The following is a 115,343-nucleotide window of genomic DNA, read 5'->3' as shown; positions in this document are numbered from 1 at the left end:
ATCGTCCGAAATATCCACCATTTCCACATCGAGCCGCGGCGTCATCAACCCCCGAGCGGTCCGATCAGCCAGACGCATCACGCCGGCGATCATCCGCGATTCTTCCGTCTCAATCACGCCGGCGTGGTGTGCTTCTGCAAGCACGGATTTGATTTCCTCATCGGTGACACTGTCTCCAGATTGCCCCGATTGCCCGAGCATTTTGAGCACAAGTCGGCCGGATGTATCGAGCAACCACACCAATGGCGCCGCAAGTTTTGACAGAAGAACCATGGCGGGAGCAACGCGGCTTGCAACGACTTCCGGCTCACGCAAGGCGATCTGCTTGGGGACCAGCTCACCAACAATCAGCGAGAGATAGGTAATGCAGACCACCACTGACCCCACACCCAATGCATCGGCAATTGAAGGGGACAAACCCTGATTGACCAACCAGCCGGTCAGTCTCGCGCCCAGCGTGGCGCCCGAAAATGCACCTGACAAAATGCCGACCAATGTAATGCCAATCTGCACGGTCGAGAGAAAACGTCCCGGGGTTTCCGCCAGGGAAATAGCAATCTGGGCGCCCCTGCTTCCCTTGTCGGCCATAACGCGTAGGCGCGCCGGCCGTGATGACACAACGGCAAGCTCAGACATGGCCAGAACACCGTTTAGAAGCGTGAGAAGCACGACAATGATGATTTCAAGATACAAATTAGGTCCCCGAACATGATAGGAAAGCGCATATGAAACGGAAATTATCAGGTAAAGTTGCAAAAGGCGACATAGCCAAAGCCATGTTAAGAGACAGTAAGCGCTCGAAAGACCCGATTTTGAACGCACATCAAGGATAGCGCCACCGCTGCCATGTCCAATTATGCGGTCGTTGACCGCGCAACGCATTGTGCCAGGCCCTTTGTCCTCGCTTCGGCAAGTCCGGATTTTCGTCGTTCGGCAAGCATCCCCTCAATAAATAATTGGGATTTTCTTGGGTGGTCGAAAGGAATAGAATAAGCCCACACGGATTTCCGTCGTAGTTCTTGCCTTCCTGACAGCGCCAACCTTTCGAGCCACAGATACGGTTCAGGGATGGGAAGTCAAGGTTGGCCGAGCATAGGGATCGGATGGTCTGGTGGGCGTACTCCTCCCGATGAATGGCAGCGGCCGTCGTCTGGGTTCGGAAAGTGGAGGCGTCCGGGAATGCTTACGCAGCGCATCGTTTGTCGGCTTTATCGAGGCGGGTTTCCATCCTTGTTGCATTTTTGGCATCAGCGTTGGTGATCCTGGCCGACAGGATCGTGTTTATGTGAAACCATTTCTGGCCCCGTCGGTCTGGTCAATGAACGAAGATCCTCGTGGGCTGAATTCAGTTAAGACGGGGTATTGATGGAAAGTTTTCCTCAGTCGGAAAAACTCGAGAAGAAATTCGATGCGGCAGCCGCATTTTTCCGTGTCATTGGATATCGGAAGCGTTTGCTCGTCCTGTATTTTCTTCTTGAGGAAGAAAAGTCGGTTGGCGAGATCGCACGCGCCATGCGAACCGGCCATTCTGCCATTTCGCAGCATCTGGCAGCATTGCGGCGGCTCAACCTTCTGGAACGTCGCAGAGTGCAGCAAACCGTTTATTACAGGGTTGCCTCCGCACATGTTTACTGGATTGTGGAGTTCTGCCGCACAAATGATCTCGTACCGCAGCCGGTAATGGCAGCAGCCTTGCTGTCTGAGGCGCCCTATGAGTGACTGTCGGGCGCGGGCATCGTAGGCTGTATAAGCATCGGCGATCGGAACGCTTCTTCCCTTGAGCAGGGCTATACTAGCACGTGTGCAAGCGAAGGGAGGCGCGTGGCGAGTGCTGCCACTTCAAATGAGAGAATGACCTTAGTTCAAGACATAAGCTCTCTTTAGCAAATAGCTGTTCTATTTAGTATAAAGCGACGCTTGCAGCTGTGCGTTTAACACCAGCCAGTATGGCTCAATTCCTTGCCACGCAACGAATGCTGCGTGTTGTGCGTACTGAAATGAGAAAATCATCAATCTCCGCGCAGTCCAAATAGGGTGTCAAACGGAACCCCGTGAGATCAGATGCGTTTTAGCAGATATCAACAGACGCTTGCCGAGGGCAGCGTCGCAGACATGAAACAGTTTGGGCCTGCTTGGCCCAGACCTTAGGACATGCACCGGCGACATGTATTTGGGATCAATCAGCAAAGATGCCGCTGCCCGGGTATCTGAGGCATGAGGACGGACGATATGATTGAGAACGGCTATAAGCTTAGAGAAGATGATGACGGAACCTGGTCGGTCATTGAAGCCTACAGGAACGAACCCGCCGAGTTCGACGGGAAACTCCAGACCGGACTTACGGAAGCGGAAGCTCACGAATGCCTTGTGCAACTGACCCGCAAATTTATGGAGCGTCAGCACGAAGGCGGGAGCGGCCGACTGCCCTAGCAGGCGCTCGTAGGGTCGTTGTTGCTGCATAAGGTGCAAGGGCGGCGTCTCACAGTGGGGGACCTGTTTACAAGTCGTGGCTGTGGACACGTCATCGCTGGATGTCCTGAGTCAAAATGAGGCGGGCTTGCTCGTCTGGTTACAAGGGCTGTCTCAAACCGTTCATCGATTGGCTCTCCGTGAAATGCTGGATGCATTCTGGAGAGGCTCTTGCGTTCTGTGCTTGAATAGGCTTGTCTTCAACTCCCGTTCGGAAGCGCAAACTCCGCATCTATGATTTCCGCAAGTTTTGGCAGGACAGCGGAAGCCGTTGACCCAGAGCATCTTCCCCACAGGTGTGACCAAGACGCATCCCATCGCTCATTGGGATGTTTCCTGCAATCGATCATAGCTGGTCGCTAAAGCCCAGGCCACTCGAGCCGCCGGTGTGCCTCCTTCTGCCCTTTCCAGCGGCATCCCTACATCTGGGGAATTGCGCTCATAAAAATGCTACGGCAATTCATTCAGCTCTCAAACTAGAACTTATGTGTAGTGATTGACCAAATTTTTGATGATATTTTATGCCTTGCTAACATACCCGACGCTCGCCGTGCCAAACAGGCGCGGAAGCGTGCGTCGCGATGAGTCTCCATCAAGCGAACAGTTCTGGAAGGCTGACCCAAAAATGTTGCGGTGATTGGACCACCGCGCCTGCAGGTCAAAGCGCACAACCCACGACTCCTTGTGATGCGATCTTTGCCGAAGCAAGGATTGATCTGTGGGGAAGGCGTTCATCATCTCTTTGTAAACAAAACATCCTAGCACTCAGAAAAACATTCTCTTTTCACTTCTGCAGCGTTCCCTCGACGAAAGATGCAGAGCGTCTGCAAGACCCAAATGGGATGCTCGACAGCGGGACGTTTCATTCCATTGACGAGGAAAAATGGTTCATCGTAAGTTGACAAATCAAAAAGCTAACAAAGTAGACTGGCGTGCAGGATTCTGGTTCGCGCAGAGCCTACGCATCGGCGTTGTGCCGCTTCCAATCTATCTGCTTTTAACACTGCTGATCATCGGCTTCGTATCAATCGACAAGGTTCCTTCTGATTTGACGATGGCAATTGGCATTCTGTCGGTTGGTGGATTCTTTTTCATGGAGCTGGGCAGGCGGATCCCTATTCTCGGCTTGATGGGCGGCGCTCCCATCATGACATTCGTCGTGCCTTCTGCCGCAGTCTTCTATGGGGTTATTCCGCCGTCAGTCGCGGCCGCTGTCACGACATTCTGCAAGCAGTCAAATTTCCTCTATCTTTATATCTCCGCTATCATTGTCGGAAGTATCATCAGCATGGACCGCTAGGTGCTGGTGCAAGGATTTTTGAAGATCCTTGTTCCGCTTGCTGCAGGTTCCATTGTAGCGTTTATCGTCGGCACCCTTGTGGGCATGGCGATGGGATTAACTGCCTCGCACAGTTTGTTCTTCATCGTCGCCCCCATTATGGCCGGAGGCCTGGGTGAGGGGGCAATACCGCTTTCTGTGGGATATTCTCTCATCCTGCATCAGCCGCAGGATACCTTGTTCGCACAGATCATCCCAGTCGTGATGCTCGCGAGTTTTACCGCCGTTCTTCTCTGCGGCCTACTCAACCTGCTGGCGTCCAAATTTCACGGGCGAGGGGCAATTGCAGCCGGGTACAGATAATGTGCGATCAAAAGTGAGGATATCGTCCAAACCCCTTGAAATCAAAGATGTTGCCGCCGCCGGTATTACGATCGTTAGCCTGTATCTGCTGGGCGTGTATATCCAGAAGCTAACCGCTTTTCCCGCACCGATAACCATGCTTTTTCTCGTCGTTGCGGCAAAGATCGGGCGGCTGTTTGATGAGGTTATCGAAAACGGTAGCCGGCAAGTTTACCGGTTCTTTTCCACCATTGTGACCTGGCCCCTTCTGTTTGCGATGGGCGTGGCACTGACACCGTGGGATACTTTCATCGCCGTGTTCACGCTTCCAACAGTGGTGACTGTGTTTGCCACAGTCTCCTCCCTCATTGCAACAGGCTTCATTACCGCAAGATGGGTCAGGCTCTATCCGATCGATACTGCGATTGTTGCAGGCTGCCACAGTGGTCAGGGCGGCACGGGCGACATCGCAATCTTGACGGCTTCCAACAGAATGGAACTCATGCCATTTGCGCAGATCGCCACCCGCATAGGCGGCGCTATCACCGTGTCATTTGCAATAATGATGCTGCGATTTATGGTTTGAACACCGGTCGGCGAGAAATCAGGTTTCTACGGCGGCCAATCTTAAGATGTTCGATTATGAAACGACGCCTGCATGCCACCCCGTCGATGAAACCGAGTTACAGTCCTAGCCACGTTGTTGGCGGTTCCGGAGGTCAGCGGTTGTGCTGCTCCGGAAAAGCCAGCTCATGTTAGCAGTGGACAAATTTGGGCAAAGCTAACTCTAAACCCAGGACAGTTCTTTCCGTCTGCCCGTTCTACATTCCGGTTTCGCGATTATCGCCCATATCGGGTTTGTTGCCGGTGACAGACGCAAAAAGCATTTTTGCTGTTGCAGCGACCCTGCCCGGGCCGTCCCAGAATTCTGCATGGTTTGGAGAAACCACGATCAGTCGGATGTCCGGGTCATCCTCTGAATCCCAGAATGCTTTTGCAAAAGGGGTCCATAATTCTTTGATCTTGGAGCGGTCATTTGAGATTTGAGCATCCGCTGCGATGAACAAATAGTCATTGGAGGATTCGTTGGAAAAAGTAAGCTGCACAGGTAATTTCCCGTGAATATCAGTCACTTTTTCACTGTCTACATCGGCAAGGAAATAAATCGTTCCCTCTTCTTCACGCACAATGGGTGTCATTGGGACTTGCTTCCCATTCCACCCGTAAAAGCACACACGGTTATCTGCCGCTATTTTCCAAGCACGTTTTGGGTCTGTTTCTGACATAATGTTGCTCCAGGCTATCAACTGAATTAGGCCCACCATGTTGACTTTCAACAAGGGAAGGGCACAGGTAAACTACACATGTGTGGGAGTGCGCTGACGCCAGTATCTGTTTCGCAAACGCGGCGCGAACCACCAAGAAATAGGTGGAGCAACGATCAAGCTCGTCGCTACACATAGCGGCAGAAGCATTTTCGCCTCTAGTGCAAGAGATGGCACCGAGAGTACCGTTATCGCGCCGATGCCAAAAACAACCGCATTAACGACGATACTAAGCAGCGCTGCTATATGAAACCGTATCGACATGTTTGTTCCTCCTCATACAGGCAACGCAATCGATCGCTGTCGGTTCCATCGTTCATCGACCCGAAACAGGGTGTGTTGGATATAGACCTATTAAGTGCCCCGGATGCCTCTTATCATTATCACCAGCTGCTTTTATGAGGGGCGAACAACATTGGTTCAAAATTCTACGCTTCGATCGAACGTGCCCCTGTCACCTTCCGTTCACGCACGACTTTCGCTTACGAAGCCGCGACGACGCTCTCGAAAGCGTAAATGTGGTCGAACCCACCTGAAACTCTGACTTTTCTTAACTGGCGTCTTTTCGCGCGCTGATTATTGGCGATGTAGGAGCCCAGCCTGATATCCCCCATGACGGCCGCAGGGGTTTGGCCGCTCAAGCAAACAGCCCTCTTTGTCAACCGATCCTACCTCTACAAGTTTCCATGCAAAGCACGCGATGACTAAAATAAGGCGGTGATGGCGTCGGAACGAGGTCGTGTGGAAATTCGGGATGAGCGGGACGGATGACGGTTGTGCTGGGATGGACGCCCCTCCGACGGCCCCAATGATGACTGCTGGAACACGCTTCCATCGCCACTGTGCAAGCAGGCTGTTTGGCGAAGAATGGCAAAAATTGCTCGTGTCGTAATTTCTTGTGCAACACAACGCATCCGGTACTGTCACTCCCTTGGGCCCGCTGTGCGTCCGGTAGTACCTGGTTTGCAATTGAGCCTGCGCAATCGCAAGGAAATGATGGCGGAACCCGGCATTGATCTCGATCATTCAACCCTCCATTGCTGGGAGTGAGACCAACGGAATAGCGATATCGCAATGCGAAGCAGAGAGCCGACTTGAAGAGACTAACAGCAAGAAGTCTTTAAATAACGAAATGCACTATCTATCAAACAAAAGTTCCAAACCCTCGCTGCTTAATCGCGTCCAGAGTTAAGCCGCGCTCCGTTCAAATTGGATTTTTGCAACACAACCGCCAAATCTGAGGCGCCCCGAAATATCCTGCACGATGATCCAATAAACGTTTCCCATCCTCTGTTGCTTACCCGCGCACGAAAAAACGTAGCCGCTACTCTTCCTTCAATCGGAAAGCGGTGATGTAGTAATCGAACATCACTCCACTTTCTCTTGCTTCCAACTCCAAATCCTTGATGGATGAGCGCGCGTGAATTCCGCTACCCACAAGACAGGTCTTGTGCCCCGCAGTGAAGCCGCCTGCAATGTCATGTTCGATACTGTCACCGATGCAAAGCACGCGTGGATTTTTCAACTCCAGTCTTCGTGCCGCTTCCTGATAGATCATGGGATAGGGTTTGCCGATAAGCGTAACCGACCCGCCGATTGCGCCATATTCCTGCGCTATTCGTCCAGCGCCTGGCTTTGGTCCATGAGCCGTGAGCATGACGATATCCGGGTTGGTACACCAACATGGAATGTTGCGGTCCGCCGCCGATCTTAACAAATGCGAATATTCGTCGAGTGATATCCTATCCGCATTGCTGGCAGCCAGCAGCAGTAAATCAGCACTCTCTGGCGCTTGAACCAATTCGACCGGAAGATTTTCAACAGCAGACAAATCGCCATCGCGTGAATGAAGCCAGATTTTTGGCTTTGGCGGCAAATGGATGCCGATAGCCGAAGCCAATTGTGCGTGCGCAACTTCGCCGGAACTTAAGACTTCCTGAAACAAGCTCCGCGCAAACCCAAGTTGAACCAGCCGGCGGGCATTGGCTTCGCCCCGCTTTCCGGAATTCGATAGAAGAAGAATCGGTTTTCCAAGATCGCTGAGCGCCGCTAATGCTTCTCGCGCACCCGGATAGGGCCTCTCACCATCCAGCAGAACCCCAAACTGATCGATGAAAAATGCATCGAACTGTGAAGCCACTTTCAACAGGTCCACTATTTCAAGCATTGTTCGCTCCAATAAGAGCCAGTCGGGCAGCACCAGATGCGGCTTCATCGGACGCGGCATTGATAACAGGCACGCCAAGACTTCTGGAGCGAATGGCTGTCCATTGCAAATTCTTGGCGCCGCCTCCCATCGAACGAACAGACCTCAAAGCTGGTGCTCCCAATTTTTCAAGTAAAGCGTAACCCTTCGCTTCGATAGTGGCTATCCCCTCAAACATTCCTTGAAGAAAAGTGGCAGCATCGTCCGGACGCGGCGTTAATCGGGGTGGCAATTCAGGATCATTGACCGGAAAGCGCTCGCCCTTGCTGGGTAAAGGATAGTAGTTGAGACCCGTTGGTTTGTCTGGATTGACCATGGCACTCAGCGCTGTCATTTCATCAGCGGTGAAGTGACTAAGCAAGGCTGCGCCGCCCGCGTTTGAGGCACCGCCTGCCAGCCAGTTTCCCAGCAGCCGGTGACTGTAAATTCCAAATTCCGGCGCATTGATGGGCTTGTTGGAAAGCAATTTCAAAGTCAGTGTCGTCCCAAGAACCGAAACCGCATCGCCCGGTTCACGCGCACCGGAAGCGATAAAGGATGCGCAGCCATCAGTGGTGCCCGCAATCACAAGGGTTCTGGGCGATAGCGCAAAGCGTTTTGCAGCATTTTGCGTGATGGTGCCAATGATCGTACCGGGTTCAACAACATCGGGGAGCGCCGGGTACAGCGCGTGCTGGGCCATCCATTCGGGCCAGCTTCGTGTGAGAGAAGAATAGCCTGTTTTAAGCGCGTTGTTGTCATCGGAAACAAAGCGTCCGGAAAACAGGAAGGTAAGCCAATCAGCTTGATGCAAGATATGCGCTGGATGTAGCGACAGGAAGGACTGCGCGCGCAGTAGCGCTGGAACGCCTGCAAGGCTTCCCGGCTCCAACAATCCTTGCAACGCGGCAGCTGCATGCAGGTCTGACGGTGGATCGTTATACATCAGCGCATCGGCCAGCGGTCTGCCTGCATTATCGACAGGCAGGACACTACCCGATGTGCCGTCGACAGCCACTGCGTGAATTTTTTTGCGCTCCACGCTTGAAAGGGCTTTATCCAACGCGACTTCCATTGCGCGATGCCATTGAACAGGGCTGCGATGATTGCCTTCAATCGTTGCTCTGCCTGATGAAATCTGCCTCGACTGATCATCGATCACCACAGCACGCGCCCCTGATGTGCCGAGATCGATTCCGAGATAAAGTTTTTCAGACATTCAAACTCTGCCGGTATTTTTCTGCATCCCAGTTCAGCAGGGAAGCAGCATCCTCAATGGTCAGATAATTGACCTCGATATGGTCTGGAAGGCGTAGCAGAACATTGCCAAGACAGCCTGCGAGTGCTTCGGCCCCCGTATTCGCGTCTGCTTTGATAAATACGCGGCCTTCCGGATCGACGATCAGAATTTCGCCCGAAGGCTTTTCGGCGCTGCCGATCTTCGGCCCGCAAAAGATGACATGATCGGGATACATGTTGCCGCCCAACGCAATTTCACGAAGGCGTTGAACTGTCATTGCCTTGGCCAGAGCGTGATCCGTCGTCAGTGGCTTATAACCATCCGGTGCGGGATCGGGAGTCTTTCCCGCACCGGAGGCCGCTACAAGCCGGAGCTTGTAGCAAACCTCTTCCAACAAGATTTCCGCTTCTGCCACACTATTTGCTGCGACCAGCAGGCCGTGATTGCCAAGAATCGCGACATTTTCCGTCCTGCGTCTTTCAAGGAGCATTCGTCCCAGCTCCGCTCCTGGCCTCCGATAAGGCACCCACGCCCATTCAATATCTGGCAGGCGTTGTTTGATGCGCTGTTCTCCATCGCGCAAAACAGCTAGCGCGATGGTCGAAACACAGTGGACATGCACAACAACCGCCGCATCGAAAATCGCATGAAGACAGGTTTCGATTGAAGGTCGCAAACTTCCATCACCAAGCAGAAAAGCCGCAGGTTGGTCAGCCTCGGGTGATCCTTCTTTTAGCGAACGAGCAATGTCCTTCCATGCGGTTGGCACAAAAATATTCCGTTCAAGCGCATCACCCAGATTGGTGCCTGATGCCTTGATCCACATCACATCACCGATTTTCAACGATGTGTTGCCACCAGCCCCCTGCACCAGCAGAGGATCTTGCCCCACTTTTGCCGAAAGCCGGACAAGCGCATCGAATTCCGCCTGCAATTGAGGTGGTATGGTTGGATTGGAAGGGTTTGCTGTGTCCACCACTATTGGCTCCTATCGATCAGGCAGCGTCGGGCTTGCGGTCCTGAACGCCATAGCTTGCAAAGCCGCGTGCGGTGCGTTCGATCTCTTCATTCGAAAGGATATGCGCCCCACCAATGAGTTCCGCGTGGTAATATTGGTCAGCCAGCGCTTCGAGTTCATGGGCGAGCCATAAGGCGCGTGTCAGCGTATCGGCGCAGACAACCATGCCGTGATTGGCCATCAGGCAACCTTGGCGACCGTCGAGCGCAGTAATGATGTTGCGGGATAATTCTGCTGTGCCATAGGTCGCATAGTCGGCAAGGCGAATGGTTGGACCACCAAAGGCTGCAATCATGTAATGCACAGCCGGGATCTGTTTGCGTGCCACCGAAAGGATCGTGGCGAAGCGGGCATGGGTGTGAACCACCGCATTCATTTCGGGACGTGCGCGTAGAATATCACGGTGAAATGGCCATTCGACTGATGGTTTTCTCAGACCTCCAAAGGCGCCACTATCATCGTCGATCCGCATTTTTGCGATCATGTCCGGCGTCATCTGCTCATAGGGGATCGCCGACGGCGTAATCAACATATGATCGCCAGCGCGCAGCGAAATGTTGCCTGATGAGCCGCGATTAAGCCCCGAGCGGGACATGGCAAGGCAGCCGTCGATGATGGATTGGCGCAGTTGGTTCTCGTTCATGATATTCTCCTCAACACAGGTGCCAGGCGGGTTCACCTGCAATATATCGGCGCACTTCTTCTGCAGCCTGTTCAGCCGCGAAAGTGACGGTGCGAACCGACGCACCCGCGATATGCGGTGTCAGCGTTACATTATCAAGTTTAAGCAAAGGCCAGTCAGCGGGGACCGGTTCTACACCAAAGGTTTCAAGCATTGCCCCTCCGATGTGTCCGGATAGCAAAGCTTCTGTCAGAGCATCGTAATCGCAAAGCGGACCGCGTGCGGTATTTACGAAAGTCGCTCCGGGTTTCATCTTGGCGAATGATTTTGCATTCATCATCCCGGTGGTCTCTTCCGTTACGCGCGGGTGCATCGTGACGAGATCGGCTTCAGATAGCAGGCGATCAAAACTGACGAGTTCTACGCCGTCTGCGGCATCTGCCGGGTTGAGTTGCACATAGGGATCATGCACGAGCACCTTTGCCCCGAAAGCACGGAGCAGGCGCACCACACGGCTGCCGATCTGGCCGTATCCCACAACACCCACCGTCATTTCCGAGAGCTCACGCCCCGTCGTGTCAGCGCGATAGAGATCACCGCGCCAGATACCCTGTCGCAGAGCTTCATGGCCAACCCGAATTTTGCGCGTCTCAGCCAGAATGGCACCAAGGGTAAATTCAGCCACTGCCGACGCATTGCGTCCCGGTGCGTTGACTACCCGCAAGCCGTGGTCGCGTGCTGCCTTCATGTCAATGTTCACCGGGCCACCGCGCGTGACGGCTATCATTTTGAGCCCCGGTAGCCGGTCGAGCATTGTCCGTGACATTGGAGCGAGTTGCGTGACAAGTATTTCCGCGTCGCCAATCATGTCTACGACTTCATCGGCCGAACCCATATATTCTTTCAGGCCGTCCATGCCGGAAACGGCATAGCCATGCTCCATTGGACGATCCGGCCAATCCTGTCTGAAACCGCGTATCTCCAGAGCATCGCCACAGGCTTCGCGGAGCTTTTCTTCAAATATTTCGGGCAACATGAAATGGTCCCCGATGACCACGAGTTTGCGGCTCATGCACGCATCTCCTTTATTTACAATTGCTTCCAGATCGGTGCCAGAGCGGCGACCGAAGCGGTGTAGCTGGGGAAAATCTGGTTATATTTTTGGACGAGTCCGGCGTCGGGCCCCTCGGGGCTGGAAAGGGTAGGGCTGACCCAATCCTTGATAATTGTTCTCATATCCGGCGCAAGGCCGACGCCGACCGCGGCAATCATCGCAGCACCCGTCGCACCTGCTTCTTCACGGGTCGCCCGTCGCAGGTCAGCACCGAGACAGGCTCCAAGAATACGACGCAGTTCATCAGCGCGCGCTGCGCCGCCTGTGACGACAATTTCGCGTGGTATTTCTCCCATCGCGGAATAGCAATGGCGCGCCGAAAGGCCAAGGCCTTCGACCACAGACCGGACAATATCCGGGAAACGATGGCCGGAATTAAGACCGATCAGGCTTGCCCGCGCGCTTACATCAATGAATGGCCCGCGTTCACCCGCCTCAGAGATATAGGGGTGATAAAGGAGCTGCCCCGGCCGTGCCTGGGTGAGCCAACCATTCAGGCGGGCGATCAGCTCGGCTCTGTCGGCCTGGTGTCCAAAATCGCGTGCCATTTCACCGGCTAATGCAAAGACCCAGTCAAGATTGAGGGTGGCCGCCATATTGCTCTGAATTTGCGCGACCCAGCCGGGTATCGGCAACGGCATCACATAGCCGGAACGGGCACCGACCGGCATGAAGTCTTCTGCCGGTTTTGCGACCATATGCATTCCGGTCGAACCGATGATGGTGCAGGCATTGATATCGTCCTGAGCGAAAAGACCGCCGCCGATTGCCGTGCAGGTGACATCAACATAAGCGAGAGCGACCGGAGTACCCGCACGCAAGCCGGTCTGCCGTGCCGCAGCTTCCGTGAGCTTGTGTGTCTGCTGTGTGCCATCGATGACAGGCGGCAGAAGATATTTGAGGTCGTTGAGTTCAAGTGCGTCAATCACATCGGGGGAGTAATTTCGGGTGCGGAAATCGCCAAAAGTAAAACTTGCTTCCGATGGATCAACTACCCGTTCACCCGTCATACGGAAATAGAGCCAGTCCTTGCAGTGAAGTGAGGTTGTGGCTGTGTCAAAAACCTCGGGCATGATTTCCCGCATCAGCCCAAGTTGCGTTCCCATCTGGCAGGAATTGAGCCCGGCACCGGTGGAGACATAGCGCGCCTGATCGCACGGCTTCTGCTTGAGCTTTTCCGCACGATCAGCTGCACGGGCGTCCAGCCAAAGCCATGCCTCAGTTACCGGTTCACCGTGCTTGTCGATCAGCCAGGTACCATCACCCTGGCCGGTGACGCCGATCGCAGCGACACGATTGGCGATACCGGGAACCTTCTCGACAAGCTGCCGCAAAGCGAGAGCCGCGTCTTCCCAGGTGTCGTTCATATCCTGAACTGCCGCGCCATCAGGCCGCGTCACATACCGATTGGGGACGGCTGCGACCGCTATCTGCTGACCGGACAGATCGAACGCCACTGTTTTGATGACCGAAGTGCCTGCATCGATGCCAATGAGTATATCCTGTTGTGCCATCATGCGATCTCCTGACCATGAGTGATCGCCTGTCCGCTATTGGCATCAAATACATGCAGGTCATTGGCAGGAAAATGCACGCCTATGCTCTCGCCAACTTGAACAGCACTGCGCTCATGCTCGACGAGAACCAATGGCCTGTCACCAAGCGTTGCGCCAATATGGCTTTGATCGCCGAGCCATTGATTCACATTGACCCTTGCGGCCGCACCTTGAGCCGTGCGCTGAACAGCATAGGGCCTGATACCAACCACGACATTTCCGAGTGAAACCACCAGATCGCGTGTCTCAGCTTTGAAAGCGTCGCTCTTATAGTCAAGTTTCTGGCCGTGCCCAAGGTCAAAGCTCAAGCCACCGTCGCTGTCTGCCGAAGCTTTGGCGGGAAAGGTATTCATCGGTGGTTCGCCGACGAAAGTGCCGGTGAACAGATTGGCCGGTTTGAACTTGATTTCCTGCGGGCTTGCAAATTGTTGCAGGACGCCACCTTCCATCACGGCGATACGGTCAGCCAAAGCGTTGGCTTCCGTCTGATCGTGAGTCACCAGAATGGCGGTCAGCCCGTGCTCTTTGATGTAATGCTTGATACGGCCACGCAGCAATGTGCGCAGTTGTGGTTCAAGCTGGCCCATTGGCTCATCAAGCAGATAGAGATCGGCCTCGCGTACCAGCGCGCGTGCAAGCGACGCGCGCTGCTGCTGCCCGCCGGAAATCGTGCCGGGCATGCGATGCAGGATGTCCGTGATTTCCAGCATCCCCGCCACTTCATTGACGCGGCGGGTGACATCGCTTTCCGGAAGCTTTGCAGCCTTCAGTGCGAAGGCGATATTGTCGCGAACATTCACAGTCGGATAAAGCGAATATCCCTCGAAGGCCATCGCGACATGCCTGCGGACTGGTGGCAACTGATGCACTTCGCGTCCGGCCATGTTGATTGTGCCGCGAGAGACAGGCTCAAACCCTGCAATCATACGCAGCGTCGAGGTCTTGCCACAGCCCGATGAGCCTAACAGCGCTATGATTTCGCCGGCATTGATTTCCATGTTGAGGTTTTTGACCGCATGAAAACCTTTGCCAACCGGACCATAGAACTTGTCGACATTGGTCAGTTTGAGCATCGTCTTGGTCATTGTCCGACCTCCAGTTCAACACGGCGTCCGGTTTGAGGATCAAACAGCAGAACGGCATTTGCATCGACAGCGACATGCGCCGGACCACGATCGGGTGCGTAGGTTCCCGCCGGCCTTGAAAGCATGATTTCGCGGCCGCGCTCCGTAACGGCAAGCGAAACGGTCTTTTCATTCAAGGGCGTTTCGGCTTCGATGGTGATGGGGATTGCGCCGGGTGTATCGGAGGCGACGAACCGGATTGATTCAGGGCGCAGACCCAGAAGCAATGACTGGCCCACATGCGCTGCGAGGCTTTGAGACAGGACGAGACGACCGCCCGAGAGCCGTGTTTCGATAGCGCCTGTCGGCATTTTCTCAGGCGTTATTTCGAGAAGGTTGATAACCGGATCGCCAAACAGCCGCGCAATTTCAATGGTTGCCGGACGACAGTAGATATCCTCCGGGGTGCCGATCTGCGTTATGCCTTTGGTATCCAGAACAGCAATTCGGTCGCCCAGAGCCATAGCTTCCTTATAATCCTGCGTCACGTATATGACGGTCGCATTGCGTTCACGCAGCAGACGCGGCAGTTCAAGCCGCATTTCAAAACGCAGCTTGGCATCGACATTGCGCAACGGATCGTCGAGCAGCAGGATCGACGGGTCGCCAGCGAGCGCACGGGCGAGGGCGGTGCGCTGCTTCTGGCCGTTGGATAGCTCCTTTGGCTTGTGGCTTATGACATGATCAATCTTCAGGAGCCGTGCAAGATTGCCAACAGCCTCCCGGATCTTGTCCTTGCCGTGCCGCCGTGCGGTGAGTGGCGCAGCTATGTTTTCAGCCGCGTCCATATGCGGAAAGAGTGCAAAGTTCTGGAATGCCATTCCGAGGCCGCGATCTTCCGGCTCGACACCTGCCATGTCTTGCCCATTGAGGAAAATGCTGCCTTCGTCCGGGTCAACCACGCCGGCAATCAGGCGAAGAAGAACAGTCTTGCCCGCACCGGATGGACCAAAAAGAACCACGGTTTCGCCGGTTGCGACGTCAAAGGAAACATTATCGAGGACTTTATGGCTCTTGAAGGATTTATGGATGTTTTTCAGTGATATGGACATGTCTCACCCTTTCACCGCGCCGAGCGACAAGCCCTCGACGAGATAACGTTGGGCATAAAGTGCGATGGCGAAAGTAGGCGCAATCGAGAGCACGATGGCCGCTGCGACTTGTCCGTACTGGATGCCGGAGGCTGTCACGAAGGCAAGCGCACCCACCGTCACCGGCTGTTTGTCCGCCGATGCAAGCACCAGTGCAAAAACGAAGTTGTTCCAGGCGAAGATGAAAGCCAGCAGTGCTGCGGCTGCAATGCCGGGACCAGCAAGTGGCAGAGCGATCTTGCGGAAGGTGGCACCCCAGCTATGGCCTGCGATACGATAGGCATATTCGATATCGGCGGGCATATCCTCAAAATATCCACGCACGATCCAAAGGATCAGCGGCAGAACGATAAGCTGGTAGACCCAGATAAGGCCAACATAAGTATCGCTGAGACCGATCTGCTGAAAATAGATTGTGAGTGGCAGCAATACCAGCAGTGGCGGGGCAAAGCGGAACGACAGCAGCGTGAAAGCGATGTCTTCCGAGCCACGGAATTTCAACCGTGCAAAGGCATAGGCTGCAGGAACGCCAAGCAGAAGTCCGATTGCGACCGATGTCACTGAGAGGAAGAACGAGTTGAACAGGTTCTTCATGAAACTGATTTCCAGAATGCCTGCCGATGTTTGCAGCTTGCCGGAAATCAGTGCGGTGTAGTTTTCAAGTGTGGGCGAGAACACCACGGAGGGCGGAACGCGCAGAATGGTTTCGTTGGTCTGGAAACTCATCAGGAAAATCCAGACAATCGGAAACATGAAGAACAGCACCACAAGGGTCAGCGCAATGACACGCAGGATGCGTTCGAGAGGGTGAACATGTTGCATCGTCATATCCTCTTACGCTTCGGCATGGGATTTTTCGCGAAGGCGGAGCCATTGCTTGATGAATATGTTCGACAGCGTGTAGGTGATTGCCCAGAGGATAATCATCAGTGCTGCGGAACGCCCGACATTGGTGGACTGGAAGAAATTGAGATAGGCTTCGACCTGGAAGACGGTCAGCCGGTTGCCCGGCCCGCCCTGGGTCATGGCGTAAATAATATCGAATTGCTGGATGCTTTCGATGACACGGAAAAGCGTTGCAGTAAGTAAGAACGGTGTCAACATCGGCAGCGTAATGCGCCAGAAAACGAACAGGCGCGGCACACCATCAAGGGTTGCGGCTTCAAAAGGTTGCTGTGGTAACGAACGCAGGCCTGCCAGCAACAGGATCATGATGAAGGGTGTGTAGACCCAGATGTCAACAATCACCACGGTCAACATTGCGGTTGCGGGATCGGATGCCCAGCGGAAATTCTCAAGCCCCACTTGCGTGGCCAACCATGACATAATACCGAAACCAGGATTGGTCATCAGTTTCCACATCAGGGCGGCGAGGGCGGGTGCGGTCATCAGCGGCATTAGAAGCATGATCGAAATTGCATTGTTGATCATGGTCCGGCGCTGCAGCAAAAGCGCGATGCCAAGGCCCAGCAACAGTTCACAGATTACGGTCGAAAACGCATAGGTGGCGGAGACTTTGAGCGTGTTCCAGAAGGCCGCGTCGGTCATGAAGTTGAGGTAATTTTCGCCCCAATTCCATTTGCGGGCCCATGGCTGCGAAAGCCGGTATCGCTGAAGCGAATAGGCAACCGCTGTCAAAAAAGGCACGAGAATGCCAATGCATGTCAGCAGCGCTGGCAGGCTCAGCAGATAGGGTAGCATTCGGCGACTGACACGACGGCGGCGAAGCACGGGCGCTCTGGTCATATCGTTCATGAGGCGGTGTCCTCGGCAAAGCTCCGCCATCGAGACAAACACGTCCCGTTCCTTGTCAGGCAGGCGGAATACTGAATGGGAATGATGAGGGCAGCGGTATTGACCGTCGCCCCTCGTTGCATCATTTTCAGCCGAGACCGGCTTCTTTCAGCTGGCGGTTCACGCTTTCAGCCAGCTGGTCGAGACCTTCATCGACAGGCACTTCCTTTGCCACCATCTTTTGCAGCATCGCAGCCCATTCGGTGGTCAGGTCGAAGAACAACGGCTGTGCCGTGAACTTGATCGATGCACCGTTCGCCGAGGCGTCGAACATTTCGACATAACCCGGATATTTCGCAGCGATCTTGTCGCGATAGGTCTGGTCCGCCCAGACCGATTTGCGGACAGGGTTTGTCAGATCCATTTCGCGTGCGCCGAACAGGTCGTGTTCAGGGCCGGTCGCCCATTGCAGGAAGAACCATGTTGCGTCCTTCTGCTTGGAGAAGCTCGACATGCAGAGCGACCAGATCCAGACATTTGGCGTTGGGCCTGAGGCTTCCGGGTTCGGCTTGAAGGCTGCATAGGCAAGATTGCCCATTTCGGCATTGCCCGGACCGTTCATGAAATAGCCAAGGCAGTCTGCATCATAAATGAGGGCCGATTTCCCGGCACCCAGATCCGTGCCGACCTGATACCAGGTATGCGTCGACCAGTCAGGGGCACCGGCTTCCTGGATCATCTGCACCCACTTCTTGTGGTAATCCTTGGAAACATCGGTGTTCATGGCCGCCGACAACATGCCGTCATCGGCAACTGTGAGGTCTTTCTGGCCGAAATTGGCATAGCCGGAGAGGAAGCCGGCATGGATTGTCGCCCAGCTGCGCGACCCGCGAACGCCCACGCCATATCCACCGGAAAGCACGCCCTTGGCCTTCTTACCGGTTTCAATCAGCTCGTCGAGCGTGGTCGGAACGGTCAGCTTGTTGGCGTCGAAAATGCGCTTGTTGTAGGTGAGGTTATTCATTTCATAAGCCATCGGGATACACCATTGTTTGGCGTCTTCCGATCCGAGCTGTCCGCCCGGCTTTCCATTCCATGCGCAACTGTCAACGACAGGCTTGAGGAAATCGTCCCAGTTGTAATTGGGATTGGTCTGGCTTGCATCGGTGATATAGGGTTTGAGATCTTCGATCCAGCCAGCAGGGCCATAGGTCCATGTCATGTAAGCGCCTGACATGAAGGCATCATACTCGGTTGAGCCTGATGAAAGGGCTGCGGTCACCTTGTCGAAATAGACATCTTCCGGGAAGACATCATATTTGACTTCCATACCGGTCAGTTCCTTGAACGCCTTGAGATTGGCGATCATCGCGTCGGTATAGGGGTGCTTGTTCAGCAAAAGCTTGACGGTCTTGCCTTCGTGCTTTTTCCAATCGAAATCAGCGGCGAGGGCGCGTGTGGCGCTCAGGTTCAGCAGAACCGACGCGGATGAAACACTCATCCCTAAAATGCCGAGCCCCTTCATAAGGCTGCGACGGCTCATCTGTCCGCGCTGAAACGCTGCGATCAGGTCTTTCTCTTTATCGTACAATTTCGTTCCTCCCAGAAAGCCCCCTCCTCAAGGGGCGTATGACAAAAGATTCCTTGCAGTTACTTCGTCAACGATCAGGCCTGAAAGCAGACCGGATTTTAAAACGGCGCGGATCGCGCCGACCTTATCCCGCCCCCCTGCAATTGCGATCAGGCGGCTCTTCCTCAGCACGTCAAGGTCGAGCGTGATCGAACGCGCAGTGAGCGGCGTTTCCACATGCTTGCCTTCTGTGTCGAAGAAGTATCCCAGAACCTCGGCCCTTGCTCCCATGGCCTTGATACTGGAGATTTCTTCGCGGTCGATCATGTCGGCCGCGACGAGTTGAGCATCGGCTTCCACATTGCCGATACCGACGATTTTTACTTCGGATTCTGCTGAAAGCTCAAACACACCAGCGACGCCGCGCTGTGAAAGCAGAACTTCACGATCCTCTGGCGTGTTGGCGGCGAAGGGCACAGGCAGCATGTAAGCCGGTGCCGATGTTTTCTCAGCGAGCTTGTGAATGACATCATGCGGATTGGCTGCATAATTGCGCGCAAGTCCGCCAATGAGCGAAACGAACCGAATTCCAGTCGCTTCAATACGTCGGAGATGGGATGCGGCGGCAGCCAGCGTACGGCCATGGCCGATACCAAGGAGCTGATATTGTTGCGATGCGATCAGTCGATAGAGAAAATCGGCTCCGCGAATGCCGAGCGCCTTTAATGGCATAGCTTCTTCATTAAGATCAGGCGCGACCTCGCAGACTTCAAGTCCGTATTCGTCCTTGAGGCTGTTCTCGAGGCGAATACATTCGCCGATCTCGCCCTCAATGGAAATGTTCACTGCGCCAGCCTGAACGGCGCGGGCGATAAGGCGGTGGGTTTTGACGCGGGGCAGATTGAGCCGATCAGCGACTTCAGACTGGGTCATGCCGCCCGCATAGTGCAACCATGCCGCCCGGATCGCCAGATCGTCCTCACTGTCAAACACCGCCGCCAAAGTCGCCTCGTGTAATAAAGTTCACCATCTGAACAATTGTTAATCCTCTGCATGCCGTGTGTCAACGGGCAGTCGACCCAAGAATTGTCGGCGAAGCGATATCGGCGCCGTTCAAACGTGCACCCGAGCCAGACGGATTGGCGCCGATTCAATCTGATGTTGGCTAGTGCGGGCCAATGACGGGTTTCCTTGAGGTTTTAAAAGAAGCCGCACTCGATACCGGGTTTCTTAATGCGTTCGAAACCTCGGTCTCCCACGAGGCATTTTGCCCTGGGCCAAGTTGCAGCAACGATTGCTCCTTTGTCTCTACAGTCGATACGCGGGAGAGTTGCGGCAAGCATGTGCGCGTGTTTCCGATGCCAAGCCTGCAATTTGCAATGCTAGGGTCTTCCGGGAGAATATTGGAACAGCCAGTGCCTCGGATTCCACGAAACTCGGCGCATGGGATTGCAATCTAATGAGCGATGGCATGCTTGTTTTAGCGTCGAGATGGCATGATTTACGGGCATGCCTGAAACGCCAATGCTCACGTCGAGTAACTTACAATTTTCATACAAACAGCATTCTCGCATTTGTACCCGCGTCGGTCGAGAACTGTCGCGCGACCAAGGTATCCTCGGTGACAATAGAAGCGAGTTCAGATGTCTGCCCGAACTTGTGGGCAGCGGCGGTTCCGAATTTATTCTGGGTCACCAGGGCGACAACCTCGGCAGATGCAGTCATCATCGCCTACTTGATAGTTGCTTCATCATAGCCAGCGGTTGTCAGTCCCAGTTCGGGTTGGATGCCGTGTACGCCGAGGAAACAGAGGTCCGCTTTGATGAGTGCAATCTCGGCCAGGACATGTGCGCCCAAAGTCATCTGGCTTCTTTTATCGAAACCGCCTCCGAGAAGGATGACTTCGATATGAGGGTGCTCGGATGTTTCAGTCGCTATCCGTGGGCTATTGGTGACAATTGTCACCGCAAGGTCTCTCGGCAGCTGTCGGGCAAGTTCGAGATTCGTGGTACCACCGTCCATAATCACGAGATGGCCGGATGAGATTAGCTGCGTTCCGCGGCGGGCAAGCCTCACTTTCTCTTCATTGGAAACTCGGTATCTTTTGACAAAGGGAAGCCCTGCTGGCGACACGGGTAGGGCACCGCCATGCACACGTTGGACGAGGCCGGCTCCAACCATTTCGCGGATGTCTTGAAGCCGCCTTTGAAGATGGTGAAACCAAAGATATTGCCGTGGCACTTGGTGATATTGCTCGTTCTCTTGGTATGACCAATGTTGCCAAAGAAGCAGGCATCACCTGCGAAGCTCTTTACAAAGCACTGAGCGAAAAAGGCGACCCCAAACTATCTACTCTCCTCGGTGTAATGAAGGCCCTTGGTATCCATCTTACTGTAGGTTCAAACAAACCAGCGGCATGATTCCAACACCTCTGGCTAAACAGCAGTTCAGGGAAGCCAATCACGCAGTGAGAAGTTAGTCATTGGCGCAACGCCAAGGTCCCGTCATGACGCGGTAGCTCTTGCTAACATCGCCGACATGGAAACTATATAGCAATATCCATTAGTTCGTTCCATAATACATATTATGCAATCAATGTATGTAGCCGGGGTGGGTTCTAGTTTGAAGTGCGACTTGCAAATGATAACAATGAGTTATCCAATGCAAGGAACCTGTCATGGACCGCACCTATTCGCATATTGATTTGGATGAACGCCGCAGGATAGCGCGCTGGCGCACTGCAAAACTTTCCGTCGACGTTATTGCTGAGAAGCTTGGAAGGCACCGCTCGACCATTTTTCGTGAACTGAAACGCAATCAGTTTAACGATGATGAGATTAAGGATTTAAACGGCTATTACTGTACGATTGCTGAGCAGAAATGCCGCGAGCGGCGTTCGAAGCAACGCAAGCTCATTCGGTATGATGAGCTACGGCAGTCCGTGATAGATCACATCAGCGATGGATGGTCGCCGCAACAGATTGCTGGGAGAATGCGGTTGGAGCAACATCCCATATCTGTCAGTCACGAAACAATCTATCAGTTTGTGTATTCCACCGACGGTCGAAAAGAAGAGCTTTGGAAATATCTGCCGGAACGTCGTGCCCGACGCCGCCCACGTCATGCCCGGCGTCATCATGGACGCCGCTTTCCGCCTGAACTGAGCATCTTGCACCGCCCGGATATGGTTGCCAGGCGCAAGCAATTCGGTCATTGGGAGTGCGACCTCATCCAGTTTCGCAAGAGGTTCGGCAAAGCCAATGTGACGTCTCTGGTCGAGCGGGTGAGCCGCTTTACGGTTTTGTTGCGCAACAATGATCGGCAGTCACGGCCGGTGATGGATGGGGTGATTAGGGTACTCCAACCCCTGCCCCAAATGGCCCGCCGATCAATCACGTTTGATCGTGGCACTGAGTTTACAGAATGGTCGTATCTACAGAATGGGATAGGGTCTCAAACATGGTTCTGTGATCCGCAGTCCCCCTGGCAGAAAGGCACTGTTGAGAACACCAATAGGCGCACAAGACGCTGGCTTCCCCGAGACCTTGATCCGCTCACCCTCAGTGATCGAGACCTCGCATTCATCTGTCATCGGCTCAACAATACGCCGCGCAAATGTTTGGGGTACAAAACGCCTGCAGAAGTCTTTCGGCAAAAATTAATCGCAAACAGACATCGTTATGCGTAAGCACAAACGGCAAAAGTCGCGCTTCAGCATGACCTCACAGGTCAACTTAAGCGTTTCAAGCTTGCGCTTTGATATCACTTTGTATATTCTGATCTCCGCGATATCATAATGCAGGAGTGCCATCAAATGGCGAATGTGACCGTTAGAAATCTACCCGATGCTGTGCATCGGGCGCTTCGTGTACGCGCCGCCCACCACGGCCGTAGCACCGAGGCGGAAATCCGCGAAATTCTCGAAACCGCCGCTCGACCGCCTCAGCGCGTCAAGCTGGGTTCCTTGCTGGCGTCCATCGCCCGCGAGGCCGGCGGCCTGACGGATGAAGAGCACGCCGTATTTGACAGTGTGCGCGACAAGACGCCGGCCGAACCGATGAGGTTTGAATGATTGTCATCGACACCAACGTGATTTCCGAGATGTGGAAAGTCGAGCCACACCCCGACGCGCTGACGTGGTTCGATGCACAGGCCATTGAAACGCTTTACCTATCTGCCATCACTGTCGCCGAGTTGCGCTATGGCCTTGCGGCGATGCCAGAGGGGAAGCGCCGCACGATTTATCAGCAACGACTGGAGCACGAGGTTTTGCCGGCCTTCGCTGGCCGCGTCCTGGCCTTCGACCTGGCCACGACCAAGCACTACGCCGATCTGATGGCACAAGCGCGGACGTCTGGTAAGGCTATCGCCAACGCTGACGGCTACATCGCGGCTACTGCTGCGGCCCATGGCTTTATTGTGGCGACCCGCGATACCAGCCCGTTTCGAGCCGCGGGACTGGAGGTCATCGATCCCTGGGCGACTTCTGTATAATGCCGGCGCTTCGCCTGGTCGGAGCCGCCAGACCCTGTGTGGGTAAACCCGTGATTTCAGTGACTTATCCACGCTGAAATTGACTTGCGCGTAGATAGTGGATTTCTTAACGGAAAACGAAATTTTCCACAGTACCGGACGCTGAAACTGTCTTGAACGGTCGGAACAAGAGCATCGCAAAACAGTACGCTAAGGTCGAACGGACCGTGAACCCGCAAAATGGTGGTCGGCCCCGCCGAGTGCGAGGCAGTAGACCTTCACGTCCATTTCCGCGAGGGCTTTGACGGTACTGCTTACATCGATAGCATCACAACCAGGGCGGTCGAGCTTGGTGACGATGAGGATGTCTCCGGACTCCAGCGTATCCAACAACCGGGAAGAGCCGCGACGTTGCGCGATGGCGGTGCTGCCGGAAATCTTTCAGTGACGACCCGGCGCGGCTCGACTTGAAAGCCGGCGGCTTCGATTTCCTGGATCTGTTTTTCCGTGATTTGGCCGGTTGTTGAGACGCGGACATAGCCAGAGGTGCACGGTATAGGCTCACTTAGTCCGAATAGGCTGTCCGATAAAACAGCCCCTCTGTTCGAAATCATGTCAAGATAATGTGTGGACATGCTGTTTAAACCAACCCTAGTAATCTCTTTCATGGACGCATCCTCCACAATGGTGCTCAACGCTTCCATTCTGCCACATTAAGGCCGTCGGAGGGGCGTCCATCCCATCACAACCTTCTGCGGCGCATGGCCCGTGAACAGGGCTGTTCATCGTCAAATGCCCAGCGGATTCATCGCGTAACAAACTTCCAGGCCGAGATGGCCCGGTATTAATTGCTTGGAAGTATTACTCGTGCGAATAAGGAATTTGGCACCCAAAATATCATCAGTGCTTTGATTGCCCGTCCAGATTTTTGACGATTGCCCCTCCTCAACGGCAGTATCGCCCATTGATCTTGGAGAGAAGCGAATTGGCGCGCCGTTGACCCCAGAAATAAAGTTGGAAGCGCAGCTGGTTGGGATCATGTCAGGCCATTCCCGTGCGCCATGAAGTCGGCGGAGGATACGAACGGCCGATTGTGTTATAGCGTAAGCCACGACTTATGGGGTACCGTTTATAACCAGTTCCCGCGTCCCGGCAATTCTGCTAACCCAACCACTCGCCGGAAAATCAATTGCGCTACGAGCAGCCGCGACTATCCGATCGTCGACCATGATTGCAGATGAGGGATTCTCCGCCTCAATGAAAGTGAAGATGGCGTCTCGATCTGACAACGCAAACGCGGACCAGGTGAGCTTCACGACTTGAGCGCCGCTGATTTAAAACATGCTACCGCCCGTCGTCTTTCGAAATGAGCTGTCGCTTTTCTAATAAATCTCGTTCCTGTCGTAGAAGCTCGTTTTCTTTACGAAGCCGGGCAAGCTCCTGGCTCATGCCTTCATGCGGAGCGGAGAGTAAATCTTACTCAGCAAAATTACGACGCCAGCGGTCAAGTGTTAATTTGCCAATGCCAAGGTCCTCGGCAACCGATGAAATGCCTCGACCACTCGTCGTTAAAATCCGAACGGCTTCGCGTTTGAATTCTCCTGTAAATTCTCGCTGCTTCAATTCTAAGGCTTCTGTCAGACTTGTCTGACAGAAGCCCTCCACTTTTGAAGGGGAAGTCCAATCGCCAAAGCACTCTGAAAGTGGAGAACCGCGAAATAGAAACCATCAGGCTGGTAAACGCTGGCGTACCAGTGTCGTCCAGTAAGAAGAGCCCCAAGCTATAACGTCATCATTAAAGTCATACTTGGGATGATGCAGATTGGCACTGGGGCCATTACCAATGTTGATCATCGCGCCCGGCACTTCATTGAGCATGAATGCAAAGTCTTCACCACCAAGAGTTGCCGGCATGTCACGCGTCACGCGTTCTGCACCTGCTACGGCTTCAGCTGCAAGAGCTGCCAGCTCAGTTTCATGCTCGTGGTTGACCGTCACAGGATAATTACGCTGATAATCGAGTGTGGCCTTTGCCCCAAAAGCATCCGCTATACCCTGCACAGCACGAGTTAGACGCTCTTCGACATGATCCCGTACTTCTTCACGCAAGGTGCGCACAGTTCCGGTTAGCTTGATCGACTGCGGAATAACGTTGAAAGCATCACCGCCATGTATGGTGGTGATCGAGATAACAGCAGAATCCAACGGATCGATTGTTCGGGCAGTCAGCGTTTGAATGGCCTGAATAAGCGCAGCCGTCACTGGAATTGGATCAATCGTATGATGCGGCGATGCGGCGTGACCGCCCACACCGTCGATTACGATGTCGATCACGTCCACCGATCCCATGATTGGGCCTGAGTTAATCGTGAAGTTGCCAACTTCAAGATTGGGACGGTTGTGCATGCCGTAAACTTCATTAACGGGCCAGCGTTTGAAAAGACCGTCATCGATCATGGCTTTTGCACCCGCGCCACCTTCTTCGGCAGGCTGGAAAATGACAATGACGGTGCCATCAAAGGCGCGGCTTTGAGCCAGTTCGCGTGCTGCGCCCAGAAGCATGGTGGTGTGACCATCATGGCCGCAGGCGTGCATTTTCCCCGGAACCTTCGATGACCATTCCGCACCGGTCTCTTCAAAAATCGGCAGCGCATCCATATCAGCACGCAGAGCGACAGCGCGACCAGATTTGTTGGTCTGTCCACGAATGACACCGACGACACCTGTGCGGCCAATACCGGTTACCACTTCGTCAAGGCCAGCCGCACGCAATGCGTCTGCCAGTTTTTCGCAGTCCGATTTACATCATAAAGCAGTTCCGGATTTTCATGCAGATCACGGCGGAAGGCAATCAGATCGTCAAGCTCGTTCGAGGTCCAGTTTTCAACCGGCATATCAGGCTCCCTGTTGGTTGGTATCAAGGCTATAACGGAAATCGCAATGGCTTGCGCCCTTCATGATGGTCTGTGTGCGCTCCAGCTTCATTTCTGGATTATAGCCGATGCAGAAATCGCCATCACGATTGCAGGACAGCAGGTGGCCAATCTCACCCAATCCCATAGCGCGATACATTTCCGAATAGCGGCAACGTTTCACATTGAAATCGAAATGATCCTTCCCCTGAGACAACACTTCAATTTCCAGCGCATTATCTTTGGTCCAGAGTGGGAGAATATCGGCAAAGTCCTGAAGATCAGGCGTCCGGCCAAGTTCTTCGGCGAAGTTTTTCCCTTGTTCGATTGCTGAACGGGTCACAGCTTCGCCGATTGCTGCCTGAGCTTCTTCCTCGCCCGAACGCTCGCGAAGAACCTCATAGACATTTTTCAGAACGAGTGCCTCGATACGGCGACGTTCAAGAATTGGCATTTGATTCATGGATCTACCTTTCACATGAATGTTGAATAGTCAGCTCAGAGATTGGGCTCTTTGAGATCTTTGCGGCGCAACCATGCGAGATAGAACGGTGCGATCTTCCTTGCAATTTTATGGAAAGGTAGCGGTTCCGGCTCCGAAACTGGCAATGCAAGTTCCTGAACCGGCTCGCCATCCAGTGCGCGTGCTATCTCGCGTCCAAGTGCTGTGCCGAGTGCCACACCCCGGCCATTGCAGCCGATCCATGCCCAGCCATCCGTGCCGAGTTGGTGAACACGCGGAAAGCGGTCCCACGTCATACCGATATAGCCGCTCCAGACGTGGGTCATTTCTGGCTCGCCAAGCGCCGGGAAAGCCTCTGCAAGATTGCGTGCAGCCTTATGCTTCACACGTTCTGCAACATTGTAATCGCCCATCACCACACCGCCGGTAATCAGACGATTGCGTGCGTCATAACGGAAAAAGCGCAGATCCCCACGCGTGTCGGAGACCGCCTGGCGACCGGGAAGGATCGTCGCGCGGAGGTTGTCGCTGACCGGCGTTGTCGCCATCTGCCATGAGAGAACAGGTACGATAGTGCGCGCCAGACGTGGCGCAAGCTTTTCGCGCAACTCGCCCGTATAGGTGTTGGTCGCAAGCAGAAAACCTTTTGCACGGACCGTTGCATTATCGGTACGCACTTCCCAATGATCGCCCTTGCGCTCATAGGAAGTAACAGGGCTTTGTTCATGAATAACTGCGCCATGGCGTTCAGCGGCGGCTGCCAATCCACGGGCAAGGGCCAGCGGATTGATATGGCCACCAGTCGGATTGAACATGCCGCCATACCAGAAATCGCTGCCTAGAAGCTTGGCGGTCGCCGCGCTATCGAGATATTCAGCCGGAAAACCAAAACGTTTCCACGCTTCAACACGCGCTTTTGAAAGCTGGACCCGTCCTGGTGAGTGCGCAGGCTGGAACCAGCCGGTTTGCTCTGCTTCTGCCTCAATGTTTTCCTCACGCACGATGCAAAACAGAATATCCGCACTGTTACCGATCAGCTTTGCAAAACGTTCACCCGACGTTCCGTAACGTTTGGCGATTGCATCAGGTTCAGCAGCGGTCATGGTCGGAATAACCTGACCATTGTTGCGCCCGGACGCTCCCCAGCCCACTGCTTTGCCTTCAAGCAAAAGCACACGCTTGCCACGCCTGGCAAGGTGTAGTGCTGCCGAAAGGCCGGTGAAACCACCGCCCACGATAACGACATCTGCCTCAGTATCGCTGCTTAGGGGAAATGCGGGCTTACGGGCCGGGGCTGTTGCAGCCCAGATAGATGGCGGGAACTGGATATTTTCCATAATGTCTGGCGCTTTCATTCTGCGCTGTTGGAGCGAGGAGGCGTCCAATTCTTGCCAGGAATAGAGGCAAGCAGGCGCTGCGTATATTCATGCTGCGGATTGGCGAAGACTTCAGCAGTTGGCCCGGCTTCAGCGATTTCGCCCTTCGACATAACTATGATGCGGTCGCAGAGCTGGGCGGCAACACGCAGATCATGCGTTACAAACAACAATGAAAGGTTCAGCCTTTCACGCAGATCAGCCAGCAAGCGCAGAACCTGTGCTTGAACCGAGACATCAAGTGCGGAAACCGGTTCATCTGCCACGATAATGCGCGGCTCAAGTGCCAGTGCACGCGCAATGCCGATGCGCTGACGCTGACCGCCCGAAAACTCATGCGGAAAGCGATCAGCGGCGGCAGGCGAAAGCTCGACCAGTTCGAGCAGTTCACGCGCCTTCGCATGCGCCTGCTTTTTTGGCATACCATGGACAATTGGTCCCTGTGCAATCAGGTCAACGACGCGGCGGCGGGGGTTGAGTGACGCCATCGGATCCTGAAAGACCATTTGAATATCTTTGCGCATGGCGCGAACTTCACGTCCGCTTACGCTCAGAAAATCACGGCCATTCACATCGACTTTGCCGCTGTCAGCTGCAAGAAGTCGTGTCACGATCCGCGAAACTGTGGTTTTCCCCGATCCGCTTTCGCCAACCACGCCCAGCGTCTCACCCTGCCTCAGTTCAAACGACAAGTCTTTGACGGCAGGCACAGCGCTGCGCTTGCCGCTGAACAAACCACCTTGCGCCTTGAAAGTCTTGCGCAGGTCGCTGGCTTTCAGAATGACAGGCTGGCTATTGACTGATTGCTTCACCTCTGGTGGCGTCAGCGCTGGAACCGATGCGATTAGCGCCTGAGTGTAGGGATGCTGCGGGTTGTTGAGGACTTCCTGGGCAGGTCCCTCTTCGACCAGCTGACCAAGACGAAGCACTGCAACACGATCCGCTATTTCCGCCACCACGCCAAAGTCGTGGGTGATGAATAAAATGCCGGTATTGTGTTCGCGTTGAAGATCCCGGATCAGCTTCAGAATTTGCGCTTGTGTGGTGACATCGAGGGCAGTTGTCGGTTCATCGGCAATGATGAGGCGCGGTTTCAGGATAAGCGCCATGGCGATCATGACACGCTGGCGCTGACCACCGGAAATCTGATGCGGATAGGCACTATATGCTGACATCGGATCAGGAATTTTGACTTCACCCAACATGTCGAGCACAGCCACACGACGCTCCTTGCGGCTGAGCTTCGTATGTAGACGTAGCACCTCATCAATCTGCCATCCCACGGTCTTTTGTGGGTTGAGTGCAGTCATTGGCTCTTGAAAAATCATGCCGATGCGGTCGCCGCGCAGCTTTTTCATGGCGCCTTCGGTCAGCGAATAAAGCTCCGTGCCTTCGAGCCTGATTGAGCCATGGGTGACCCGCACATGTGGCTCTGGCAAAAGCCGCATGATCGCGCCTGCCGACAGGGATTTACCCGAGCCGCTTTCCCCAACAAGGCAGAGGATTTCGCCCGGACTGATGGTCAACGTCAGATCCTGCAATGCGAAGGGACGATCCGCGCCCTCAGGCAAAGCGATTTGCAGGTTCTGAATTTCTAGAACAGGAGCCGCAGTCATTTCTTCTTCTGCCTTGGGTTGAGCGCGTCATTAAGCCCTTCGCCAAGCAGGCTGAAAGAAAGCACGGTGAGCAGGATGGCAATGCCAGGAACAACCGAGCAGAACCAGTCGGTTCGCAGCACTGCGCGACCCTGACCGATCATATTGCCCCAGCTCGCGTAATTGGGATCGCCGAGGCTGAGAAATGCCAGTGCACTTTCCATGAGAATGGAAGTTGCCATGACCACCGACGCAAAGACGACGACCGGCGGCAAGGCATTGGGAAGGATTTCGCGGAAGATGATCGACAGATTACCGACACCGAGATTACGAGCTGCATCGACAAACTCACGATTGCGCAGAGCCATGAATTCCGCACGAACCATTCGCGCAGGCGCGGTCCACGAAACAATGCCGATGCAAATGATGATATTTTCGATCGATGATCCGAAAATTGCCACCAGTGTCAGCAGAAGCACAAAGCTAGGCACGGTCTGGAACGCTTCAGTCACCCGCATGAGTGCGTCATCAACCCAGCCGCCATAATAACCGGCAACTGCGCCAATAATGACGCCGATGACAATCGAAATCATGGTAGCAACAACGCCAATCAGCAACGAAATGCGTGCGCCGTGAAATATGCCCGCCATAATATCGCGCCCAAGCTGATCGGTTCCCAGCGGCGTTGCGGCATTAACGAATGGCCATGTAAGCGGATCGCCCACGCGACGCAGAGGATCGCCGGGCGTGATGACCCCGGCTAAAATTGCGATCATCACCACTGCAATAAACAGAACAAGCCCCAACACAGCAGCACGGTTACGACTAAAACGCTGCCACAAAATGCGGGCACGCGAGGCTTGGGGGCGAGGAAGAGTAAGGTCTTGAGACGTCATGACAGTTCGATCCTGGAATCAAGCCGCGCATAGATAAGATCGGTGATGAAATTCACGATCACCACGAGCACTGAGCATAGGAAGATGATCCCCATCAACGTGTTGAGATCGCGCTTTATCACAGAAGTGTAAGCCAACTGGCCAAGGCCGGGCAGCGAGAAAATCGTTTCGATCACCACTGAACCACCAAGCACAGTCGAGAATTGAAGTCCGAGCAGCGTTACGACCGGCAGAAAGGCGTTGCGCATGATGTGATGAAACATCACTCGTGCGTTGCTCGCACCTTTGGCGCGAGCGGTACGAACATAATCGAGGCTTTCGACTTCGAGGACACTGGTGCGCATCAGCCGCATATAGAAAGCAACGTAAATCAGCGACAGTGCCGTTGTCGGCATGACGAGATGCACGGTTATATCCCAGACATTCTTCCAGCCCGTGTAAAAACCAGCGATGGTTTTGTAACCACCAACTGGAAGCCAGCCAAGCTTCACCGAGAATACAAACATCAGAATAAGGCTGAGGAAAAAGCTCGGCATTGCGTAACAGATCAGGCCGAGCGTCGAGATGGCATTATCTGTAAACGAGTACGCACGTCTTGCCGCGAAGGCGCCGAGTGCTATGCCAAAAATAAAGGCTATCGAAAGCGACGAAACCATCAGCAGCAGCGTCGGCACCAGACGGGATATTAAAACATCTCGTACCGGCAGTTCATAAACATAGGACCAGCCGAAGTCGAACTGGGCCAGCTTTGTCATGTAAATCCAAAGTTGAACCCATACAGACTGGTCAAGACCATAGTCGGCACGCAGACTTGCAACAAATTGCGGGTCAGCCCCTCCCATATCACCCACCAATGCGTCAACCGTGTCACCGGGGGCAAGTTTGATAAGGAGAAACGAGCCAATCATGATGAGGAGAATGACCGGTATCGCCTGCAAGATACGGCGCAGCGCAAAAGTCAGGATTGGAGGCAGGGGCATTGAGAATTATCCTGCAGATATTCAGACGCAGTTTCTGCTGTCGGGAAGAAAAAAGCTGTTGCCGGAAACCGGCAACAGCCTGATTAAGACTATTGATCGATCCAGAGATCGTACCAGCTTGAAGAATCCCAGCGCGGTGTATTGTGATGGTTCTTCAACACCTTGCTGGTCACACCAACAAACGGATGTTCGATTGCGAAGATAACGGGAAGGTCCTTCATCTCCAGCTTCTGAATCTGATGATAAAGGTCAGCACGCTTTGCCGGATCCAGCTCGGAAGCGGCCTGATCGATCAGCTGATCCATTTCATCCGATTTGTAATCGAACTGGTTCGACCATGCCGTACCGACAGGCGCGCCTGAGCGCAGCCAGACGGTGGTGGAGACGGCCGGATCCGAACGGAACTGGTGCCAGCCACTTGCTGTATCGAAATCATGGTCACGATAAACACCATTGAGGAAGCCCGGCGCATCATTCGTCAGGATTTCCACGTCGATGCCAACTTCCTTCATGGCTTGCGCATAATATTCGGCCCAGAGCTGCGTATATTCGCCCCATGGCGCAGGACGGTGACGGAGCTTGAAGCGGATGCCATCAGGACCTGCCGGAAAGCCAGCTTCATCAAGCAGCTGTTTTGCCTTTTCGACGTCGTACGCATAGGTCTGAACATCGTCAGTGTAATTTGCGCCACCTGAGCTTGGAATTGGGCCTCGACCTGGCTTGGCATAGCCGCGCATGATGGTCCTGATCGCAAAATCAATATCGAGGGCGTGATAAATGGCCTGACGCACTTTCAGATTGGCGAGGATCGGATTGCGCAGATTGAATTCAACGGTCGAATGGGCAACGTTGTTTTCAAAGCCCTTCGTTCCAGTGTCGAAACGGCCATCTTTCTGAAGACGCTCAGTATCCGACATGGAAATGCCGTTAAAGCCAGTTTCCATCATCTCGCCTGCTTCAAGCGCTGCCGCAGCGGCTGCCTTATCGGGCATGAAACGCCATACAACACGATCGAGATAAGGGTATTCCTTGCCGCGCCAGTAATCATCATTGCGTTGTGCAATGATATGCTGGCCGCGCTCATATTCTACGAACTTGAATGGGCCCGTTCCGACAGGTGCAGAATTATATTTATTCTTGAGAATATCCGTGCCTTCATAAAGATGCTTGGGCACCGGATGGCCGAGATCTGGCATTGCTGCAACCAGCAGTTCCAGCGGCATCGGCTTTGAATAGTTGAAAACTGCCGTGTGAGGATCGGTGCAATCGACGGATTCCAGATTGGCCTGAAGCGTCGTTGAATAGTTGAGCAGTTTTTTCCAAAGATTCATCGCGCTGAAGGAAACGTCCTCGCAGGTGAACGGCTGACCATCATGCCAACGCACATTCTCGCGCAGCTTGAACGTGATGGCCTTACCATCTTCTGAAGACGACCAGCTCGTGGCCAATACGGGCACGTAACCCTCATAGGTCCGGTCAATCAACGGCTCCATAATACGACCCGTGATCTGATAAACCCCCGTAGAGGCACGAAGCGCTGGATTGAGAACACCCTGTTCAGTGTTCATATGGACAATGACCGTGCCGCCACGCTTCACATCTTCGGCATGGGAGGATGCCGTTGCAAGCGAAAAGGCAACGAGAAACAGGCCAAGGCCGGCTTTTCTGATATGCATTCTGTGTTCCCCTGAAGAACTTTGAGGAGGGCTTTTCCAGCCTCTTTTCCCCCACGTCCCATTATTGTTCAAGCCCCTGAAATTGTTCAGCAAAGCTCTTTTCTTGCTATAATATTGCCTGCAAGCATTCTTATGCTAGAATCTCTATTATCTTTGTCAATATAAACTATTATTCTTCTTCAATTTGGTAAAATATACCGCAATTTCTGCGTTAATAAGTGTCGATTTTCTGCAATCGAGCTTGTCTGTTATCCGTTTTCCCGCAACTGTGACAAGGCCACGTCCCTTACGCCACCATCCTCGCCTGTCACCAGCACACTCTAGTCCGAGCAAGACCAGCCTTGGGTTTCCCGATAAGGTCTTCATCCAAGCATAACAAAGGAATATCGCATGTCGCATCCCGTCAACGGAGTTGACCACGTCTTTCTTCTTGTCAACGATCTGGAGAAAAGTGCCGAGCAATATCGCCGTTTTGGCTTTACTCTTAGTCCACGCGGCCTGCACAGCAAAGAAAAGGGTACCGGGAATTATACGATCATGTTCCCGGATGATTATTTTGAGCTTCTTGGCATCGTTTCTGAAACCGACGGAAATCTACATCAGCGCGAAAAACTTGCAGTACAAGGCGAAGGTCTGCACGCGATTGCCTGTCGCATAGCCAGTGCGAGTGACGCAAAGAAGGAACTGACTGAACTGGGCCTGAAGACAGGAGACGTAGGAGCGTTTTCACGCCCTGTCGAACTGCCAGGCGGCGGTGAGGGTGTCGCCGCGTTCGAAACGGTTTCTTTCGCTGATAGCGAAGTGCCCCAGGGCATGGTCTTCATGTGCCAGCACAAAACGCACGAAACGGTCTGGCTGCCGGAATTGATAAAACATGCGAATGGCGCGAATGGGCTTGCAGCAATCATTGCAATCTCGGACCAGCCTGAAGCAACAGCTGAGGGCTTCGCTCGCCTATTTTCCGCTGGCACTGCAAACCAGGAGGATGGGCACTGGCAGGTTTATACCGGCCCGCGCTCTGCTGCGATCATTGTTTATGACCGCGAAGCGGCCGAGAGCATTTACGGAAAAGCTGTTGTGAATTCAACGCCACAAGGAGCATTTGCATCACTACGCGTTCAGGTCACAGCACTTTCCAAAACGCGTGCAGCGCTCGATGGGAACAACATTACCTATACGACAACAAGCAACGGAATAATCATCGCACCTGTCGACGCAAGCGGGACAATTCTCGAGTTTTCCGAAGCCTGAAGGCTAAACCGCCCTACCCTTTTGCAACAAGAGTTCGACAAAAAATCTTGTCGAACTCATTCACATGATCCACAAACAACAAGGCATCATTTCGGCTGCAAAAGCACTCTCTATCAAACAACAGTTCTGTGTATCGAAACGCACCTTCCGGCAGCGCTTGAAGCTTAAGCCTTTCTACGTGCCAACTGAAAATTTCGTGCATAAGAACCCGGTTATGCGTCTCCGCCAGACGTCAGCGCCCAAGCCAAGCTAAAAATACGATTAAAATATACACACCAATTCGTTTATACGCTTAAACGCTTAAAATCGTTTTATGCGCAATAGCGTATAAGGCCGCTATATACGGCGTAGCGTATATTGACAATAAATACGCTTTCGCGTATATTCATGCTCAGAGAGGTCGCATGAATAACATTGTCCGAACACCACCCCACATCGGGGCTGCGATAAGAAGGCAGCGCAAATTGAAGGGGCTCACGCAAACCCAGCTCGGAGAAAAAACCAAACTCCGGCAGGCTACGATTTCGCAGCTGGAGAACGGCGAAGGTGGCGTCCAACTCAACACGCTGACCGACGTTCTCGCTGCCCTGAATCTGGAGCTGGTCATACAGGAACGGTCAACGTCTGCGCATGACATTGAGGATCTCTTCTAGATGGCACGTACCAAGAGAAATCCACCTCTGCGGGTACTGCTCAACGGAAGAGACGTCGGCATGCTTGCACGCGCTTCCAGCGGCGCGATTGATTTTCAGTATGCGCAGGAGTGGCTTGAATGGGACAATGCTATACCGGTGTCGCTATCGCTCCCTTTGCGAGAAGACCGCTATATTGGTGCGCCGGTACTCGCCGTGCTCGAGAACCTTCTGCCAGACAACAAGGCAATACGGGACAGAGTGGCGGCAAAGGTGCAGGCGAGCGGCACAGATGCTTACAGCCTGCTGAGCAAGATTGGCGCTGACTGTGTCGGTGCCCTCCAGTTCCTGCCAGACAATGCCGACGTAGGAAAGACTGGCACGATCGAAGGTCGCCCCATCAGCGATAAAGAAATCGCCGAAAAGATTGCCGACCTCAAATCATCCCCCCTCGGCATGGATGAGAATGACGATTTCCGCATTTCCATAGCCGGAGCCCAGGAAAAGACCGCACTGCTCTATCATGAAGGCAAGTGGCAAGTTCCGCTCGGAACAACGCCAACGACGCATATCATCAAACCGCAGATTGGGCAGATTCCGAACGGTATCGATCTCAGCAACAGCGTCGAGAACGAATATCTCTGCATGAAGCTTTGCAAGGCATTTGGGCTTGATGTCGCCAATGTTGAAATAGTCGATTTTGCGGGCACTAAGGCTCTTGCTGTGGAACGCTTCGACCGCATCTGGACGCGCGATGGCCGTCTACTACGCCGTCCACAAGAAGATATGTGCCAGGCGCTATCAGTACCGCCTAACCTCAAATACCAAGCTGATGGCGGTCCTGATAATCAGGCCATCATGCAACTGCTCAAGGGAAGCGACAAACCACAAGATGATCAGCTTGCCTATTTGAAGGCGCAGCTCATCTTCTGGTTACTCGGTGCCACCGATGGCCACGCGAAAAATTTCAGCGTCTTTCTAACGCCGGGAATGCGATACACGCTGACACCGCTCTATGACATCCTCACCGCGCAGCCGAGCATTGATTCAAATCAGGTCAGCACCAAGAAATTCAAGCTGGCAATGTCGGTGGGTGACAACAACCACTACAAGATCAGTGACATCACCCCGCGCCATTTCATACAGACTGCGGATCGCTGTAAATTCGATCAGTCGAAGCTGATTGCTGAACTAGAACAGCTTCTGGCGCTCGGGGAGAAAACTGCCCAATCAACAATAAGCGGACTTGCTCATAAGCTGCCAGATCAACTGACAGACAGCGTCCTGGCGTGCATCGTGGCAAGAATCCGAAGCATCTCGTTGTGGCCACAAAATCAGGGCAAATCGGACACTCAAAGCTAAATCGCTGGCGCTAATATAGAGGTGTTGGTTTCCACGCAGAACTGAGCCGGTTAGGCAGATAATTTCCATTAAGAACTGAGCCATGTGAACCTTCCCCCAAACGCGGTGAGCAACGGGGGCAAGGGAGTGATCCACATGGGACTGTTAAACATCATCCGTCGGACGGCGCTGCGAGAGAAGCAGTCGATCCGTGAGATCAGCCGACGCACCGGGCTGTCGCGCAACACGATCACAAAGTATTTGAACGCAGGTACAATCGAGCCGACGTTTACGGTAACAAGGAAGAATACGCGCTGAAGCTGTATGAACACCTGGCCGAGATGCGAACAAAGCGCGGCCCACGCGGCACCAGACGAGTGTGGGATTTCAACACATCACCCAGATTAGCCTCGGCTACGACAGCATAGATGAGAACGCTATCCAATAACTCGGCTGATTGCCGCAGGGCTCATGAGCGTTACGACTTAGTGCCTCCGTGGGCTCCAGAGCTGTAATGCGTGGCTGTGCAATGTTCAGTGGCTTCCAGAACTGCCCTGTCGTCAACCGATAGATTCATGAATAGCCCTCATCTCCCCTTCCGGGCGGATCAACGACTCCATTGTTCGCAGAGGCTTCAATTGCTGGTCGAGCGCCCGCCGAGCGAGCACGTTTAGATTTCGCTTCTTTGAATTCATAGTTTTAAATCTCCTATCCCTTTATAGCCTATAAGTTCTGACGCACGAGTTGTGCTGACCTAAAGATTTTAACTATTTAAGGTTTCAGAATGGCCACATTTCGTAGGAGTCACGGACCAGTAATGAAGAATGATATCAAATGAGGGTCGCAGCGGTCTATGCAACGACAGAAACACTGCGCTCCCACATTCGTCGGCGCCCCATCCTGGATTTCCCGCATTATCGGAATTTATGCCAGTATCGCTTCCGCCATTCAGCATCGATGACACAAAGTCGGTCGGGAGAAATCGCCAATAATTCGGAGAACTCTTGATCTGGCTTATCCAAAAAGTCAGATCTTGCCACTTCATCTATGCAGAATGTGCATTGATCATGCGATAGTTGGCATTGGTCATTCTCAGTTATCCAAGGTTATGAATTTCCTCACATGAGAGGTGTGCTGCCGGGAGGATGAAGGCAGTAGCTCTCCATTCTTGGGAGGAAATAATGAGAGGACTGTTCAGTCAACTCTACATTCAGGTTTTGATCGGCATTGTTATCGGCTGCCTCATAGGCTTCTTCTGGCCTGACACAGCCACCTCTTTGCAACCATTTGCGACTGGTTTCATCAAACTCATCAAGATGCTGCTCGCCCCGATTATTTTCGGAACGGTGGTCCTTGGTATCGCAAAAATGGGCAATGTTCACGAAGTGGGGCGCATTGGAACTGTTGCGCTCATCTATTTCGAGATCGCATCGACCATTGCTCTGGTGCTTGGCCTGATTGTCGTCAATCTGATGCAGCCGGGAGCGGGTATGAATATTGATGCCAGTCAGATCGATGCATCATCGATTGCAGGCTATCAGAAGAGTGCAGCCGAACATGGCGGCGTCATTGATTTCTTTTTGGATATCATTCCGCAAACCATTGTCGGCGCTTTCGCTTCCGGCGCAATGTTGCAAGTCATTCTGATCGCACTTCTGTTCGGTATTGCCCTGGTACAGATCGGCGAGCGCGCGAAGCCTTTTGTCGATGTGATCGACGTGTCGCTGCAGGCACTTTTCCGTATCGTTGGAATGGTTATGAAGCTGGCGCCATTGGGCGCTGGCGCTGGCGTTGCCTACACGATTGGCAAGCACGGTATCGGAACAATCTGGTCTCTCGGCCACCTGATGCTCGCGGTCTATCTGACATCGATTCTTTTCGTGGTTCTCGTCCTAGGCACCGTCGCGCGCTGGACGGGCTTTCCACTTCTTCAGTTCTTCCGATATTTCAAGGATGAGATTTTCATCACATTGGCGACCTGCTCAACAGAGGCGGTCCTGCCACGCATGATGACCAAGCTTGAACGTCTTGGCGTCAGCAAGCCAGTCGTCGGACTGGTGCTGCCAACTGGCTACGCTTTCAATGCTGATGGCACCTGTATCTATCTGACAATGGCTGCAATCTTTATCGCGCAGGCCACCAATACCGATCTTAGCCTCTGGGGGCAGTTAGGTATTCTCGGCGTCCTGTTGCTCACTTCCAAAGGATCAGCAGGCGTGGCCGGTGCAGGCTTTGTCACGCTCGCCGCAACCCTTTCCACCTTCCACACCGTACCTGTAGCCGGGCTGGTCCTGCTTCTTGGTGTTGATCGTTTCATGAACGAAGCACGCGCTGTCGTGAACCTGATCGGAAATGGCGTTGCAACGATTGCAGTCGCCAAATGGGAAGGTGAACTCGACATGGATACCGTACGCCAGGTCATCGCCGAACAGAAAGGCCAGACGCCACGGACAATAACCGCTCAGGCACTGCCGGAAGCCACTCATCAGCACGCTTAGCATAAAGAATTCAGCAGAATAGGAGATAGATATCATGCGCATCATCGAAGTCCGTGAAGTGACCAAACCGATCTCTTCGCCGATCCGTAACGCGTATATCGACTTCAGCAAAATGACGGCGAGCCTCGTGGCAGTCGTTACTGATGTCGTCCGTGATGGCCGCCGGGTCGTGGGTTATGGTTTTAACTCAAATGGTCGCTACGGACAGGGCGGGCTCATTCGTGAACGGTTCCGGGATCGTATTCTGCAGGCAGACCCTGAAAGCCTGGTCAACGAAGCCGGTGATAATCTCGACCCACACAAGATCTGGGGGGCTATGATGGCCAATGAAAAGCCAGGCGGCCATGGCGAACGCTCGGTTGCAGTCGGTACAATCGACATGGCTGTTTGGGATGCGGTTGCAAAAATTGCTGGAAAGCCCCTTTTTCGCCTGCTCGCAGAAACCAAGGGTGTTGAGGCTAACCCGCGCGTGTTCGTTTATGCGGCTGGCGGATATTACTATCCGGGCAAAGACGATTCCGCTCTGCGCAAGGAAATGCGCAGCTATCTCGACCGTGGCTATAATGTCGTCAAAATGAAAATTGGCGGCGCGTCCATTGACGAAGACAAGCGCCGTATCGAAGCTGTTCTCGAAGAAATCGGATCAGAAGCCCGGCTGGCTGTTGATGCCAATGGTCGTTTCGATCTTGAAACCGGCATAGCCTATGCAAAGATGCTGCGTGATTATCCGCTGTTCTGGTACGAAGAAGTTGGCGATCCACTCGATTACCAGCTTCAGGCCGCACTCTCCGAATTCTATCCCGGTGCGATGGCAACTGGCGAAAACCTGTTCTCCCATCAGGATGCGCGGAACCTGATCCGGTACGGTGGTATGCGCCCGGATCGCGACTGGCTACAATTTGATTGCGCACTCTCTTATGGCCTTGTCGAATATCTTCGGACGCTTGACGTGCTCGACCAGCTGGGCTGGTCTCCTTCGCGCTGCATCCCTCATGGTGGCCATCAGATGTCGCTGAACATTGCAGCTGGACTCGGGCTGGGCGGCAATGAGAGCTATCCAGACCTCTTCCAGCCTTATGGCGGTTTCCCGGATGGGGTGAAAGTCGAAGACGGCCACATCGTCATGCCTGACCTTCCAGGCATCGGCTTTGAAGGAAAATCAGACCTGATCAAGGTCATGCGAGAACTTGCGGAATAAGGTTGCATGGCGGGGTTTCACCCCGCCATTTTTCGTTTGGCGTTCTCGAACACTCATGGGAGCCTGTTTCATACAGGGAGAGTTGGAGAACACAATTTTACAGTTTAATGGAGTAGGGACTGCACATGATGCGTTATGTAAAACGGAAGGCCGTGCTGCTCACAGCAATTCTTTTGATAATTTTTCAAGCGTCAAATCACGTCATGGCTGACAACTATCCAAAGCCGGAAGAACACGCTTACACGATCACAAATTTTCGGTTCCATGATGGCAGCACCATGGATCTGAAAACGCACTATCTGACCATTGGCAACCCTGATGGCAAACCTGTATTGATTTTGCATGGGACCAATGGATCAGCCAGGAAAATGCTGAACAAGGGATTTGCAGAGGCGCTTTTTGGTCCTGGACAACCACTTGATGCCCAAAAATACTTTCTGATATTGCCAGACTCTATCGGTGCGGGAGGCTCGCAAAAGCCTTCCGATGGGTTGCGCATGAAATTTCCGCATTACAATTATGACGACATGGTTGAAGCGCAATATCGACTGGTCAAGGAAGGGCTTGGGATTGATCACCTGCGTCTCATTCTGGGCCATTCAATGGGCGGGATGCATGTCTGGAACTGGGGTATCCGCTATCCGGATTTTGCGGATGCACTGGTTCCCATGGCGTCGCTACCTGCGCCGATGGCCGGACGTAACTGGATGATGCGCAGGATGCTGATTGATGCGATCACCAAAGATCCAGCCTGGCAAAGCGGCAATTACCAAAGGCAGCCGGAAAATCTCCGCATCGCTTCTGTTTGGTATGATCTTGCAACGAATGGCGGAAATACACGTCTCTGGCAAGCAGCCCCCACAAATGCGGAGGCCAACACCCTTGTGGACGCAAAGCTGTCCGAGGCAAAAATCGTGGACGCAAATGACACACTCTATCAGTGGAGCGCTTCAGGGGATTTCGATCCATCAAAGGATCTTGCGAAAATCACCGCATATCTGTTTGCGATCAACGCAGCTGATGATGAGCGCAATCCGGAAGAGCTCGGCCTTCTGCAAGCCGCCGTTGATCGGATGCCACATGGCAGCTACCTTATAATTCCTGCGAGCAGTAAGACACGGGGTCATGCGACAACCAGCAATGTGGCGGAGCTTTACGCAGAGAAGCTCAGCGAGTTTATGAGCCACGTTCCGACAAAATAGCGTTATATGGTTAGCCCACAATGTTGGAGCATTGTGGACTGGCTTTCATGAAAGTCTAGATTTCCTTGATCAGCGTATCCGCAATGCGCACGCTGAGCGCCGCACCTGTCAGCGTTGGGTTTACGCAAGACGATGAAGGCATGACACTGGTACCCGCAATGAACATATTGCGATGGTCATGGGTGCGGCAATTGCGATCAACGACCGAATTCTTCGGATCATCGCCCATGATCGTCGTTCCCATGATGTGCTGGCGGTTCTGCCATTTGACATCGGTGCTCAGGATTTCACCATCAAGCAGTCTGGCAATCTGATCGAAATCCTGCAACGCGCGGTCGCGGCCTGCATTCCAGTAGTCAGTCACGCTGTAATAGATCGACGGAACCGGAATACCGAGCGCATCGACCTTGTTCGTGCTTGGGAGGACACGGTTTTCAGCCAGAGGCAGCGTTTCAAAATCTACGGCCCAATTAAGTGATCGTGCCGACTGGCGCCGAATTTCGGCATCAAGCTTCGAGCCGAGAACCCCCTTTTTCAAAAGGCTCGCGGTCGTCTGACCCGTCGGAACAGTATTACGAACCTTGATCTTGTAGCTTGGGTAATCCTTGCGGAATGCGCCATCACGCTGATTGAGATAAACAAGAAGCTGGGTTGGGCCTTCGCCCGGCCAGAAATCTTCTTTCGCCATCACATTCATGCTGATGCCGGTATGATCCATCAGGTTACGACCAACCTGATCGGAAGAATTGGCAATACCGTTCGGAAAACGATCAGACTTTGAAAGAAGCATGATCTTTGGCGATTCAATGCCGTAAGCAGCCATGACGAAATAACGTGCGGTGAGCTTATGCTCCGAACCATCCGGGCGTTTATACCAGATCGCGGTAAGCTTGCCGCTATCATCTGCATCAATCTTACAGACAACTGAATTGTCCTGAATGATCGCCCCATGACGTTCCGCTTCGTCGATATGCATTGAGCCGTCATATTTCGCGGCAATCGGGCAGACCGGGTTGCAATTGTTGTTACCGCCACAGGCCGGACGCTGGCCATAAGGGCGTGTTGCGCGGCCATTCGGCTCAAGGATCGGGTTAAAGCCGCCTTTTGAAAGCTTTTCGGAAAGCTGATTGAACATGTAACTCGGCCTGAGGCCACGCATCGGATACGGAATCGAACGCGGTGGATAGGCGCTGCCACCCTGCCCGCTTTCATCCTGGCCATCGACACCACTGACACCCAGCTCTGTTTCAGCGCGGGCGTAAAATGGCTCGAGTTCATCATAGCTCACCGGCCAATCGCGACCATGGCCATAAAGCGACTTCAGGCGGAAGTCGTTCGGGATCATGCGCCAGAGCGACGAGCCGAAATGCCATGTCGTACCGCCCACGACGCGCAAATATGAGGTGTTATACTTAACCGGGCCAACCTGCTGGAGATAATCACCATAGGTGGATGGTGCGTGTGGCAGGCTCGGAAACGGCGAGCCTGCGCCCTGCAACTTCGCATTGGCCAGCGAAAGCTTTACTGGAGCATTGCGAAAAGTCTCGACAATATCGCGACGATCGACGTGCGGGCCCGCTTCCAGCACGATCACTTTCTTGCCAGCTTTTGCAAGGCTGCTGGCAATGATCCCACCCATTACGCCTGAACCGATGACGATCAGATCCGCATCATATGCGTCGTTTGCCATTATTCTCTTCCTGTCATATCTTGGTGTCAGGTTTCGGACCCCAGGCGTCTGGGCCAGGTCCATAGGTCGGGATCGCCAGAATGCCGCGCGTCGGGCGGTACATCAGCGCTTCTCCATATGCGATAAGCTCTGCATCTTCTGGCTCACCGACCACGCCGAGATACCAGGCCGACACAATCTTGGTTGCGGTTTCCATCAGCCTCGGATCAATGGAAGGCAGTTCAAGAAATGCATCCATATTGGCAACATTGCTCTTCTTGATGACCGAACCGAGCGCATTCATTTGCGCGACGAGATCGGGATTCCTTTTCTGCAAGGCCGCGAAATAGCGGCTGCCCAGCACCGGATCGAGATGGTGACCGGTCAGAAACGTCGAAAGCTGCATGAAGTCCTGCTGCGTCGCATCAGCGGCAGCCGCAGGCAGTGGACCAGCGATAGCGGCTATGGCACCGAGCGCTGCAAGGGCAACCGTTCCGCGCAACACGGACCGGCGAGAGATTTGACGGGGGAAAGCGGTGTCCAGAAAATTATCGACTGGCATTATTGGTCTCCTGCGGGAGTGCTCAATGCTATGGGCAAATAAGAAAACAAGCTGATCAGGCGCGCACGGCACGATTGCGGCGACGAAGCAGCCAGACGATCAGCGCGATCAGGATCAAAATGCCGGCCACGATTGCCGGTGCGGCAAATGGCGCGAGCTTGGCGAGGAGCGGCTTCGGTCCCCCTTCGCGGATCAGTTTGACGTCTGCGGGCGTCACTTTGACATCCGGATTGCCGTATTGCCCCAGCACATAATTGCTGACGTCGGCAATATCCTGATCGGAAAGCTGATCCGTGTAGAAGGCATCTGCTCCGAAGCCCGGCATGAATGCCGTTTCCCCGTCGACGGTACGATTGACACCAAATATGATTGCAGAAAGCAGATTATCAGAACGATCAGCACCGGTAACCGTATTGTGGAACAGCGACGGATAATGCTTGTTGCCTTCCCCATTCATCTGATGGCAGTTCGCACAAACGCCACTGAAAATTCGAAAGCCACTTTCATTGGGTTCTTCCCCTGGAAGACCGCGCAGCGCATATTCAGTCACTGATGGCTTGCCGAACTTGTCGCGCGGAGTTTTATCTCCGGAAGACACCGGCGCCACATCCTTGACGTAAACCGCAATGGCGTTGAGATCGTCATCGCTCAGATGCTGGAGGCTGTGTTCGATGGCTTCTGCCATAGGGCCTGCGGCCTGCGCCTTGCCCGCAACGTGACCTGTGCGCAAATATTGCACCAGTTCGTCCTGCGACCAGTCACCAATGCCACTGACAGGATCAGCGGTGATGTTGGGCGCATACCAGGAACCGAGCGAACCACCGGAAAGTGCTTGGCTCGCCTCCTCGGCCATCAGATCATTGCGGGGTGTATGACAGGTGCTGCAATGGGCCAGCGCTTCGGAGAGATAGGCACCGCGGTTCCACTCTACTGATTTATTGGAATCCGGCGTGAAACGGGTCTTATCGAGGAAAAGAAGGTTCCATGCCGCCATCGATGTCCGTACGCTAAACGGGAACGGCAGTTCAGTCTTCTGAGGCTGATGATCGACCGGTTTCACCGCATGCATGAAATAGGCATAAAGCGCTTTCACGTCTTCGTCGGTCATCTTCGCATAGGCCGTGTAAGGCATGGCCGGATAAAGATGTGAACCGTCTTTCGCCACACCATCACGAACTGCATGTGCAAATTCTTCTTCGGTGTAATTGCCGATGCCATCAGCCTCTGACGGCGTGATATTTGTCGAGAAAATCGTGCCAAGCGGCGATGCGATCCCATAACCGCCAGCGAATGGGAGACCGCCGTGAGGGGCCGTGTGGCAGGCTGCACAATCTGATGCGGTGGCAATATACCGCCCCTTGGCAATGAGTTCCGCAGAAGGCTCATCGGCCATTGCGACTGATCCGAGTGCCATGATGGAAATGGCTGTTGCGCCGAGGCGTGCTTTCCATGAAGGACGGAGTGCAACGGATTGTTGCTTGAACCTGCCTGATTGCGACATTCTAAACAAGCTTTCATGAAGCATGAACAATTCAATGCGAGCGTTCAGCCGTTTTCTTTCAAAAAACAACCTGTCGGCCTCGCTCGAAACGGTAAAAGCATAACAATCCAAGAATCGAGATTTCTTGAATAATCCTATTCTCTTCGATAATTCAGAGAGTTGTGTATGCAGTGTCCCGCGACTGGGTTTTTGGAATAGCTCTAAGTGACTGGATAAGAAAATCAGTCTTTGCTAAAACCTGCTTTCATCATTCGTGAAAGATAAACATATGAAATTCGACCTTGTGGATCTGCGCATCTTCGTATCTGCCATTGAGGGCGGAAGCCTGACCGCTGCTGCAGGCCAGAACAATATTGTGGTCGCTGCAGTCAGTGCGCGCCTCAAGAAACTCGAAGAGTCCTTTAATCTCAAGCTGTTCGAAAGAACCGGTCGCGGGATTCGCCCAACGCTGGCAGGAGAAATCTTTGCGCGAAATGCGCGCAAGCTTATCGACGATGCGCGGCGGGCACAGACCGCACTCGATGACTTGGCCGACGGGCGTGGGGGGCATGTACGGTTATTGTCGAACACGAATATGTTAGCGGAACATATTCCGCATGCACTCGGGACCTTTCTTGCAGCAAACCCCGATGTGACCGTAAGCGTCGAGGATAAGCCCAGTCTGGAAGTGGTGAGTCTGCTCAGGAACGGGGAAGCCGACATTGGCATTGTCGCATCTTCTGCTGACATGAGCGGCCTGGAACGTTGGCGTTTTGTGCCCGACAGGCTGGTTCTCGTCACACCGCCCGATCATCCGCTCGCGGCATCACCGGTGAATTATTCGAGAATCCTCGATTTCAAACTGATTGGTCTACCCAAGCACACGGCCCTGATGCAGTTCATGAACAGGCTTGCCAATGAACTCGGCCGCGCGGTTGATTATCGAACCCGCGCAGAGAACTTTGAAAGCGTCTGTCACATGGTTGAATGCGGCGCAGGCATCGCAGTCGTCCCTCAAACGGCGGCGCTTCGCTACGGGCGCTATATGGGTATTAACATTGCAGAAATTGACGAAAACTGGGCCGATCGAAAGCTCTACCTTTGCGTCAGAAATGAACTGCAACTCCCTGGTTACACAGCAAGCCTGCTTGATCACCTTCGTCGCTATACGCAAGCAGTGACCTGATTTTATACCTCACTATCGTTGTCAGGCCGCGGGGGGTGCCTTTTATAGCACACGGTTGGCAATCTTGGCTAAGTCAGATTATAGCCATTCCTTTTCCCTGCTTTACCCTTACAGGCGCTGATGTGGCAGGAAGGAGTGGGAATTCAGAAACCAGGCTAGGCTCACGTCGAGTTGAAGAAAATAGTAATGACATCAGCAAACCTTTGCGGAGCCAAACGCGGAAAGAAGTGACCGCCCTGCATTTCTTGCATCTCAGAATGCACAATCAAACGACGCAGTTCTTCGATATGATGATATGGGATCATGATATCGTCACGCGCGCCAAGGAGAAGCGTGGGCTGGTTAATCGCGGTCAGCTCTTGCGACCGATCAAAATCAAGCAACATTGCAATGCGCTGCGCAGTCACCTTATATGGCGCAAGATAATGGGCGGCGCTCGTCACTGCCTCACGAAGTTCGAGTTCATGTGCGGCTATCCAATCCGCCGTATAGCCAAACACATGTGTGAGGTTCTGATAGGCCGTCACCTCACCCTTCTGCATCATTTCCCAACGCGACAGGAAAAGCGCTCGAAAGCGCGCATCCGGACGTGCCCAGCTTCCGCTTATCACCAGTGATCTAGCACGCTCGGGGGCATCAAGCGCGATGGTTTGTACGACCGTTCCCCCGGTGGAATGGCCAACCAGATGCGCGCCATCGATTTTTTCCGTGTCGAGAATAGTCAGCACATCGCTTGCAATCCGCTCGATAGAATAGCCGTTATCGGGGCGGTCGCTTCGCCCCGCCCCGCGATGATCAATTGTGATGATCTGAAACCCTTTGAGGGCCTTCTCGACACCAGCCCAGAAGCGGCCATCGCCCCCTAAACCCGGGATAAGAACGATCGGTTGCCCCTCACCCTTCACCTCATAATACAGACGGCAGCCATCATCTGCCAGAGCGATCGACATTTGGCGTTCTTTCTCTATCAGTTGCCCGGCCAGGTATCGCCGAGGCGAAACCCAGTAGGAAACGGGTCTGTCGGGTCGAGCACATAATTATGAAAAGCGGTGATCCATGCCTGACCGGTGATCGCCGGACAAATGGCCCCCTTCCCCCCACATGTGGTTTCCCCAAGCACGCGACCGATAAACTCAGTACCGATGATCGATTCATGGATGAATGTTTCACCAATGGCGACTTGACCACGCGCATGCATTACCGCCAGCCGTGCACTTGTGCCAGTGCCACAAGGCGAGCGATCAATACGACCCGGCGAGACGATTACAGCATTGCGGGAGCGCTTGACACCATCGTGCTCTTCTAGAGGCCCTGCGAATAGCGTCTGGTTGATCGTGTGGATTTCCGGATTTTCCGGATGGATCGCCGGAAGCTGTTCAGCGGCGGCTTTTTTAATCCGCTCGCCGACCTCGACAAGCCGGGATGCTTCGGCCTTATCGATATTGAAGCCGATGGATGCCGCATCGACCAGCACATAAATCATCCCGCCATAAGCGACATCAACCGTAATTGTCCCAAGCCCCGGCACTTCAACCTTTGCGTCCAGCGCAAAGACGAAGGATGGAACATTTTCAAACGTGACGCTAACGCATTTCCCGTTTTCGCACTGCGCCGTCACCGGTACAACACCCGCCGGAGCTTCCAGAACCAGTTTTGTTTCTGGCTCTTTCATGGGGATCATGCCAGTTTCAAGCAATGCTGTTACAGTGCAAATTGTATTGGTGCCAGACATTGGCACGTAAAAATCCGACTCCATAATAACAAAGCCAGCATCCGCTTCAGGCTTTGTGGCTGGCAGGACAAGGTTGACGCATTGCGTGACCCGACCCCGAGGTTCGTTGAGCAGAAAATTGCGCAGATCATCAGCCTTGCCTTCAAGATATTGCATCTTTTCGAACATTGAAGCGCCCGGCACGTCGAGAACACCGCCAGTGATTACCTCGTTTAATTCACCGGCAGCATGAACGCCGACAACATTGACCATCTTTGAAAAACGCATGAATTAGCCCTTCAATGATGCGAGCTTGGCAATTGCGTCATTCACGACAGTTTCGACATGGACACGTTCCGCACCCAGCAGTGGCAGTCTCGGCGCGCGGACCCATTCCGGCGCACCATAGACGAGCTGTTCCGCAAGCTTGATGTACTGAACCAGCTTCACATGCGTATCGAGATGGAACGCTGGCGTCAGCAAGCGATAGAGTGTGCGTGCCTCATCAAAATTGCCAGACGAAGCAAGGTTGAACAGCTTCACACATTCGGCAGGCCAGACATTGGTCATCCCGGAAACCCAGCCCGTGACACCCAATGCCAGACTTTCAACGATAAGATCATCTACGCCACAGAACACTGAGAAACGGTCGCCACATGCATTGTATAGATCAGTCACGCGCCGGATGTCGCCACACTCTTCCTTGATACAGACAATCGAAGGAATTTCCTCCAACTGTTTAAGGATTTCCGGTGTTACATCCACACCATAAGCAATGGGATTATTATAAATCATGATCGGCAAATCGCTGCTTGCAGCAAGCGATTTGTACCAGACCACGGTTTCCCGTGGGTCCGTCTTATAGGCAAGCGACGGGAAGGCCATGAGACCCTGAGCGCCAAGCTTTTCATAATGACGTGCTGCAGCACCTGCATCAGCCGTCGAAATCTGAGCGAGGCCAGAGAGCAGCGGAACACGCCCGGCGACAGCTTCTTTTGCTGCCAGAATAACCTGATCACGCTCTTCCGCGCTGAGCGATGCATTCTCACCCAGCATTGGCAGAACAATAACGCCGGAAACGCCATTGGTGATCACACGATCTATTGAAGCAGCAGTTGCATCAAGATCAAGCGCACCATCTTGCTTGAGCTTTGTAGTAACTGCCGGAAATACGCCTGTCCAACCCGTCATGTTCTTGTTCCCTCATTTTTGGTGTTTATGAAATTCTCGATAAACTTCGTCATCGTTTCAGGCGTCTCGCAAGGCAAAGCACCCAGAGCCTCGATATCGGCTTTAACGTCCACCGGGAGCCCCGAATTGGAGTCTTCAGGTATCTCGTTGAGCCTTCCGCCAATCAGAACTGGCATATCAGAACCAGCCTCTTTGAGAGCTGCCAGCACATCACGCGCATAGCGCAGTGCAATGCCGTTATAAGTCGAAATGGCGATAAAATCCGCTTTCTCGGCAAGGGCTGTCGCAACTACGGCTTCGGGGTCCGCAGAGGTGCCTCCGTCAATGATGCCGATGGAACTCATGCCAAGAAGACGCTCAATGAGATTCTTGCCATGTTCATGCACATCGGATGAGGCAACGCATCCCCGTAAGCCGCTCTCAGCAATGGTGGTGCGTACGGCCTCAGGGACGCGTTTGATCCATTCATGTGCACTTTCTTCAAGCTCTTCGACCCACTCGGCCAGCATGACAGAACGACGACCACCCCAGGCTGTTGCATCTTCGTTACCTGCACCATAGAGGCTTTCCAAGCGCTTCGGCCCGACACGACGCAAGGCAAGCATAAGCGCTGCCGCGTCGTTGATGTTGACGCCAGCTTCTTCAAGACCGGACAGAACATTCTGACTGAAACGCTGCCCGGCTTCCATCAGATCATCGGCAGCTTTATCCACCTGTGCCAGATCAATCAGTCTGGCGGTCGGGATCGCATGTTCAGCCATGCGGGTCGCAAAAGTCTGCGCATCGATGATTTCATCAATATCCGGTATGCGCTGATTTTCAGTCACAGGAACCGGATTGATTGCATGGCCTGTAGGAATCCGCGCCAAGGCCCAGATATCTGCCTGCAAATAGCTGGCAAGGCTTGCGAAATTGCCTGCAGGGCTTGATTTATAGCTCACAGTATTGCCGAAAAGCATGGTACCCGGCGCATCGCTAAATGTCGCCAGGGCCTTATGGAAAGCCATACGTATCAAAGGTGCTGTATAATGGTGGCCAAAACAATGCGACATGCGTCCACCGATCAGATGCTCGACGATATGACGCTCGATCAACACCATGCCAAGCGCTGAACTCATATCTGCAAACAGTCCGGCAAACCCGTCATCCAGATTGGAATGAACGAGCACCTCCTGATCCTGTGCGGCGATTAAACCAAGCGCTGTCACCGCGGCTTCTGTCGTCGCAACATCGTCATCCCAATAAGGCAGACGAAACGTAAAATACTGCCCCAAATTGCCAATGGCTGTGGCACCTGCTGCCAGCGCACCCTTTGTATTTTCAATGGCGCCTGGCAATCCAAGCATGAAATCACCAAAGTGCGCAGCAGCAGGCGCTGCATTGGTGATGCGGGCAAAATCCTCCGCTCCATTCAGAACGATGCCTGTTCCTTTCGGGCGATCCTTGCGCAAGGCAACCGGATAGCCCATCGACCAGTCAAGTGTAATCCCGAAACGATCGACCGTCACACCACGGCTGGCACAAGTGCCATGCACTTCGCCAATTGCGTCAACAGTGCGCTCAACGCTGCGAAAGCCGATATGCGCATGCTGCATTATCTTGCCTTCAGCGGCCTTGCGTCGCTTATATTCAGCCTCGCTTGTTACGTTGTTTGTTTCGAGGAATACATTCCCGCCAACACGCCAGTCGCGGGATAGCGCTTTGCCTTCAGCGATAAGATCAGCGCCCGGCTTCATACGTTCAGGGACAAGATCAACAAGAGCAGGCAAAACAGCTTTCATGGCTACACCATTGGTGAAATTGCAGTAGGTTTGAGAATGCGGATATTCTGGCGCTCGATCATCCCTTTGATCGCTTCGATATAGGTTTGCCATCCCGGATGGGCGAGCATGCGTGCGCGTCTTTCCTCACGATCGGCGATGGTTTCGTAACGCCAGAGTGCAACGACATGGTTCAACTCACCAATATCGCAGATGAAATGGCCAATGAAGCCGCCGAGAATTTCTGTCTGGATTTTAAGACCAAGCTGTTCATAGGTCGCGATGAATTCCGCAATGCGGCCCGGGACAATGTGATAATCGCGTTCTTCGAGGATCATGTCCGCTCACTTTACCTGAAAGCCAAAGGCAAGCGGATCGCGCTCATCGACCAGTATCGTGTTGTAGCCTGTTACCCGCGCCCAACCACCAATGCTTGGCCGAATAGCAGGGCGACCGCCAACTTCCGCAGCGCTCTCAACGCGACCATGAAACAATGTTCCGATAATCGATTCATGAACAAAATTCTCGCCATCTTTCAGCATGCCTTTAGCGACACGCTGCGCCATGCGCGCTGAAGTACCAGTTCCGCATGGCGAACGATCAATTGCTTTGTCCCCATAAAACACCGCATTGCGTGCATCGGCTTCAGGGTGTCTTCCGTTATCCGCCCACATGACATGACTGACACCGGCAATGCGATCATCCTCGGGATGAACCGGAGCTACGGCTTCCTGCACCAGTTTCCGCACCAGTGGGCTGATCTTGAGAATGTCGTCAGCGCTCATCGTATCGAGACCAGCCCAGTTCTTCTGTGGTTCGATGATGGCATAGAAGTTACCACCATAAGCAACATCAACCACCAGCTCGCCAATACCGGGTACATCGATCTTCGCTTCGCTGGCATGAAGATAGGCAGGGACATTGAAAATGCGAACTTCGTCAACGAAACGACCATTGCGCCTGTATTCAACCTCGACCCGTCCCGCAGGAACTTCCAGGGCCAATTTACCCTCAGTCTTGGGGACAACAAACCCCTGTTCGAGCGCCACAGTGACCGTGCCAATTGTACCATGCCCGCACATCGGCAAACAGCCGGACACTTCGATAAACAAGACCCCAAGATCGCAATCGTCGCGTGATGGTGGATAAAGAACCGAGCCAGACATAACATCGTGTCCGCGTGGTTCAAACATCAGCGCTTGGCGCACCCAATCATGGTCACGCAGGAAGATCTGGCGTTTCTCAGCCATGCTGACATTCGGCAAAATAGGCGCACCACCACAGACCACACGGACCGGATTACCGCAGGTATGGGCATCGACACAGATAAAGGTATGAGGATTCATATTGTGCTCCAGATCAGGAAAACCGGCTGACGGTAAAAGGTGAAAGATCAATGGCGGGTTGCCTTCGGGCGACGAGATCAGCAATAAGACGAGCGGTGGTTGGCCCGAGTGTCAGCCCCCCATGGCTATGACCATAGGCATGAATCACGTCCTTGCGGTGCGGCGAATGTCCGATCACTGGCAGGCTGTCCGGTGTCGTCGGACGATGCCCCATCCAACGCGTTCCTTCATGCGCATTGAGATCAGGAAGATAAATGCGCGCCAACTTGGCGAGTGCATCACTACGCGCATAATTGGGGGGAGTGTCGAGGCCAGCAAACTCGGCAGCGCCGCCAATACGTAATCCCATATCCATCGGTGTGGCCACGAACTTACGTTCAGCGAAAATAACTTCACGCGTAAGCGAAACGCCAGAATCGGGAATTGTTACATTATAGCCGCGTTCGCTTTCGAGCAGCACACGATCACCAATCGTCTTCGCAAGACGTGCTGACCATGCGCCGGCCGCGATGATCAAATGATCAAAGTCAATCGCTTTGCCATCAGCCAAACGCAATCGCTTGCCGTCCACCGCAAGCGCTTCGCCGGTTACAAGCTTTGCACCCCGCCGGACAACAAGCGTCCGCAAGCGATCGACGAGACGTTTGGGATCATCAAAATGCGACCATTGCGGTGTCATTGCTGCACGAAGGACCGCCTTTCCAAGAGCCGGTTCCAACCTGCGCGCTTCATCGCCGTCCATCTCATCAAAAACAATACCATAGCGGCGTCTGAGATCACGATCTGCTGCATCTGCTTTAAAGGCTGCTTCAGTCTCATAGACCCACAAAGCACCAACCTGATGCAGTTCATGGGTGAGTTTCAGCTCCTCCAGCAACGGCAGGTAATCATCGTAAACGGGTGCTGTGAGTGCTGCGAGAGCCCCGGTAATCCGCAACATTTTCGATTGTGAGCCACTGCGCATGAAACGCGCAAGCCAAGGCACAAGTTTTGGGAAATGTGCAGGATGCACCGAAAGAGGACCGAGCGGATCACACAACCAGCCTGGCAGTTTCCAGACAAGGCCCGGCACGCTCGCGGGTACGATTTCGGTAACGCCCAGACCGCCCGCATTGCCAAAAGATGCTTTGTCACCCGCTGGATCGCGGTCAACGATCGTGACACTGTGCCCGTCAGCGATCAAAGCACGCGCTGCGCTCAGTCCTATTATTCCTGCACCTGCAATGACAACATTGCTCATTCAGCATTCCATCCATTCATCACGCCGGAGCTAATCGCTCGGCAAAATAACGTGTGGCTTCGATCAAGAGGCTGGCGGCAGTGATTGCCGAGGTCTTTGGATTGTCCGGCGAAGGCAGGTTGGCGAACCGCATGAAGGCTTCGCCAAATGAACTTCGTGCTTCAATTTCATGCGTATTGAACAAAACCGCCGGGTCTGCCACAACCTTGACTGCCGTGCGCGCCACACCTGCAGCCAGTGCAATCGTCAAGCCGGCATTCAGATTACGCGGATAGAGCTCTGCTGCGCGCAATGCATCGCCTTCATAAAGTAGGACGGCTTCGCTTAGTGTCTGCGGGTCAAACCCAAGGCTCTCTAGTTCAGCCACCCAAGCAGAGACCGGCTTTCGCGACGTATAAACAACGCTGAGATCTTCAGCCTGAGCGACAACATGAAGGTAATCAAGACCACCGACAGCACCTGTCGGGAAGATTAGCCGAGCACCGCTTTTCTGACCTGCTTCCGCCGCTCTTTGTTCGAAATCGGCGTCGCCAATGACACCAACAGAGGCCGCAATCACATCAATTCCCGCTTCTAAGAAAACCGGGCAGAATGCTTTTAACGCATCCTGTCCGGCGGCCTCGATAACAACAGAAGGTTCTGACGCCAAAAGCGCATTCACGTCGTTGAAAAACCGGACGCCTGACTGTTCCGGTGCTGATGCGCCGTCGCGCAACAGCACACCGATCTGGCAACGGTAGGTTAGAAGGTTGCTACAAAGAGCCCTTCCGATGGCGCCGAAACCAAGTAGTGCTATGTTTGGAACGGGAGCGGTGAATATCGTCATAGCGCTTACCAGGCCGACATGCCGCCATCAACGGTGAACATAGCCCCCGTTGCAAAGGACGCTTCATCCGATGCTAGCCACAAAATGCAGTTTGCGATTTCTTGTGGTTCTGCCCAACGATTGATCGGAGAACGGGCTTTCAATGCATTTTTGAAGCCATCGGGATCAGGCGTTGTTTCGACCATTTTCTCGAAATAGCTCGACCAAGTGACACCCGGTGCCACACAGTTTACGCGAATTTTTTCCTTGGCATGATCCAGCGCCATAGCCTTGGTAAGAGCTGCGACACCGCCCTTCGAGGCCACATAGGCTGCGCGATCAAAGATACCGACAGTTGCAACATTGGAGGCGGTGTTGACGATTGTGCCACCGCCTTGTGCTGCCATTACCGGGATGGCGTGTTTACAGCAAAGATAAACGCCCTTGAGATTGACAGCCATCAATGCGTCCCAATCGTCTTCATCTGTATTCACGACGGTCCCGGGGATACCATATCCGGCATTGTTGGCCAGAATATCGAGCCGCCCAAATTTGCGGACCGCAGTATCGATCATCGCCTTCACCTCGTCGGAGCGGGAAACATCAACGGTAAAGGCAAGTGCTGCATCACCGAGTTCAGCGGCAACCGCCGAAGCCTTTTGCCCATCACGATCAGCGACAATGACCTTTGCCCCTTCGCGAACGAAAATTTGAGCGGCAGCCTTGCCAATACCCGCACCGGCACCGGTGATGATGGCGATTTTGTCTTTCAGACGCATTTTTTCCTCGAACATAACTAGCCAGCCAACCCACAGCGTTGCGGATTGTTTCAAGCTTCTGGGGATGCCAGCACCATTTGCTGGCGGGGAGAATTTCGTAGTTAGACCTTGTAAGGATCGGATGGCGGAGCCGCAAAAACGGTATCGCGCTCGATCTGCAACACATTCTCAGGCCGCGGGAACGGCGCTGGTGCAGGCTCCCCCTTCAAACGGTCACGTCCGATCAGGCGGAAGAAATCCTCCAAACCATTTGGCACTATCAGCCAGGTCCAAACAATATCGGTCTCGCCTTCATTGATGAACATATGACGACGGTTCTTGCCGATGAAAAATGCGGAGCCCGGGTTCATTGCATGACTCTCACCATCAATCACGGCGCGCCCGTTGCCGGACACGACGAAGATGACTTCCTCATTCTGATCGTGGGCATGTTCACGGACATAGCCACCCGGCGGAACAGTCTGCGTTCCAAAGCCAATCGGGTGCTGCATCGGAACGCGATGCGGGGCGAAAATAACATCGATTGAACCATTCGCAGGCACTGGCTGCCAGTAGCTTTCCGCTGAACCCGGCTGAACGATAAGCACGTCCCCGCAAGGACCCTCTCCAGCGACGGCGCGTGTGTCTTTATTGATCATTTCAATTCCCCGACGCGAGCTTTTGCTCGTCTAGATTGGATACAATATCCAACATGATCGGAAGTATCACCGCCGTCAACGCCTTTATTGAAATTATTTTTCTATATTACGCTTTTGTTGGTATTGTATTTCACAGTTGACTCTATTTTTTGCATATTGTATCCAATTTAGAAATGGAGAGCCGGATGACAAAAAAGATCGGGAGACAATCCCTCACTGACCAAATCGTGGTGGAGCTGCGCCGCAGAATTATTGCTGGCGAACTCGCGGAGGGGACTCCCCTACGCCAGGAAGCTTTGGCGATCGAGCTCGGAGTTTCGCGGATTCCCATTCGCGAAGCCATCCGACAGCTGGAGGCAGAAGGCTTTGTCCAGTCTGAACTGCACAAGGGAACGGTCGTTAAAGCCCTGTCACTGGCGGAGATTCAGGAACTTTTTGACATCCGAATTCATCTCGAAACATGGCTGTTCGAAATGGCGATACCGCGTCTTTCCGAAGCTGATTTACGTCGTGCAGAACAGTTGACTGACGAAACGCTCACGGAAGGCAACGTTGAAAACTGGGGTGACTTGAACTGGCAATTTCATGAAACGCTTTATGCGCCGAGCGGTCGCACGGTCGCACTGAAGCTGCTCAAAAGCGTCCACGATAATGCCAACCGTTATATCAACCTTCAAATCGCAGTCGCCCAGGACGTCGAGCTCGAACTCTCCGACCATCGCGCCATTCTGGCTTATGCGAAGCTGAAAGACGCCGAACGAGCGGTCGAAACATTGCGCAAGCATATCCAGCGCGTTGCCAACAATCTTATGAAATCCTTGATCGAAAGCAGATCAGATCAACGGGAACAGCAAACCGCTTAAGGCAATTGCCCGAAAGCAAAAAGGCGTCGGCGGATGACGGTCAATCCGCAAAAATAAAAATAATACCGGCCCATGAAGGCTAGAAAAAACCAAAAGAGGGTTACGATGAAAGCTTATAGAAAGTTTCTCGCAGCGTCGATCGCCGTTGCGGGTCTGACGAGTGCTGCCCATGCGGATATCATCATCGGCGCAGCCGGTCCGTTAACCAATGCCGAGTCAATCTTCGGCGTGACTTGGATGAACGGCATGGAAATCGCCGTGCGTCAGGTGAATGACGCGGGTGGGATCAATGGTGAAAAGGTCGTCCTGCAGCGCGACGACGATAATGGCGACCCAAAGCAAGGCACACTGATTGCACAAAAACATTGCGACAATGCCGCAATGCTTGGTGTGGTTGCAAATTTCAATAGCGGTGTGACCATTCCGTCGTCCGATGTCTACCATCGCTGCGACCTTCCACAGGTGACCAATGCTTCGAACCCGAAAGTCACGCAATCGGGTTACAAGAATCTCTTCCGCCCGATCGCCAACGACCTTTCTCAAGGCTCGGCGCCTGCTGACTATGCAATCAACACACTGAAAGCCAAATCAGCCGCCATCATCCATGACAAACAGGCATTTGGTCAGGGGGTTGCCGAAGTATTCCGCGACACATTCACAAAAGACGGCGGCAATGTAACTTCCTTCTCAGGTGTTACACAGACCGACGTTGATTTCTCTGCTCTACTCACCAGCATTCGCTCAGAAAATCCAGATGTCATCTATTTTGGTGGCGTGATGCCTGCCGTTGGCCTGTTCGTCAAACAAGCACGCGAATTTGGCATCAAGTCGACTATTTTTGGTGCAGATTCCGCGTTCTCTTCTGATTTCATCAATGGCGCTGGCCCTGAGAATGCCGAAGGTGCGATCGTTTCGTTCCAGGCTCCTCCTTACGACTCATCACCCGAACTCGAAGCCTTCGCGAAATCCTATCGGGATGCTTTCGGTGAAGACGCAGGACCATACTCAGCCTATGGCTTTGTTGAAGCGTCAGTGATCCTGGAAGCCATGAAGAAGCTGCCCGCGCCGCTAACACGCAAGGCAATTGCAGAAGAAATCGCGAAAACCGATCTTAAAACCATGGTTGGAACCGTATCCTTCAAACCAGATGGTGAACTCACCAACCCTTTCATCTTCCTGTACAAGGTTGATGGCGGCAAATTCGCCCTCGTGAAGTAACGCTGATCTGGCGCAAACAAGCCTCTCGCGGCAGCTGGAGGCTTGCTGTCCCAACTTGGAAACGGTGCGCTTGGATCCCCTGGAGCATAGCTGTGCTGTGCTTCTTCCTAAGCGCTCCTCGGCAATCGAGGCTTCACAGATGTCTTCTTTCCTTCTTCAGCAGACTGTCAATGCGCTGACAGTCGGATCAATCTATGCCCTCATCGCGCTGGGCTACACGATGGTTTACGGGGTCTTACGCTTGATCAATTTCGCGCATAGCGAAATGTTCATGTCAGGCGCATTCGTCGCTGTCTTTCTCAGTGGTTCGCTAGGGATTTCCGGTTTCCCAGGTGCAGCCGTCATTGTGGGCATTCTCGCCTTCGTCGTCATCGGCATTCTGGGCATGTCAATTGAAGTCGCAGCATATAGACCGTTGCGCAATAAATCGCGCCTCGCCCCAATGCTTTCAGCGCTTGGCATGGCTATTATTATTCAAAATGTCGTCATGCTTATCGCAGGGCGTCGTCCGATAATCTATCCGTCAATGCTACCAAGCGGTGTGGTCGAAATCGGCGGCATCATCATTACATGGAAACAGATTACGATCCTTGCAATCGCACTTATCCTGATGGTTGCACTGGAATTGTTTGTCAATCGCAGCCGTATGGGTATCCGCATTCGAGCGGTTGCGGAAAATGCCAACACCGCTTCGCTCATCGGTATCAATCCGAATATTCCGATCTCGGTGATCTTCTTTATCGGACCGGGCCTCGGTGCCGTCGCAGGTCTTCTTTATGCGTCATATTACGGTGTTGCAACCTTCACAATGGGCTTTGTGATCGGCATGAAAGCCTTCACCGCAGCCATTCTCGGCGGCATCGGCTCTATTCCCGGAGCAATGCTAGGCGGCATCTTGCTTGGCTTCATTGAAACCTTCGCAACAGCTCTTTTACCCGGTCTGACCGGTGGCGTCATCGGCACGGAATATCGTGATATTTTCGCCTTCTCCGTTCTTGTTCTCATCCTTCTGTTCCGTCCGTCCGGATTACTGGGCGCCAAGGTCAGTGAAGAAACGATGGTGTACAAAAGTGATTTCTAAAGCCCCTCCCGTAAGCGCAGATAGCGCTCCCGTACCAACAAGCAACGCCTGGGGGCGAACCCTGTTATTGCTTGCAATAATCCCCCTCGCACTCATCCTTCTGGGGGAGTTACTGCCGACCTATCCGTTGCGCGTGCTTGACACGATCCTTCTCTACGCCGTTCTGGCAATGGGTCTGAACATCGTTGTGGGTTATGCTGGACTACTGGATCTCGGTTACGTCGCCTTTTACGCAATTGGCGCCTATACCTATGCGCTTTTGGCCTCCGATCAGTTGGGGCTACACCTGCCCTTTCCAGTTATTTTGGTCATTGGTGCAGTTCTGGCAGGTATCGCTGGCATCCTCCTTGGTATCCCCGTGCTACGACTGCGTGGCGACTATTTGGCGATTGTCACCCTTGGCTTCGGTGAAATCATTCGCGTTCTCATGAATAATCTGAACTGGTTGACAAACGGACCACAGGGAATCGCACGTATCGACGAGCCGAAACTTCTTGGCTGGACGATCTCATCCCCACTCGATTTCCTCTATCTGCTTATCGGCCTGTTGATCATCACCTTCCTTTTTGTTTGGAAGTTGCAGCAGAGCGCACTTGGTATTGCTTTGTCAGCAGTCCGTGAGGATCAGGACGCCGCCCGTGGCTGCGGTATCAACACAACGAAGGTCAAGCTTGTAGCCTTTGCAACCAGTGCGGTGATCGGAGGAATCTGCGGCGTTGTCTTCGCATCCATGCAACGTTTCGTCAGCCCTGAAAGCTTTACTTTCTGGGAGTCTCTCACCATTGTTCTCGTGTTGGTGGTCGGCGGCCTCGGCAATCCATTCGGCGCAATCCTCGGCGCAGCCATCCTGGTGCTAATTCCCGAACTCATGCGTGACTATGCGGACTATCGGCAACTCGTGTTCGGCATCGCGCTCGTCTCCGTTATCCTGCTACGACCTATGGGCATTATAAGCCGCCAATATGGTCCGTCATGGCTCGCCGCAAAACTGGGAGGGCGTTGATGCTAACTTTCGAACATGTCACCAAAGCCTTCGGGGCACATAAGGCGGTCGATGATGCTTCGCTTTCCATGAAGCCAGGGAAAATCACCTCGATAATCGGCCCGAATGGTGCGGGTAAATCAACGCTGGTTAATATGGCAGCAGGGTCCTATCAAGTGACGTCAGGACGGATCGTTCTTAACGGTGTCGAATTACAAAGGCTTCCAAAACACGCAGTTGCCCATGCAGGACTGGGTCGGACATACCAGAATATCCGTCTTTTCGATGGAATGACCGTGATGCAGAACCTGGAAGTAGCCCTTGTTCCCCCTACTATTTCGGCGCTGATCGCAGATGCCCTTCCGGGAAGGAGTGCCGAAACACATCGACGGGAAAAGTGCCACGCCATCCTAAAAAAACTTGGCATTTCGCATCATGCGCAAAGGCTTGCCGGATCGCTCGCCTATGGGCAGCAAAAGCTTGTCGAACTTGCCCGTGCGATGGTCAATGATCCGCATGCCATCCTCCTGGATGAACCTGCCGCAGGACTTAATCATGGTGAAACAGAAGAACTCAAGCATCACATTGTTGACCTGAAATCGGGCGACATCGCCGTTGTGCTCATCGAGCATGACATGAAACTCATCATGTCCATCTCGGACGAAATCTATGTGATGAACCGCGGTAGTGTCCTGGCACATGGTTCGCCTGCCGACATCCGTAACAATCAGCAAGTTCAGGAGGCTTATCTTGGCCAGCCAGGTGCAATCAGTGACATCGAAACCGCTGCTCGCAGTCGAGCAAATCCAGTCCGGTTACGGTCGGGTGAAAGTCTTGCATGGCATCAATCTTGAGCTCTATGCAGGAGAAATCGTTTCGCTGATTGGTCCCAATGGGGCTGGCAAGAGCACGCTTCTACGCTCAATTAGCGGCATTTGCCCGATCTCCTCTGGGCAAATCAGCTTCAAAAGCGAACGTATCGACCGGATGAAGCCTTATCAGATCGCAAAACGCGGCCTTGGCCATTGTCCAGAGGGGCGCGCGGTCTTCCAGCACCTCACCATCGAAGAGAACCTGATGGCGGGCTTTTTGGAAGGGCGCGGCAAGACCGAAGCTGAATTGTTTGACCATGTCTATACGTTGTTTCCAGTGCTCGCGGAGCGCCGTAAAAGTCAAGCTGGTCGATTGTCCGGTGGGCAACAGCAGATGGTGGCCATTGCAAGATCGATGATGGGCAACCCAGAACTGTTACTTCTGGATGAACCATCACTGGGGTTAGCACCGATCATCATTCACCAGATCTTTGAGATTATTATCAAGCTGGCTGAGGCAGGGGTATCGATTGTTCTAGTCGAACAAAACGTGGATCTCTCTCTCGAAATTGCCGATTATGTCTATGCCTTCGAGCATGGTCAGATCCACGTATCTGGTCCTGCCGAAAGACTGGCAGGAGACTCTCGCGTTCGGGAAATTTACTTGCCGGCGTAAGGATTCGACTCCAAGGACGGTTTCCTCACTCGCGGCTTCAGAGATGCCTTAGTGCTATCATTGGAAGCCAAAGAGAGGTGACCGTCCACGCAACAAGAACCGTTCCCATTGCTGCAGTTCATGCGGTATGGAGAACGCAGACACGCACGCTTGAGCTCGAGGGATACCGCAGCCTGTAATTTTAGGTTCATGCGTTGCCTAGAGTAGCGGATGAGACAGCGGTCTCAGGAGAGGAGGAAGTTGATGCTTTGCGAGCGATGCATGCCAGTCGATCAGACGAGCTATGCGTTTTCTGCGTCGTTTGGTTTGATCGACCCTGCGTGATCGTTTTGCAGAGGCGTATAGGCCTGTCCAACACACTTTAAGGGCATAAGGGGTTTACCGGCGCGTCCTGAATCCACGAAACCATCCATAAATGTGCAGTTTCATACGGGATCCGTTCAACTTTACGCCTGAACGGCCTACAAACATCAGTGGAGGAACTGAAATTCGGTTTCCTGTTGCGGGCATCAGCAGAGCAAGCTAGACAGATCCCATCAACAACGACAGATGAGGAAATAATGGCGACCGGTACAGTTAAATTTTTCAACAACGAAAAAGGCTTCGGCTTCATTACACCTGAGAATGGTGGCGCTGATGTATTTGTTCACATCTCGGCAGTTGCTTATGGCAGCGCACTCCACGACGGACAAAAAGTCAGCTATGATATCGGACAGGACCGCAAAACGGGCAAGTCCAAAGCCGAGAACGTGAACGTAATCTAGACTAAAGCATTTAAGAGATCACTGATCTCTGCCCAGAAAAATATTCGTCGCTGAGCTACGCTCTGGTCTAGCGGCGATGCCCCAGGCGTTACACGATCGATAAACGCCGAAAAACAAACTCCAGCCGGCCTTCGCAAGTTTCGCTCGGGCCCTCGACCGCTCCAACAGGCACGATGATCTGATGGTGCACGCCGTCACAGCGATCGCCAACATTGACGGCTTCGTTGCGGACGAATTGGCGCAGCAGCCCTTCTCGCGCCGCACAGCATGCGAACCAGCTTGTTTTCGGGTCAAACCGGGTCGATGCTTGCGCAACCAAGTCCTGCTTGAAAAAATACTCGGCCCAAAGTGATCTGGCGCAGCGGAAATTTCGTTAACTACCATGCCCCCGAACAGGGGAAACCGGAATCGATCCGGATCATGGGAGGAAAATGAAATGATGCGTTTTTCTGGAAAAGCACTCACTGCTGCTGCCATTCTCTCCGCCTGCGCCACAGTTGCATTGGCCGAGAATCCAACAGTTGGAGGGGCGGCAATGTATGACAATAAGACAATCGTTGACAACGCGATGAACTCGAAGGACCACACCACACTCGTCGCAGCTGTCAAAGCGGCTGGTCTTGTCGACACTCTGAAAGGCAAAGGACCGTTCACCGTTTTCGCACCCACGGACAAAGCCTTCGCTGCCCTACCAAAAGGCACAGTGGATGGCCTTCTAAAGCCGGAGAACAAGGAGAAGCTGACGAAAGTCCTGACCTGTCACGTTGTTGCCGCTGATGCCATGTCGAAAAATATCTCCAAGATGATTAAGGACGACAATGGATCACACGCCATCAAGACTGTGGGCGGCTGTGTCTTAACAGCTAGGGAAAAGATGGGAAAGCTCACCCTCACCGACGAGAATGGAACCGTCGCCCACGTGACGATCGCAGACGTGAAGCAGTCCAACGGTGTGATCCATGTCATCGACAAAGTGCTTTTGCCTAAAATGTAACTGCCTTTGAATTTACTCGATTTACCGACCGGGTTGCTTACCCGGTCGGTGATGTGATGGAAGCCAAGCTTTCGAGGAGAGGAATGAACACGCAACGGATGCGATCCTGCCAATGTTAAGGAGGGACGAGACTGTGTTCTTACCCTCCAAATGTCGATCTCAGTTTAATCGCAGATCATCAAACATAGGACAGAGAAAAGGGCCGATCGAAAACCGGCCCCGTTCGTCATTTAAGAAGCCGGTAGAATAGCTATATCGCGCAAATGGCCATCGAGCTTCTCGATCGTTCCGACCTTCGTGGCGGCACCTGTGTCAAGATCAACGGTGTAGATCGTATTATCACCAACTAGGTAAGCGGTGTTGCGGCCTTCCGCCATTCCCTGAATGTCAAAGGCATAGGTCTCAGGGCTCTCACTTATGTCCAGCTTGCCGATCGTCTTCAAAGTCCCGTCATTGGGCTTTGTTTGCTGAACCAGTGTCTTGTTGCCAGCATCAATATTGAACATGGCAGTCTTTTCAGGCTTGCCGATGGAATTGGTGTAAGCTGCGGCAGCGATTTTACCTTCAGAACCTTCGGCGACATCGCCCTTTTCGAAAGCAAGCTTGCCATCGACCGTCACCGCACCCGTATCCGGATGAACACGATGATTAGTTGTCCCAGTCATGAAACGAAGACGGTCAGCCATTGGATTGAAATCGACAATGACCGCCTGCCCTTGCGTGAGTGGCAGCATCTCGTTCATCTTCGATACTTCGTTTACCGTACCACTCTCGATGTTAATGGCGACAATCCGATGATCCTCGGTAACACCGATAACGGTCTTGTCGGCAGGTCGAAAATCAATGCCAAGCAGCTTTTCAACGTCGGCCACATCCATCGTCTTTGTGACCTTGCCATCCTCTGTGTCAAACATGACAAGCGTCTTGTCGCCGACAAGTCCAATCGCCGGTGCAGCCATAGCGTGAACAATCGTAACCCCAAGCATTGTAGATGTGGCCAGTGCCAACTGAGTGATACGCATCATTAATCTCCTTTGTATCCCGGTTTGAAGCCGCTGTTTTACGCGTGGGTTCCAGCGTCTCACATTTTAAGACACGCGAGACTTGTGGTTTGGATGCAGCGAGAGAAAATAAATTTTCAATGCATGTCTTTGCCTGTTTCCTGTCGATAGGCATTGCGGTTAAGTTAGCTATCGGATGAGGAGACAGATCGCTGGGCGGGCAAAAGGATGAACTGGCAAATGCTATTGCTGCCTGCGTGCGCCGCGACCGCTCCGGGCTGCGCGCCATATTTGATCAGGAAGCGGGCCGCTTGCTGGCAATTGCCCACCGCATTCTTCGGCGCCGCGAGCTTGCAGAAGAGGTCTTACAAGAAGCACTCATTCGGATCTGGACTCATGCCCATCAATATGCCCCGGATCAAGGCTCTGCCAAGGGATGGATTTATGCGATTGTCAGAAATCGAGCATTGAATGCATTGCGCGATGGCAATCGCGAACACACGGTCGAACATGTAGAAAACTTGGTCGAAGCCGAGCATTCCAATGAAATTCTGAACGCCTGGCATCGCCTCGATCAAAAAAGCCAATTGCGCGATTGTCTTCAATCGCTCGATAAGGACAAGCGGGACGGAATTTTGATGGCCTATGTCGGCGGTTATTCGCATGGTGAAATAGCGGGTCGCGTGCAGATACCTCTGGGGACCGCCAAATCCTGGATACGGCGAGGGTTGAGCGCATTGCGGGCATGCATGGCATGATAAGATCATTCGATAATATTGAAGAACTGGCCGACGAATATGTATTGGGTCTGCTTGACGCTGATGAGACGGCTCAAGTGGAAGATGAAATTGCCAACAACGAAGCCCTGAAAAGAGCGGTTGCGAGCAGCAGGGAACGCTTTCTGCCACTCGATTGTTCAGTCACCCCGATGCACGTGGAGGAACGCGTCTGGCGCGCGGTTCAAAGCCGGCTCTCCGATGATCCCGCCGTATCGACCACATTCGTCAGGAGCGCCAATGATAACAGGAACAGTGTCAATCGGTGGCGAGTTGCTGCGCTTTCCGCCGCAGCAGCTTCGATCCTTCTTGCAATCGGCCTGGGGTGGTCGTTGAACAAAACTGTCGATCCAATTGTAATCGCTGTTTTGCTGGATGATGCCGGAAGCGTGCAGGCAATCGTCGAAGATTTTGGCAATGAAAATGCGCGTGTGCGATTATTAAACCATGTCACAATACCAGCAGGAAAAGCCATTCAGGTCTGGACCCTTCCTTCTCAGGAGATGGGACCGGTGTCGCTGGGCTTACTTGAAGGTGGGCAATCAACGCAGTTAAAGGGACCAGACCTGCCAAAACCGCGCGGTGAACAGCTTTACGAACTTACATTAGAGCCCGCCGGAGGCTCGCCAATCGGACGTCCGACCGGGCCAATTCTCTCGAAAGGCTACGCGAAAATTCCGCTGTAACAGGGATCCAATTGATAACAGCACAATTTTTGCTCATTGCCAGGGATGGTTCCAAGAGATTATCGCTAACCAACGACGAAACGGCTGTTACATCCCTTGTTAGGCTTCAGAAGGGATTGAACTTTCGCGTGAACAGCCCGCCCAAAGCGGGGCAAAGGCGTCACAACGATACAGTCGTCGAACCAGGCGAACATCCATACTTCGACTGTTATCAGCATTCCTATCGACCCATCCGCTATTTCTGCCAACAGCTTATAATGACAGCCTCCCGGAACGGCGTTATAAGGTTTTGGCACAAACTTATAACGCCGTTGCGGCACGGGATCCGGCGGCTCACGGTGAGGTCCGTTTCTTCCATACCAATCTCTATAAGGGTCAACGCGCATCGACCGCAGGTTCAACGAGGATTTGCCTTCCGGCATCTCTCAGCGTGAAACTTCCGCGCTTAACCAAGGATTATTAAGCCATGGAAGACGGGATATTAGTGGGCACCACGCGACCGAATTATCAGATCTTTTGATTGGCTATGAACGCGATCGGGCCGGATATAGTCGTTAGGGTTCTGTTTTGACTCCCAGTCAAGATTCTCGGTGGCTGTACTTCGCCCTCTGCGAAGATGTTGATAACACTTGATGGGATTTGAACATTGCAACCGTTGCTATTTTTCGGCTGAAATCACACGCAAGGCTTTCCACATGCTATACCCTCGTCCCGGCGAAAAATGGAGTACGCTGCCTATAACGATGCAACTGAAGAACTACTGGCTGATGCCGGTAGTTCTGCGTGGTTCTGGATATACTGAAGTATGATGTCATCCGTGACATTGCCACTTGTAGTGCAAAAGTGGCCAAGTTCCCAGAAATATCTGCCCCAATAGCGCTTCTTCAGTTCTGGGTATTCCTGTTGCACTCTATAAGAAGAGCGGCCGTTCATGCGCCGGATCACATCACTGACAGAAAGCTGCGGCGGGATAGATACCACCATATGGACGCGGTTACCGGAAAGGACATCTTTGATAATCTTGACGCCCAGCTTTTTGCAAACCTGACTTATGATATCTTGTATTCGTACCCCAACCTCGCCCTTAAGCATCTCGTAGCGATATTTGGTGATCTAAACGATGTGATACCTATGGTAGAAAACCGTGCGACTGCCGGTGTCGTAGGAAATACTGTTCTTCAGAAAATAGACCTTGCAGCCTCCGACCGGTCTATTTTCTGAAGAACAGTATGTATCAAAGGGCTACGTGCTGAAGCAATTTTCGTCTGAAGACGACGGTTTTGAACCAATCAGTGCAAAATAAAGTTATCTAGCCCAAATTATTCGCTCAAGAAAAAATACTATTGAATAGGAAAAATTGATTATATATTTATCATAATTACTTTTTTCCATTTGCCGGAATTTGCCATGGGAGATTTTACAGCAGCAATACTGAACGTATACGATTATTCGACTACGTGCACTGACTGGTCCGGAGCACAATCAACACTTTACAAGTTGTTTGGCGCTAACCACGGAACTCTTCGAATTGACCGAATTGACGGCAGTTCCGTGAATTTATTCAATCCCTTTGCTCAATTTGAAACCCTTTATGCCGAGAAGTATCAGTTGATCGATCCAGTTCGATCTGCTGCGAACCGTCTCTATTCAAATATGCCTTCAACTTTTCAGGCTTATACTGCGACTGATTTGGTTGCCGAAACGACTTACAGTCGCTCTCAGTTTTACCGAGAATTCGCCGTTGAGCACGGTCAAAATCACATATTGCTGGCACCGGTTGGCGATAAGGAAAAGACGATAGTTTCGTTCTTTCGTGACGATTTAGCGTTTGCGGAAACGGATAAGCAGCTACTTGTCGGGCTGTTGCCTCATCTTCAGAGAGCAATTCAGATTAATCGTCAGTTTCAGCAAAAGCAGTTAGAAGCGGCTGTAGGGACCGCTACGATTGAATCCTTATCGACGAGTGCTGTGGTCGTCGATGTTAATTTGAACGTCCTTCTTGCAAATAACGCGGTTCTATCGATGGTTTCAAAGCGAAATCATCCAGTGATTTTCTCCAATCCAACCAAGTCTGCAAAATTTGGCAAGACAGTTCTTAAACTCAATCAGCGTGTGGCCGGTCTTAAGTTAAGTGCATTAGTTAATGATGCGGCTACGGGCGGAAGTGGCGGCTCGATGCGCGTTGAGTACTTGGATGAATGGGAAAATCAGCGTCAGCTGGCTATACTAGTTTCACCTAATCCGACTCAAATTGCTGGTTTATTGGCCGTGACGCATACCGTCGTGCTATTTTTTCGCGACCTGTCCGAAACCAACCTGCCCTCCGCTGACCTTTTGTGCGCCTTGTTTAATCTAACGAAAACTGAGGCAGCGGTTGGTTTGGCTCTTCTGGGTGGAAACAGTGCTGAATCTGTATCTCGTCTACGTAATGTTTCACTAGAAACCATTCGAAGCCAAATTAGAGTTATACTTCGAAAATCTGGCGCCAATAATCTGCGAGATTTCGAGAGAGTTGTCTCGTTAGTGACGATCCGCAATAACTCGTGAGCTCTGGCATCCGCATTGTTAATGAAATGCCTCACCAGTTCTGGTGATGTCACGTAGTTCGTGAAGTCATACCGTGTGATCGAAAATTAACTGCTCGTCCAGAAACTTAAACGAGATTATTTCACTAATTAGCACGGAGATAAGCATGAACTCTGCAATTAAGCTTGTGGCGATGAGCCTCGCAGTAGCAGTGACATCCCCTGCAGGCGCAGTCACGATGACAACATCTGCTCCAGCCACACAAAATAACAATATAGTTCAGATTGCGCAGGGATGTCCTGCAGGAATGTGGCGTGGACCATGGGGGCATTGCCGCGATACGCCTTATTCGGGTCCGCTGCCAAACAATACGTGGGTTGGCAATCCTCCTCCTGCCTTCAACTATTTGGGTAACGGATGTCCTCCCGGTATGTGGCATGGTCCATGGGGTCATTGTCGCGACACTCCTTATCAAGGAAGGCTTCCTGACGGTCAGTGGAAAAACTAAGCCAACAAGTTTCAATCCATTTTATCGTGAGCAAGAAATATGACCATGAAATCTCTGACTTCATTAGCCCTCTTCGCTTCAGTCGCACTGTTTTCCTTGCCCACCTTTGCGCAGGACAAACCTACTGAAACCGCTATTCAACAAGCACCTGAAATTGTTGAAATTTATACGGCAGATGATGCAGCCGCAGTACTCAATGCCCGAATTCTAGCGCTAAAGACAGTTATGGCGCTGAATGATGATCAGCAAAAAAATTGGGATACTGTTGAAAAAGCAATTCGGGATATTGCTGGTAAGGCCGCTGAACGTAAGCTTGAACGATCGAAAGCAAAACCACCTGGTAACATTGCGGATATATTGGAACGCACGGCAGATGCTGAGATTACACGCGGTGAAGAGCTTAAGAAACTCACGGTTGCTATGAAGCCACTCGTTGAGAGCCTGACATTTGCACAACAGATGAGAATTCCATCATTCCTGGGAATGAAAGAAAGCTCAAATGGTTTAGCTCAGCCGACATCGGAACTCTGGATTTTCGAAGAAGAGCAATGACAATCTTAATTGGGTTTCTACCGTTTCTAATTTTCGCTGTAGTATCCACAACCCACGGTGCGCTTGCTGGTCTTCTGGCAGGCGCAGTCGTGTCTGCGGTACTCACTGTTAAAGCCTTCCGGAATAAAAATGAGTTTAGAATTCTGGATGTCGGAACACTGATTCTGTTTCTTGCCCTTGCTATTTATGTAAAGCTTCAAGGTCACGATCTTTCGATATTCGTCGTCAAATTTTGGGTAGATATCGGTCTCTTTGTCATAGCAATAGCTTCAATGGCTTTAAGACAGCCATTCACTATGCAATTTGCCCATGATCAGATTGACGCCAAGTATTGGTGGTCACCAAAATTCCAACGCAAAAATTACGTTATGACTGGAGTGTGGGCACTCATATTTCTCGTAATGGCGGGTGTCGAAGCAATTGTCGGCTTCGGCTCAGATCTTTCTGTTACTACTGGAACTGTGCTGGTTCTGATCGTTCTGGGATTTGGTATCTGGTTCACAAAGTGGTTCCCGACCAGATCAAGTTCATGATCGATGAAGCCAGTAATAACCCGATACAGCTGAACATTTTAGTTCATTTCTGAAAGTGAGGATACGCCGTCGCGTGCTCCGTGCTATCAGTCGGCGTGGCATTTCTAAGCCAAGCGAAAAGGCCGGAGATATCCTAATTCTGGAAAACTTAATCGACGGTCTTGCCCAAGGTGTCGGCCACGAACGCACCGCGGTTTCCCATAGGCTGCGGCGACCCCGTGGTAGAGTCACAAGCGGTTTGGTGCTCCAGCTCTGCGTTAAGTTCAGCACCGACAATCAATATGATTACTGAGATCCAGACCCACACCATCATGCCGATGAGTGCGCCAAGCGTGCCGTAGGTCGCGTTGTAATTCGCGAAATTTTCAATATAAAATGAGAACAGGATTGATGCGGACATCCAGAGCAGTGTGCTAAGTACCACGCCCCAGTTTAACCACCTGAGTTTTGCCTGTGCGCGGCTCGGACCAAAGCGGTAGATTAAGGCGATACCACAGCCGACCAGGACAAGAACGAGAGGCCAGCGCGCGAACCGCGCCAGGAGCTCCTGCCATCGATCCAGCCAAAGATATGACAAAACGGCTGGAAGCACTCCGATGGCCGCGATAAGAACGATGGCGATAATAAGCCCACCGAATGTAAATGTCAGAGATAAGAGGTTCAGGCGTAAAAAGCTCCGTTTCTCCTTTTCCCGATATGCAACGTTCATAGCATCGAATATCGCCTTCATGCCACTGTTGGCACTCCAGATCGCTACAACGAGGCCGGCAAAGAACGCAAAACTCAGCGTGGAAGCCTTTTGCAGTGTGAGAGCAGTCAACTGATTGAGTATGAGGTCGAACGATCCAGGTGGAAAGACACTTGCCAGAAAGCCAACGTGTCCCATAATTGTTGAGGGGTCGGCGACGAAGCCGTAAAGAGCAACAAGTGCAGCCAGCGCCGGAAACAGAGATAGTAGAAGGTAGTAGGTCACACCTGCAGCAATCAGTGTAACCCGATCTGCCATGATAGCTTCAATGACGCGCCAAAAGACGTCGCGAAGGCCCCTAACCGGTATTTCGCCAGGCGATTTGGCATCCCGACCACGATCAGAACTCACACTTTCTGGTAAGACACGCTCCTGGCTATATTTCATCGCTAAGGATCCTGTTTCTGCTGAACCCTTAACGTGCAAAACTGCATGATGTTTCCGTCTGTCGTCGGGAGAACCCTTTTTATTTGAGCATCGATTGGCGGGGAAGTCAGGGGGTGTTGCTGTCGTGGCATGAGCCAACCATGTTGAGTTTTTTACTGGTTTCCTCCGCACTCCCATCCCATCGTTCTCAGCGGCAATCAACAATGCCAGACAATCTTATTCACCTGACATCTCTCGCTTAGCTTCAGCACTGCATAATTGCGTGCACCTTCGAGCTGACCGCGCAACTTGATGCTTCAAGATTCACACGATTTGGGCTGGAACGGCTGCCCCTTCTTGCGAGAAAACATGTATATCCTTCGTCGACGCAGAGAAAGATAACGTATCTGATCTCCTAAAATCAGTGTCTTCCGCTGTCTTGATCAGATATTTGCCATGAGATCCGGCAATATCCATATAGAGGATCTGAGCTTCGCCCAGATGCTCTACAAGATCCACTGTACCAGAAAATACATGCCCCTCAGTTTCGTTGCCGGCAATCCTGGTATTTTCTGGACGAATTCCAACGCTAACTCTATCCTTTTTTGCGAACGTTCCCTCACCCGCTTCAAGAGCCAGTTTCGTCCCGCAGTCAAGATGACAGCTGTAATGGCGTCCCGAGACCTCCGATATGGTGCCCGCGAGTATGTTCATGGCCGGGGAACCAATAAACTGGGCAACGAAAAGATTGGCTGGCTTCTTGTAAAGCTCCACTGGCGTGCCAATCTGCTCGATATTGCCGTCTTTGAACACAACGATCCGATCCGCCAACGTCATGGCTTCCACCTGATCATGGGTCACATAGATCATTGTGACATCGGGCATGCTTTGCTTGAGTTTTGCAAGCTCGATGCGTGTGGCCACACGCAGAGCTGCATCAAGATTGGACAAAGGCTCATCAAACAAAAACACGCGCGGGTTTCTGACAATCGCCCGTCCAATCGCAACACGTTGCCTCTGCCCACCTGAAAGCGCTTTCGGCAAGCGTTGCAGATAGCCGCTCAGCTGAAGAATCTCGCCGGCTTTCTTGACCCGTTTGTCTATCTCAGCCTTTGCCACGCCGGCGATACGCAGACCGAAAGCCATATTCTCATAAACAGTCATATGCGGATAAAGCGCATAGGACTGGAACACCATTGAGATACCCCGTTTCGACGGAGCAACATTGTTCATCCGCTCACCGGCGATGACGAGATCACCTGACGTTATTGTCTCAAGACCAGCAATTGAGCGCAACAGCGTGGACTTTCCACAACCCGACGGCCCGACGAAAACAACGAACTCACCCGATGAGATATCAAGGTCAATTCCATGGAGTACTTCCAGATTGGAATAGGATTTACGTATATTCTTCAGTGACAGGTCGGCCATTGTTCCCGTTCCTTGTAGTTTTGTTCCGCGTGGGTTGGTTGGCTCACGGAGCCAGACTTGCCAGAAACCGCGTTATCGGGCCTGGGACACGGTTGAGGATTTCGGTATCGTTCTTTCTTCGAATAGCTGCACGGACAATTTTGGCGCCCAGATAACGCACTGGTTCGGGAGGAAGCTTGGTGCGATTTTTGATGCCTACCAAACCACAACCGCTCCATTTATCCACGCGCCCCAGGATCAGGCTTGCCAGAATCCGACCTGCGACAGGCGTCTGGGCAATACCGGTCCCATTAAACCCCAACGCATAGAAAACATTAGGATGACTTCTGAGATGATCAAACACCGGCAGATGCTGCGCGGTGCAGTCAATCGGACCGCTCCAGTCATGAAGGACAGGCACATCCTTTAGCTGAGGATATACCCGGTGAAGTTCACGTATGTTGTCTGCACCACCGTCGCCGCCGCGATTAAACCGCGCGTCGATCCGATCATTAAAGGAAATTCCACCCGTTCCCCGTCCAAATACAACCTGATCGGAGGTCGTGCGCTGATAATAGAGCACGTGATGCTGCGCATCACAGATCGACGCACCATCGGTCCATCCGATGCGCTCCAGTATGTTTGCAGCAGGCGCTGTTACGATAAGTTGGCTGCTGACCACATACAGATAGGGATGAAGTTCAGGTATCGCGGAAGCCCAAGCATTGACCGTTAAAGCAACCTTGTTGGCCGTCAATGTTCCGTCCGGTGTTTTAAGTTCAGGCCTTTCACCTAAAACCATCTCCAAAACAGGGCTTCTTTCATGAATGACAATCCCCTTTGCCATCGCAAGCTTGCGAAGGCCAAGGGCAAGCTTTGCGGGTTGAACCGTCCCTGCCCGCTCTTCGACAATGCCGACATAGGATGCGCTGGAGCCAGTGCGCCTTTCAATGTCATGCGCATTGAGTGTTTTAAACGGGTTGAACGCGGATTTTCGGCAAATCTCCAGGGCCTTGTCCCATGCCCGTTCCTGTGCGAGCGAACTTGCGGTCCAAAGCCAGCCATCAAGGCGCAGATCCATGTCGATGATGCCGCTATCTTGCAGCACCTTCAGCTCCTCAATCGCATCGCAGGTTGCGTGACAAAGCATCCTTGCATCTTCGTCGCCGACAAGATCGCGCAACATATCGATTTCAGCAAACCAGCTGTGGACTTGCCCGCCATTGCGTCCGGATGCGCCAGAACCGCAAAAATCCGCTTCCAGGATTGTGATGCGCGCCTTTGGATCTTGCTCTCGTAGCCGCAGCGCTGTCCAAAGCCCGGCATATCCCCCGCCAACGATTGCGATATCGCATTGGTGCTGGCCCGATAAAGGCGCTGTGACGGGATCGGCACCAATACTTTGCAGCCAGAAAGAGCGATCCCTCGTCGCCGCAACAACAGGTGCTCTCATTGTGATCGAGTTCATGGTCAGACCCTCTGCGCTGTGGCAATCACATCCTGGTATTTATCGAGCAACCATTGCGGGATCGCCTGCAAGGGTTGGGGAAAGCCGCCTGGGTGCGTGCAGGTTTCAGACGCTCTGACAGCAGCCTTTTGAAGAGCTTGTTCTTCAGAACACTGCTCGAAGAAAAGTGCCACCAGAAATGAAGCGATAAAGCTATCACCAGCTCCACAGGTATCGACCACCTGCACGGGTACCGAGCCTGCAGAAAATAACTGACGTCCATTGTCATAGAATGAACCGCGTTTGCCGCAGGTAATAACGACTTGTTGGGCTCCGGCCTGCTTGAATTTTGCAATCAATGGCTCAACCGGTTCCTGGGGATCATCGGGACCTGATGCAAAGACCAGAGGGACGCCTTCCAGTGCCAGGTCAAAATGCCGGGTCGAGACATCCACACTGAACCTGGCACCGTCCACAACGAGCCTACGGACCAGCTTTTCACTGGAATTGGTACCAAGATGGGCCCAATCGCAGGAAAGTAATGATTGATAACGCTGTTGGTCTGGAATGTAGTTTTCGCCAACACCCAGAGATTCAAACAGGAACTGCCGTTCGCCGTTCTTATCGGTCAAAAGCGTGACAGCAGAATTGCCCCCAATAGTTTCAATATCGCTTGGCAGAAGTCCGGCTTTTTCGATCACATTAAGCATGATCTCCGCTTCCATGTCGGGGGCCATCGCGCCCATATAACGAGCACCGACCCCAAGTCTTTTCCACTGCACAGCGACATTAAGGGCATTTCCACCGACCGTGACCACTCCCTTGTCCAGATAGGCGTCAAGGCAATTGTCACCGACAGCGACAAGATTGATATTTGGCTTCTTCATCATCATTCCGCACTATCAAAATGAGGGGAAATCGCGTCAAGGCATTGCCGCCAGACCGCCGCCGGGTCCAGTGCATATGAACCGTTTCCAAAAGGCTCGAAGGTCAAGGTGCCCTGAAATGAATGCTGTGTGATTTCGGCAAGGTAAGCGTCGAGTGGTAGATTTCCATCTCCCCATGCCAAATGCCCCGCTGGGGTTCCATCGACGACATGAACATGGGCAAGCCGTTTGCCAAATCGCGAAAAATACCCACCAACCGTATCTCCAGCCGTTGCCATGGCGACCAAGTCGAGTACCAGATCGACATGATCCGCATTCAGTTCCTTCCAGAGCCGTTCAAGATCGGCGACATCATTGACGATGTTGCTTTCAGTACGCTGCAAGGGTTCAAGCAGACATCGAAGCCCCAGCTTGGCCGCATGTGCCGTAATTTTATCCAAGGATTGCAGGGCGTGGTTCCATGCGCATTCGCGGCTCTCGCACTCATAACCCCGTCCAGGTGTCAAGAAGAGGTATTTGGCACCCAGTTCGGCGCACAAATCGGCTGCTCGCAGGAAACATTCAACACTCTTTCCACGATAAGCGTCGTTGCCCGAGGCGATATTGACTGGGTAAAGAACCTGTTCCGGGGTGAAGCAATGCACGCTGATCCCGTTATCCTCCAGAACCGACCGGATCTCCGAATGCCGAGCGCGGTCAGAATGAAACAGATCAAGATGAGGGGCTATTCCCCATAGTTCCATGCGTTGAAAGCCCATGAGCCGAAGCTGCTTGACACCCCATTGAAACGGATAGTGCTGAAACGAAAAATTGGCACCAATCAACTGTTCACGTTGTAACATTTTCCACCACCCTATTTGCCGATTCCTTCCGCGAGCCCACGAATGAAGAAGCGCTGGGCCGCGAAGAAGACGATCAGGATCGGAAGTGCCGAAAGGGTCATTGCAGCAAAGACAATGGCATAATTGGTTCCATGTTTTGCCATGATTGAAGTGAGGCCAACGGGCAATGTCTGCACATCCGCGCCACTGGTGAAGATCATGGCGAAGAGATATTCATTCCAGGCAAACAGAACATGCAGGATGACACAGGAGACGAGGATCGGTTTGCACACAGGCAAGGTCACACGCCAGAAGATCTGGCCTTCACTCGCACCGTCCATAACGGCTGCTTCGTCCAGATCGCGCGGAAGACCAAGCATATAGGCGCGAATAAGGAAGGTGGTGAACGGGATGCGGAACGCGGTATAGAGAATGATCAGAGCCCAATAGGTGTTATAGAGACCAAGATTTTGCATGATCCGCACCAGTGGAATGACCGCAACTGTTGGGCTCAACATCAATCCGCCAAGCACCAGACCGACAAAGAACGGCTTGCCAGGCAGTTTGGATCGCGTCAGGCCGAAGGCGGTCCACGCGCTGATCAGAACCGTGCAGACCGCTGAAACCAACGTGACGATGATGCTCGTTGCAATATAATTCCTGATGCCCTGGTTCCAGGCTGAGATGTAATTGTCGAGCGTAAAGCCCGTCGGTAGGGCAAAGGGTTCACCAAATATCTCGGAGTTGGTTTTGAAACCGTTCAGGGCCATCCACAACAGCGGATAGATGACCACGACCCCAAGGCTGATCAGAAAAGTGACCAGGCAGACACGCACAAGCCCCTGCACAAAATTCATGGGTTGCAGCTCGCGCGGCTGATAGGAGACCTCACTCATAGTTCCACCCTCCGTTTTCTGGTATACCAGAGCTGTCCAAAGCCGGTCAGCAGCGTGATGATAAAAATCACCGATGCGATTGCAGCGCCATAACCGAAGTCATTTTCAATAAAGCCCTGTTGATAGAGCCATGTACCCAGTACCTGGCTGGCGTTGTTAGGGCCGCCACCTGTCATGACCATGACCTCGTTGAAGACCTGAAACGCTCCGGTGATCGTCACAATAACCATAAGACCGGTCATTTCGCGCGTCAGCGGAAATGTTATGTTCCACAGCCGACGCCACATACCGGCGCCGTCCATGGTCGCTGCATCATAAAGTTCACGAGGGATCTTCTGGATCGCTATGGCAAACAAAAGCGTCGAATAGCCAAAACCTTGCCACTGGCTCATGGCGATAATTGCGTAGATCGCAGTCTGCTCTTCCCCCAGCCATGAGCGAGACCAGCTAGCAAGTCCAAGATGGGTAAAAGCGGAATCCAACAGGCCGATATCGGGTTGATAGATAAAGTAGAAAAGCAGCCCCGTTACAGTGATCGAAATTGCTGATGGTATGAAATAAACAGCGCGCCAGAATCTGCGCCATGTCTCATGCTGCAGACCCTCAATGATCGCCGCGAGTACGAATGCACCCAACACCTGAAACACAACCGAAATGACCGCATAAAGCGTATTGTTGAAGATTGCAGTCCAGATGACCGGATCGTCTTGCAGGCGCCGATAATTATCCAGACCGACAAAGGCAGTTTCACCGGTGAAGATATCCTGATTTGTCGTACTGACGATAAAATTATCAATGATTGGATAGTAGACAAACCACAGGATCAAAACGAATGCGATCAGAACCCAGCGGAAAGAAAGTAACTTCGCCAGCAAACCGGACTTGTCGTATTGAGACCCGTCCGGCAGGGGGAAGCCGTTTTTGGCAGCCTCCCCTCCATTTTCATGCTTCATGACAGTCATCGGCCATTACCATCCTTATCGGGAAGAGGCTGCAGCCTGTTTTACCTTTTCCATGACCTGTTCCGGCGTCATGGAGCCACCGATCAGGGCTTGCAGACCTGAAAGCCAGACAGATGCAACGCGCGGTGGATTGGCGGTATCAAGCCACGGCATCAGATAGGATGAATCCGCGATAACTTTGAGTCCTTCAACGACAGACGGGTTCATGCTTTCAGACGAATATCCGCCAACAGTCGCGCTTGGCTGCCCATAAGGTGGTGCCGACAAAATCTTCCCGTTTTCGGGTGAGGTGATAAACTTCATGAAATCCACAGCCAGCGGAATATTCTTCGAGGCTGAATTGATCATGTAGCCTTCCGGTGCACCTTCGATTGATTTGACATCACCCTTTGCGTCTTTTGATGCGGGCAGTTTGAAGAAGCCAAAATCTTCCTTCTTCAACGCGCCATCCGCAGTGCTTTGATCGAACTCGATAATTTCTTGATAGTACATTGCGGATTTGGCATTGCTGAATTGCTGCAATGCAGAAGCATAGGATGAACCATTGGTGCCTGCGCCGTCCGAACAATCATCGATAATTTTCTTCAATTGTGTCAGGCTTTCAACATAGCCTGCATCCGAATATTCAGCGGTCTTGGGGTTGAAATCTTTTTCAAGTGTCGCTTTTGGCACGTTATAGGCAAGCAACTGTCCGGCAAAATGCACAGCAGGCCAGCCTTCCTTGTTGCCGAACGAAATCGGCGTTACCCCAGACTTGCGCAGCGCTGCACACGCACTGATCAACTCATCGAAACTCTTCGGTTCCGCCAGACCGGCTTTGGCAAAAAGCACCTTGTTATAGCCCATGAACTTTGCGTCCAGATAAAGCGGAATTCCGTATAATTTTCCATTATATTGGAATGCATCGACCGCAGCATGGGCAAGCTGTTTGCCCCATGGCGTGTCGGGACCAATAATCTTTGTCAGATCAACAGCGCGATTGCCTCGCACAAAATTTTCGCCCCAGCTCCCAGTCCAGGTAAAATAGATATCCGGCAGGGAGTTAGAGGCAACCAGGGCCTTGGTCTTCCCCTTCACGCTATCGTCGCTTTCCTGAATAAGCTCGACTTTAACGCCGGGATGAAGCTTCTCATATTCCTTGGCCGCATTGACAAAATAGGGCGAAAGCTGCTGGAGGCCGAACTTCGTCAGAATGCTCAACGTACCAGAATATTCGACGGTAGCATCAGGTTCAGCTACAATGGCGTCGCCCGCCGCCGCTGCATTAATAGGGCCAGACAACCACCCACACATCATCAGTGAAACAAGGCTTGTTGTGCTCAAAAACATTCTGCATTTCATTTCGAAGTTCCTCTCTTTTTGCTCTTGTTCTTTGTTTCGTCAGAATGCGGAAGCCCGATCCGGCAGAGCCGGACCGGGGAAAGCTGTTAGTACTCGACGCGCTTGTAGTAGCGCCTTGTGGTCAGCGGGTGGTCGCGCAAAACTTCCAGATGCGCACTCAAACGCTCCAGCATGGTCGCCAAGATGATTGGAGAGATCAGGCTGCGTGTCCTTTCGGAGATGCCGGGGAGACTGGCCGAAGCGGCATCCAGAATATGAACCTTATCTGTGTAGCGCTTTGCGAAGTGTTCAACCCGCTCCGTCAATGGACGGCATGCATCCTCTCCCTTGAAGATGAACAGGCTGACCCCTGGCTCAACCAGTTCGAGCGTACCGTGGAAGAAATCGGATGCATGAACTGGGCGGGTACGGATCCATTGCATTTCTTCAAGAATGCACATGCCGTAATAGTGAGCCTCGGGCCAAGCGGTGCCGGCGCCGGTAAAAATGTGATATTTCTCGTCCTTGATCTGCTGCGCGAGTGCTGCTGCGCCTTTTTCAAAGTTCTCCTTAACCGAAACCAGAAGTTCCGGGAGTTGCTTCAACTCGGAGACAATTTCGTCGAAGTCTGGAAACTCGCCGCGTTCAGCCAGCAATGCAAGCACGATCAACAGGGTCTGCAGGTAAAAGGATTCCGAGGATGTGTCGTCCTCCGCAAAATTGGTGAAGTTGTAGTCGGCATCAAGGCCAAGTGGCGTATCCTTGTGTCCGGTAAGCGATAGCGTTTTGACACCCTTGTTCTTCAGGAATGACAGAAGCTGCACACTTTCCTTGGTCGTCCCGGAGAGGGACGGAAGGATCACAAGTGCCTTGTCGTCCAGCCCAGCGGGCGATTCCAAAACAACCTGAGCAGAAAATGCCGCCTGAACCGGAAAGACAGTTGCGTTGCGGGCGATCTCGATTGCCGGCTGGGTCAGAAACTGTACGCCGCCCGTCCCCATGAAGAAAATGCGCTCCAGGCCGTCGTCAAGCAGCCTGCGCATCAGAGCGCGTACATCTTCTGCAATCGCGACCGCGCCGCCCTGAATTTTCACAAAGCGGTCTTTATCGAAGTTGAGCATTACTACCTTCCCGTTTGCGCCGTTGAAACCGCGAGAAAAGCCCGAACCGGTTTTGCGCCTGAAACTCGTTGCGACAATGTGAGATCGATCTCACAACTATTTAGCGCACAGGAATTTTCTGATGGCAAGTAGGCTTTAGGATTTTTTTTTGCAGGCAAAACTGCACGTCTCGTCGGTTCAACGACGGCGAACAGAACCTCGGACTATCAGCTTGGTTTCAAAGCTGATTTTCTCTGGGGGGCGTTTCTTTCCTGCTATTTTCTCAAGCAAAAGTCGGCCCGCAGCGCGGCCTATTTCCGACACTGGTTGAGCAACGACAGTGATCTGTGGATCGGTAAAAGTTGCCAGATTGAAATCATCAAAACCGATCAGGGACACATCGTGGGGAATCGATATTCCCATCGAGCGGAATGCTAACAGCGCCCCCTGCGTCATCAAGCTATCGACAGTAAAAAGAGCCGTTGGCGGCCTTTTTTGACTGAAAAGGCGGATGGTTGCATCCACAGCATGCTCAACCGTCGACTGCGCGACACAGATCAATTTTTCATTGGGTTCGATATCATGGGCGAGCAACGCAGTCCTGTAGCCATTCAAACGCTCGCGTGAGGTAAATATGCGCGCATCGTCCTGCAAAAGCGCAATGTCTCGATGCCCCATTTCGATCAGATATTCGATGGCCTTGCGCGCACCACCTTCATTGTCGACAACAACACTGTCGCACTCAATTCCCTGCGCTGCGCGGTCAATCAAAACCAGCGGTACATGTTCATCGATCAGACGTTGCAGATGCGAACTGTCTTCGGCTGATGTCGGCGCTATGATGAAGCCGCGAATGCTTAAAGACTGCAAACTGGCGAGCAGTGATTTCTCCTGATCCAGCTGTTCTTCACTGCTCGCAATGATGAGATTATGTCCTTCTTCTCGCGCCAGCACTTCGACATCATGGGCAATCTTTGCAAAGAACGGATTTTGTATATCGCCAAGAACGCAGCCAATAATTGGCAACTGCCCGTTGCGCAGAGCCTGAGCAAGTCGGTTGCCTCTATATCCAAGTTTCTCCGCAGCAGCGTGAACTTTCTGCGCGGTTTCATCACCAACATAGCCGTAACTGTTGAGTGCACGGGCAGCAGTGGCACGCGACACATTCGCCAGTGCCGCCACATCTTTAAGGGTCGCCGATTTCAGAGCCATATCATATTCACAACTGATGAACCTTGACAGTTGTTAGCATCGGAGATCGTGCAATAGTAGTAGGGTTTATCAATTGGTTCCCGGAATGAGCGATCGAGAACGCATTTGGCCTGATCGATTGAGACGACAAAGCGCTGCATCGCTGCAATCTGTCGTTACGCATCTGATCATTTTGGATCAGATCGCGCCCACGGTCACGTGCGTCCGAGCAGCGCCCCGTTCTGGCCTGAGCCCCAATTCGTCCCTCATGGAAGGAGCGAGCGATAGGTTCGTCGGCACAACTCTCCCTTCGCTTCAACTTACGATTACAGATTTGCACAGAGCGGCTCAGTCTGTCAGTGTTTTACGCTCCAGTGGCAGGGGGCGACGCGATCCCAAAAGGCAGCTCAGAGGGTCATTCCCTCGTCAATCACGGCGGACAGCCCCTTCGGAGATCGATTTCGCAGTCGTAATCGTCTCAATCCAAGCACCGTGCGGGTCGGTCCATGCCGTCGGTTGATTATTCACCGACAGCAAGAACGCACCTGGCGAGGGGGCGTCAGCTGAGGAAAAGCCAAAATGCGGCATAACGCCCGGTGCCTCATTGCAGATCCATATATCTGATAGCGCGGAAACCTGGTCGGCAAATCCCATCCGGTCGCCGTTGTATGAAACGTAGGCGAGAACGGCGGTATGGAAGACAACCAGCGTGGCATCCTGCGGAGCTTGAAGGCAAAGGGCTGCGAATTCAGGTCCCAGCAGATCACCCTTTACGATCGTCGGCCGCTCCGCTGCCACAATACCGAGTGCCAGACGAAGCCGGTGACGGCGCTCTACCTGTTCGGGCCAAATAAGTGTTTCGAGCCAGGCAGCCTCGTCTTTATCGCCAGCGTCAAGCGGATTCAGATCGAGCCCGGCCCGCCAAACGATCTGCGGCAGCGTTTCAGGAAGTTGAATATTTGCGGCAGCCTTGCATGGGAACACGGGATACGAATTGTCTTCCCCCCAGGGCCGAAGACTCCGTGAGGGATATTCATATCCGTAGCGATCCGGAAAGAGGCAAAGCCCAGCAGACGCGCCAACCTCCAAAAGCGCCAGAGGCTGCGGTAGCTTCGCTAAAACCGGCAGAAGCAAAGCGCAGCGTCCCGGTTCGTTGGTCTGCGTCGAGCGCCTGAGAATGATCGAGCGAACCGCATCAAAGCGCTTCAGCAAAACGCGCTTGAACTCGCTGTAATTCGACGGAACACCGAAGAGGTGTCGGTAAACGGCAAGAAGTAGGTTGGGCTGCTGCTTTGGTTGAGGCAAGGCCGAGATCAGGCCAAGGACCTCTGCGTCTTCCGATATGCTCATGGCGAGGTGCTCGTATAGCGGAGAACGCCCGCAAGCCTCACGAACTGCAAAGCGATGGTAGCGGGAGGCTAATTCATTCCGTTCCGCGTCAACAGTCACACTAAACGCCTTCCTGCCACTGATTGCCAAGGGCCAGCCTACACCACCCGATTATAAAATCTGAATCGCCCTCTATCCACCCTTTAACCGGCGGTGCCAAATGACGGCGCTTTCAGTCATACTGAACGCAACTGCCTGGAATCATTGCCAGGCTAGAAAACAAGACCTGGACTGCACAGGCTCAAGTCCTTCGCGTTTTACATGCGCCGATCGTTTCATGTTCACCTTCCGCGCTCTTTTGCGCGTAATGAGATGAAATAGATGCCACCGATGCTCACCGTCATGATGCCAGGGCGAAACTGTGTTGAAAGGGCATGCTGACTGTGTAATCAGCGGCTGCGAGCAGGCTACTCGCTATGAGCGCTAAAGCAATCAAGGGTCACCTGCCCAACGCTTTAAAGGGCGGCCCTCGTCATCGACCATCAGCCTTCGCAATCTGAAGGAAATGATTGCGGACTTGGCGTCGACCTTGATCATTCAGTCCATTGTTGGGCCATCTGCTTTAGTCCAAAACTGCTTGAAAGTTTCCCTTGGAGGAAACAGGGGCAGCCCGCTCGAAACCTTCATCAAACAACTTCACGATGCCGTGTTCGGCGTCAGCCAATCAACGATCTCGCGATACGATTCCGGCCTGATCAGCCAGCTCGGCAGAGCAAAGAATCCTAGGTTCTGGAAAATCCAGCCGAACGCAGGGCTAAACCTAGAATTTACTTGGCTGAATGCCGCAAGCGCAGGCGTAAGAGTAAAAAAGCAGAAGCCGCCGCTTCACAAGCGGGCTCCCACAGCGAGGGCGGATACCAATCCGCCAGCGCCCGAACGTTCCCGCGGCGACACCGTCATTGCGACAGATAGTTTTTGAGGAAACTGCGTGTGCGCTCCTGCTGCGGATTGCGCAACAATGCACTGGGAGCCCCTTCTTCAACCACCACTCCACCATCCATGAACAGGATCCGATCGGCCACCTCGCCTGCAAACCGCATCTCGTGGGTGACGATCAACATGGTCATATGTTCCGCCGCCAGCTGTTTCATCACCAGATTGACCTCATCGACCAGTTCCGGATCAAGCGCCGATGTCGCTTCATCAAACAACATCACCTTGGGCTGCATCGCAAGCGCTCTGGCAATCGCCACACGCTGCTTCTGGCCGCCGGAAAGACGCGACGGATAGACATCCGCCTTGCTTGCGAGGCCGACTTTCTCCAACAATTCCAGTGCCAGCGCACGCGCCTCCGCCTTGCGCATGTTTTTCAGCCTGATCGGACCGAGCGTAATATTGTCCATCACAGTGAGATGCGGAAACAGGTTGAAGTGCTGAAACACCATTCCCATCTGCTGGCGCACCGCATTGATGTGCTTTTCAAAAGCCTGCCCCTTGAGGGGCTGGTTGACCTGCGTACCGTCGAGCCAGACCTCTCCGCCATTCAGCGTCTCAAGGTGATTGATCGATCGCAACAAGGTGCTTTTGCCGGAGCCACTCGGACCGATGATCGCAATAATCTGGCCACGCGTCACCGACAGATCGATCCCTTTGAGGACTTCGAGCGCGCCATAGGCTTTGCGCGCGGCCTTGACTTCAACCATTGCTAAGGATGCGCTCATCGCGTCACCTCCACTTTTCTTTCAATACGTCGCAGCATCGCCTCCATGACAAGATTGGCGATGTAGTAAAGCACAGCCGCAGTCAGATAGAATTCGAACGGACTGTATGTCTCGCTGATCGCGATCTGCGCACTGTGTACGAGCTCGGCAATGCCGATAATGGAAACGAGAGAAGTATCCTTGAGCAGCACGATCATGTTGTTGCCAATGGGGGGGATCGTGTTGCGGATGGCCTGCGGGATGATTACATAGCGTAACGCCTGACCCCGACTAAGCCCAATTGAGCGCGCGCCTTCGGTCTGTCCCGGATCGACCGACACAATCCCTGCACGCAGAACATCAGCATTATAGACGGCGAAATGCAGGCTCAGTCCGATGATGCCTGCAAACAGCGCAGGAATATCAATGCCGATCTGCACAAGACCATAATAGATCAGATAAAGCTGCAACAGCAGCGGCGTTCCCATGAACAGCCACATGAAGAAGCGGACCGGAATTGCGAGCAGCGCGGGCGCATAAAGAACAATCAGTGCAAACAGGATGCCAAAGACAAAACTAAGAACACTGGAGGCGACCGCGAGAACCAGGGTCCAGCCAAGTCCGGTGAGAAGGATATCGGCATAGGGGGCGACAATACTAAAATCAAGTGCTGGCATGAAGTTGCCTCTCAACGCGGCGCGAAGCGCTTGTCGAGCAGATCAACGATCGTGACGACAACATAAACAATGATCATGTAGAGAACCGCCGCAACCGCAAATATCTCGAATGGCTTATAGGTGGAACTGATGAAGCGTTGCGCAGTATAGGTGAGCTCGACCACCGAAATCGTAGACACCAGGGCCGATCCTTTAACCAAAGCCACTGCATTGACGCCGAGGGGACGGATCATCAGTCGGGCTGCCTGCGGCAGAATGATCAGCCTGAGCGTCCGGCCGCGGTCAAAACCAATCGATCGGGCCGCTTCGGCTTGCCCCCTGTCAACGCCGGCAATAGCACCACGAATGGATTCCGCCATGTAAGCGCCGATGTTCAATCCAAGCCCAATCACGCCGGCGGCATAGGGTTCAAGCTCCAGCCCGATCTGCGGGCCGCCAAAATACAGAACAAATAATTGAACCAGACAGGGCGTGCCGCGAAATACGCTAATATAAGCCCCTGATAACAGGCGCAGCAATGCGCTGTTTGACAAGCGCGCCAGGACAAGCACGGTGGCGATGGCAAAGCCCAGCGCAAGCGCAAGGACAGAAATCTGCACGGTGACCCACGCAGCCTCCAGAAAGAACGGGAGGACCCGCTGCATCAAAGCAAGATCCATAAGCATACTCCGAAACGTCAAGGGAACCGGCCCGAACTGCTTCGGGCCGGACTGTAATCCAATCAGCGGATGTCGCTGCCGATCCATTCCATTGAAATTTTTTCGTAGCCGCCATCAGCCAGCATGGCTTCCAGGGTCTTTTGCATTTCCGCTTTGAGTTCGGGGTTGTTCTTGCGGATTGCGATACCAAGCGCCACCCGACCCCCTTCGATGTCAGGCGTATCAAGAATACGGACTTTCTGCCCGGTCTCCTTGACCGCAATCATCACCGGAATGCTGTCCATGACCAAGGCATCCAGCCGGCCTGCATCCAGATCAATGAGCATTTCAGGCAGGCCCTTATAGGTCCGCACACTCAAATCCCCTTGCGCCTTGGCCCATTTCTCATGGGCGTCACCCATGGTGACGCCAACAGTCTTGCCATTGAGATCCTCCAGTTTCTGAATGGAGGAGCTTTCCTTGACAACGATCGTGCGTCCCGCATGATAGTAGGGCCCCACAAAATCCACGGCCTTCTCGCGTTCCGGTGTGATGGTCATAGATGCTACGACCGCATCATATTTTTTGGCCAGCAGCCCGGCGATGATCCCGTCGAAAGGGGTCGTGACGATGTTGGCCTTCAGCCCCATCCGCTTGGCGATTTCCGAGCCGATCGATGCATCAAAACCAACCACCTCATTGTGTTCATTGGTGAAGCTGAATGGCGGATACTGGCCACTCATTGCAATCCGCATTTCACCGGCGGTCTTGAGCTTTGCCAGCTCGTCCGCCTGGGCGGGAGCACTCGAAAATCCGACCGCGATTGCTAAGGCGGCGACAGCAAAAAGGCTATTGAACTTGGAACGCATGATTTTGAGTTTCCTCTGGATTTGTCTTTTTGTTTTGGGGTTATGGTTTGCCATTAACCTTCGAGAATGAGCTTGGCACAGCCTCCGTTTGCAAGCATCCTGCAATATGTCTGCGGGCCCGACACATTGCCGGAATCTACCGGCATATTGTCGGCGCTCCGCAGGGCAGCAAATTCACACCGCCATGCGGGCGGAGGCGCTTCACGCAAAGCCGTGTGCGTCGCTCCAAACACAAAAGAGCCCTCACCGCTCCTGCACAAGCCAGGCGGTGAGGGCCTTTGGTCAGACAAGCCTTGCTGCGTCTATTTCAGTGCAGATACAAAACTGTCGTTTAGCACATCAAGCAGATGGTCAGCATTCTGGCGGCTGAACACCATCGACGGCCGCATTTTCAGCACGTTGTCATAAGGGCCTTCCGTGCCCATCAGAATACCGCGCTGGCGTGCTCCATCATTGATGCGCCGCGCTAAATCAGTCGCAGGCGTCTTGGTCTTGCGATCCGTGACCAGCTCAATACCCAGAAACAGACCCTGCCCACGCACATCGCCGATAATTTCAAAACGGTTTTGCATTTTGCGAAAGCCATCGATCAGATAGTTGCCGACGTCCAGTGCGTTTTCACGCAATCCATCACGCTCGATGACATTGAGGACTGCAAGACCCGCGGCACAGGACACCGGATTGCCGCCAAATGTGTTGAAATATTCCATGCCATTGTTGAAACTGTCCGCGATTTCCCGCGTGGTCACCACGGCCGACATTGGATGACCATTGCCGATCGGCTTGCCCATCGTGACAATATCAGGCACGACATCCTGCAGCTCGAATGCCCACCAATGACTGCCAACGCGACCGAAGCCGACCTGCACTTCATCAGCGATGCAAACACCGCCCGCAGCACGCACCATTGCGTAGACCTGTTTCAGATAGCCTTCTGGCAGGAACACCTGACCGGCAACACTTGGAATGGATTCTGCCAGAAAGAAAGAAGGGGCTTTTCCTTGGTGGCGCATGCTATCAATTTTCTCGGCAATATCCTCAGCAAATCTTTTGCCATGATCCTCGAAAGGCCAATCTTGCGGAGCACGATAGCTATCAGGAATCCTGCCTTCATACACATGCTCGGGTCGCCCCTTGCCACCCTTGCGCTTATACTTGTAGGGGCTAAGGTCAATGAGTTCCTGCGTGGTGCCGTGATAAGCCCAGTCAAGGACGATGGCTTCATTGCGACCGGTATGATTGCGCGCCATCCGCAAAGCCAGACTGTTGGCCTCACTTCCTGAGCACGCGAAGGATGCAACAGTCAGCCCCTCAGGCAATGTGGCGGTCAGCCGCTCGGCATATTCGACGATGTTGTCATGCAAGTATCGGGTATTGGTATTCAGAAGACCCGCCTGACGGGCAATAGCATCAACCACCTCTGGATGAGCATGTCCGATGTGGCAGACATTGTTGAAGCAATCGAGATAAGCGCGTCCCCGGTCATCGATCAGCCAGGCACCGTCTCCACGTACGAACTTGATCGGCTCGGAATAAGAGATCGAAAGATTTGGCAGCAATACGTCCTTGCGCCTTTCGATGATTTCGCCGCGGCTTCTCCCCTCTTGAGCAAAAGTTTCTGGTGGAATGCCAGCCAGATCCGCAACATCCGGAAATAAATCAGCCCACACCTTAAGATATGCTGCCTCGCCAACACCGAGGATTTCAGTTGCGGTCAAATTCACATCTGTGGTCATCTCAAAATGCAGATGCGGGGTCCATCCGCCATTCTCATCAATATCACCCATATGGCCAACAAGGTCACCGGGTTGCAGCTTCTGGCCCGTCTTCAGCCTGCCGAGTGCCTCATGGGCCATATGTCCCCAGAGCGTCACGAATGGCGGGCAGTTTTCAGGGTGATGCTCGAGCTTGACCAGACCGCCATAACCAAGCGGCTCATGCTCGATTTCAACACTTGCAACAGTTGCCGCCAGTGGCGTGTAGAGCGGTGTTCCTGCTGGCATGAACAAATCGACACCGAGATGATGAATACGGCGCTGTCCTTCAATGAACCGAGATTGAAATGCCTTGTCGGTATAGACCGTTCGCTTCTCACCCCAGGAACCTATTCCGAGCTCAATATCATTTTGCGCACAAAAATCGTCCCACCATTGCGTCGCTTCTGTTGCGCGTTGCTCCGCCGAGGCCACCGTCATGAAATGCGAAGCATCACCATAGGGCACGATCGCCTTTTTCAACGTGGCCGGCGCAGGGCGAACGATAGGAGCGAATGTTTTCGCATTATCCGACACCCACTTGCGGATGGCCCCTGCTCCATCGATTGCATCAAAGCCGCACGCCTTACGAAGAATCGCCGTAGCAAAGCGCGGGTTCATCGCATCCATCTTTTCCAGAAGACGCCACGCTGGTGCTTCGCTGATCGCAAGATATGGATTGTCATCTGTCTTTTCGCGGCGTGATGCAGAGACGGTCACACTTGTGACAAGGCGCATGGCCATCAGATCGAAGAGAAGGTCGATTTCTTCGGCCTGGAGCGGATAGCGCTCATGAAACCCTTCAGCCAGAGCTGCAGCCGCGCCAATTGGATCTTGCGTATCAAGGGCCGCATAAGCGCAGGCTATTGCGACCTCTGCGATCAAAACCGTATGAACCGCATCACCAAAATCGATCAGACCGGCGATCTTTTCATGATTGTCGTTATCGACAAGAACATTCCAATCATTGGCATCATTGTGAATGACCTGGGCACGCAACCCAGCAAGCTTGGGAGCGACAAAATTCTCAAAGCGCGTGATGAACCGCTCAAGCAATGCCTTCTTATCCGCATCGTTAATATGGTGCAGACGGTCGCGCGCGCGGCCTGCATGGCGCAAATCCCAATCGAGATCACGCAATGCACCCACATGGATGAATCCCTGAAGCGCCTGGTCGAGCTCGCCAAGCGAACGCCCCAGATTGCGCATCAGTCCAAACGTTCTGTTGACTTCGGCCAGCGGGGTTCCCGGCAACCAGCCCACAAGGCGCAGAGCATGTTTTTCGCCACTTTTGCCGGTTGTCAAGGCCAGCACATCTCCTGAAGCACTTGGCTTAAGACGAGGAACGGCGAGACGGGAATGCGCTGCAGAGAGGTGATGAAGCAGCGCCGTCTGGAACTCGCTTTCCAGCTTTGGTTCACTGGCATTGACGATTTTCAGTATCCAGTCAGCATCCGTGCCGGTTTTGAGACGAAAATTACAATCACGCTCGCTGTCGAGTTGAGAGGCCGTTGCATCAACGCCAAAAACGTCTTTCGCCAGTTGTTCTGCGTCAATCGCTGAAAACTGAGGTGCGGGGTGAGAGAGATCAGTCATAGCCAATATTTTTCCAGGTTACATTTCCTGTGGGCAGCTTGGCATGCAAAGGATTTTCGGGCATCAAGTATCCTGTCGGGATAACCGGCACATTGTCGGAATGAACCGGCATATGTCCGGTGACGAACAGGAAGATGATGCGTGAACTTGATGCGAAAGATCGTGAAATACTGGCAATCCTGTCAAAGGAAGCGCGTATCGCGCTGAAAACGCTGGCTGGGCGGATTGGATTGTCGCGAAGCGCCACGAGCGAACGCGTCACCAATCTCGAGCGAAGCGGCGTCATCAGAGGATACCGGGCGGATATCGGTGAGATCGATGCCAATGTCATTCGAGCGGCATTGTTGATCAACCTGCGCCGAACGCCAGCCCATGAATTGCTCGATATCCTGGCCCGTCATCCAGAGGTGCGACGCGTATCGTCGGTGAGCGGTCAGCTTGACCTTATCGTCGAACTTGAAACCGGCTCGATCGACGGTCTTAATCGGGTGCGCGATCTGATTGCAGGCCACGCTATCGTTGAGGACCTCACAACAGCGATCGTTTTACGCCGTGATATTGATCGTGAGCTCAGTTAGCTTCCAAATCTAACACCGGACATGGCCGGATCCCTTGAATGCCACCTAAAATGACGTTATATTGCGTCAAAATAAATGGCTTTGTTTCAAGAGGTCTATATATGGGACTCGCACAATATTCAGACAATGGTCTGTTTGCACCGCGCAAAATCGCAGATGCGCTGCGTACGACAAGTGATGAAGTCGCACGCTCCGCAGGTTTGGGTCGCGATGCCGTGCAACGCAAAGACCGCGTGCAATCCGACAAAACACAAAAACGACTGCGGGAAATGGTAGAAATCCTGAACAAGGTCGAACCACGTTTCGGTTCGGCACTCATGGCTTACGCCTGGTATCGTTCCGAACCATTGGCCGGGTTTTCTGGCCAAACGGCTATGCAATTGGTTCTCACCGGAAGAGCAAGTGAGGTTCTCGACTATATCGATGCCGTTGATGCCGGAGTTCATGCCTAACCGTGTCGCTTGTTTATCGTGACAAACTCTATCGGGCATTAAATCCAGTTTTTGCGCGCGACCCTCTTTCCGGGCGCGGCGCCGCGCTTTTTGGAGGCCGTTTCAACCCAAAAGGGATTCCTGCGCTTTATTCCTCTGTCAGTATAATGACCGCGCTTCGTGAAGCTAACCAGGTTGGCAGCCTGCAACCCGCAACACTCGTCGCCTATGAGGCAGAAATCGATACTCTATTCGATTGCCGCGATGAATCTGCATTACAGAAAATGGGACTGGATGCGTCATTGCTCAGCAACCATGGCTGGCGCGAACAAATGCGTTTGAAGGGAGAGGCGACATCGCAAATTTTCGCGCGGCGCCTCATCGCTGCAGGCTATAACGGCTTGTTGGTGCGGAGCTTTGCTAAAGGCGCGGGCTTGGATGATCTCAATGTCGTATTGTGGCGGTGGGGCTCATCAGCCCCTTCCCGCCTTGTCCTAATCGATGCTGAGAACAGACTATCCCGATAATGTTTGGCGTTTTAGTACCACCCTGCCCGTTGAAGCTAGGGCTCGATTGCAAGTACGCTTCCAGGGTTCATTTGCCGATCAGGATCAATAAGTTCGCGAAGAGATTGCATCAAAGCCATCCGAACCGGGTCCGAGCGGGTCGCGAGTTCTTTGACGAGTTTTCGACCAATCCCGTGTTCTGCCGAAAACGTACCATTGAGTTCATCGACGACATCATGGACGCGCTTCATAATCTCTGTGGTGACCGCAGCGTCATCCTCAATGCAGGACCACTGATGATGGGTGAAATGCGCAATGAAATGAATGTTTCCATCCCCGATATGCGACACAATGAGAATCTCTGCCTGGGGATGGATTTCATGCACCGCTGCACTCGCCCGCTTAATCAGATCAGGAACAAGCGTCGTCCGAACCGCGATATCATGCGAGAGACTATGCCCATGCAGCTTATTGGCTTCCGAAACGGAATGCCTTAAATGCCAGATGTCTTCAGCCTGGGCCTGGCTCTGTGCGATGAAGGCATCGACAACCAGTCCAGCTTCGAACTGCTCAGATAACCACTCTTCGAGTGCTTGATGCAACTGGGCTGTTGGGTCTGCACTGCCGAGCTCCACCAGCAACGACCATTCCGGGCGGCTTTCCAGCGGATGCCTTGCACGAGGAATATGCTGAAGAACCAGATCAACCTGATTGCCTGACAAAAGCTCTGCCGCCTGTACCGCCGTATCAAAGCGGTCCTGCAGACCCATCAACAGGGTCACAGCAGCGTCGAGATCGGGAAGTGCGATCCAGGCATGACCCGAAGAACGCAACATCGGCTGCAAACGCAACGCCGTCGCGGTGATAATACCCAGAGTCCCTTCGGCACCAATGAACAGGTTTTTCAGATCATAGCCCGTGTTGTTTTTGCGAAGCGCCTTCAGATCACTCAAAATGCGACCATCCGGCAACACGACTTCAATGCCGCAAATAAGATCACGAATGGGGCCATAGCGAAGCGCGCTGGTTCCCCCTGCGTTGGTGGAGGCAAGACCGCCCAATTGAGCGCTGCCCTCACTGCCCAGATGCAATGGAATGCGGCGGTCTAAGGCTGCAACGGCGTCATGAGCCGCCGTCAGCGTCAAACCGGCATCGGCGACAATGATATTTGACGCTTTGTCGATCTCGCGGATCGTAACCAAGCGACGCAAAGCCATGACAATTGTAGGCTCTGACCCCGACGGCACCGCGCCCTGACAGAGCCCGGTATTTCCCCCCTGAGGAACAATCTTGCAGGCGTGTTTCGCGGAAAGCTTCATCAAGTCTGAGACCTGTTGGGTGCTGGCAGGCAAAACAACTGCCAGTGCTTCTCCTTTTTCATAACCACGCCAGTCAGTCAGGTACGGTTCTTTGTCATGAGCCTCTGTCAGCACATATTGGCTTCCGATCGCCTGAATAAGGTCGTTCAAGAAAACATCGTTGGAGCTTGGCTTGGACAGCATTTTCTTCCCTGTGAACTCTCAAGAAAAATGGGGGCGTTTTAGATAAAGCGCGTTTTTGTCTGATCCAAGCAGGGTCAGAAATCCGTCCCGTGGACCGGTTTTTCCACTTGGGCGTTTCACACTTGCCTTAACGCACGCTCGTTGATCCACTCCGCCTGGCGGAGTGTGGAAATATCCTCAGCACCTGCAAAGCCCAGAAACAGGCGCAATTCTTCCCTGAACTGCTCAATCATCTCGACAACACCCTCAACACCGCTCGCCGCCAATCCATAAAGCGGCGCACGCCCGAGGAAGATAGCGTCAGCGCCCGCAGCCAAAAGTTTCGCTGCGTCCGAACCACGCCTCACACCGCTATCGGCAAAAAGCGTCTTGTCTGGGCCTACCGCCTCCCGTATCCGTGGCAATACATCCAGCGGTCGAACAGCACTATCAAGGTTTCGACCGCCATGCGCCGATACCACCACGCCATCGCAGCCCAAATCGAAAATCTCGACTGCATCGGTCGCGGAAAGCACTCCCTTGATGAGCAGTTTGTGTGGCCAGCGCTGACGAAGTTCCTTGAGAAAGCCCTGATCAAGAACCATGTCGAGTGCGAAACGTGGATCACGAATGGAACTGGTAACCGCCTTTGCAACATCGCCAGGATAATGTGCATAGGATGGAAATCCGTTGCGCATCCCATAGCGTCCCATGACACCCAATGTCCAACGCGGATGCAGCATGAGGTCGAGGGCAAGCGTCATCGAAGGCTGCAGTGGAACGCCAAAACCATTGCGGCGGTTATGAATTTTTTTCGGCGAGGCCGGCGTATCCACAGTCAGGACCAATGTCTCAACACCACAGGCTCTGGCGCGTTCCAGGAGTTTCCACGTTTCGGAACGGTCCTGCCAAACATAGAGCTGAAACCACAGTTCACTGTCAGGAGCATTTGCCGAGATCTGTTCGATACTTGTCGATGATTGCGTTGCCACGACAAAGGGCAGCGCTGCCTGCTGAGCCGCACGCGCCATCAACACTTCGCCATCATGGCGCACCATTCCAGCGAGCGCTGTCGGCGCAATCACAAACGGACATTTGTGCGTAGCGCTCAAGTATTGCGCCGAGAGATCCGGGGCCGAGACCGGGCGTAAAACGCGGGGTACGATCCGACGGGTGGCAAAGCCATGATGCAGCGCTCTCAAGGCTGTTTCCGCTTCCGTTCCTCGATCAATATATTCAAACAAAGCGCGGGGAAGAAAGCGTTTTGCCTGTTCCCGCGCCTCTGCAAAATCAAGAAATTGCGCCCCGCCTGCCATAATCTATGCGATCTCCTGGGCCCGCAAACCCTCAATGGCCTCATCAATGAGTTGCTGTGTCGCCGCACTCGGCGCCTTCAACGGCAATGACACCGGGCCAACAGGCAGTCCCAAAAGCCCCATCATGGTTTTGAGCGGGCCAGGATTGACCTCATTGAACAGCGCCGCAAAAGTCGGCAGAAGTTTTTGATGCAGTGCGATCCCCTCAGCAAGCCTGCCTGAGGCAAGTGTATCGTGGATCTGCGTCCAATAGGCCGGCAACATCGGTGCGCTGGCCAGAATACCACCCGTTGCCCCATGCATGATATGGATCACATACATCATGTCGTCGCCAGACAGCAGCGCAATACGATCGCCGATTGCCGCCGACAGACGCTGGAAGTAATAGGCATCCGTATTGCAGATCTTGGCACCGATAATGGTGCCATCCTCACCCAGGGTCTTTAGCGTATCGACGGCTGTGACAAAGCTGGTGCGCGCCGGAACGTCATAATAGACAAGCGGCAAATCAACCGTGCTGCGGTAGGCGCGAAAATAATCGATGACACCCTGCTGGCTCGGTATCACGTAAAACGGCGTCACCAGCAGCAGCGCATCGGCACCTGCCTCCTTGAACGCGCGCCCATGGTCGACAGCTTCGGCCCAGCCGGGAGAAACAACGCCGGCAACGACCGGAACACGACCCTTGACGAGCCGTACCGTTTCGCGGACCATCGCGATCCGGGTCTGCATCGAAAGCGCGGTAAACTCTCCGGTGCCTCCGACCGGTGCCAGGCCCTTGGCGCCACCTGCGATATTGGCCTCGATGAGGGTTTGAAGCGCCGCAACATCAAGCGCACCGTCTTCGGTCAATGGTGTCGGAATGGCAGGAAACATGCCCTTTAGATCGAAATGCTTCATTGTCGATGATCCAGTGTCTGGTCAGGTGATTAATGTTCAACCTTGGAAAGGAAACTCTTGAGACGTTCGGTTTCGGGATGCTTGAGCACCCGGTCAGGTGCGCCGGTTTCCACAACATGCCCGGCCTCCATGAAAATGACCTTGGATGCGACATTGCGGGCGAAGCTCATCTCATGGGTCACCACAATCATCGTGGTTCCCTCCGCAGCCAGCCCCTGCATCACGTCGAGAACCTCGCCGACCAGTTCTGGATCGAGCGCTGATGTCGGCTCGTCAAAAAGCATCACTTCCGGCTCCAGTGCCAGAGCACGAGCGATCGCCACACGCTGCGCCTGACCACCCGAAATCTGGCGCGGATAAAGATCAACCTTGTCTGACAATCCCACCCGCTTGAGCAGTTTCAGTGCCAGGTCGCGCGCCTCGTCCTTGCTCTTGAGTTTATTGAGCAAAGGGCCTGACATGACGTTCTGCAGCACAGTCATATGGGGAAAAAGATTGAAGCCTTGAAACACCATCCCCGTCTTCATGCGGAAACGCGCTTTCACCCGCTCCGGATATTTGCTCTTGGGATTGAATTCAAGGCGGTTCCCGGCCACCTCGATCAGGCCCTCCGTCGGTTGTTCAAGCAGATCAAGACAACGAAGCAGGGTTGATTTCCCGCAGCCCGACGGGCCGATGAGCACGGCGACATCGCCGCGCTCCACGACAAGGTCGATGCCGCGTAGCACCTCATGTGTGCCAAATGTCTTGCGCAGATTCTGAACTCTGATCATCGCTGCCGCCTTTAATGTTTGATTTCGAAACGGTTCGCTATCAGCGTCACAGGTGTGAGGATCGCCAGATAGAGCAGCGCCGCAAAGGTGTAAACTTCCAGCGGCCGGTAGGTTTCCATCGTCAGGCTGCCAGCCGCATACATGAGATCCGGCACCGCCACCACAGAGAGAAGCGAGGTGTTTTTAAGCTGCAAAATGGTCTGACTGACAATCGGCGGGATCATCCGCCGTGTTGCTTGCGGCAGAATGATGTGGCGCATCTTGGTGACATAGGAAAAACCAAGTACCGTTGAGGCTTCCCACTGGCCGCGGTCGATGGAAATGACGCCAGCTCGAAATATCTCCGCTGAAAATGCCGCCATATACAAGGTCAAGCCGAGACCGGCTGCAAACCAGTCCGGCAAGGTATAACCGGTCAGCATTGGCAGCGCGTAAAAGAACCAGACAATCTGAACCAAGAGCGGCGTGCAACGAAACAGATGGATATAGGCGTTAATGATCAAGGTCAGTACCGGAACCCGTGCTACCAGAGCCAGCCCCAGAAACACGCCGATCAACAGACCAGCCAAGGAGGTGACAGCTGCGTAGGCGACCGTCACACCGATCGCATTGAGCCACAATTGTCCGTCCTGAATAACGGACCAGTCAAATTGATACATCCGAATGCACTCCCATTATTGCGGCGGCACCGAATCCGGATCAGGCAGCCTTTTTCTGGGAGCTAGCCTGATTCGATATAAGCACCAAGTTTTTTTACACAAAAGTATCTTTTTAATCGCCATGCGATCATTCTCAATCGCATAGCGATCTTTTATGATCTTTTTTTTATTTTTATCGCTGTTTTGCCGAGAAGAAGCGCTTTGAAATGATTTTTCTCTTGTCGCGGAAGACGCAATGACCACAAGGTGGCTCTGGTCAGATCAAGCCCTCCACAGAAGGGCAGTTGAAGGGAATGAACACAATGTTGAAAACACTCACCGCAGCGCTTTTGGGCTTCGTCGGCATCACAATCGCCGCACCGGCGAGCGCTGAATCCGTATGGGACAAGATCGAGCGGACCGGCGAAGTGGTGTGCGGCGGCGTTAGAAACTATCCGCCAACCTCCTTCCATGTCGGTGGCGAACTCGAATATGCTGGCTATGGTCCGCGGGTCTGTCGTCAAATGGCAGCCGATCTGGGCAAGGCAATGGGCAAGGATCTCAAGCTGAAATGGCGTGAAGTGACCTGGCAGAGCATTGTGCTCGACCTGCAATCGGGTCGTCTCGACATTTTCCCCGGCATGACAGCAACCGAAGAGCGCAAGAAGGCGCTGGCGATGGCTGGCCCGGTCTGGCAGATGTCCGACTGCGTGATCGGTGCCAAGGGCAAGGAGCCGATGAAAACATGGGCCGAGTATAATTCTCCCAATGTCACCTTTGCGATGGTGACCGGCGCCGCACAGACCGCCTTCATCAAGAAAGACATGCCTGAGGCCAAGATCATGAGCCTGAAGGAGATGAGCGAGGCCATCATGGCCGTTCAATCGGGTCGCGCTGACTACATGCTGCAGGAACTTCCGATCTGCATGAAGACCTTCGAAAGCGCGCGCGGCGCGTTCTCAAGCTACACATTGCCAGAACCCGTTCACGGCATCCCGGTCTCCGCCGCCACCCGTAAGGACGAGGACGGGCGCATCCAGCAATTCCTGCAGACATGGGCCGACGAGAACCGCAGCAAGCAAACCATTGTGCCGCTGCTTCTGGAAGGTTTCAAAGATGCGGGGATGGATGTCACGACGCTGCAAGGTATCCGTTTCTAACACCGCCAAAGAAGGTGCCGCAGTGCGGCATCTTCCTGATCCGCGCTTCCTGCAGCTTTTGATTGTGGAGACGTCAAAAAAGTCTCTTCGCTCTTCAAGAACACAGAGTAAAAGATTGACGTGAGAGTGGTATCGGCAATGCCATCGCAGCCAGAGGACAGGCATGTATGGGACTGAACGAAGACGAGCATGATGACCCGATGATGGTCCGGGCGGTCGAAAAAGCTTTCCGCGTTCTGGAAGCGTTCGACCCCCTGCATCCGCGCCAGACACTGACGCAACTCGCGCAACGCGCAGGAATCGATCGCTCGGCCGCGCAGCGCTTCGCCCATACCTTGCTTGCGCTTGGCTATTTGCAAAAAGTCCCTGGCAGCAAGACCTATGAGCTTGCGGCCAAGTCTCTCAACATGGCCTATCGCTACACCCGTTCAAGCCTGCTGGTGCAAAGGGCACATCCCTATCTGCTTCATCTCAACCGCAGCACCGGCGAAACCATCTCGCTCACGCTGCTTGACGATACCGATATCATCTATCTCGCCCGCTATCTCTCGGCCAATACGCTCGACAATGACGTCATTGTCGGCAGCAGGCTTCCCGCCTATTGTTCGGCAGCCGGTCTGGTCTTTCTCGCCGGACTGGAGGATGCCAGAATTCACGATATTCTTGCGCGCAGTGACCTGCGTGCCTATACGCCTAAAACCGTTTTTGATCGCGAAAAGATCTGGCGGCGCATCGCAGAGACAAGACAGCGCGGTTTCGCCATCGCCGAGGAACAGGTCTATACCAACGACATTGCGCTGGCCGCACCCATCTATCTGCCGGACGGATACACGACAGCCGCCGCCGTCCTTGCTGCCTCCAATCTGCGCTACAATGAAGACACCCTCGTCCGGCAATTTGTGCCGATGATGATTTCGGCCACCCGTTCCGTCACACAGATCCTGGCTTAGTCTCGGACGACTGCGCGGCAATCTCCACCCGGTTCTTGCCGTTCGATTTGGCTTGATAAAGCGCCCGATCCGCCTTGCGCAGTAGGCTCTCGAAGCTCGATGAGGTCGCCCTCTTTTGAGCAACGCCGATCGATACTGTCACCCGCAATGGCTCCTCATCGACCATGAAAGGGCTTTCCGCGATCGTCCGACGGATGGCTTCGGTGGCGATCAGCGGCAGTGCGCTGTTGCGCTCACCAAAGATGATGACAAATTCCTCGCCGCCCGAACGGGCGACAAAATCATCGGCCTGCATGCTCGTCTGCAGACAGGCCGCAACATGCTTGAGCACCTGATCGCCGACCTCATGGCCATGATTGTCATTGATCCGCTTGAAGTCATCAATATCAAGGACCGCCACCACATGCGGCACCTGCAAATGCCTGACCCTTTCAAATCGGTCCGTCCCTACATCGTTCAATGTTCGACGATTGGGCAGTCCGGTGAGATAATCCTTTGAGGCCACCCGTTCCCAGCGGCGACGCACCTGATCGGTACACATCAGGATAAAGGCCGTGGTGCCGATAATCGGCAGGATAGCCAGAAATACCGGGGTGATGGTATTCATCCAGTTGCTGTTATCAGCAATGTCGAGCTGCGCTCCAGCCTCTGTCGCTATATAGAACAGCGCCCTGAGCGCGGTTAAAATCAACGCAGCGCAGTAAAGCGAGATCAGCATGATACGGCTGCGCGATCCATCACGGTGGCGCTTGTCGGCAAGCAGCCGAATACTGGCTGCCATCAGCCAGATCCAGACAACCGAAACCACCACAATCCGCGCCAGCGTGTCTGGAACAATCACCAGAAAATACAGGAAAACTGTCATGCCAAGACCAAAGATCAGCCATGGAAACAGATTGCCGCCGAGATTCTGGAATGTTCTGATCGCCCGGTAATAAAGGCAGAGCCCTGCAAAAAGACAACTATTGGCGACCAGCACCGACAGGGTACGGGGCAGCCAGCCGCCCACTGCAAAGGTCACGCAGCCCGCAGCAACGACAAGCGTTGCCCACATCCAGTTCATCGCAGCCGGTCGCAGCGAGACAGGAAAATCGCGGTTGATCGCACTGAGCATCCCGCCATTGGCAAGGATGATCATCGTGACGGTTAAATAAACAGATTTTGCGTCCACCCTGCCCCCTTGCTCTTGCCTCGCATTCCGTTACCGCTCCTGCCACTCGACAACAAGGCGTCCGCTCTCGCTCCATGCAGCACCGCAGCCGCCACATTCATATTGCCTGCAGACAGAAGCGTAAAGCAGAATAGATTTGCTGTAATATTGAGCATTCGCGCCCTGTCGCCTTCTCCGGTCTTGCTGAGCGCGGCACTTTCACACTTATTCAGCTCCCATTCATCGTCTTTTCGCTAACGAAGTCGTGATCTCGCCGGATTTTGCGCTCAAGCAATGCCATGCAACAGCGCAGCCGGTCCGATATGCGCCACCGCCCTGTTGGCCAAAGCTGCGACTGCCGTCCTTAAGGAGAGGGATTATGAAAATTCGTTCCAAGCTTCTCGCAACCGTTGTTCTGCCAGCACTCTCTGCATCCGTGATGATGCAGCCAGTCAACGCACAACGGCTGAGCGAGCCAGTCATTCTGCTTGCGCAAGAGAGCGGTGAGCAAGATTCCGACGCGGAAGCGCTCAGGCAGCAGCAGGCCGAAGAAATGCAGCGGGCAGCCGAAGAGGCGCAACGGGAGGCTGCCGAGCAGCAACGCGCGGCAGACGAAGAAACCCGACGCAACGCTGAAGAACAACAGCGCGCAGCACAGCAAGAAGCGGACCGACAGGCGCAGGAACAGCAGCGCGCTGCTGAACAAGCGCAGCGTGAAGCCGCAGAGCAGCAACGCGCGGCAGACGAACAAAATGCCATCGAAGAGGAAGCTCGTCGCAAGCAGGCTGAGGATGCGGCCCGGCAGGCCGCCGAGCAACAAAAAGTGGCGGAAGAACAAGCAAAACGTGAAGCCGAGCAGCAACAAAAAGCCGCTGATGAGCAAGCGCAGCGTCAGGCTGAAGAGCAAAGACAGGCCGAGGAGAAGGCTCGTCGCGAAGCGGCAGAACAGCAGCCGAGCATTGAGCAGCAAAAGACGATAGAGGACGAAGCCAAAAGAAAGGCACGCGAAGCGACAGAACCCGCACCCTCGCAGGACAATGCGCAACCCGCGCCGCCACCGCAGGAACAGGCGCCGCAGGCCGATCCGCAGCCACCCGCAGCGCAGCAGCCACAACAGCCACAACAGCCACAAGCCCCTGAGCCGGATCCCGAACAACCCGCCGCGCCGCCACAACAATCTGACGCGCCTGCACTGCCCGACAATCCTCAGGCGCCCGCAGATACGGGCGCTCCGGCAAGCCCCGACACCGATAGCGGCGCCAAGCCGCAAGAGCAACCTGAAGGTGAGAAGCCGCAAGTTGTGCCGCCGGAAAATGCCGCACAGAATCCGCCTTCTGAAATCATCGACGAACGCACGCCGGAACTCAAGGAGCAGATTGCTCGCGATCCAGCCAGCACGGACGAGACCGTCGTGCTGCCGGTCGAAAACGGGGCTGCCATTCTCGATAGCGACAAAGATGCTGACAATTTCGGCGGTAAACAATCGCGGGAAGAGCGCCGCAAATTGCGGGAGCAGCAGCGTGCGACAGAGGAGCAGAAGCTGCCGCCCCCAGTTGATGACGCTGCAGCTCAGGTCGAAATTCCAGATAATCTGAAGGCCGCACTACCGCAAAAAGTTGAGGCAAACCTCAAAGAGGAAGGCACACGCGTCAAAGACGCGCCGGCTTTCATGGTTCCTGAGACGACAAACATCGTCAATAACACGGTCGTTAACAACACTGTCATCAACAACACGACAGTCAACAACACGACTATCAACGACAACGTGACGAATGTGAAGATCATCGAGCAGATCGATAACCGGGTCATTCTGGATGCCGGCGATCGCATCTTTGTGCGTGGCGACGATCGTCCTCGCCTGCGCCGCAATGCTGAGAACACCTATTATGATGAGCTGCCCCGTGGGCGCTTGCGCGAGACGATTGTGCGCCCTGGCGGGCATGAAATCGTAACGGTTTATGACCGTTATGGCGATATCCTGCAGCGCTCTCGCATTGACCGCGATGGAAATGAATATCTGATGATTTATGCGCCTGAGTATGACGATAGCCCGCGTGCGGCAATCTTCGACGTCGGCTATGATCTGCCTCCGATGCGACTGACAATTCCGGTCAACGACTACATTATCGATGTGGCGCAGGATCCGGAGCGCGACTTCTACGACTTTTTGGCAATGCCACCTGTGGAGCGTGTTGAACGCGTCTATACCATCGATGAGGTGCGGCACTCCGCACGCCTGCGGGATAAAGTGCGCCGCATCGATCTCGATACGATCCATTTCGCCACCGGCAGTGCCGAGGTGTCCTTGTCACAGGCCAAGACACTGCGAAAGGTCGCCAATGCCATGCAAAAGGTCTTGGCCAAGGATCCTGGCGAAACCTTCTTCATTGAAGGCCATACAGATGCTGTCGGCTCTGATCGTTCCAACCTGGTTCTCTCAGATCGGCGCGCGGAATCGGTCGCAAACCTCCTGACCGAGGTTTACGACATCCCGGCAGAAAATCTGGTCACACAAGGTTATGGCGAGCGCTTTCTGAAAATCCGCACCCAGGCAGCGGAACAGGAAAACAGACGCGTCACGATCCGACGTGTCACACCGTTGGTTCGACCTGTCGCACAACGTTGATCATCGCATTTTCAGGGCCAGATCTCGTATCTGGCCCTTTTTTTTAGGAAGGGCGGAAATACGTCATTTGCCTGATAGATAATATGAGCAGAACTTCATATAGACTTTGTATAAACCCGGTAATGTTTGAATATGAAGAAACATCAGGCACAGGCAAACATTGGCTCGAGCGATCCGGTTAGGAATGAGAAGCCTGTTATTTTAATGTACTGGAGCGTGCCAGAAAGCACATTTTTACGGCGCGTTGGAATTAACTGAAGGAACTGGTTCGCAATGCAATCGATCTATGCGAGGAAATCTTGAATGGTGCGTCCGATCAATGCACCGACAACCGCAATGGGTGAAAGCAAGTATCGGTTCGAATGCGACTTCGCGCTTGAACCAGCCTTTCAAAAATTGGTTGATGAGGCCGAAAATGCCGGGTGGGATCGGTTACAGATCGCACTATCAGTTATCAACCTCTGTGAAGAGATTATTTATGGCCCTGAAAACCAGGAAGGGCACAGCTAGGCCGCACCCTTCTGACACCAATCTTAAAAATCAGTGCTTTCAATCCGCAAAAAACTGAACCTTCATCGTCGCAGGATCACCACCCTGTTTTGTGAAGAAAGGCAGCATTTCCTCAATCGGAAGGCGATGTGAAATGAGGCGCGCCATTTCACCTTTGTCCTTTTGAAGGATTTCAAGCGCCTGCGGAATATTGCGATTAAGCGAATGCGAACCAGCAACACGGATCTGACGCCGGAAGATTTCAAATGGCGCCACCGAGATACGCGCATCGGGCGCGCAGACGCCAAACACCAGCACCGTACCACCATCGGCCGTAAAGCTGACCATGCCTTCCGCGACTTTCGCAATGCCCGTCGCGTCAGCCACAAAATCAAAGCTCTTCTTGCGGGCGTCAAGTTCAGCGGAGCCTGACACAACCGGCTCAAGGCCAAGGCTTTCACTAAAAGCCAGACGATGTTCGTTAATGTCCGCCACAGCGACTTTTTCAACGCCTTGCGCTTTGAGCGACAGCGCAAGCAGCAGACCGATTGGTCCTGCCCCGAAAACCAGTGCCGTTTCAGAGCCTTGCGGACCCGTTTTCAACCCCGCCGCGCCAAGCCCGTTGAGAACGCAGGCCAGCGGCTCAGCAAGGGCCGCGACATCAAATGGCAAGTTGCCAATCGGGTGAAGATGCTGCGCATGCACAAGGCTTTTATCGGCAAAGCCCCCATTATGGGTGACGCCATAGGCTTTCAGCTCAGCACATAGATTGGTCAGTCCCTTGCGGCAAGGCCGACAGTGACCGCAGGGAATATTCGGGTCGACGGCCACCCGATCGCCCGGCTTCACATTGGTCACGTCTTCCGCGACCGCAATCACCACACCTGCATATTCATGCCCCGGCACAAGCGGAAACGCGCTTGATCCATAACGGCCATGCAACACGTCGATATCGGTGTGGCACAGACCTGAAGCCTTGACGTCAATCAAGGCATGTCCGGGCTTGAGCTCTGGGTCAGGGAGCTGGGCAAGCGCCGCGATCCCATGACCGGTAAAATAAATGGCTTTCATTTCTGCACCTAAAAATGGCTCAAGCCATCCAGTTTCCGCCATCGACACCAAATGTCTGGGCGAGGATGTAATTGCTTTCCGACGAAGCCAGGAAAATCGCCATGCCGGTAATGTCTTCCGGGTCTGCAAAGCGGCCAATCGGAACAGACTTCGCAACTGAAGCCTTCTTTTCGCCCGGCTTCAAGCCCTCCCACTTGGCAAAATTCGCATCAACCACATCCCAATGCTCGCCATCCACGACGCCGGGTGCAATCGCATTGACCTGGATATTGTGTTTGACCAGTGCAAGGGCGGCCGATTGTGTAGCCGAGATGATTGCTGCTTTTGACAGACAATAAAGCGTCACCAGCCCCTCTCCGCGGCGCCCTGCCTGGCTTGCCATATTGATGATCTTGCCACCACGACCCCGCGCGATCATCACATTCGACACCGCTTTCATCATGAACAGCGGGCCTTTGAGGTTGATGCCAAGAACACGCTCATAGCTCTCTTCGGTAATGGCATTGATGGGCGCCATATCGAAAATCGCAGCATTATTGACCAGAATATCGATGCCACCATATTCCTTGTCGACTGCGGCCACCACCTTTTCAATATCTGCAAGGTTGGTGACATCAAGCTTCACCGCTGTCACCCCATCACCCAGGCTTTTCGCCGCTTCCTCTGCGCGTTCGATGTTGATATCGGCGATGATCACCCTGGCCCCCTCACGCGCATAGGCTTCAGCAAAGCCAAGACCAATACCGCGTGCAGCGCCGGTGATGAGGGCAACCTTATCTTTCAGTCTCATGAGAATTCTCCGGAAAATTATTGCGTGCAGTCAAAGCGCATCCCGCCAGTGCCAACAGGCCTTCGGACTGGATGCGCGGGATCGAAATCAGCGCATGGCACGCTCTAACGATGCGTTTTCTTTTCAGACAACAGAAGCGGATGCCGCTCTCGACGCTCCAATGCCAGACCATCCGATTTGAAGAGATGTGCATCCGCTGGATTGAAACCAAGTCGGGCGGTCTCATGCGTGCGCGCCGTGCTGCTGCCACCGGCTTCAGCGACAATCAGCTCCTTGGCTGCAGAGTTCTGGACGTAAAGATAGGTCTCCCCGCCCAGCCGCTCCACCACCATGATTTCACCATCCAGAATGCCGTCATCCGCCGGATGAAGATGCTCCGGGCGAACCCCCAGAACCAGCGCGCCACCCGGTTCCATCCCAGCGGCCGTAACCGGAACCGTGACGGTATTGCCATTGCTCAGTTCAACCGTCACCCCGTCGCTGCCGGTGGACTTAACCTTCACATCGATGAAATTCATCGTCGGTGAGCCGATAAACCCGGCCACAAAGCGATTGACCGGATGATGATAAAGTTCGAGCGGCGACCCCATCTGTTCAACCCGGCCATCGCGCAGCACCACGATCTTGTCTGCGAGCGTCATCGCCTCGACCTGATCATGCGTCACATAGATCATGGTTGCGTTCAAACGGTCATGCAGACGCGCAAGCTCGATGCGCATCTGAACGCGCAACGCAGCATCGAGGTTGGACAATGGCTCATCAAACAGGAAGATTTTAGGCTCGCGCACGATTGCGCGGCCTATGGCAACACGCTGACGCTGACCACCGGAGAGCTGGCGCGGCTTGCGATCGAGAAGCTTGTCGAGCTGAAGCGTCCTTGCCACCTCCTCGACCTTGCGCTCGCGTTCGGTCTTGGACACCCCTGCAAGCTTGAGGGCAAAACCCATATTGTCGCGCACATTCATATGGGGATACAAAGCATAGGTCTGGAAAACCATCGCCAGGCCGCGTTCGTCAGGTGGCACATCATTGCAGTTTTGGCCGTCAATCGTCAGATCACCGCCGGTGATTTCCTCCAAGCCGGCGATCATCCGCAGCAGCGTTGATTTTCCCGAGCCGGACGGACCGACAAAGACCACGAATTCCCGGTCTTCAATATTGAGATCGACGCCCTGGATGACATCGACATTGCCATAGGATTTTGTCGCGTTATGAAAAGAAAGCGTAGCCATTTGGTTCCCTTTACTTCACGGCGCCGAAGGTGAGACCGCGCACCAGCTGGCGCTGCGTAATCCAACCAAAGACAAGAATTGGGGCGATGGCGAGCGTGGACGCCGCCGAGAGTTTTGCCCAGAAGAGCCCTTCCGGCGATGAAAAGGACGCAATGAACGCCGTCAGGGGCCCGGCTTGAGACGCCGTCAGATTGAGACTCCAGAAGGCTTCGTTCCAGCATAAAATGATGGAAAGCAGCGCGGTCGACGCAATGCCCGGCAGACTGAGCGGCAGCAACAGATAGCGGATCTGCTGTCCGACCTTGGCGCCATCCATGCGGCTGGCTTCCAGGATCTCGTGCGGCACCTCCTTGAAGAAGGAATAAAGCATCCAGACGACAATCGGCAGATTGGACAGCGTGAAGATGAGGATCAGACCGGTGCGGGTATCCAGCATGCCGCTGTCGCGCGCCAGAAGATAGATCGGCACCAGCACACCAACCGCGGGAAGCATCTTGGTCGACAGCATCCACAGCAGCAGATCCTTGGTGCGCTTTCCCGGAAAGAACGCCGCTGCATAAGCCGCAGGCACCGCGATGATCAGCGACAGAATGGTCGCGCCCAGGCTTTCAACCACGCTGTTCATCGCATAGCGGAGATAATCGGCCCGCTGATTGACCGCTGCAAAGTTTTCAAGCGTTGGCGAGAACAACAGCTTTGGCGGAGCCACCGCATCAATCTCGGTCTTAAACGCCGCCATCAGCATCCACAGGATCGGAAAGAACATCAGCAGCGCAACCACCCAGCCGATGATCCCGGCTGCGACAGTGGCCTGGTTGAATTTACGTCTTTTTTGAGCCATCGCAGCCTCCTAACTATCCAGGTTGCGCGCAACGGTGCGAATGAGAAAAAAGGCAACAATATTGGCAAGCACAATGGCAATGACGCCCGCCGCCGATGCTCCGCCAATGTCCCATTGCAACAGCGCTTTAAGATAGATGAAATAGGTCAGCGTCGTGGTGGCAATGCCAGGACCGCCCGAGGTGGTGACAAGAATTTCTGCGAAAATCGACAGCAGAAAAATCGTCTCGATCATGATGACAACGGAGATCGGACGCAGAAGATGCGGCAGAATGATGTAATAGAACATCGCCGGACCTTTCGCGCCATCCAGCCGCGCCGCCTCCATCTGCTCGCGATCGAGCGACTGCATGGCCGTCATCAGAATGAGCGTCGCAAATGGCACCCATTGCCAGGATACGATCATGATGATGGACGCCATCGGGAACTGCGAAAACCAGTCCACCACCGGCAGGCCAAGACTGCGCGAAATGAAGGCGAAGAAGCCATTGACCGGATGCATCAACAGGTTTTTCCAGATCAGGGCCGAGACGGTCGGCATCACGAAGAACGGCGCGATAACCAGAAGCCGCGCAATGTTCTTGCCAAAGAAATCCTGGTCAAAAATGACGGCAAACAACACGCCCAGGATGATGGATATTGCCAGCACAGATCCCAGCAGGATCAAAGTGTTGGCAATTGCCGACCACAGTCCGGGGGCGGAGAGGAGGAAAGCGTAATTCGAGACACCGGCAAAGCCTGTCACGAAGGGATTGATCAGATTGTAATATTGGAATGAAAACCACAGCGTCATCGCCAGTGGGACAATCATCCATAAAAGCAGCAGGATAACAGCAGGCGCAAGCAGAGGGCCGGTCCGAATGGTCCGACGCGATCTGGGTGTAAAACGAGACTTGGTGCCGGCAACGGCCACATTGCTAGATGGCATGAAATGCCCCTCCCTTCCCGTTCTTGCTCTCACTCCACCAAGAGCAGTGACGGTTAAGCGGCATCGTCGGGCCGCTCTTCGGTTGCCTTCTGAGCATTTTGGGAGGCAGAACCGTTTGACAATCCTGTTCCCCATGCTCATGAGCCTTGCGGTACAACGACCTGCCGCCCGATTTGAAGTCAAGCGGCAGGATCGGGGTGCGGGACCGGTCTACTTGATGTAACCGGCCTGCGTCATCATCTGCTCTGCCTGACGCTGGGCGCCATCAAGTGCGGCATCAACAGTTTGCTGACCCGCAACAGCCGAGGAGATCGCCTGACCGACAATGGTGCCGATCGCCTGGAATTCCGGGATCGCTACGAACTGGATCCCTGTATAGGGAACCGGGTCCTTGGTCGGCTTGGTTGGATCGGCAGACTCGATCGCCTTGAGAACGGTCTCGGCAAACGGCGCCGCCTTTTTATAGTTCTCATTGGCATAGGTCGATTGACGGGTGCCCGGGGGAACCGCGACCCAGCCTTCCTTCTCGCCGACCAGTTCGACATATTTCTTCGAGGTGGCCCATTTGAGGAACGACTTCGCCGCTTCCGCCTTGCTGGTCGAGGCCGGGATTGCAAGGTTCCATGACCATGCCCAGGCGGAACCGTTCGGCGTCACTTCAACGGGCGCCTTGGTAAAGGCGACCTTATCGGCAACCTGGCTCTGGGTCTTGTCATAGATGCGGCCAGCAGCAGAGGTCGCGTCAATCCACATCGCGCAATGCCCGGTCGAGAACAAGGCCTGGTTTTCGTTGAAACCATTGGAGGTAATTCCGGGAGGGCCTGCTTCCTTCATCAGATCAACGTAGAAATTGATCGCCTTCTTCCATTCATCCGAATTGATCTGTGGCTTCCATTGCTCGTCAAACCAGCGACCACCATAGGTGTTCACCAGCGTGCCAAGATAGGCCATGTTTTCGCCCCAGCCCGGCTTGCCACGCAGGCAGAGGCCATATTGTTCCTTCGACTTGTCGGTCAGCTTGGTGGCAAATTCCTTGATCTGCGCATAGGTCGGCGCCTCAGGCATGGTCAGACCAGCCGCTTCAAACAGATCCTTGCGGTAAAGGGTAAACGAGCTTTCAGCATAGAAGGGCACGGCGTAAAGCTTGTCATCCACGGTGAGACCCGCGCGCACCGGCTTGATCAGATCATCATAATCATAATCATCACCAAGATCGCCGACCTCAAGCAGCCAGCCTGCCTTGCCCCAGATCGGCGCCTCGTAGCCACCGATGGTCATGATATCGAACTGTCCACTCTTGGTGGCAATGTCGGTGGTCACGCGTTGACGCAACACGTTTTCTTCCAAAACCACCCAATTGAGCTTGTTGCCGGTTTCCTTCTCCCATTCCGACGACAGCTTCTGCATGATGATCATGTCAGCATTGTTGACTGTGGCGATGGTGAGTTCCTCAGCACTCGCCGCTCCACATCCAATGGCCAATATTGCCACCGATGCAATCAGTCCTGCACGATAAGATTTGGTTCGCATTTCGTCTCCTCCTTTACGAATGCATAGCAAATTTCTTACATGTGTAAAATTTATGAACAGTCCCATGCGGCTTGTCAAGCGAGGCTTTCTCTTGCCTGCCTTCTCACAATGCTAACAGCAAAAACGATGTTTCAATAAGAAAATTCTTGGAGGTGGCCTGGTTGAGAAATACGCCTTGAAAGACTGCATCCCGCGACACCATCAGATCAAGACATCCATAGAACCGATCAGGCCGAGCCACGCATGATCAGGTGACTGTCGAGCCTGCGCAGCTCGGTCTCCACCGCCGCGCCACTCTCCTGCGCATGAATACGCGAAAACAGCATATCGAGCCCCAATTGCGCGATATTGCGATAATCCTGCGCCACCGTGGTCAGAGGCGGACAGGTGAAGCGACTGAGCGGATGATCATCATGGCCGGCGACCCGCAGATCGCAACCGGCCTCGCGGCCGACATGGCGGCGTCTTTCAAAGGCGGCCGCGATGACACCGAATGCCAGCCGATCATTGGCACAAAGCACCGTGCGCGTCGGAAAGCCACCGCGATCAAGAATTCGCCCGGCCTCGCAATAGCCGAGCTCTTCGAAATTCCAGTTGCGGGCCGCCATCGGCAGCACGATCGGCTCGACGCCCAGATGCTCCATCGTCGCAATATAAGCAGAACGCCGGTCCAATGCATTCTGATTGACAGCTGGCATTTCCAAAAAGCACGGATGTTCGCCCGTCCGACACAAATATTCGGTTATATTGCCAATGCTCTGGCGATTATCGGTGCCGACAAACGGCTGATCCTCGCCAATCCGATTGTCCAGAAACACCATCGGCATGGCGTTGGACAGACTGGCCAGCAGCTTGGTGTCGGTATCAAATCCGAGCGGCGCCATCAGCACGCCGGCAATTTTCAGCGACATTAATGTGCGCATTGCCCGCGCTTCCAGCTTGCGGTCACCATGCGATGACAGAACAATCGTCCAATAGCCTTCGGAAAGGCAGCGCATCTCGATCTGACGGATGATTTCAGCGTAGAAGGGATCGGAGATGTGCGGAACAATCACCCCGATATTCTTGGGCTTTTTCCGATTGAGGCTGACCGCAAATATATTGGGCTGGTAATTATGGTCCTTGAGCGCCTGTTCAATGCGGGCGCGGGTCGAGGCCTTGACACTTTCGGGATTGTCGAAATATTTCGAAACGGTTGGCCGCGAAAGCCCACTGGCCGCCGCGAATTCCTCCATCGTCCGGATCTTGTGACCACCCATTGCGCATTCTTCCCGATCCGCTCGAGTCATTTTTCCAGCGGCATATTTCTTTCTATGCGTAAAATTTTTTTAACACAGAAGCAACCGCGTTTGTGATGTCTGCCCGGCAATCCCAGCATAACCCTGCCAGAAACACCGTGATTTCGTTGTGAAATCCCGGGAAAAAATCAGCCGCTTTTTTACACGCGACAATTTTTATATTGACTCCCGGAACAAGCTTACGCATGTCTATATTCGGCTCGCGTGAGCCACGCACGGAGCCTGCCTTCCACACGACCTGGTCACCGGTCCGGTGCCCACGCCGCACGGATTGCGCGGAGGTCCCAATCATCAGGAGGAGCCGGACAGCCCGGTTCTCGTCGGAGGAAATCATGTTTCGTAAGTCGCTCGGCCGTATTCTGTTCTCTGGCGTTGCCTTGGCAATGCTCAGCGGTATCGCCGCCGCCGAAGGCATTGGCGCATCGCTACTCACCCAGCAGCATCCCTTCTACATTTCCCTCGCCGAGGCGATGAAGAAGCAGGCCACCACAGAGGGCGTTGCGCTGGAAGTCTCCATTGCCAATCAGGACCTGAGCAAGCAGCTGGCGGATGTCGAGGATTTCATCACCAAGGGCGTCGATGTGATCATCATTTCGCCCGTCGACAGCAAGGGCGTCCGCTCGGCCATTACCAAGGCACAGAAAGCGGGTATCAAGGTCATTACAGTTGACGTACCAGCCAACAATATTGATGTGACCTCCTTTGTTGGTACCGACAATTTTGCTGGCGGGGAAAAGGCTGGCGAATTGATGGCAACATCGATTGGCGACAAAGGCAATGTTGCTGTGATTGAATACCCGACTGTTCAATCGGTGGTGGACCGCGTCGAAGGCTTCAAAAAGGCAATCGCAAATCATCCAGACATCAAGATCGTATCGATCCAGCCTGGTATCACCCGTTCGGAAGCCTTGGCAGCAGCACAGAACATCATTCAAGCCAATCCAGACATTGTAGGTATCTTTGGCTTTGGCGATGACGCCGCTCTCGCAGCCGCTTCCGCTGTAAAAGCTGCAAAGCTCGAAAAGCAGGTCAAGGTTATCGGCTTTGATGGTATGGAAGAAGCCCGCAACGCGGTTAAAAACGACCCGATCATGGTCGGGGTGATTGCGCAGTATCCCGAAGAAATGGGCAAGGTTGCCGTTGAAACCGCAGTCAAGGTGATCAAGGGCGAAGAGGTTCCTGCAAAGCAGCCAATCGTACCGGGCGTTGTCACCAAGGACGGCGAAACCAAGTAAAACCGCGTGAAATGACGGCATCTCCTCCCAGTCGTCATTTCGCTTTCGTGCGCGGCGGCACGACGCTCACCACGCGTCCGTGCCGCCGCAGCACATGATCGATACAAGGCTGTCTGTTGGGCATTTTCAAGCGTAACAAATACAGACCTCAAATGGAGAGCGGAGATTTCCGATGACCGCTATCAATTCTGCGACCGCGACCAATCAGGATGTTGTGCTTGAAATCAGCAATGTCGCCAAGACATTTGGCCCTGTTGTTGCACTCAAGCGCATGAACCTGACTGTTCGGCGCGGGCGCGTGCATACATTGCTAGGCGAAAACGGTGCCGGCAAATCCACCCTGATGAAAATCCTTGCCGGTGTCTTTAAACCAACATCAGGCACGATTGTGCTCAAGGGCGCCCCTTACGCGCCCCAGAACCCGCGCGGCGCACGCGCCAGTGGCATTTCAATCGTTTTCCAAGAGCTAAGCCTGTCTCGCAACCTATCGGTCGCCGAGAACATTCTGGCAAACAATGAGCCTAGCCGCTTTGGCTTTATCCGTGAACGAGAACTCAACGCCGAAGCCAGCAAGCTCATTGCAGAACTCGGTCTGCCCGTCGACGCGCGTGCCAAAGTCGGCGATCTATCGATTGCGCAGCGACAGTTGGTTGAAATCGCCAAGGGGTTGAGCCAACCGGCTGACGTCGTCATTCTAGACGAACCGACATCATCGCTCTCTGACAGCGAAGCCGAGATCCTTTTCACCGTCATTGAACGGCTCAAAGCGCGCGGTACAGCCGTCATCTACATTTCCCACCGCATGGAAGAAATCATGCGACTGTCCGACGACATTACCGTCGTGCGCGATGGTGAATATGTAACAACGACTGAAAAAAGCCAGACCAGCATTGAAAAACTGATTGCCTTGATGGTCGGTCGTGAGATGAACGACATCTATCCCCCGCGTGAAGCCCCGCCGCCGTCAAAAATCATTCCTCCCATCCTGAAAACCAACCAGCTTTCCGTTCCGGGCAAATTCAACAATGTATCAATTGAAGTGAAACCGGGCGAAGTCCTAGGGCTTTTTGGTCTTGTTGGCTCTGGCCGTTCGGATGTGATGAAGGCACTCTTTGGGATGCTCCATCCAACCGGCGAGATCTTATTGGATGGAAAATCAATCACTCTTGTCTCTCCAGCACAAGCGATTGCCAATGGCATCGCTTTTGTGACCGAGAATCGCAAAGAAGAAGGCCTTGTTCTGCCGCAAAGCGTTGAACGCAACATCAACATGGTTGCTCTCGGGCAACTCGCCGGACCTTTTGGTATGATGCGTTCCGCCGCTGAACGCTCGAGCGCAAAAGCTGAAGTGCTAAGGCTGGCGATCAAGACCGCTTCCATTGACACAGCTGCGGGTTCGCTTAGTGGTGGCAATCAGCAGAAGATTGTGCTGGCGAAGTGGCTTCAGATGAAGCCCAAAATCCTCATCCTGGATGAGCCGACCCGTGGCGTCGATGTCGGCGCAAAATTTGAAATCTATCGCATCATCCGTGAACTTGCCGCCCATGGTGCGGCAATCCTGATGGTTTCGTCCGAGTTGCCAGAAGTTTTGGGACTGAGTGATCGCGTTGTCGTCATGCATAACAAGCATGTCGCCGCAACACTCGACGCAGATGGCCTCACACCAGAAACCGTCATGAGCTACGCAGCAGGAATGCATCAATGAGCAACCCACAAGATATTCAGAAAAAAGCCACAGATGCAGAAATTCGTCGTTCGCTTTTCTCTTCTCCGATGATCCGTCAATATGGCGGCATTGTCATTTCCCTGGCCGTTCTCTGCATTGTTTTTGCAATGTTGAACCCTCGCTTTGTCGCGTTCAACAATGTCATGAACATCATGCAGCAGGTGGCGGTCATCGCTGTTGCGGCCTACGGCATGACCTATGTGATCCTGCTCGGTGAAATTGACCTCTCCATCGGCTCAATCATTGCAGTCGCTGGCATGGTGGCGGCACAGGCATTTTCCATGGGCTTCGGTTTTGCGCCAACGGTTATCTTCACTCTCGCGGCCGGCGCCATCATGGGCGGACTGAACGGTGTGCTCTCCGCAAAGCTCATGCTTCCGTCCTTCATTGTGACAGTCGCAACAATGGGCATCTATCGCGGCATGGTCAGCCTGCCCACCAACGGTGCGCCGGAAATTATCGAGAATGAAATCTGGCTCGCAATCGGTTCTGAGAGCTGGCTCGGTCTGCCAATCATCATCTGGATCGTCGGTGTTCTACTTCTCGTCAACTATGTTCTGCTCTCCAAAACAGTTTTTGGCCGACGCATCTATCTGGCGGGTGGCAACAAGGAAGCAGCGATCTATTCCGGCATTCGGGTCGATCGCATCAAGATCCTCGTCTTCATGCTTTCGGGCGTCATGGCCGCGATCAGCGGTATTCTGCTCTCATCACGTTTATCATCGGCGCAGACCAATGCTGGTATGGGCTACGAGCTTGATGCGATTGCAGCTGTGGTTCTGGGTGGCACATCGCTTGCCGGCGGTGTCGGCACCATGGTTGGCACAATCCTTGGCGCACTGATCATCGGCGTCATCAACAACGGCATGAACATGCTGTCAGTGCCATATTTTTATCAGCTCATCGTTAAGGGCGTGGTCATTCTCGTCGCCGTCTGGCTTGATGTCCGCTCGAAATCCGTCAGAACATAACTTGGTGCTCCTATGAAAAAGATCATCACAATCGGCGAAATCCTCGTTGAGATCATGGCTATCGAAACCGGCAACGGCTTCAAAAGCGCCATCCCGCTGATTGGCCCTTTTGCCTCCGGCGCACCGGCGATATTCATTGACCAGGCAGCCAAGATGGGGCAACCCTGTGGCATTGTCAGTGCCGTTGGCAATGACGACTTTGGCACCCTCAACATCGAACGTTTGCAAACAGATGGCGTCGATGTTTCAGCAATCAGCGTGCATCCAACAGCTGCCACTGGCAGCGCTTTCGTGCGTTATCGCCCCGATGGAAATCGCGATTTCATCTTCAACATCAAGCACAGTGCATGCAGCGCGATTGCGCTGACACCTGAAGCAGAAAAGTTGATAGAGACCGCTGATCATCTTCATATCATGGGCTCAGCGCTTTTCTCGGAGGGCATTGTCACGGCTATCCACGAGGCAACGCTGCGCATCAAAGCGAAAGGCGGCACGGTCTCATTTGATCCGAATATCCGCAAGGAAATGCTTGATCTTCCAGGTATGCGCGACGCCCTCGTACACGCACTCGAACATACCGATTTGTTCATGCCGAGCGGGCCTGAAATCTTCCTTTTCACCAAGGCTTTTGACGAAAAGGCAGCCATCGAGGAGCTCCTCGCTCGTGGCATCAAGGCAATTGTCATTAAGCGTGGCGCGGAAGGCGCAAGCTATTTCGACCAGTCTGGCGACGTCACAGCACCAGCATTCAAGGTGGATGAAATTGATCCAACCGGCGCAGGTGACAGCTTTGGCGCAGCCTTCGTCACGTGCTGGTTGCGCGGTATCGCAGCAAAGGAAGCTTTGACGATAGCCAACGCGACAGGCGCGCGCGCGGTCGGTGTCAAAGGGCCGATGGAAGGCACATCAACGATGGATGAAATCAATGCATTCATCGCAAAAAACGGAGTCTTGTTATGAGCAGCACTCAGACCTTGAGCAAACTTCCCGCCCGTTATGCAAGCGGTGCGCGTGGAGGCATCACCTCGATCTGCTCGGCTCATCCTCTGGTTATCGAAGCAGCTCTTCTTGAAGGCATTGCAACCAAGACCGACGTTCTGATCGAAGCCACCTGCAATCAGGTCAATCAGGATGGCGGCTATACCGGCATGACACCGGCCGATTTCCGCCGTTTTGTCGAAGACATCGCAGCGCGTCTCGGCTTTGATACCAAGCACCTTATTCTGGGTGGCGATCACCTCGGCCCAAATCCTTGGAAGCATCTGTCTGCTGAAGAAGCCATGGCCAAGTCCGAAGTGATGATGGATGGCTTTGTTCGTGCAGGCTTCACCAAAATCCACCTCGACACCTCCATGGGCTGTGCCGGTGAACCAGTAGCGCTCCCTGATGCCGTGACCGCTGAACGTGCAGCACGTCTTGCCAAAGTTGCAGAAAAAGCAGCCGCTGAATCCGGCTTTGATCTGCCTGTCTATATTGTCGGCACGGAAGTTCCGATCCCGGGCGGCGCAATGG

Annotated in this window: 107 protein-coding genes and 7 pseudogenes (1 of these 114 running past the window's edge); 43 read left to right on the top strand and 71 right to left on the bottom strand. The window is 53.5% G+C overall.

Translation table 11 applies throughout. The features are described 5' to 3' along the window. A protein-coding gene (locus RT142_RS13285; RefSeq protein ID WP_094543988.1) for a hemolysin family protein crosses the window boundary here: on the bottom strand, positions 1-693 show its 5' portion. 597 nt of this gene lie to the left of the window's left edge; 693 of the gene's 1,290 nt are visible here — the first part of the coding sequence; its start codon is at positions 691-693; its stop codon lies beyond the left edge, outside the window. A 672-nt stretch (positions 694-1,365) separates the two neighbouring features. Here RT142_RS13285 and RT142_RS13280 point away from each other — a divergent pair. The 4 genes and pseudogenes from RT142_RS13280 (at position 1,366) to RT142_RS13260 (ending at position 4,676) form a co-directional block, all read left to right on the top strand. Then, positions 1,366-1,719, top strand: a complete 354-nt coding sequence (locus tag RT142_RS13280; protein ID WP_313029142.1) for a metalloregulator ArsR/SmtB family transcription factor — start codon at positions 1,366-1,368, stop codon at positions 1,717-1,719. A gap of 510 nt (positions 1,720-2,229) precedes the next feature. Then, complete coding sequence (locus RT142_RS13275; RefSeq protein WP_235820942.1) at positions 2,230-2,430, top strand: hypothetical protein; 201 nt, start codon at positions 2,230-2,232, stop codon at positions 2,428-2,430. Positions 2,431-3,352: 922 nt separating this feature from the next. Further along, positions 3,353-4,111, top strand: a pseudogene (locus RT142_RS24415) (2-hydroxycarboxylate transporter family protein). Beyond that, positions 4,092-4,676: a 2-hydroxycarboxylate transporter family protein gene (locus tag RT142_RS13260; RefSeq protein WP_313029134.1), complete on the top strand. Its 585-nt coding sequence runs from the start codon at positions 4,092-4,094 to the stop codon at positions 4,674-4,676. The pseudogene RT142_RS24415 and the gene RT142_RS13260 overlap by 20 nt, the downstream one beginning before the upstream one ends. A 235-nt stretch (positions 4,677-4,911) precedes the next feature. Here the strand turns inward: RT142_RS13260 and RT142_RS13255 are convergent, their stop codons facing one another. The 15 genes from RT142_RS13255 to RT142_RS24405 all read right to left on the bottom strand — a co-directional run bounded on the left by RT142_RS13255 (position 4,912) and on the right by RT142_RS24405 (position 20,850). Further along, positions 4,912-5,376: a pyridoxamine 5'-phosphate oxidase family protein gene (locus RT142_RS13255; protein ID WP_094543974.1), complete on the bottom strand. Its 465-nt coding sequence runs from the start codon at positions 5,374-5,376 to the stop codon at positions 4,912-4,914. A gap of 1,363 nt (positions 5,377-6,739) precedes the next feature. Next, entirely contained in the window at positions 6,740-7,582 is an 843-nt protein-coding gene (locus RT142_RS13245; protein WP_179253551.1) for a TIGR01459 family HAD-type hydrolase, read from the bottom strand. Further along, positions 7,575-8,819, bottom strand: coding sequence for an FGGY-family carbohydrate kinase (locus RT142_RS13240; RefSeq protein ID WP_007880252.1), 1,245 nt, complete (start codon positions 8,817-8,819; stop codon positions 7,575-7,577). Before RT142_RS13240 ends, RT142_RS13245 begins: the two co-directional genes overlap by 8 nt. After that, positions 8,812-9,819 (bottom strand): class II aldolase/adducin family protein, encoded by a 1,008-nt coding sequence (locus RT142_RS13235; RefSeq protein ID WP_231194765.1) that lies wholly within the window; start codon positions 9,817-9,819, stop codon positions 8,812-8,814. Before RT142_RS13235 ends, RT142_RS13240 begins: the two co-directional genes overlap by 8 nt. 16 nt (positions 9,820-9,835) lie before the next feature. Then, a complete protein-coding gene (locus tag RT142_RS13230) occupies positions 9,836-10,501 on the bottom strand; it encodes a class II aldolase/adducin family protein (protein ID WP_094543978.1) in 666 nt (221 codons plus the stop codon). Between the two features lie 10 nt (positions 10,502-10,511). Continuing rightward, the gene (locus RT142_RS13225) at positions 10,512-11,552 is read right to left on the bottom strand and encodes a 2-hydroxyacid dehydrogenase (protein ID WP_064323182.1); all 1,041 of its coding nucleotides are present in this window, start codon (positions 11,550-11,552) and stop codon (positions 10,512-10,514) included. 17 nt (positions 11,553-11,569) lie between these two features. Next, complete coding sequence (locus tag RT142_RS13220) at positions 11,570-13,111, bottom strand: FGGY-family carbohydrate kinase (RefSeq protein WP_313029123.1); 1,542 nt, start codon at positions 13,109-13,111, stop codon at positions 11,570-11,572. Then, positions 13,108-14,235 carry an ABC transporter ATP-binding protein gene (locus RT142_RS13215; RefSeq protein WP_007880239.1) on the bottom strand — a complete coding sequence of 376 codons (1,128 nt, stop codon included), beginning with the start codon at positions 14,233-14,235 and terminating at the stop codon, positions 13,108-13,110. The genes RT142_RS13220 and RT142_RS13215 overlap by 4 nt, the downstream gene beginning before the upstream one ends. Continuing rightward, a complete protein-coding gene (locus RT142_RS13210; RefSeq protein WP_094543979.1) occupies positions 14,232-15,326 on the bottom strand; it encodes an ABC transporter ATP-binding protein in 1,095 nt (364 codons plus the stop codon). The genes RT142_RS13215 and RT142_RS13210 overlap by 4 nt, the downstream gene beginning before the upstream one ends. Positions 15,327-15,329: 3 nt before the next feature. After that, positions 15,330-16,187, bottom strand: coding sequence for a carbohydrate ABC transporter permease (locus RT142_RS13205; RefSeq protein ID WP_079210875.1), 858 nt, complete (start codon positions 16,185-16,187; stop codon positions 15,330-15,332). Positions 16,188-16,199: 12 nt separating this feature from the next. Continuing rightward, a complete protein-coding gene (locus RT142_RS13200) occupies positions 16,200-17,120 on the bottom strand; it encodes a carbohydrate ABC transporter permease (RefSeq protein WP_094543980.1) in 921 nt (306 codons plus the stop codon). Positions 17,121-17,247: 127 nt separating this feature from the next. After that, positions 17,248-18,690, bottom strand: a complete 1,443-nt coding sequence (locus RT142_RS13195; RefSeq protein ID WP_064323177.1) for an extracellular solute-binding protein — start codon at positions 18,688-18,690, stop codon at positions 17,248-17,250. A 27-nt stretch (positions 18,691-18,717) separates the two neighbouring features. Next, complete coding sequence (locus tag RT142_RS13190) at positions 18,718-19,602, bottom strand: sugar-binding transcriptional regulator (protein ID WP_153223376.1); 885 nt, start codon at positions 19,600-19,602, stop codon at positions 18,718-18,720. Positions 19,603-20,220: 618 nt separating this feature from the next. Then, entirely contained in the window at positions 20,221-20,397 is a 177-nt protein-coding gene (locus RT142_RS24410; RefSeq protein ID WP_179253553.1) for a hypothetical protein, read from the bottom strand. A gap of 3 nt (positions 20,398-20,400) precedes the next feature. Then, positions 20,401-20,850 carry a DeoR/GlpR family DNA-binding transcription regulator gene (locus RT142_RS24405; RefSeq protein ID WP_094543981.1) on the bottom strand — a complete coding sequence of 150 codons (450 nt, stop codon included), beginning with the start codon at positions 20,848-20,850 and terminating at the stop codon, positions 20,401-20,403. A gap of 11 nt (positions 20,851-20,861) precedes the next feature. Here RT142_RS24405 and RT142_RS13180 point away from each other — a divergent pair. The 4 genes and pseudogenes from RT142_RS13180 to RT142_RS13165 form a co-directional block, all read left to right on the top strand. Further along, positions 20,862-21,089 (top strand): annotated as a pseudogene (locus RT142_RS13180) (addiction module antidote protein); the annotation flags it as partial. A 257-nt stretch (positions 21,090-21,346) separates the two neighbouring features. Next, positions 21,347-22,357 (top strand): IS30 family transposase, encoded by a 1,011-nt coding sequence (locus RT142_RS13175; protein ID WP_171380048.1) that lies wholly within the window; start codon positions 21,347-21,349, stop codon positions 22,355-22,357. Positions 22,358-22,483: 126 nt separating this feature from the next. Then, positions 22,484-22,741, top strand: a complete 258-nt coding sequence (locus RT142_RS13170; RefSeq protein WP_007880986.1) for a FitA-like ribbon-helix-helix domain-containing protein — start codon at positions 22,484-22,486, stop codon at positions 22,739-22,741. Continuing rightward, on the top strand, positions 22,738-23,163 hold the full coding sequence (locus RT142_RS13165; protein ID WP_064323174.1) for a type II toxin-antitoxin system VapC family toxin: 426 nt from the start codon (positions 22,738-22,740) through the stop codon (positions 23,161-23,163). The genes RT142_RS13170 and RT142_RS13165 overlap by 4 nt, the downstream gene beginning before the upstream one ends. Positions 23,164-23,388: 225 nt before the next feature. On the opposite strand, the pseudogene RT142_RS13160 reads toward RT142_RS13165, so the two are convergent. From RT142_RS13160 to RT142_RS13110, 11 genes and pseudogenes are all read right to left on the bottom strand, one after another. Further along, positions 23,389-23,699 (bottom strand): annotated as a pseudogene (locus RT142_RS13160) (recombinase family protein); the annotation flags it as partial. 231 nt (positions 23,700-23,930) lie between these two features. Beyond that, the gene (locus RT142_RS13155; protein ID WP_313029266.1) at positions 23,931-24,182 is read right to left on the bottom strand and encodes a hypothetical protein; all 252 of its coding nucleotides are present in this window, start codon (positions 24,180-24,182) and stop codon (positions 23,931-23,933) included. After that, a pseudogene (locus tag RT142_RS13150) lies at positions 24,171-24,458 on the bottom strand (type II toxin-antitoxin system RelE/ParE family toxin); the annotation flags it as partial. The pseudogene RT142_RS13150 and the gene RT142_RS13155, both read right to left, overlap by 12 nt. Before the next feature lie 61 nt (positions 24,459-24,519). After that, positions 24,520-24,783, bottom strand: a pseudogene (locus RT142_RS13145) (transposase); the annotation flags it as partial. Between the two features lie 87 nt (positions 24,784-24,870). Continuing rightward, positions 24,871-26,036, bottom strand: a pseudogene (locus tag RT142_RS13140) (M20 aminoacylase family protein). Between the two features lies 1 nt (position 26,037). After that, positions 26,038-26,517 (bottom strand): L-2-amino-thiazoline-4-carboxylic acid hydrolase, encoded by a 480-nt coding sequence (locus RT142_RS13135; RefSeq protein ID WP_064323171.1) that lies wholly within the window; start codon positions 26,515-26,517, stop codon positions 26,038-26,040. 35 nt (positions 26,518-26,552) lie between these two features. Further along, positions 26,553-27,854, bottom strand: a complete 1,302-nt coding sequence (locus tag RT142_RS13130; RefSeq protein ID WP_112805429.1) for an NAD(P)/FAD-dependent oxidoreductase — start codon at positions 27,852-27,854, stop codon at positions 26,553-26,555. Between the two features lie 14 nt (positions 27,855-27,868). Continuing rightward, positions 27,869-29,509 carry an ABC transporter ATP-binding protein gene (locus RT142_RS13125; RefSeq protein ID WP_112805405.1) on the bottom strand — a complete coding sequence of 547 codons (1,641 nt, stop codon included), beginning with the start codon at positions 29,507-29,509 and terminating at the stop codon, positions 27,869-27,871. Next, entirely contained in the window at positions 29,506-30,384 is an 879-nt protein-coding gene (locus RT142_RS13120) for an ABC transporter permease (RefSeq protein WP_007880996.1), read from the bottom strand. Before RT142_RS13120 ends, RT142_RS13125 begins: the two co-directional genes overlap by 4 nt. Beyond that, positions 30,381-31,364 (bottom strand): ABC transporter permease, encoded by a 984-nt coding sequence (locus tag RT142_RS13115; RefSeq protein WP_007881000.1) that lies wholly within the window; start codon positions 31,362-31,364, stop codon positions 30,381-30,383. The genes RT142_RS13120 and RT142_RS13115 overlap by 4 nt, the downstream gene beginning before the upstream one ends. An 89-nt stretch (positions 31,365-31,453) precedes the next feature. Beyond that, positions 31,454-33,040, bottom strand: a complete 1,587-nt coding sequence (locus tag RT142_RS13110; RefSeq protein WP_007881001.1) for an ABC transporter substrate-binding protein — start codon at positions 33,038-33,040, stop codon at positions 31,454-31,456. Positions 33,041-33,430: 390 nt separating this feature from the next. Here RT142_RS13110 and RT142_RS13105 point away from each other — a divergent pair, with 390 nt between their 5' ends. The 7 genes and pseudogenes from RT142_RS13105 (at position 33,431) to RT142_RS13075 (ending at position 41,162) form a co-directional block, all read left to right on the top strand. Continuing rightward, entirely contained in the window at positions 33,431-34,291 is an 861-nt protein-coding gene (locus tag RT142_RS13105) for a VOC family protein (protein ID WP_313029109.1), read from the top strand. A 404-nt stretch (positions 34,292-34,695) separates the two neighbouring features. Beyond that, a complete protein-coding gene (locus tag RT142_RS13100) occupies positions 34,696-34,944 on the top strand; it encodes a helix-turn-helix domain-containing protein (RefSeq protein WP_007881004.1) in 249 nt (82 codons plus the stop codon). Continuing rightward, positions 34,945-36,285: a type II toxin-antitoxin system HipA family toxin gene (locus RT142_RS13095; protein WP_039861143.1), complete on the top strand. Its 1,341-nt coding sequence runs from the start codon at positions 34,945-34,947 to the stop codon at positions 36,283-36,285. Positions 36,286-36,411: 126 nt separating this feature from the next. Beyond that, positions 36,412-36,555 (top strand): annotated as a pseudogene (locus RT142_RS13090) (winged helix-turn-helix transcriptional regulator); the annotation flags it as partial. An 890-nt stretch (positions 36,556-37,445) separates the two neighbouring features. Continuing rightward, positions 37,446-38,762 carry a C4-dicarboxylate transporter DctA gene (gene dctA / locus RT142_RS13085; RefSeq protein ID WP_313029104.1) on the top strand — a complete coding sequence of 439 codons (1,317 nt, stop codon included), beginning with the start codon at positions 37,446-37,448 and terminating at the stop codon, positions 38,760-38,762. Between the two features lie 34 nt (positions 38,763-38,796). After that, positions 38,797-39,960, top strand: a complete 1,164-nt coding sequence (locus RT142_RS13080) for a mandelate racemase/muconate lactonizing enzyme family protein (protein WP_007881009.1) — start codon at positions 38,797-38,799, stop codon at positions 39,958-39,960. A gap of 125 nt (positions 39,961-40,085) precedes the next feature. Beyond that, a complete protein-coding gene (locus RT142_RS13075; RefSeq protein ID WP_313029101.1) occupies positions 40,086-41,162 on the top strand; it encodes an alpha/beta fold hydrolase in 1,077 nt (358 codons plus the stop codon). A 55-nt stretch (positions 41,163-41,217) separates the two neighbouring features. On the opposite strand, the gene RT142_RS13070 is transcribed toward RT142_RS13075, so the two are convergent. The 3 genes from RT142_RS13070 to RT142_RS13060 are packed head-to-tail and all read right to left on the bottom strand — an operon-like array spanning position 41,218 to position 44,894. After that, positions 41,218-42,852 (bottom strand): GMC family oxidoreductase, encoded by a 1,635-nt coding sequence (locus RT142_RS13070; RefSeq protein ID WP_313029098.1) that lies wholly within the window; start codon positions 42,850-42,852, stop codon positions 41,218-41,220. A gap of 13 nt (positions 42,853-42,865) precedes the next feature. Continuing rightward, entirely contained in the window at positions 42,866-43,393 is a 528-nt protein-coding gene (locus tag RT142_RS13065; RefSeq protein WP_112805401.1) for a sugar dehydrogenase complex small subunit, read from the bottom strand. Between the two features lie 55 nt (positions 43,394-43,448). Beyond that, positions 43,449-44,894, bottom strand: coding sequence for a c-type cytochrome (locus RT142_RS13060; protein WP_094544015.1), 1,446 nt, complete (start codon positions 44,892-44,894; stop codon positions 43,449-43,451). A gap of 268 nt (positions 44,895-45,162) precedes the next feature. Here RT142_RS13060 and RT142_RS13055 point away from each other — a divergent pair, with 268 nt between their 5' ends. Then, positions 45,163-46,059 carry a LysR family transcriptional regulator gene (locus RT142_RS13055; protein WP_094544016.1) on the top strand — a complete coding sequence of 299 codons (897 nt, stop codon included), beginning with the start codon at positions 45,163-45,165 and terminating at the stop codon, positions 46,057-46,059. A gap of 161 nt (positions 46,060-46,220) precedes the next feature. Here the strand turns inward: RT142_RS13055 and RT142_RS13050 are convergent, their stop codons facing one another. From RT142_RS13050 to RT142_RS13005, 10 genes are all read right to left on the bottom strand, one after another. Continuing rightward, complete coding sequence (locus RT142_RS13050) at positions 46,221-47,009, bottom strand: alpha/beta hydrolase (protein ID WP_313029092.1); 789 nt, start codon at positions 47,007-47,009, stop codon at positions 46,221-46,223. A gap of 17 nt (positions 47,010-47,026) precedes the next feature. Then, complete coding sequence (locus RT142_RS13045) at positions 47,027-48,058, bottom strand: proline racemase family protein (RefSeq protein ID WP_171380545.1); 1,032 nt, start codon at positions 48,056-48,058, stop codon at positions 47,027-47,029. A 3-nt stretch (positions 48,059-48,061) separates the two neighbouring features. After that, on the bottom strand, positions 48,062-48,961 hold the full coding sequence (locus RT142_RS13040; RefSeq protein ID WP_094544019.1) for a dihydrodipicolinate synthase family protein: 900 nt from the start codon (positions 48,959-48,961) through the stop codon (positions 48,062-48,064). Beyond that, the gene (locus tag RT142_RS13035; protein WP_313029089.1) at positions 48,958-50,742 is read right to left on the bottom strand and encodes a cobalamin-dependent protein; all 1,785 of its coding nucleotides are present in this window, start codon (positions 50,740-50,742) and stop codon (positions 48,958-48,960) included. Before RT142_RS13035 ends, RT142_RS13040 begins: the two co-directional genes overlap by 4 nt. Positions 50,743-50,744: 2 nt before the next feature. Continuing rightward, complete coding sequence (locus tag RT142_RS13030; RefSeq protein WP_313029087.1) at positions 50,745-51,059, bottom strand: NIPSNAP family protein; 315 nt, start codon at positions 51,057-51,059, stop codon at positions 50,745-50,747. 6 nt (positions 51,060-51,065) lie between these two features. Then, entirely contained in the window at positions 51,066-52,067 is a 1,002-nt protein-coding gene (locus tag RT142_RS13025) for a 4-hydroxyproline epimerase (RefSeq protein ID WP_313029084.1), read from the bottom strand. A 13-nt stretch (positions 52,068-52,080) separates the two neighbouring features. Continuing rightward, a complete protein-coding gene (locus RT142_RS13020) occupies positions 52,081-53,307 on the bottom strand; it encodes an FAD-dependent oxidoreductase (protein ID WP_313029082.1) in 1,227 nt (408 codons plus the stop codon). 19 nt (positions 53,308-53,326) lie between these two features. After that, complete coding sequence (locus tag RT142_RS13015; protein ID WP_171380541.1) at positions 53,327-54,133, bottom strand: aspartate dehydrogenase domain-containing protein; 807 nt, start codon at positions 54,131-54,133, stop codon at positions 53,327-53,329. A gap of 5 nt (positions 54,134-54,138) precedes the next feature. Then, complete coding sequence (locus tag RT142_RS13010) at positions 54,139-54,891, bottom strand: SDR family oxidoreductase (protein ID WP_094544178.1); 753 nt, start codon at positions 54,889-54,891, stop codon at positions 54,139-54,141. Positions 54,892-54,992: 101 nt separating this feature from the next. Then, a complete protein-coding gene (locus tag RT142_RS13005) occupies positions 54,993-55,529 on the bottom strand; it encodes a cupin domain-containing protein (protein WP_171380540.1) in 537 nt (178 codons plus the stop codon). A 185-nt stretch (positions 55,530-55,714) separates the two neighbouring features. On the opposite strand from RT142_RS13005, the gene RT142_RS13000 reads away from it, so the two are divergent. The 8 genes from RT142_RS13000 (at position 55,715) to RT142_RS12965 (ending at position 62,919) form a co-directional block, all read left to right on the top strand. Continuing rightward, positions 55,715-56,392: a GntR family transcriptional regulator gene (locus tag RT142_RS13000; protein ID WP_094544026.1), complete on the top strand. Its 678-nt coding sequence runs from the start codon at positions 55,715-55,717 to the stop codon at positions 56,390-56,392. Positions 56,393-56,497: 105 nt separating this feature from the next. Then, positions 56,498-57,610 (top strand): branched-chain amino acid ABC transporter substrate-binding protein, encoded by a 1,113-nt coding sequence (locus RT142_RS12995; protein WP_171380539.1) that lies wholly within the window; start codon positions 56,498-56,500, stop codon positions 57,608-57,610. Between the two features lie 139 nt (positions 57,611-57,749). Continuing rightward, a complete protein-coding gene (locus tag RT142_RS12990; RefSeq protein ID WP_094544179.1) occupies positions 57,750-58,691 on the top strand; it encodes a branched-chain amino acid ABC transporter permease in 942 nt (313 codons plus the stop codon). Between the two features lie 67 nt (positions 58,692-58,758). Beyond that, positions 58,759-59,694 carry an ABC transporter permease subunit gene (locus tag RT142_RS12985; RefSeq protein WP_313029072.1) on the top strand — a complete coding sequence of 312 codons (936 nt, stop codon included), beginning with the start codon at positions 58,759-58,761 and terminating at the stop codon, positions 59,692-59,694. Then, entirely contained in the window at positions 59,694-60,527 is an 834-nt protein-coding gene (locus tag RT142_RS12980; RefSeq protein WP_313029069.1) for an ABC transporter ATP-binding protein, read from the top strand. The genes RT142_RS12985 and RT142_RS12980 overlap by 1 nt, the downstream gene beginning before the upstream one ends. Further along, positions 60,460-61,161 (top strand): ABC transporter ATP-binding protein, encoded by a 702-nt coding sequence (locus RT142_RS12975; RefSeq protein WP_313029254.1) that lies wholly within the window; start codon positions 60,460-60,462, stop codon positions 61,159-61,161. Before RT142_RS12980 ends, RT142_RS12975 begins: the two co-directional genes overlap by 68 nt. A 560-nt stretch (positions 61,162-61,721) precedes the next feature. Then, positions 61,722-61,925, top strand: a complete 204-nt coding sequence (locus RT142_RS12970; protein WP_007881014.1) for a cold-shock protein — start codon at positions 61,722-61,724, stop codon at positions 61,923-61,925. 436 nt (positions 61,926-62,361) lie between these two features. Beyond that, positions 62,362-62,919 carry a fasciclin domain-containing protein gene (locus RT142_RS12965; RefSeq protein WP_094544031.1) on the top strand — a complete coding sequence of 186 codons (558 nt, stop codon included), beginning with the start codon at positions 62,362-62,364 and terminating at the stop codon, positions 62,917-62,919. A gap of 230 nt (positions 62,920-63,149) precedes the next feature. Here the strand turns inward: RT142_RS12965 and RT142_RS12960 are convergent, their stop codons facing one another. Then, positions 63,150-63,941: a DUF4394 domain-containing protein gene (locus RT142_RS12960; protein WP_171380635.1), complete on the bottom strand. Its 792-nt coding sequence runs from the start codon at positions 63,939-63,941 to the stop codon at positions 63,150-63,152. 191 nt (positions 63,942-64,132) lie between these two features. Between RT142_RS12960 and RT142_RS12955 the strand changes: the two genes are divergently transcribed. Continuing rightward, positions 64,133-64,678, top strand: coding sequence for a sigma-70 family RNA polymerase sigma factor (locus RT142_RS12955; RefSeq protein WP_313029250.1), 546 nt, complete (start codon positions 64,133-64,135; stop codon positions 64,676-64,678). Further along, positions 64,666-65,382 (top strand): anti-sigma factor domain-containing protein, encoded by a 717-nt coding sequence (locus RT142_RS12950; protein ID WP_171380536.1) that lies wholly within the window; start codon positions 64,666-64,668, stop codon positions 65,380-65,382. The genes RT142_RS12955 and RT142_RS12950 overlap by 13 nt, the downstream gene beginning before the upstream one ends. Positions 65,383-66,117: 735 nt before the next feature. Here the strand turns inward: RT142_RS12950 and tnpA are convergent. Further along, on the bottom strand, positions 66,118-66,474 hold the full coding sequence (tnpA, locus tag RT142_RS24400; RefSeq protein WP_204162570.1) for an IS200/IS605 family transposase: 357 nt from the start codon (positions 66,472-66,474) through the stop codon (positions 66,118-66,120). Positions 66,475-66,789: 315 nt separating this feature from the next. Here tnpA and RT142_RS12940 point away from each other — a divergent pair, with 315 nt between their 5' ends. The 4 genes from RT142_RS12940 (at position 66,790) to RT142_RS12925 (ending at position 69,501) form a co-directional block, all read left to right on the top strand. Next, positions 66,790-67,929, top strand: coding sequence for a hypothetical protein (locus RT142_RS12940; RefSeq protein WP_313029062.1), 1,140 nt, complete (start codon positions 66,790-66,792; stop codon positions 67,927-67,929). Between the two features lie 145 nt (positions 67,930-68,074). Next, entirely contained in the window at positions 68,075-68,416 is a 342-nt protein-coding gene (locus RT142_RS12935) for a GCG_CRPN prefix-to-repeats domain-containing protein (protein WP_231194785.1), read from the top strand. A 45-nt stretch (positions 68,417-68,461) separates the two neighbouring features. Beyond that, a complete protein-coding gene (locus RT142_RS12930; RefSeq protein ID WP_171380534.1) occupies positions 68,462-68,968 on the top strand; it encodes a hypothetical protein in 507 nt (168 codons plus the stop codon). After that, complete coding sequence (locus RT142_RS12925) at positions 68,965-69,501, top strand: hypothetical protein (RefSeq protein WP_171380533.1); 537 nt, start codon at positions 68,965-68,967, stop codon at positions 69,499-69,501. Before RT142_RS12930 ends, RT142_RS12925 begins: the two co-directional genes overlap by 4 nt. Before the next feature lie 148 nt (positions 69,502-69,649). Here RT142_RS12925 and RT142_RS12920 read toward each other — a convergent pair whose 3' ends face one another. The 11 genes from RT142_RS12920 to RT142_RS12870 form a co-directional block, all read right to left on the bottom strand. Further along, positions 69,650-70,636, bottom strand: coding sequence for a YihY/virulence factor BrkB family protein (locus RT142_RS12920; RefSeq protein WP_313029051.1), 987 nt, complete (start codon positions 70,634-70,636; stop codon positions 69,650-69,652). A 303-nt stretch (positions 70,637-70,939) separates the two neighbouring features. Beyond that, entirely contained in the window at positions 70,940-72,046 is a 1,107-nt protein-coding gene (locus RT142_RS12915) for a sn-glycerol-3-phosphate ABC transporter ATP-binding protein UgpC (RefSeq protein ID WP_313029048.1), read from the bottom strand. A 43-nt stretch (positions 72,047-72,089) separates the two neighbouring features. Next, positions 72,090-73,493 carry an NAD(P)/FAD-dependent oxidoreductase gene (locus RT142_RS12910; protein WP_171380530.1) on the bottom strand — a complete coding sequence of 468 codons (1,404 nt, stop codon included), beginning with the start codon at positions 73,491-73,493 and terminating at the stop codon, positions 72,090-72,092. A gap of 2 nt (positions 73,494-73,495) precedes the next feature. After that, entirely contained in the window at positions 73,496-74,365 is an 870-nt protein-coding gene (locus RT142_RS12905) for a PfkB family carbohydrate kinase (RefSeq protein ID WP_204162569.1), read from the bottom strand. Further along, positions 74,362-75,201 carry a sugar phosphate isomerase/epimerase family protein gene (locus RT142_RS12900; RefSeq protein ID WP_313029043.1) on the bottom strand — a complete coding sequence of 280 codons (840 nt, stop codon included), beginning with the start codon at positions 75,199-75,201 and terminating at the stop codon, positions 74,362-74,364. The genes RT142_RS12905 and RT142_RS12900 overlap by 4 nt, the downstream gene beginning before the upstream one ends. An 11-nt stretch (positions 75,202-75,212) precedes the next feature. Next, a complete protein-coding gene (locus RT142_RS12895; protein ID WP_171380528.1) occupies positions 75,213-76,076 on the bottom strand; it encodes a carbohydrate ABC transporter permease in 864 nt (287 codons plus the stop codon). After that, positions 76,073-77,038 (bottom strand): carbohydrate ABC transporter permease, encoded by a 966-nt coding sequence (locus tag RT142_RS12890; protein ID WP_094544041.1) that lies wholly within the window; start codon positions 77,036-77,038, stop codon positions 76,073-76,075. Before RT142_RS12890 ends, RT142_RS12895 begins: the two co-directional genes overlap by 4 nt. Before the next feature lie 15 nt (positions 77,039-77,053). Next, the gene (locus RT142_RS12885; protein ID WP_313029038.1) at positions 77,054-78,367 is read right to left on the bottom strand and encodes an ABC transporter substrate-binding protein; all 1,314 of its coding nucleotides are present in this window, start codon (positions 78,365-78,367) and stop codon (positions 77,054-77,056) included. Positions 78,368-78,465: 98 nt separating this feature from the next. Continuing rightward, the gene (locus RT142_RS12880; RefSeq protein ID WP_094544043.1) at positions 78,466-79,479 is read right to left on the bottom strand and encodes an SIS domain-containing protein; all 1,014 of its coding nucleotides are present in this window, start codon (positions 79,477-79,479) and stop codon (positions 78,466-78,468) included. A gap of 177 nt (positions 79,480-79,656) precedes the next feature. After that, positions 79,657-80,670, bottom strand: coding sequence for a LacI family DNA-binding transcriptional regulator (locus RT142_RS12875; protein ID WP_064323160.1), 1,014 nt, complete (start codon positions 80,668-80,670; stop codon positions 79,657-79,659). 405 nt (positions 80,671-81,075) lie between these two features. Further along, the gene (locus RT142_RS12870; RefSeq protein WP_112805357.1) at positions 81,076-82,098 is read right to left on the bottom strand and encodes a DUF2332 domain-containing protein; all 1,023 of its coding nucleotides are present in this window, start codon (positions 82,096-82,098) and stop codon (positions 81,076-81,078) included. Positions 82,099-82,567: 469 nt separating this feature from the next. Here RT142_RS12870 and RT142_RS12865 point away from each other — a divergent pair, with 469 nt between their 5' ends. Continuing rightward, entirely contained in the window at positions 82,568-82,957 is a 390-nt protein-coding gene (locus tag RT142_RS12865) for a hypothetical protein (RefSeq protein ID WP_151562328.1), read from the top strand. Here the strand turns inward: RT142_RS12865 and RT142_RS12860 are convergent. From RT142_RS12860 to RT142_RS12840, 5 genes are all read right to left on the bottom strand, one after another. After that, on the bottom strand, positions 82,935-83,699 hold the full coding sequence (locus RT142_RS12860; protein WP_039861149.1) for an amino acid ABC transporter ATP-binding protein: 765 nt from the start codon (positions 83,697-83,699) through the stop codon (positions 82,935-82,937). The genes RT142_RS12865 and RT142_RS12860 overlap by 23 nt on opposite strands. Continuing rightward, the gene (locus RT142_RS12855) at positions 83,696-84,355 is read right to left on the bottom strand and encodes an amino acid ABC transporter permease (RefSeq protein ID WP_112805353.1); all 660 of its coding nucleotides are present in this window, start codon (positions 84,353-84,355) and stop codon (positions 83,696-83,698) included. The genes RT142_RS12860 and RT142_RS12855 overlap by 4 nt, the downstream gene beginning before the upstream one ends. A gap of 11 nt (positions 84,356-84,366) precedes the next feature. Further along, entirely contained in the window at positions 84,367-85,014 is a 648-nt protein-coding gene (locus RT142_RS12850; protein WP_112805351.1) for an amino acid ABC transporter permease, read from the bottom strand. 62 nt (positions 85,015-85,076) lie between these two features. After that, the gene (locus tag RT142_RS12845) at positions 85,077-85,862 is read right to left on the bottom strand and encodes an ABC transporter substrate-binding protein (RefSeq protein WP_112805348.1); all 786 of its coding nucleotides are present in this window, start codon (positions 85,860-85,862) and stop codon (positions 85,077-85,079) included. Positions 85,863-86,164: 302 nt separating this feature from the next. Continuing rightward, positions 86,165-89,212, bottom strand: coding sequence for an aminotransferase class III-fold pyridoxal phosphate-dependent enzyme (locus RT142_RS12840; protein WP_112805344.1), 3,048 nt, complete (start codon positions 89,210-89,212; stop codon positions 86,165-86,167). A 137-nt stretch (positions 89,213-89,349) separates the two neighbouring features. Here RT142_RS12840 and RT142_RS12835 point away from each other — a divergent pair, with 137 nt between their 5' ends. The 3 genes from RT142_RS12835 (at position 89,350) to RT142_RS12825 (ending at position 90,748) form a co-directional block, all read left to right on the top strand. Beyond that, entirely contained in the window at positions 89,350-89,790 is a 441-nt protein-coding gene (locus RT142_RS12835; protein WP_007881075.1) for an Lrp/AsnC family transcriptional regulator, read from the top strand. Positions 89,791-89,891: 101 nt separating this feature from the next. Then, positions 89,892-90,242 carry an MbcA/ParS/Xre antitoxin family protein gene (locus tag RT142_RS12830; protein ID WP_112805342.1) on the top strand — a complete coding sequence of 117 codons (351 nt, stop codon included), beginning with the start codon at positions 89,892-89,894 and terminating at the stop codon, positions 90,240-90,242. 2 nt (positions 90,243-90,244) lie between these two features. Continuing rightward, a complete protein-coding gene (locus RT142_RS12825; protein ID WP_112805340.1) occupies positions 90,245-90,748 on the top strand; it encodes an RES family NAD+ phosphorylase in 504 nt (167 codons plus the stop codon). A 35-nt stretch (positions 90,749-90,783) separates the two neighbouring features. On the opposite strand, the gene RT142_RS12820 is transcribed toward RT142_RS12825, so the two are convergent. The 5 genes from RT142_RS12820 to RT142_RS12800 form a co-directional block, all read right to left on the bottom strand. Further along, a complete protein-coding gene (locus RT142_RS12820; RefSeq protein ID WP_313029025.1) occupies positions 90,784-92,229 on the bottom strand; it encodes an FAD-binding oxidoreductase in 1,446 nt (481 codons plus the stop codon). Between the two features lie 116 nt (positions 92,230-92,345). Continuing rightward, positions 92,346-93,524, bottom strand: coding sequence for an alpha-hydroxy acid oxidase (locus RT142_RS12815; RefSeq protein WP_112805336.1), 1,179 nt, complete (start codon positions 93,522-93,524; stop codon positions 92,346-92,348). Positions 93,525-93,527: 3 nt separating this feature from the next. After that, positions 93,528-94,424: a dihydrodipicolinate synthase family protein gene (locus RT142_RS12810; RefSeq protein WP_112805334.1), complete on the bottom strand. Its 897-nt coding sequence runs from the start codon at positions 94,422-94,424 to the stop codon at positions 93,528-93,530. Positions 94,425-94,453: 29 nt separating this feature from the next. Continuing rightward, positions 94,454-95,197, bottom strand: coding sequence for an amino acid ABC transporter ATP-binding protein (locus RT142_RS12805; RefSeq protein ID WP_112805332.1), 744 nt, complete (start codon positions 95,195-95,197; stop codon positions 94,454-94,456). An 11-nt stretch (positions 95,198-95,208) separates the two neighbouring features. After that, complete coding sequence (locus tag RT142_RS12800; RefSeq protein WP_112805329.1) at positions 95,209-95,856, bottom strand: amino acid ABC transporter permease; 648 nt, start codon at positions 95,854-95,856, stop codon at positions 95,209-95,211. Positions 95,857-96,158: 302 nt separating this feature from the next. Here RT142_RS12800 and RT142_RS12795 point away from each other — a divergent pair, with 302 nt between their 5' ends. Continuing rightward, positions 96,159-96,995, top strand: coding sequence for a transporter substrate-binding domain-containing protein (locus RT142_RS12795; RefSeq protein WP_162699540.1), 837 nt, complete (start codon positions 96,159-96,161; stop codon positions 96,993-96,995). A gap of 167 nt (positions 96,996-97,162) precedes the next feature. Beyond that, the gene (locus RT142_RS12790; RefSeq protein WP_112805324.1) at positions 97,163-97,945 is read left to right on the top strand and encodes an IclR family transcriptional regulator; all 783 of its coding nucleotides are present in this window, start codon (positions 97,163-97,165) and stop codon (positions 97,943-97,945) included. Here the strand turns inward: RT142_RS12790 and RT142_RS12785 are convergent. Next, positions 97,926-99,116, bottom strand: coding sequence for a GGDEF domain-containing protein (locus RT142_RS12785; protein ID WP_162733867.1), 1,191 nt, complete (start codon positions 99,114-99,116; stop codon positions 97,926-97,928). The genes RT142_RS12790 and RT142_RS12785 overlap by 20 nt on opposite strands. A gap of 358 nt (positions 99,117-99,474) precedes the next feature. On the opposite strand from RT142_RS12785, the gene RT142_RS12780 reads away from it, so the two are divergent. Next, positions 99,475-101,721: an OmpA family protein gene (locus tag RT142_RS12780; RefSeq protein ID WP_313029015.1), complete on the top strand. Its 2,247-nt coding sequence runs from the start codon at positions 99,475-99,477 to the stop codon at positions 101,719-101,721. A gap of 303 nt (positions 101,722-102,024) precedes the next feature. Further along, on the top strand, positions 102,025-102,231 hold the full coding sequence (locus RT142_RS12775) for a hypothetical protein (RefSeq protein ID WP_007881103.1): 207 nt from the start codon (positions 102,025-102,027) through the stop codon (positions 102,229-102,231). Between the two features lie 39 nt (positions 102,232-102,270). On the opposite strand, the gene RT142_RS12770 is transcribed toward RT142_RS12775, so the two are convergent. The 7 genes from RT142_RS12770 to RT142_RS12740 all read right to left on the bottom strand — a co-directional run bounded on the left by RT142_RS12770 (position 102,271) and on the right by RT142_RS12740 (position 109,860). Continuing rightward, on the bottom strand, positions 102,271-103,281 hold the full coding sequence (locus RT142_RS12770; protein ID WP_113159498.1) for a zinc-dependent alcohol dehydrogenase family protein: 1,011 nt from the start codon (positions 103,279-103,281) through the stop codon (positions 102,271-102,273). Between the two features lie 19 nt (positions 103,282-103,300). Continuing rightward, positions 103,301-104,071, bottom strand: a complete 771-nt coding sequence (locus RT142_RS12765) for an L-iditol 2-dehydrogenase (protein ID WP_094544047.1) — start codon at positions 104,069-104,071, stop codon at positions 103,301-103,303. A 104-nt stretch (positions 104,072-104,175) separates the two neighbouring features. Beyond that, on the bottom strand, positions 104,176-105,303 hold the full coding sequence (locus tag RT142_RS12760; RefSeq protein ID WP_313029010.1) for a sn-glycerol-3-phosphate ABC transporter ATP-binding protein UgpC: 1,128 nt from the start codon (positions 105,301-105,303) through the stop codon (positions 104,176-104,178). Positions 105,304-105,313: 10 nt separating this feature from the next. Beyond that, complete coding sequence (locus RT142_RS12755) at positions 105,314-106,144, bottom strand: carbohydrate ABC transporter permease (protein WP_113487777.1); 831 nt, start codon at positions 106,142-106,144, stop codon at positions 105,314-105,316. A 9-nt stretch (positions 106,145-106,153) separates the two neighbouring features. Beyond that, complete coding sequence (locus tag RT142_RS12750) at positions 106,154-107,071, bottom strand: sugar ABC transporter permease (protein WP_313029005.1); 918 nt, start codon at positions 107,069-107,071, stop codon at positions 106,154-106,156. Positions 107,072-107,281: 210 nt separating this feature from the next. Next, positions 107,282-108,601, bottom strand: coding sequence for an ABC transporter substrate-binding protein (locus RT142_RS12745; protein ID WP_007881132.1), 1,320 nt, complete (start codon positions 108,599-108,601; stop codon positions 107,282-107,284). A gap of 227 nt (positions 108,602-108,828) precedes the next feature. After that, positions 108,829-109,860 (bottom strand): LacI family DNA-binding transcriptional regulator, encoded by a 1,032-nt coding sequence (locus RT142_RS12740; protein ID WP_007881134.1) that lies wholly within the window; start codon positions 109,858-109,860, stop codon positions 108,829-108,831. Positions 109,861-110,231: 371 nt separating this feature from the next. On the opposite strand from RT142_RS12740, the gene RT142_RS12735 reads away from it, so the two are divergent. From RT142_RS12735 to RT142_RS12715, 5 genes are all read left to right on the top strand, one after another. Beyond that, positions 110,232-111,134 carry a substrate-binding domain-containing protein gene (locus RT142_RS12735; protein ID WP_113487771.1) on the top strand — a complete coding sequence of 301 codons (903 nt, stop codon included), beginning with the start codon at positions 110,232-110,234 and terminating at the stop codon, positions 111,132-111,134. A 172-nt stretch (positions 111,135-111,306) separates the two neighbouring features. Beyond that, positions 111,307-112,839, top strand: a complete 1,533-nt coding sequence (locus RT142_RS12730; RefSeq protein WP_313028999.1) for a sugar ABC transporter ATP-binding protein — start codon at positions 111,307-111,309, stop codon at positions 112,837-112,839. Positions 112,840-112,907: 68 nt separating this feature from the next. Continuing rightward, complete coding sequence (locus tag RT142_RS12725; protein ID WP_313029247.1) at positions 112,908-113,831, top strand: ABC transporter permease subunit; 924 nt, start codon at positions 112,908-112,910, stop codon at positions 113,829-113,831. A 12-nt stretch (positions 113,832-113,843) separates the two neighbouring features. Beyond that, positions 113,844-114,791, top strand: a complete 948-nt coding sequence (locus RT142_RS12720; RefSeq protein WP_313028995.1) for a sugar kinase — start codon at positions 113,844-113,846, stop codon at positions 114,789-114,791. Beyond that, on the top strand, positions 114,788-115,343 hold a 556-nt coding region (locus tag RT142_RS12715; RefSeq protein WP_313028992.1), incomplete at its 3' end, for a class II D-tagatose-bisphosphate aldolase non-catalytic subunit. The genes RT142_RS12720 and RT142_RS12715, both read left to right, overlap by 4 nt.

Source organism: Brucella sp., assembly GCF_032066345.1.
GTDB classification, from domain to species: Bacteria; Pseudomonadota; Alphaproteobacteria; order Rhizobiales; family Rhizobiaceae; genus Brucella; species Brucella pseudogrignonensis.
The sequence above is the reverse complement of the archived record's forward strand: the minus strand, read 5'-3'. Positions and strand labels throughout refer to the sequence as shown.

What these genes read in the sequence shown, in the direction of transcription:
- RT142_RS13280 (WP_313029142.1), top strand. Translation starts at nt 1,366, where the DNA reads ATGGAAAGTTTTCCTCAGTCGGAAAAACTCGAGAAGAAATTCGATGCG.
- RT142_RS13275 (WP_235820942.1), top strand. Translation starts at nt 2,230, where the DNA reads ATGATTGAGAACGGCTATAAGCTTAGAGAAGATGATGACGGAACCTGG.
- RT142_RS13255 (WP_094543974.1), bottom strand. Translation starts at nt 5,376, where the DNA reads ATGTCAGAAACAGACCCAAAACGTGCTTGGAAAATAGCGGCAGATAAC.
- RT142_RS13245 (WP_179253551.1), bottom strand. Translation starts at nt 7,582, where the DNA reads ATGCTTGAAATAGTGGACCTGTTGAAAGTGGCTTCACAGTTCGATGCA.
- RT142_RS13240 (WP_007880252.1), bottom strand. Translation starts at nt 8,819, where the DNA reads ATGTCTGAAAAACTTTATCTCGGAATCGATCTCGGCACATCAGGGGCG.
- RT142_RS13230 (WP_094543978.1), bottom strand. Translation starts at nt 10,501, where the DNA reads ATGAACGAGAACCAACTGCGCCAATCCATCATCGACGGCTGCCTTGCC.
- RT142_RS13225 (WP_064323182.1), bottom strand. Translation starts at nt 11,552, where the DNA reads ATGAGCCGCAAACTCGTGGTCATCGGGGACCATTTCATGTTGCCCGAA.
- RT142_RS13220 (WP_313029123.1), bottom strand. Translation starts at nt 13,111, where the DNA reads ATGATGGCACAACAGGATATACTCATTGGCATCGATGCAGGCACTTCG.
- RT142_RS13215 (WP_007880239.1), bottom strand. Translation starts at nt 14,235, where the DNA reads ATGACCAAGACGATGCTCAAACTGACCAATGTCGACAAGTTCTATGGT.
- RT142_RS13210 (WP_094543979.1), bottom strand. Translation starts at nt 15,326, where the DNA reads ATGTCCATATCACTGAAAAACATCCATAAATCCTTCAAGAGCCATAAA.
- RT142_RS13205 (WP_079210875.1), bottom strand. Translation starts at nt 16,187, where the DNA reads ATGCAACATGTTCACCCTCTCGAACGCATCCTGCGTGTCATTGCGCTG.
- RT142_RS13200 (WP_094543980.1), bottom strand. Translation starts at nt 17,120, where the DNA reads ATGAACGATATGACCAGAGCGCCCGTGCTTCGCCGCCGTCGTGTCAGT.
- RT142_RS13190 (WP_153223376.1), bottom strand. Translation starts at nt 19,602, where the DNA reads ATGACCCAGTCTGAAGTCGCTGATCGGCTCAATCTGCCCCGCGTCAAA.
- RT142_RS24410 (WP_179253553.1), bottom strand. Translation starts at nt 20,397, where the DNA reads ATGATGACTGCATCTGCCGAGGTTGTCGCCCTGGTGACCCAGAATAAA.
- RT142_RS24405 (WP_094543981.1), bottom strand. Translation starts at nt 20,850, where the DNA reads ATGGTTGGAGCCGGCCTCGTCCAACGTGTGCATGGCGGTGCCCTACCC.
- RT142_RS13175 (WP_171380048.1), top strand. Translation starts at nt 21,347, where the DNA reads ATGGACCGCACCTATTCGCATATTGATTTGGATGAACGCCGCAGGATA.
- RT142_RS13170 (WP_007880986.1), top strand. Translation starts at nt 22,484, where the DNA reads ATGGCGAATGTGACCGTTAGAAATCTACCCGATGCTGTGCATCGGGCG.
- RT142_RS13165 (WP_064323174.1), top strand. Translation starts at nt 22,738, where the DNA reads ATGATTGTCATCGACACCAACGTGATTTCCGAGATGTGGAAAGTCGAG.
- RT142_RS13155 (WP_313029266.1), bottom strand. Translation starts at nt 24,182, where the DNA reads ATGATCCCAACCAGCTGCGCTTCCAACTTTATTTCTGGGGTCAACGGC.
- RT142_RS13135 (WP_064323171.1), bottom strand. Translation starts at nt 26,517, where the DNA reads ATGAATCAAATGCCAATTCTTGAACGTCGCCGTATCGAGGCACTCGTT.
- RT142_RS13130 (WP_112805429.1), bottom strand. Translation starts at nt 27,854, where the DNA reads ATGGAAAATATCCAGTTCCCGCCATCTATCTGGGCTGCAACAGCCCCG.
- RT142_RS13125 (WP_112805405.1), bottom strand. Translation starts at nt 29,509, where the DNA reads ATGACTGCGGCTCCTGTTCTAGAAATTCAGAACCTGCAAATCGCTTTG.
- RT142_RS13120 (WP_007880996.1), bottom strand. Translation starts at nt 30,384, where the DNA reads ATGACGTCTCAAGACCTTACTCTTCCTCGCCCCCAAGCCTCGCGTGCC.
- RT142_RS13115 (WP_007881000.1), bottom strand. Translation starts at nt 31,364, where the DNA reads ATGCCCCTGCCTCCAATCCTGACTTTTGCGCTGCGCCGTATCTTGCAG.
- RT142_RS13110 (WP_007881001.1), bottom strand. Translation starts at nt 33,040, where the DNA reads ATGCATATCAGAAAAGCCGGCCTTGGCCTGTTTCTCGTTGCCTTTTCG.
- RT142_RS13105 (WP_313029109.1), top strand. Translation starts at nt 33,431, where the DNA reads ATGTCGCATCCCGTCAACGGAGTTGACCACGTCTTTCTTCTTGTCAAC.
- RT142_RS13100 (WP_007881004.1), top strand. Translation starts at nt 34,696, where the DNA reads ATGAATAACATTGTCCGAACACCACCCCACATCGGGGCTGCGATAAGA.
- RT142_RS13095 (WP_039861143.1), top strand. Translation starts at nt 34,945, where the DNA reads ATGGCACGTACCAAGAGAAATCCACCTCTGCGGGTACTGCTCAACGGA.
- dctA (WP_313029104.1), top strand. Translation starts at nt 37,446, where the DNA reads ATGAGAGGACTGTTCAGTCAACTCTACATTCAGGTTTTGATCGGCATT.
- RT142_RS13080 (WP_007881009.1), top strand. Translation starts at nt 38,797, where the DNA reads ATGCGCATCATCGAAGTCCGTGAAGTGACCAAACCGATCTCTTCGCCG.
- RT142_RS13075 (WP_313029101.1), top strand. Translation starts at nt 40,086, where the DNA reads ATGATGCGTTATGTAAAACGGAAGGCCGTGCTGCTCACAGCAATTCTT.
- RT142_RS13070 (WP_313029098.1), bottom strand. Translation starts at nt 42,852, where the DNA reads ATGGCAAACGACGCATATGATGCGGATCTGATCGTCATCGGTTCAGGC.
- RT142_RS13065 (WP_112805401.1), bottom strand. Translation starts at nt 43,393, where the DNA reads ATGCCAGTCGATAATTTTCTGGACACCGCTTTCCCCCGTCAAATCTCT.
- RT142_RS13060 (WP_094544015.1), bottom strand. Translation starts at nt 44,894, where the DNA reads ATGTCGCAATCAGGCAGGTTCAAGCAACAATCCGTTGCACTCCGTCCT.
- RT142_RS13055 (WP_094544016.1), top strand. Translation starts at nt 45,163, where the DNA reads ATGAAATTCGACCTTGTGGATCTGCGCATCTTCGTATCTGCCATTGAG.
- RT142_RS13050 (WP_313029092.1), bottom strand. Translation starts at nt 47,009, where the DNA reads ATGTCGATCGCTCTGGCAGATGATGGCTGCCGTCTGTATTATGAGGTG.
- RT142_RS13045 (WP_171380545.1), bottom strand. Translation starts at nt 48,058, where the DNA reads ATGCGTTTTTCAAAGATGGTCAATGTTGTCGGCGTTCATGCTGCCGGT.
- RT142_RS13040 (WP_094544019.1), bottom strand. Translation starts at nt 48,961, where the DNA reads ATGACGGGTTGGACAGGCGTATTTCCGGCAGTTACTACAAAGCTCAAG.
- RT142_RS13035 (WP_313029089.1), bottom strand. Translation starts at nt 50,742, where the DNA reads ATGAAAGCTGTTTTGCCTGCTCTTGTTGATCTTGTCCCTGAACGTATG.
- RT142_RS13030 (WP_313029087.1), bottom strand. Translation starts at nt 51,059, where the DNA reads ATGATCCTCGAAGAACGCGATTATCACATTGTCCCGGGCCGCATTGCG.
- RT142_RS13025 (WP_313029084.1), bottom strand. Translation starts at nt 52,067, where the DNA reads ATGAATCCTCATACCTTTATCTGTGTCGATGCCCATACCTGCGGTAAT.
- RT142_RS13020 (WP_313029082.1), bottom strand. Translation starts at nt 53,307, where the DNA reads ATGAGCAATGTTGTCATTGCAGGTGCAGGAATAATAGGACTGAGCGCA.
- RT142_RS13015 (WP_171380541.1), bottom strand. Translation starts at nt 54,133, where the DNA reads ATGACGATATTCACCGCTCCCGTTCCAAACATAGCACTACTTGGTTTC.
- RT142_RS13010 (WP_094544178.1), bottom strand. Translation starts at nt 54,891, where the DNA reads ATGCGTCTGAAAGACAAAATCGCCATCATCACCGGTGCCGGTGCGGGT.
- RT142_RS13005 (WP_171380540.1), bottom strand. Translation starts at nt 55,529, where the DNA reads ATGATCAATAAAGACACACGCGCCGTCGCTGGAGAGGGTCCTTGCGGG.
- RT142_RS13000 (WP_094544026.1), top strand. Translation starts at nt 55,715, where the DNA reads ATGACAAAAAAGATCGGGAGACAATCCCTCACTGACCAAATCGTGGTG.
- RT142_RS12995 (WP_171380539.1), top strand. Translation starts at nt 56,498, where the DNA reads ATGAAAGCTTATAGAAAGTTTCTCGCAGCGTCGATCGCCGTTGCGGGT.
- RT142_RS12990 (WP_094544179.1), top strand. Translation starts at nt 57,750, where the DNA reads ATGTCTTCTTTCCTTCTTCAGCAGACTGTCAATGCGCTGACAGTCGGA.
- RT142_RS12980 (WP_313029069.1), top strand. Translation starts at nt 59,694, where the DNA reads ATGCTAACTTTCGAACATGTCACCAAAGCCTTCGGGGCACATAAGGCG.
- RT142_RS12970 (WP_007881014.1), top strand. Translation starts at nt 61,722, where the DNA reads ATGGCGACCGGTACAGTTAAATTTTTCAACAACGAAAAAGGCTTCGGC.
- RT142_RS12965 (WP_094544031.1), top strand. Translation starts at nt 62,362, where the DNA reads ATGATGCGTTTTTCTGGAAAAGCACTCACTGCTGCTGCCATTCTCTCC.
- RT142_RS12960 (WP_171380635.1), bottom strand. Translation starts at nt 63,941, where the DNA reads ATGCGTATCACTCAGTTGGCACTGGCCACATCTACAATGCTTGGGGTT.
- RT142_RS12950 (WP_171380536.1), top strand. Translation starts at nt 64,666, where the DNA reads ATGCATGGCATGATAAGATCATTCGATAATATTGAAGAACTGGCCGAC.
- tnpA (WP_204162570.1), bottom strand. Translation starts at nt 66,474, where the DNA reads ATGCTTAAGGGCGAGGTTGGGGTACGAATACAAGATATCATAAGTCAG.
- RT142_RS12940 (WP_313029062.1), top strand. Translation starts at nt 66,790, where the DNA reads ATGGGAGATTTTACAGCAGCAATACTGAACGTATACGATTATTCGACT.
- RT142_RS12935 (WP_231194785.1), top strand. Translation starts at nt 68,075, where the DNA reads ATGAACTCTGCAATTAAGCTTGTGGCGATGAGCCTCGCAGTAGCAGTG.
- RT142_RS12930 (WP_171380534.1), top strand. Translation starts at nt 68,462, where the DNA reads ATGAAATCTCTGACTTCATTAGCCCTCTTCGCTTCAGTCGCACTGTTT.
- RT142_RS12925 (WP_171380533.1), top strand. Translation starts at nt 68,965, where the DNA reads ATGACAATCTTAATTGGGTTTCTACCGTTTCTAATTTTCGCTGTAGTA.
- RT142_RS12920 (WP_313029051.1), bottom strand. Translation starts at nt 70,636, where the DNA reads ATGAAATATAGCCAGGAGCGTGTCTTACCAGAAAGTGTGAGTTCTGAT.
- RT142_RS12915 (WP_313029048.1), bottom strand. Translation starts at nt 72,046, where the DNA reads ATGGCCGACCTGTCACTGAAGAATATACGTAAATCCTATTCCAATCTG.
- RT142_RS12910 (WP_171380530.1), bottom strand. Translation starts at nt 73,493, where the DNA reads ATGAACTCGATCACAATGAGAGCACCTGTTGTTGCGGCGACGAGGGAT.
- RT142_RS12905 (WP_204162569.1), bottom strand. Translation starts at nt 74,365, where the DNA reads ATGATGATGAAGAAGCCAAATATCAATCTTGTCGCTGTCGGTGACAAT.
- RT142_RS12900 (WP_313029043.1), bottom strand. Translation starts at nt 75,201, where the DNA reads ATGTTACAACGTGAACAGTTGATTGGTGCCAATTTTTCGTTTCAGCAC.
- RT142_RS12895 (WP_171380528.1), bottom strand. Translation starts at nt 76,076, where the DNA reads ATGAGTGAGGTCTCCTATCAGCCGCGCGAGCTGCAACCCATGAATTTT.
- RT142_RS12890 (WP_094544041.1), bottom strand. Translation starts at nt 77,038, where the DNA reads ATGACTGTCATGAAGCATGAAAATGGAGGGGAGGCTGCCAAAAACGGC.
- RT142_RS12885 (WP_313029038.1), bottom strand. Translation starts at nt 78,367, where the DNA reads ATGTTTTTGAGCACAACAAGCCTTGTTTCACTGATGATGTGTGGGTGG.
- RT142_RS12880 (WP_094544043.1), bottom strand. Translation starts at nt 79,479, where the DNA reads ATGCTCAACTTCGATAAAGACCGCTTTGTGAAAATTCAGGGCGGCGCG.
- RT142_RS12875 (WP_064323160.1), bottom strand. Translation starts at nt 80,670, where the DNA reads ATGGCTCTGAAATCGGCGACCCTTAAAGATGTGGCGGCACTGGCGAAT.
- RT142_RS12860 (WP_039861149.1), bottom strand. Translation starts at nt 83,699, where the DNA reads ATGAGCGCATCCTTAGCAATGGTTGAAGTCAAGGCCGCGCGCAAAGCC.
- RT142_RS12855 (WP_112805353.1), bottom strand. Translation starts at nt 84,355, where the DNA reads ATGCCAGCACTTGATTTTAGTATTGTCGCCCCCTATGCCGATATCCTT.
- RT142_RS12850 (WP_112805351.1), bottom strand. Translation starts at nt 85,014, where the DNA reads ATGGATCTTGCTTTGATGCAGCGGGTCCTCCCGTTCTTTCTGGAGGCT.
- RT142_RS12845 (WP_112805348.1), bottom strand. Translation starts at nt 85,862, where the DNA reads ATGCGTTCCAAGTTCAATAGCCTTTTTGCTGTCGCCGCCTTAGCAATC.
- RT142_RS12840 (WP_112805344.1), bottom strand. Translation starts at nt 89,212, where the DNA reads ATGACTGATCTCTCTCACCCCGCACCTCAGTTTTCAGCGATTGACGCA.
- RT142_RS12835 (WP_007881075.1), top strand. Translation starts at nt 89,350, where the DNA reads ATGCGTGAACTTGATGCGAAAGATCGTGAAATACTGGCAATCCTGTCA.
- RT142_RS12830 (WP_112805342.1), top strand. Translation starts at nt 89,892, where the DNA reads ATGGGACTCGCACAATATTCAGACAATGGTCTGTTTGCACCGCGCAAA.
- RT142_RS12820 (WP_313029025.1), bottom strand. Translation starts at nt 92,229, where the DNA reads ATGCTGTCCAAGCCAAGCTCCAACGATGTTTTCTTGAACGACCTTATT.
- RT142_RS12815 (WP_112805336.1), bottom strand. Translation starts at nt 93,524, where the DNA reads ATGGCAGGCGGGGCGCAATTTCTTGATTTTGCAGAGGCGCGGGAACAG.
- RT142_RS12810 (WP_112805334.1), bottom strand. Translation starts at nt 94,424, where the DNA reads ATGAAGCATTTCGATCTAAAGGGCATGTTTCCTGCCATTCCGACACCA.
- RT142_RS12805 (WP_112805332.1), bottom strand. Translation starts at nt 95,197, where the DNA reads ATGATCAGAGTTCAGAATCTGCGCAAGACATTTGGCACACATGAGGTG.
- RT142_RS12800 (WP_112805329.1), bottom strand. Translation starts at nt 95,856, where the DNA reads ATGTATCAATTTGACTGGTCCGTTATTCAGGACGGACAATTGTGGCTC.
- RT142_RS12795 (WP_162699540.1), top strand. Translation starts at nt 96,159, where the DNA reads ATGTTGAAAACACTCACCGCAGCGCTTTTGGGCTTCGTCGGCATCACA.
- RT142_RS12790 (WP_112805324.1), top strand. Translation starts at nt 97,163, where the DNA reads ATGGGACTGAACGAAGACGAGCATGATGACCCGATGATGGTCCGGGCG.
- RT142_RS12780 (WP_313029015.1), top strand. Translation starts at nt 99,475, where the DNA reads ATGAAAATTCGTTCCAAGCTTCTCGCAACCGTTGTTCTGCCAGCACTC.
- RT142_RS12775 (WP_007881103.1), top strand. Translation starts at nt 102,025, where the DNA reads ATGGTGCGTCCGATCAATGCACCGACAACCGCAATGGGTGAAAGCAAG.
- RT142_RS12770 (WP_113159498.1), bottom strand. Translation starts at nt 103,281, where the DNA reads ATGAAAGCCATTTATTTTACCGGTCATGGGATCGCGGCGCTTGCCCAG.
- RT142_RS12765 (WP_094544047.1), bottom strand. Translation starts at nt 104,071, where the DNA reads ATGAGACTGAAAGATAAGGTTGCCCTCATCACCGGCGCTGCACGCGGT.
- RT142_RS12760 (WP_313029010.1), bottom strand. Translation starts at nt 105,303, where the DNA reads ATGGCTACGCTTTCTTTTCATAACGCGACAAAATCCTATGGCAATGTC.
- RT142_RS12755 (WP_113487777.1), bottom strand. Translation starts at nt 106,144, where the DNA reads ATGGCTCAAAAAAGACGTAAATTCAACCAGGCCACTGTCGCAGCCGGG.
- RT142_RS12750 (WP_313029005.1), bottom strand. Translation starts at nt 107,071, where the DNA reads ATGCCATCTAGCAATGTGGCCGTTGCCGGCACCAAGTCTCGTTTTACA.
- RT142_RS12745 (WP_007881132.1), bottom strand. Translation starts at nt 108,601, where the DNA reads ATGCGAACCAAATCTTATCGTGCAGGACTGATTGCATCGGTGGCAATA.
- RT142_RS12740 (WP_007881134.1), bottom strand. Translation starts at nt 109,860, where the DNA reads ATGGGTGGTCACAAGATCCGGACGATGGAGGAATTCGCGGCGGCCAGT.
- RT142_RS12735 (WP_113487771.1), top strand. Translation starts at nt 110,232, where the DNA reads ATGTTTCGTAAGTCGCTCGGCCGTATTCTGTTCTCTGGCGTTGCCTTG.
- RT142_RS12730 (WP_313028999.1), top strand. Translation starts at nt 111,307, where the DNA reads ATGACCGCTATCAATTCTGCGACCGCGACCAATCAGGATGTTGTGCTT.
- RT142_RS12725 (WP_313029247.1), top strand. Translation starts at nt 112,908, where the DNA reads ATGATCCGTCAATATGGCGGCATTGTCATTTCCCTGGCCGTTCTCTGC.
- RT142_RS12720 (WP_313028995.1), top strand. Translation starts at nt 113,844, where the DNA reads ATGAAAAAGATCATCACAATCGGCGAAATCCTCGTTGAGATCATGGCT.